Source organism: Blautia sp. RTP21359st1_E11_RTP21359_211015 (genome assembly GCF_040910705.1).
GTDB classification, from domain to species: domain Bacteria; phylum Bacillota; class Clostridia; order Lachnospirales; family Lachnospiraceae; genus Blautia_A; species Blautia_A fusiformis.
Map to the genome: position 1 here is coordinate 1 of NZ_JBDGAB010000005.1, position 115,343 is coordinate 115,343.

At 45.2% G+C, this 115,343-nt stretch carries 100 protein-coding genes, 1 tRNA gene, 1 rRNA gene and 1 pseudogene (1 of these 103 running past the window's edge); 91 read left to right on the forward strand and 12 right to left on the reverse strand.

Annotated elements, in window-relative coordinates:
- The 11 genes and pseudogenes from AB5026_RS02670 to pgeF form a co-directional block, all read left to right on the forward strand.
- Positions 1–178 (forward strand): 23S ribosomal RNA (locus AB5026_RS02670); the annotation flags it as partial.
- Positions 179–502: 324 nt separating this feature from the next.
- On the forward strand, positions 503–1,201 hold the full coding sequence (locus tag AB5026_RS02675; protein WP_022427325.1) for an energy-coupled thiamine transporter ThiT: 699 nt from the start codon (positions 503–505) through the stop codon (positions 1,199–1,201).
- Between the two features lie 404 nt (positions 1,202–1,605).
- Positions 1,606–2,138, forward strand: a pseudogene (locus AB5026_RS02680) (IS607 family transposase).
- The gene (locus AB5026_RS02685) at positions 2,068–3,231 is read left to right on the forward strand and encodes an RNA-guided endonuclease InsQ/TnpB family protein (protein ID WP_368212707.1); all 1,164 of its coding nucleotides are present in this window, start codon (positions 2,068–2,070) and stop codon (positions 3,229–3,231) included. The pseudogene AB5026_RS02680 and the gene AB5026_RS02685 overlap by 71 nt, the downstream one beginning before the upstream one ends.
- Positions 3,232–3,427: 196 nt before the next feature.
- Entirely contained in the window at positions 3,428–4,303 is an 876-nt protein-coding gene (locus AB5026_RS02690) for a methionyl aminopeptidase (RefSeq protein ID WP_022426625.1), read from the forward strand.
- A gap of 138 nt (positions 4,304–4,441) precedes the next feature.
- On the forward strand, positions 4,442–4,789 hold the full coding sequence (gene rplS / locus AB5026_RS02695; protein WP_015525316.1) for a 50S ribosomal protein L19: 348 nt from the start codon (positions 4,442–4,444) through the stop codon (positions 4,787–4,789).
- Positions 4,790–4,885: 96 nt separating this feature from the next.
- Entirely contained in the window at positions 4,886–5,494 is a 609-nt protein-coding gene (gene lepB, locus AB5026_RS02700; RefSeq protein WP_015525315.1) for a signal peptidase I, read from the forward strand.
- 42 nt (positions 5,495–5,536) lie between these two features.
- On the forward strand, positions 5,537–6,394 hold the full coding sequence (gene ylqF, locus AB5026_RS02705) for a ribosome biogenesis GTPase YlqF (protein ID WP_368212710.1): 858 nt from the start codon (positions 5,537–5,539) through the stop codon (positions 6,392–6,394).
- Positions 6,394–7,149 carry a ribonuclease HII gene (locus AB5026_RS02710; protein WP_015525313.1) on the forward strand — a complete coding sequence of 252 codons (756 nt, stop codon included), beginning with the start codon at positions 6,394–6,396 and terminating at the stop codon, positions 7,147–7,149. Before ylqF ends, AB5026_RS02710 begins: the two co-directional genes overlap by 1 nt.
- A gap of 45 nt (positions 7,150–7,194) precedes the next feature.
- On the forward strand, positions 7,195–7,554 hold the full coding sequence (locus AB5026_RS02715) for a YraN family protein (RefSeq protein ID WP_044960433.1): 360 nt from the start codon (positions 7,195–7,197) through the stop codon (positions 7,552–7,554).
- A gap of 18 nt (positions 7,555–7,572) precedes the next feature.
- A complete protein-coding gene (pgeF, locus tag AB5026_RS02720) occupies positions 7,573–8,418 on the forward strand; it encodes a peptidoglycan editing factor PgeF (protein ID WP_022426627.1) in 846 nt (281 codons plus the stop codon).
- On the opposite strand, the gene AB5026_RS02725 is transcribed toward pgeF, so the two are convergent.
- Positions 8,405–9,577, reverse strand: coding sequence for a ribose-phosphate pyrophosphokinase (locus AB5026_RS02725; protein WP_015525311.1), 1,173 nt, complete (start codon positions 9,575–9,577; stop codon positions 8,405–8,407). The genes pgeF and AB5026_RS02725 overlap by 14 nt on opposite strands.
- Positions 9,578–9,721: 144 nt before the next feature.
- On the opposite strand from AB5026_RS02725, the gene AB5026_RS02730 reads away from it, so the two are divergent.
- Genes AB5026_RS02730 through AB5026_RS02745 form a run of 4 tightly spaced genes read left to right on the forward strand, consistent with a single transcriptional unit; the run spans position 9,722 to position 14,076 of the window.
- Positions 9,722–11,107: a DUF512 domain-containing protein gene (locus AB5026_RS02730; RefSeq protein WP_129975010.1), complete on the forward strand. Its 1,386-nt coding sequence runs from the start codon at positions 9,722–9,724 to the stop codon at positions 11,105–11,107.
- Complete coding sequence (gene der / locus AB5026_RS02735) at positions 11,070–12,395, forward strand: ribosome biogenesis GTPase Der (RefSeq protein ID WP_015525309.1); 1,326 nt, start codon at positions 11,070–11,072, stop codon at positions 12,393–12,395. The genes AB5026_RS02730 and der overlap by 38 nt, the downstream gene beginning before the upstream one ends.
- 4 nt (positions 12,396–12,399) lie before the next feature.
- Complete coding sequence (gene plsY / locus AB5026_RS02740; RefSeq protein ID WP_015525308.1) at positions 12,400–13,047, forward strand: glycerol-3-phosphate 1-O-acyltransferase PlsY; 648 nt, start codon at positions 12,400–12,402, stop codon at positions 13,045–13,047.
- Positions 13,048–13,059: 12 nt separating this feature from the next.
- Positions 13,060–14,076, forward strand: a complete 1,017-nt coding sequence (locus AB5026_RS02745) for an NAD(P)H-dependent glycerol-3-phosphate dehydrogenase (RefSeq protein WP_022426671.1) — start codon at positions 13,060–13,062, stop codon at positions 14,074–14,076.
- Positions 14,077–14,230: 154 nt separating this feature from the next.
- Here the strand turns inward: AB5026_RS02745 and AB5026_RS02750 are convergent, their stop codons facing one another.
- A complete protein-coding gene (locus tag AB5026_RS02750; protein WP_022426672.1) occupies positions 14,231–15,058 on the reverse strand; it encodes an aldo/keto reductase in 828 nt (275 codons plus the stop codon).
- A 346-nt stretch (positions 15,059–15,404) separates the two neighbouring features.
- Here AB5026_RS02750 and AB5026_RS02755 point away from each other — a divergent pair, with 346 nt between their 5' ends.
- The 16 genes from AB5026_RS02755 (at position 15,405) to AB5026_RS02830 (ending at position 33,186) form a co-directional block, all read left to right on the forward strand.
- Entirely contained in the window at positions 15,405–15,797 is a 393-nt protein-coding gene (locus tag AB5026_RS02755; RefSeq protein ID WP_015525305.1) for a hypothetical protein, read from the forward strand.
- A 64-nt stretch (positions 15,798–15,861) separates the two neighbouring features.
- A complete protein-coding gene (locus AB5026_RS02760) occupies positions 15,862–16,044 on the forward strand; it encodes a CooT family nickel-binding protein (protein WP_015525304.1) in 183 nt (60 codons plus the stop codon).
- 23 nt (positions 16,045–16,067) lie between these two features.
- Positions 16,068–17,000 (forward strand): methylenetetrahydrofolate reductase, encoded by a 933-nt coding sequence (locus AB5026_RS02765; protein ID WP_059085931.1) that lies wholly within the window; start codon positions 16,068–16,070, stop codon positions 16,998–17,000.
- Positions 17,001–17,112: 112 nt separating this feature from the next.
- The gene (locus AB5026_RS02770; protein ID WP_021975845.1) at positions 17,113–17,883 is read left to right on the forward strand and encodes an AAA family ATPase; all 771 of its coding nucleotides are present in this window, start codon (positions 17,113–17,115) and stop codon (positions 17,881–17,883) included.
- A gap of 117 nt (positions 17,884–18,000) precedes the next feature.
- Positions 18,001–19,893 (forward strand): anaerobic carbon-monoxide dehydrogenase catalytic subunit, encoded by a 1,893-nt coding sequence (gene cooS / locus AB5026_RS02775; protein ID WP_368212714.1) that lies wholly within the window; start codon positions 18,001–18,003, stop codon positions 19,891–19,893.
- A gap of 44 nt (positions 19,894–19,937) precedes the next feature.
- The gene (locus AB5026_RS02780; RefSeq protein WP_015525298.1) at positions 19,938–20,711 is read left to right on the forward strand and encodes an AAA family ATPase; all 774 of its coding nucleotides are present in this window, start codon (positions 19,938–19,940) and stop codon (positions 20,709–20,711) included.
- Positions 20,712–20,728: 17 nt separating this feature from the next.
- Positions 20,729–22,858 (forward strand): acetyl-CoA decarbonylase/synthase complex subunit alpha/beta, encoded by a 2,130-nt coding sequence (gene acsB, locus AB5026_RS02785; RefSeq protein WP_092072021.1) that lies wholly within the window; start codon positions 20,729–20,731, stop codon positions 22,856–22,858.
- Between the two features lie 173 nt (positions 22,859–23,031).
- On the forward strand, positions 23,032–23,973 hold the full coding sequence (gene acsD / locus AB5026_RS02790) for an acetyl-CoA decarbonylase/synthase complex subunit delta (protein ID WP_015525297.1): 942 nt from the start codon (positions 23,032–23,034) through the stop codon (positions 23,971–23,973).
- 21 nt (positions 23,974–23,994) lie between these two features.
- Positions 23,995–25,341, forward strand: coding sequence for an acetyl-CoA decarbonylase/synthase complex subunit gamma (gene acsC / locus AB5026_RS02795; protein WP_015525296.1), 1,347 nt, complete (start codon positions 23,995–23,997; stop codon positions 25,339–25,341).
- A gap of 110 nt (positions 25,342–25,451) precedes the next feature.
- Positions 25,452–26,237: a carbon monoxide dehydrogenase/acetyl-CoA synthase methytransferase subunit gene (gene acsE / locus AB5026_RS02800; RefSeq protein WP_015525295.1), complete on the forward strand. Its 786-nt coding sequence runs from the start codon at positions 25,452–25,454 to the stop codon at positions 26,235–26,237.
- A gap of 148 nt (positions 26,238–26,385) precedes the next feature.
- Entirely contained in the window at positions 26,386–28,326 is a 1,941-nt protein-coding gene (gene acsV / locus AB5026_RS02805) for a corrinoid activation/regeneration protein AcsV (RefSeq protein WP_147603539.1), read from the forward strand.
- A gap of 27 nt (positions 28,327–28,353) precedes the next feature.
- Entirely contained in the window at positions 28,354–29,016 is a 663-nt protein-coding gene (locus AB5026_RS02810) for a DUF3786 domain-containing protein (RefSeq protein ID WP_022427073.1), read from the forward strand.
- A 98-nt stretch (positions 29,017–29,114) separates the two neighbouring features.
- Positions 29,115–30,800, forward strand: coding sequence for a formate--tetrahydrofolate ligase (locus tag AB5026_RS02815; protein WP_015525292.1), 1,686 nt, complete (start codon positions 29,115–29,117; stop codon positions 30,798–30,800).
- Positions 30,801–30,898: 98 nt separating this feature from the next.
- The gene (locus AB5026_RS02820) at positions 30,899–31,528 is read left to right on the forward strand and encodes a cyclodeaminase/cyclohydrolase family protein (RefSeq protein WP_021651423.1); all 630 of its coding nucleotides are present in this window, start codon (positions 30,899–30,901) and stop codon (positions 31,526–31,528) included.
- 14 nt (positions 31,529–31,542) lie between these two features.
- The gene (locus AB5026_RS02825) at positions 31,543–32,394 is read left to right on the forward strand and encodes a bifunctional 5,10-methylenetetrahydrofolate dehydrogenase/5,10-methenyltetrahydrofolate cyclohydrolase (RefSeq protein ID WP_015525289.1); all 852 of its coding nucleotides are present in this window, start codon (positions 31,543–31,545) and stop codon (positions 32,392–32,394) included.
- Positions 32,395–32,529: 135 nt separating this feature from the next.
- Positions 32,530–33,186: a glucosaminidase domain-containing protein gene (locus AB5026_RS02830; protein WP_368212716.1), complete on the forward strand. Its 657-nt coding sequence runs from the start codon at positions 32,530–32,532 to the stop codon at positions 33,184–33,186.
- Positions 33,187–33,619: 433 nt separating this feature from the next.
- Here the strand turns inward: AB5026_RS02830 and AB5026_RS02835 are convergent, their stop codons facing one another.
- Complete coding sequence (locus AB5026_RS02835) at positions 33,620–35,128, reverse strand: 4Fe-4S dicluster domain-containing protein (protein WP_129975016.1); 1,509 nt, start codon at positions 35,126–35,128, stop codon at positions 33,620–33,622.
- 400 nt (positions 35,129–35,528) lie between these two features.
- Between AB5026_RS02835 and AB5026_RS02840 the strand changes: the two genes are divergently transcribed.
- The 4 genes from AB5026_RS02840 (at position 35,529) to spoIVA (ending at position 41,204) form a co-directional block, all read left to right on the forward strand.
- Entirely contained in the window at positions 35,529–36,008 is a 480-nt protein-coding gene (locus AB5026_RS02840) for an NAD(P)H-dependent oxidoreductase subunit E (protein ID WP_022426537.1), read from the forward strand.
- Positions 36,005–37,876 (forward strand): NADH-ubiquinone oxidoreductase-F iron-sulfur binding region domain-containing protein, encoded by a 1,872-nt coding sequence (locus tag AB5026_RS02845; protein WP_368212718.1) that lies wholly within the window; start codon positions 36,005–36,007, stop codon positions 37,874–37,876. Before AB5026_RS02840 ends, AB5026_RS02845 begins: the two co-directional genes overlap by 4 nt.
- A 15-nt stretch (positions 37,877–37,891) precedes the next feature.
- On the forward strand, positions 37,892–39,589 hold the full coding sequence (locus AB5026_RS02850; protein WP_015525283.1) for a [FeFe] hydrogenase, group A: 1,698 nt from the start codon (positions 37,892–37,894) through the stop codon (positions 39,587–39,589).
- A gap of 145 nt (positions 39,590–39,734) precedes the next feature.
- Positions 39,735–41,204, forward strand: a complete 1,470-nt coding sequence (gene spoIVA, locus AB5026_RS02855) for a stage IV sporulation protein A (RefSeq protein WP_022426914.1) — start codon at positions 39,735–39,737, stop codon at positions 41,202–41,204.
- Positions 41,205–41,240: 36 nt separating this feature from the next.
- Here spoIVA and AB5026_RS02860 read toward each other — a convergent pair whose 3' ends face one another.
- Positions 41,241–41,402, reverse strand: coding sequence for a hypothetical protein (locus AB5026_RS02860; protein ID WP_015525281.1), 162 nt, complete (start codon positions 41,400–41,402; stop codon positions 41,241–41,243).
- 140 nt (positions 41,403–41,542) lie between these two features.
- On the opposite strand from AB5026_RS02860, the gene AB5026_RS02865 reads away from it, so the two are divergent.
- The 8 genes from AB5026_RS02865 (at position 41,543) to AB5026_RS02900 (ending at position 50,229) form a co-directional block, all read left to right on the forward strand.
- Positions 41,543–42,373: a transglutaminase-like domain-containing protein gene (locus tag AB5026_RS02865; RefSeq protein ID WP_022426913.1), complete on the forward strand. Its 831-nt coding sequence runs from the start codon at positions 41,543–41,545 to the stop codon at positions 42,371–42,373.
- Between the two features lie 16 nt (positions 42,374–42,389).
- The gene (locus AB5026_RS02870) at positions 42,390–43,052 is read left to right on the forward strand and encodes a hypothetical protein (protein ID WP_161209919.1); all 663 of its coding nucleotides are present in this window, start codon (positions 42,390–42,392) and stop codon (positions 43,050–43,052) included.
- 132 nt (positions 43,053–43,184) lie between these two features.
- Positions 43,185–44,477, forward strand: a complete 1,293-nt coding sequence (locus AB5026_RS02875) for an MBOAT family O-acyltransferase (protein WP_330583975.1) — start codon at positions 43,185–43,187, stop codon at positions 44,475–44,477.
- 15 nt (positions 44,478–44,492) lie between these two features.
- Positions 44,493–45,890: a hypothetical protein gene (locus tag AB5026_RS02880; protein ID WP_021653020.1), complete on the forward strand. Its 1,398-nt coding sequence runs from the start codon at positions 44,493–44,495 to the stop codon at positions 45,888–45,890.
- 15 nt (positions 45,891–45,905) lie between these two features.
- Positions 45,906–46,895, forward strand: coding sequence for an SH3 domain-containing protein (locus tag AB5026_RS02885; RefSeq protein ID WP_022426912.1), 990 nt, complete (start codon positions 45,906–45,908; stop codon positions 46,893–46,895).
- Positions 46,896–46,923: 28 nt separating this feature from the next.
- Positions 46,924–47,883, forward strand: coding sequence for a transglutaminase-like domain-containing protein (locus tag AB5026_RS02890; RefSeq protein ID WP_022426911.1), 960 nt, complete (start codon positions 46,924–46,926; stop codon positions 47,881–47,883).
- A gap of 146 nt (positions 47,884–48,029) precedes the next feature.
- The gene (locus AB5026_RS02895; protein WP_015525272.1) at positions 48,030–48,854 is read left to right on the forward strand and encodes a S8 family peptidase; all 825 of its coding nucleotides are present in this window, start codon (positions 48,030–48,032) and stop codon (positions 48,852–48,854) included.
- A 163-nt stretch (positions 48,855–49,017) separates the two neighbouring features.
- Entirely contained in the window at positions 49,018–50,229 is a 1,212-nt protein-coding gene (locus AB5026_RS02900) for an NADP-dependent isocitrate dehydrogenase (RefSeq protein ID WP_015525271.1), read from the forward strand.
- A 122-nt stretch (positions 50,230–50,351) separates the two neighbouring features.
- Here the strand turns inward: AB5026_RS02900 and AB5026_RS02905 are convergent, their stop codons facing one another.
- Complete coding sequence (locus AB5026_RS02905) at positions 50,352–51,149, reverse strand: sirohydrochlorin cobaltochelatase (protein ID WP_110103277.1); 798 nt, start codon at positions 51,147–51,149, stop codon at positions 50,352–50,354.
- 201 nt (positions 51,150–51,350) lie between these two features.
- Between AB5026_RS02905 and hemA the strand changes: the two genes are divergently transcribed.
- From hemA to AB5026_RS02940, 7 genes are all read left to right on the forward strand, one after another.
- The gene (gene hemA / locus AB5026_RS02910; RefSeq protein ID WP_021653027.1) at positions 51,351–52,580 is read left to right on the forward strand and encodes a glutamyl-tRNA reductase; all 1,230 of its coding nucleotides are present in this window, start codon (positions 51,351–51,353) and stop codon (positions 52,578–52,580) included.
- The gene (locus tag AB5026_RS02915; RefSeq protein ID WP_015525267.1) at positions 52,570–53,061 is read left to right on the forward strand and encodes a bifunctional precorrin-2 dehydrogenase/sirohydrochlorin ferrochelatase; all 492 of its coding nucleotides are present in this window, start codon (positions 52,570–52,572) and stop codon (positions 53,059–53,061) included. The genes hemA and AB5026_RS02915 overlap by 11 nt, the downstream gene beginning before the upstream one ends.
- Positions 53,048–53,941: a hydroxymethylbilane synthase gene (gene hemC / locus AB5026_RS02920; protein WP_022426910.1), complete on the forward strand. Its 894-nt coding sequence runs from the start codon at positions 53,048–53,050 to the stop codon at positions 53,939–53,941. Before AB5026_RS02915 ends, hemC begins: the two co-directional genes overlap by 14 nt.
- Positions 53,938–55,443, forward strand: a complete 1,506-nt coding sequence (gene cobA / locus AB5026_RS02925) for a uroporphyrinogen-III C-methyltransferase (RefSeq protein WP_022426909.1) — start codon at positions 53,938–53,940, stop codon at positions 55,441–55,443. Before hemC ends, cobA begins: the two co-directional genes overlap by 4 nt.
- Before the next feature lie 2 nt (positions 55,444–55,445).
- The gene (hemB, locus tag AB5026_RS02930) at positions 55,446–56,429 is read left to right on the forward strand and encodes a porphobilinogen synthase (RefSeq protein ID WP_022426908.1); all 984 of its coding nucleotides are present in this window, start codon (positions 55,446–55,448) and stop codon (positions 56,427–56,429) included.
- Positions 56,429–57,709, forward strand: coding sequence for a glutamate-1-semialdehyde 2,1-aminomutase (hemL, locus tag AB5026_RS02935; RefSeq protein ID WP_022426907.1), 1,281 nt, complete (start codon positions 56,429–56,431; stop codon positions 57,707–57,709). The genes hemB and hemL overlap by 1 nt, the downstream gene beginning before the upstream one ends.
- A 188-nt stretch (positions 57,710–57,897) precedes the next feature.
- Entirely contained in the window at positions 57,898–58,980 is a 1,083-nt protein-coding gene (locus tag AB5026_RS02940) for a lactonase family protein (RefSeq protein ID WP_022426906.1), read from the forward strand.
- A 128-nt stretch (positions 58,981–59,108) separates the two neighbouring features.
- Here AB5026_RS02940 and aroC read toward each other — a convergent pair whose 3' ends face one another.
- On the reverse strand, positions 59,109–60,203 hold the full coding sequence (gene aroC / locus AB5026_RS02945; RefSeq protein ID WP_022426905.1) for a chorismate synthase: 1,095 nt from the start codon (positions 60,201–60,203) through the stop codon (positions 59,109–59,111).
- A 226-nt stretch (positions 60,204–60,429) separates the two neighbouring features.
- Here aroC and AB5026_RS02950 point away from each other — a divergent pair, with 226 nt between their 5' ends.
- From AB5026_RS02950 to AB5026_RS02965, 4 genes are read left to right on the forward strand one after another with little or no spacing between them, the layout of a single operon-like run.
- Entirely contained in the window at positions 60,430–61,371 is a 942-nt protein-coding gene (locus AB5026_RS02950; RefSeq protein WP_022426904.1) for a magnesium transporter CorA family protein, read from the forward strand.
- A gap of 30 nt (positions 61,372–61,401) precedes the next feature.
- Entirely contained in the window at positions 61,402–62,292 is an 891-nt protein-coding gene (locus AB5026_RS02955) for a hypothetical protein (RefSeq protein WP_022426903.1), read from the forward strand.
- 28 nt (positions 62,293–62,320) lie between these two features.
- Positions 62,321–63,757, forward strand: a complete 1,437-nt coding sequence (pyk, locus tag AB5026_RS02960) for a pyruvate kinase (protein ID WP_021653035.1) — start codon at positions 62,321–62,323, stop codon at positions 63,755–63,757.
- Positions 63,758–63,809: 52 nt separating this feature from the next.
- Positions 63,810–65,099, forward strand: coding sequence for a diaminopimelate decarboxylase (locus AB5026_RS02965; protein WP_059085911.1), 1,290 nt, complete (start codon positions 63,810–63,812; stop codon positions 65,097–65,099).
- 126 nt (positions 65,100–65,225) lie between these two features.
- Here the strand turns inward: AB5026_RS02965 and AB5026_RS02970 are convergent, their stop codons facing one another.
- Complete coding sequence (locus tag AB5026_RS02970; RefSeq protein ID WP_173741171.1) at positions 65,226–66,602, reverse strand: MATE family efflux transporter; 1,377 nt, start codon at positions 66,600–66,602, stop codon at positions 65,226–65,228.
- 77 nt (positions 66,603–66,679) lie between these two features.
- Positions 66,680–66,761, reverse strand: a tRNA-Leu gene (locus AB5026_RS02975).
- Between the two features lie 221 nt (positions 66,762–66,982).
- Between AB5026_RS02975 and ftsH the strand changes: the two genes are divergently transcribed.
- Positions 66,983–68,848: an ATP-dependent zinc metalloprotease FtsH gene (gene ftsH / locus AB5026_RS02980; RefSeq protein WP_015525255.1), complete on the forward strand. Its 1,866-nt coding sequence runs from the start codon at positions 66,983–66,985 to the stop codon at positions 68,846–68,848.
- Between the two features lie 267 nt (positions 68,849–69,115).
- On the opposite strand, the gene AB5026_RS02985 is transcribed toward ftsH, so the two are convergent.
- On the reverse strand, positions 69,116–69,985 hold the full coding sequence (locus AB5026_RS02985; protein WP_368212721.1) for a DegV family protein: 870 nt from the start codon (positions 69,983–69,985) through the stop codon (positions 69,116–69,118).
- 194 nt (positions 69,986–70,179) lie between these two features.
- Between AB5026_RS02985 and AB5026_RS02990 the strand changes: the two genes are divergently transcribed.
- The 10 genes from AB5026_RS02990 to AB5026_RS03035 all read left to right on the forward strand — a co-directional run bounded on the left by AB5026_RS02990 (position 70,180) and on the right by AB5026_RS03035 (position 80,935).
- Positions 70,180–70,563 (forward strand): anti-sigma factor, encoded by a 384-nt coding sequence (locus AB5026_RS02990; protein WP_022427101.1) that lies wholly within the window; start codon positions 70,180–70,182, stop codon positions 70,561–70,563.
- A gap of 2 nt (positions 70,564–70,565) precedes the next feature.
- Entirely contained in the window at positions 70,566–73,205 is a 2,640-nt protein-coding gene (gene polA, locus AB5026_RS02995; protein ID WP_368212723.1) for a DNA polymerase I, read from the forward strand.
- Positions 73,206–73,805 (forward strand): dephospho-CoA kinase, encoded by a 600-nt coding sequence (coaE, locus tag AB5026_RS03000; RefSeq protein ID WP_015525251.1) that lies wholly within the window; start codon positions 73,206–73,208, stop codon positions 73,803–73,805. It begins immediately after the preceding gene.
- On the forward strand, positions 73,792–74,589 hold the full coding sequence (locus tag AB5026_RS03005; protein WP_015525250.1) for an MBL fold metallo-hydrolase: 798 nt from the start codon (positions 73,792–73,794) through the stop codon (positions 74,587–74,589). The genes coaE and AB5026_RS03005 overlap by 14 nt, the downstream gene beginning before the upstream one ends.
- A gap of 13 nt (positions 74,590–74,602) precedes the next feature.
- Positions 74,603–74,875 (forward strand): ACT domain-containing protein, encoded by a 273-nt coding sequence (locus AB5026_RS03010; RefSeq protein WP_015525249.1) that lies wholly within the window; start codon positions 74,603–74,605, stop codon positions 74,873–74,875.
- 70 nt (positions 74,876–74,945) lie between these two features.
- The gene (locus AB5026_RS03015) at positions 74,946–76,310 is read left to right on the forward strand and encodes a PFL family protein (protein ID WP_015525248.1); all 1,365 of its coding nucleotides are present in this window, start codon (positions 74,946–74,948) and stop codon (positions 76,308–76,310) included.
- A 441-nt stretch (positions 76,311–76,751) separates the two neighbouring features.
- Positions 76,752–77,780: an ABC transporter substrate-binding protein gene (locus tag AB5026_RS03020; RefSeq protein ID WP_021652537.1), complete on the forward strand. Its 1,029-nt coding sequence runs from the start codon at positions 76,752–76,754 to the stop codon at positions 77,778–77,780.
- A 57-nt stretch (positions 77,781–77,837) separates the two neighbouring features.
- The gene (locus tag AB5026_RS03025; RefSeq protein ID WP_279030718.1) at positions 77,838–78,764 is read left to right on the forward strand and encodes an ABC transporter permease; all 927 of its coding nucleotides are present in this window, start codon (positions 77,838–77,840) and stop codon (positions 78,762–78,764) included.
- Positions 78,765–78,767: 3 nt separating this feature from the next.
- On the forward strand, positions 78,768–79,556 hold the full coding sequence (locus AB5026_RS03030; protein WP_287070951.1) for an ABC transporter ATP-binding protein: 789 nt from the start codon (positions 78,768–78,770) through the stop codon (positions 79,554–79,556).
- Between the two features lie 218 nt (positions 79,557–79,774).
- A complete protein-coding gene (locus AB5026_RS03035; protein WP_302415578.1) occupies positions 79,775–80,935 on the forward strand; it encodes a pyridoxal phosphate-dependent aminotransferase in 1,161 nt (386 codons plus the stop codon).
- 75 nt (positions 80,936–81,010) lie between these two features.
- Here AB5026_RS03035 and AB5026_RS03040 read toward each other — a convergent pair whose 3' ends face one another.
- Positions 81,011–82,285 (reverse strand): nucleotidyltransferase family protein, encoded by a 1,275-nt coding sequence (locus AB5026_RS03040; protein WP_215638343.1) that lies wholly within the window; start codon positions 82,283–82,285, stop codon positions 81,011–81,013.
- 399 nt (positions 82,286–82,684) lie between these two features.
- On the opposite strand from AB5026_RS03040, the gene pta reads away from it, so the two are divergent.
- The 7 genes from pta (at position 82,685) to AB5026_RS03075 (ending at position 90,086) form a co-directional block, all read left to right on the forward strand.
- Positions 82,685–83,692, forward strand: coding sequence for a phosphate acetyltransferase (pta, locus tag AB5026_RS03045; protein ID WP_015525244.1), 1,008 nt, complete (start codon positions 82,685–82,687; stop codon positions 83,690–83,692).
- 27 nt (positions 83,693–83,719) lie between these two features.
- Positions 83,720–84,910 (forward strand): acetate/propionate family kinase, encoded by a 1,191-nt coding sequence (locus AB5026_RS03050; protein WP_118369303.1) that lies wholly within the window; start codon positions 83,720–83,722, stop codon positions 84,908–84,910.
- Positions 84,911–85,161: 251 nt separating this feature from the next.
- Positions 85,162–85,689 (forward strand): DUF177 domain-containing protein, encoded by a 528-nt coding sequence (locus AB5026_RS03055; RefSeq protein ID WP_021652543.1) that lies wholly within the window; start codon positions 85,162–85,164, stop codon positions 85,687–85,689.
- Positions 85,690–85,692: 3 nt separating this feature from the next.
- Entirely contained in the window at positions 85,693–85,875 is a 183-nt protein-coding gene (gene rpmF, locus AB5026_RS03060) for a 50S ribosomal protein L32 (RefSeq protein ID WP_015525241.1), read from the forward strand.
- Positions 85,876–85,971: 96 nt separating this feature from the next.
- Positions 85,972–87,339 carry an MATE family efflux transporter gene (locus tag AB5026_RS03065; protein ID WP_021652545.1) on the forward strand — a complete coding sequence of 456 codons (1,368 nt, stop codon included), beginning with the start codon at positions 85,972–85,974 and terminating at the stop codon, positions 87,337–87,339.
- 163 nt (positions 87,340–87,502) lie between these two features.
- Positions 87,503–88,177 carry a hypothetical protein gene (locus tag AB5026_RS03070; protein ID WP_021652547.1) on the forward strand — a complete coding sequence of 225 codons (675 nt, stop codon included), beginning with the start codon at positions 87,503–87,505 and terminating at the stop codon, positions 88,175–88,177.
- 40 nt (positions 88,178–88,217) lie between these two features.
- A complete protein-coding gene (locus AB5026_RS03075; RefSeq protein WP_092069910.1) occupies positions 88,218–90,086 on the forward strand; it encodes a GHKL domain-containing protein in 1,869 nt (622 codons plus the stop codon).
- On the opposite strand, the gene AB5026_RS03080 is transcribed toward AB5026_RS03075, so the two are convergent.
- Complete coding sequence (locus AB5026_RS03080) at positions 90,025–90,753, reverse strand: LytTR family DNA-binding domain-containing protein (RefSeq protein WP_114002550.1); 729 nt, start codon at positions 90,751–90,753, stop codon at positions 90,025–90,027. The genes AB5026_RS03075 and AB5026_RS03080 overlap by 62 nt on opposite strands.
- A gap of 455 nt (positions 90,754–91,208) precedes the next feature.
- Here AB5026_RS03080 and AB5026_RS03085 point away from each other — a divergent pair, with 455 nt between their 5' ends.
- From AB5026_RS03085 to AB5026_RS03140, 12 genes are all read left to right on the forward strand, one after another.
- Positions 91,209–93,044 carry an ABC-F family ATP-binding cassette domain-containing protein gene (locus AB5026_RS03085; protein ID WP_022427037.1) on the forward strand — a complete coding sequence of 612 codons (1,836 nt, stop codon included), beginning with the start codon at positions 91,209–91,211 and terminating at the stop codon, positions 93,042–93,044.
- 230 nt (positions 93,045–93,274) lie between these two features.
- Positions 93,275–94,321 (forward strand): phosphate acyltransferase PlsX, encoded by a 1,047-nt coding sequence (gene plsX / locus AB5026_RS03090; RefSeq protein WP_173739437.1) that lies wholly within the window; start codon positions 93,275–93,277, stop codon positions 94,319–94,321.
- 48 nt (positions 94,322–94,369) lie between these two features.
- Complete coding sequence (locus tag AB5026_RS03095; protein WP_021652554.1) at positions 94,370–94,618, forward strand: acyl carrier protein; 249 nt, start codon at positions 94,370–94,372, stop codon at positions 94,616–94,618.
- Positions 94,608–95,288 (forward strand): ribonuclease III, encoded by a 681-nt coding sequence (rnc, locus tag AB5026_RS03100; protein WP_021652555.1) that lies wholly within the window; start codon positions 94,608–94,610, stop codon positions 95,286–95,288. The genes AB5026_RS03095 and rnc overlap by 11 nt, the downstream gene beginning before the upstream one ends.
- 13 nt (positions 95,289–95,301) lie before the next feature.
- Positions 95,302–98,862 (forward strand): chromosome segregation protein SMC, encoded by a 3,561-nt coding sequence (gene smc / locus AB5026_RS03105; protein ID WP_349073156.1) that lies wholly within the window; start codon positions 95,302–95,304, stop codon positions 98,860–98,862.
- An 18-nt stretch (positions 98,863–98,880) separates the two neighbouring features.
- Positions 98,881–99,819 (forward strand): signal recognition particle-docking protein FtsY, encoded by a 939-nt coding sequence (gene ftsY, locus AB5026_RS03110; RefSeq protein WP_015525230.1) that lies wholly within the window; start codon positions 98,881–98,883, stop codon positions 99,817–99,819.
- 6 nt (positions 99,820–99,825) lie between these two features.
- Positions 99,826–101,037 (forward strand): threonine ammonia-lyase, encoded by a 1,212-nt coding sequence (gene ilvA, locus AB5026_RS03115; RefSeq protein ID WP_015525229.1) that lies wholly within the window; start codon positions 99,826–99,828, stop codon positions 101,035–101,037.
- Between the two features lie 107 nt (positions 101,038–101,144).
- Positions 101,145–102,983, forward strand: a complete 1,839-nt coding sequence (gene glmS / locus AB5026_RS03120; protein ID WP_368212729.1) for a glutamine--fructose-6-phosphate transaminase (isomerizing) — start codon at positions 101,145–101,147, stop codon at positions 102,981–102,983.
- A gap of 383 nt (positions 102,984–103,366) precedes the next feature.
- On the forward strand, positions 103,367–105,220 hold the full coding sequence (locus AB5026_RS03125) for a DNA cytosine methyltransferase (protein ID WP_110103255.1): 1,854 nt from the start codon (positions 103,367–103,369) through the stop codon (positions 105,218–105,220).
- Between the two features lie 252 nt (positions 105,221–105,472).
- A complete protein-coding gene (locus AB5026_RS03130) occupies positions 105,473–107,281 on the forward strand; it encodes a Na/Pi cotransporter family protein (protein WP_044962146.1) in 1,809 nt (602 codons plus the stop codon).
- A gap of 315 nt (positions 107,282–107,596) precedes the next feature.
- Positions 107,597–108,403: an alpha/beta hydrolase gene (locus AB5026_RS03135; RefSeq protein WP_015525224.1), complete on the forward strand. Its 807-nt coding sequence runs from the start codon at positions 107,597–107,599 to the stop codon at positions 108,401–108,403.
- A gap of 131 nt (positions 108,404–108,534) precedes the next feature.
- Complete coding sequence (locus tag AB5026_RS03140; RefSeq protein WP_114002543.1) at positions 108,535–109,359, forward strand: RNA methyltransferase; 825 nt, start codon at positions 108,535–108,537, stop codon at positions 109,357–109,359.
- 23 nt (positions 109,360–109,382) lie between these two features.
- Here AB5026_RS03140 and AB5026_RS03145 read toward each other — a convergent pair whose 3' ends face one another.
- Positions 109,383–110,921 carry a PucR family transcriptional regulator gene (locus AB5026_RS03145; protein WP_368212730.1) on the reverse strand — a complete coding sequence of 513 codons (1,539 nt, stop codon included), beginning with the start codon at positions 110,919–110,921 and terminating at the stop codon, positions 109,383–109,385.
- 297 nt (positions 110,922–111,218) lie between these two features.
- Between AB5026_RS03145 and ylxM the strand changes: the two genes are divergently transcribed.
- The 7 genes in view from ylxM to queA are tightly spaced (at most 59 nt apart) and all read left to right on the forward strand, a layout consistent with a single transcriptional unit that may run on beyond the window.
- Entirely contained in the window at positions 111,219–111,542 is a 324-nt protein-coding gene (ylxM, locus tag AB5026_RS03150) for a YlxM family DNA-binding protein (protein ID WP_015525222.1), read from the forward strand.
- 3 nt (positions 111,543–111,545) lie between these two features.
- A complete protein-coding gene (gene ffh, locus AB5026_RS03155) occupies positions 111,546–112,898 on the forward strand; it encodes a signal recognition particle protein (protein ID WP_015525221.1) in 1,353 nt (450 codons plus the stop codon).
- A 45-nt stretch (positions 112,899–112,943) separates the two neighbouring features.
- On the forward strand, positions 112,944–113,189 hold the full coding sequence (rpsP, locus tag AB5026_RS03160; RefSeq protein ID WP_015525220.1) for a 30S ribosomal protein S16: 246 nt from the start codon (positions 112,944–112,946) through the stop codon (positions 113,187–113,189).
- Positions 113,190–113,244: 55 nt separating this feature from the next.
- Positions 113,245–113,475, forward strand: a complete 231-nt coding sequence (locus AB5026_RS03165) for a KH domain-containing protein (RefSeq protein ID WP_015525219.1) — start codon at positions 113,245–113,247, stop codon at positions 113,473–113,475.
- Positions 113,476–113,534: 59 nt separating this feature from the next.
- On the forward strand, positions 113,535–114,041 hold the full coding sequence (rimM, locus tag AB5026_RS03170) for a ribosome maturation factor RimM (protein WP_059085894.1): 507 nt from the start codon (positions 113,535–113,537) through the stop codon (positions 114,039–114,041).
- Positions 114,042–114,794, forward strand: coding sequence for a tRNA (guanosine(37)-N1)-methyltransferase TrmD (gene trmD, locus AB5026_RS03175; RefSeq protein ID WP_015525216.1), 753 nt, complete (start codon positions 114,042–114,044; stop codon positions 114,792–114,794).
- Between the two features lie 2 nt (positions 114,795–114,796).
- Positions 114,797–115,343: the 5' portion of a tRNA preQ1(34) S-adenosylmethionine ribosyltransferase-isomerase QueA gene (gene queA / locus AB5026_RS03180; RefSeq protein ID WP_015525215.1), read on the forward strand. It continues 479 nt past the right edge of the window; the window shows 547 of its 1,026 coding nt (coding positions 1–547); its start codon is at positions 114,797–114,799; the stop codon falls past the right edge of the window.

A 115,343-nucleotide genomic window follows, 5' to 3' on the forward strand; every position in this document is an offset into this window, starting at 1 on the left:
TAGCCAAGTCCGGAAGGGATAAACGCTGAAGGCATCTAAGCGTGAAGCCCCCCTCAAGATGAGATATCCCATTCTTATGAAGTAAACCCCCTTGAAGACGACGAGGTAGATAGGGCAGAGGTGGAAGTGTGGTAACACATGGAGCTGACTGTTACTAATCGGGTGAGGGCTTGACCAACAAGCCGAGGAAGCGGGGATACCACCCGCTGTAGTATCGGTACGCAGGTTAAATTTGATTCAAAAAGTTTGATTAACCATCAACAAAGCATGTATGTAGTTTTTAAGGTACAAAGGGAAAGAGGAAAGCAGGAGAAAAATCAGTACATGGATTTTTCTCCTGTTTTTATTATATATAATCATACATCTCCCACCATTTACATCTCTTTTTCCATATGCTACAATAGGTAAGACCAAAGGAGCCTGACCAGGCTGTGAGGAGGTGCAGGCTTTGACCTTTGAACTTGATTTGGGCAATTTAATCGTAAGGAGGAAAGAAAAGAGTATGTTTAATTTTCTTGTGACTGCCGAAGGCGGTCTCACAACGGCAGGATATGCCGTATCTGTTATTGCAGTCCTGATTTTGATAATTCTGGTAGCAGTATTACTTCAGAAAAACACATCTGCATTAAAATTTACCACACAGCAGCTGGTTACCTGTGCAGTAGCATTGGCACTTGCATATGTAACTTCCTACATTAAGATATTTAAACTGCCATTTGGCGGATCTGTGACCTTGTTCAGTATGTTGTTTATTGTTCTGATCGGTTACTGGTATGGCATTAAGGTAGGAATTCTTACCGGTCTTGTATATGGGATTTTTCAGTTCCTCCAGGAGCCATATGTCCTTTCATTTTTTCAGGTATGCTGTGATTACATTCTGGCATTTGGAGCCATGGGGCTTTCCGGATTATTTACAAAATCCAGAAAACATGGTCTTCTTAAAGCATACATACTAGCAATTCTGGCAAGAGGGGCATTCCATGCACTTGGCGGATATCTTTATTGGATGGATTATATGCCGGATAATTTCCCGAAGTCTCTGACAGCTTTGTATCCGATTATTTACAATTACAGTTATATTCTTCTGGAAGGTGTACTGACGATCGTAGTAATTTCTATTCCGGCAGTATCCCGTGCACTTGGGCGAATGCGAATAATGGCAACTGGTGGAAACCGACAATCTGCAGCCACCGAAAAATAATTAATACAGACACATAAATAAAAATAGATCGTTCAAGCTACTACGATCTTTTTTTATTGAAAAATCGCAAAAAGTTATATAAAACAAACCAAAAACACAAAGAATACTTTTCACCTAAAGAAAGTTGTGCTATGATAATCAGGCGGAATAATTTCCCATTCAAACGGATGAAGGCAAGTCCCCACCTACAGTTTATTGCTTTTCGCAACCACATAGGAGACTTCTTTGATTCGGTTAAAATATTTCAGACAGATATAACATATCTGAACATATAAAATACAAAAGAAAAAGCAGCCATACAGTTGCGAAAAGGAGAATATCTTAAGTAATCAAATTTGTTGACTAATGTGATCAAATGTGTTTAAAAGTACTCAAAAGAGTAAATTATTATGAACACATCAAATATCACAAATTACAAGCCAAAAGATTTTGCTGAACTGTTAGGTGTATCTGTAAAAACATTACAGCGTTGGGATAGAGACGGAACTCTAAAGGCAAACCGAACTCCAACTGATAGACGTTATTACACTTATGACCAATATCTGCAATTCAAAGGAATAAGTACTGAAGATGACCAACGTCAGGTAGTTATTTATGCCAGGGTATCTACAAGAAATCAAAAAGATGATTTACAAAACCAGGTTGCATTTTTACGACAGTTTTGTAATGCCAAAGGTATTATTGTAGACCAGTGTATTGAAGATTATGGAAGTGGCCTTAATTACAATCGTAAAAAGTGGAACGAATTATTAGATGAAGTGATGGAACAAAAAATCAAAACCTCGTGCAGGATATTGTTTCAATACTCCATGTGTTCTCTTGCAGGTTGTACGGACTTCGTAAGTATAAAAAACAAATAGAAAGGGATGTGGAAATTGCTAAAGAGCTTCAAGACGGAAATAAATCCGTCAGAGGAACAGAAAGTCAAGATTCATAAGACGATAGGAACTTGTAGATTTATTTATAATTTCTATCTTGCCCATAATAAAGAACTTTACGACAACGGTGAAAAGTTTATGAGCAGTAACAGGTTTAGAGTCTGGCTTAACAATGAATATCTTTCTGAGCATCCGGAGTATTCGTGGATTAAGGAAACTTATTCAAAAGCAGTAACACAGTCAGTAAATAATGGACAAACTGCTTTTACAAGATTTTTCAATCACGAGAGTGCTTTTCCTAAGTTCAAAAAGAAAGGCAGATCTGATGTAAAGATGTATTTTGTAAAGAATAATCCAAAGGATTGTCGTTGCGAAAGGCATAGAATCAATATTCCGTCACTTGGTTGGGTCCGTATCAAAGAAAAAGGATATATTCCAACAACTAAAGACGGATATGTGGTTAAAAGTGGCACGGTCTCAATGAAAGCTGACAGATACTATGTTTCAGTTCTTGTAGAAATTTCTGATAACAAGATTGCTGATAATTCCAATGCAGGAATTGGCATAGACTTGGGATTAAAGGATTTTGCCATTGTTTCTAATGGTAAGACTTATAAGAACATCAACAAGTCAGCAAGACTGAAAAAGCTTGAGAAACAACTTATTCGGGAACAGAGATGTCTCTCCCGTAAGTATGAAAATCTAAAGAAAGGAGAAGTCACTCAAAGGGCGAATATACAAAAACAAAAACTCAAGGTACAGAAACTTCATCATAAGATAGATAATATCCGTACTGATTACATTAACAAGACAATCGCTGAGATAGTGAAAACCAAGCCATCTTATATAACGATCGAGGACTTAAATGTAAATGGTATGATGAAGAATCGACATCTTTCAAAAGCAGTTGCATCACAAAAGTTTTATGAATTTAGAACAAAGCTGCAAATCAAATGCAATGAAAATGGGATCGAACTTCGAATAGTAGATAGATGGTATCCATCATCTAAAACCTGTCACTGCTGTGGCGCTATCAAAAAAGATTTAAAGCTTTCAGATAGAATATTCAAATGCAGTTGCGGTTATGTCGAAGACAGAGATCTCAATGCTGCACTTAATTTGAGAGATGCAATAACTTACGAAGTTGCATAACTAAAACGCAAACGTAAGTATGTACCGAAGGCTATTTTCGGGAATTTACGACTGCGGAGTGTACAAGAACTTGTGAGTAGATATGATTTCGGTCAATCAAAAACATACACGGTGAAGCAGTAAGTAGAACTCGTGAGAGTCTACGTTATCTCGATGTGAGTATATTTACACATATTTTGAGTGGCAGAAGAAAAAGATGGCTAAAAAAATCGAACGAAATGATCCCTGCTGGTGTGGAAGCGGAAAAAAATATAAAAAATGTCATGAAGCATTTGATGAAAAAATGGAACTCATGAAAAAGAAGGGGTATGCAGTTCTTGACCATGATCTGATCAAGACACCTGCACAGATCGAGAAGATCAAAGAGAGCTGCAAGATCAATGTTGCAGTTCTTGATTATGTTGCAGAGCATATCGGACCAGGCGTGACGACACAGCAGATTGATGACTGGGTACATGAAGAAACAGTACGTCATGGCGGAATTCCGGCACCACTTAATTATGAAGGTTTTCCAAAAAGCGTATGTACATCTATCAACGAGGTAGTATGCCACGGAATCCCGGATGAAGAAATTGTCTTAAAAGAAGGTGATATTGTCAATGTAGATGTATCCACCATTTATCAGGGATATTTTTCTGATTCCTCTCGTATGTTCTGTATTGGACAGGTAAGTCCGGAGAAGGAGAAGCTTGTCCGTGTGACAAAAGAATGCATAGAGCTTGGCCTTGAACAGGTAAAACCATGGACACCGATCGGAAATATGGGAAGTGCTGTACACAAACATGCAGTGGAAAACGGCTATACAGTTGTGAGAGAAATTGGCGGACATGGTGTAGGTCTTGAGTTTCATGAAGATCCATGGGTAAGCTACACATCTAAGGAAGATACAGGTGTACTCATGGTACCCGGAATGATCTTTACTATTGAACCAATGGTCAATATGGGATCTGATGAAATCTATACAGATGAGATCGATGACTGGACAGTGAGGACAGAGGATGGTCTGCCATCGGCACAGTGGGAGATCATGGTCCTTGTTACAGAAACAGGACATGAGGTCCTTTGCTGGTAAAAGCCATCGAAAATCCGGAAAAAAAGTCCTTGCAATGAGAAGTTATCTAGTGTATAATCACATATGTTGTGAAAAAAGATGGTCCTCTGTTACCATATGTGTATTAAGAACATCCAGTATAATTAAGGAGAGAAAGAAATGAACGAAATTATTAAGAACATTGAGTCCGCTCAGCTGAAAGCCGAAGTACCGCAGTTCCGCGTAGGAGACACAGTAAGAGTACACGCACTGATCAAAGAGGGAACACGTGAGCGTGTTCAGATCTTCGAGGGTACAGTACTTAAGAGACAGGGTGGAAGCACAAGAGAGACTTTCACAGTAAGAAAGAGCTCCAACGGTGTTGGTGTTGAGAAAACATGGCCGCTTCATTCCCCACATGTAGTTAAGGTTGAGGTTATCCGTCATGGTAAAGTACGCCGTGCGAAACTGAACTACCTGAGAGATCGTGTAGGTAAAGCAGCTAAGGTTAAAGAGCTTGTAAAATAATTTCATAAGTAAAGAGGCAGGGACAATAACATTTGCTATTGTCCCTCTTTTTACATCAGTGCGTATGCGTGTAAAGACACATACAGGGGATAGAATATGGGATTAAATAAGAAGATTAATATCGAAAATCTGAAGGAAAACAGAGCTGTTTCCGAAGCAAGGGAGAAGCTTCGTGATGACAGGACAAGAGGAATCGTGAAATGGGTGTTTGAAATTATTGTGACCCTGGTTTTTGCTGTGCTGGTTGCAATCTCTGCATTTCAGACTGTGACATTGCAGGAAAGTGCCATGGAACCCACGTATTCTGTAAGTGAAAAATTTTTTGTAAACAGGGCTTTATATAAGGTCAGTTCACCAAAACGTGGAGATGTGATCGTTTTTAAAACAAGCGCCAGTGACTCGGCAGCCCTGCATATCCGACGTGTGATCGGCCTTCCCGGGGAGACTGTTCAGGTTAAAGACGGGAAGATCTATATCAACGGCAAGGTTTATGAAGAAAACGGAGCTTATCAGGATATGACAGATGGAGGACTTGCAAATAGTGCTATAACTCTGGAAAGCGGGGAATATTTTGTCCTTGGTGATAATCGCAATAACAGTGAGGACAGCCGCTTCAGCGATATCGGAAATATCAGTAAGAAGTACATTGTCGGGAAAGTTTGGTTTACAGTTTCTCCGAAAAATAAAATAGGTTTTATAAAATAGATCAAAGTAAACAGATTAAAGTATAGATAAATGAGGTGAATTATGAACGTACAGTGGTATCCAGGCCATATGACGAAGGCGAAGCGTCAGATGCAGGAAGATATCAAGCTGATCGATCTGATCATTGAGCTTGTAGATGCAAGAGTTCCTCTTTCCAGCCGAAATCCGGATATTGATGAGCTGGGAAAAAACAAGGCGCGTATGATCCTTCTCAACAAAGCAGATCTTGCCGATGAGAGACAGAACCGTGCCTGGATGGAATATTTCAAAGAAAAAGGAATCTATGCGGTAAGTATTGATTCCCGCAATAAGGGATCTATGAAGGCCGTTTCTGCGGCAATCACAGAGGCATGTAAGGAAAAGACAGAGAGAGACCGGAGACGAGGAATCAAAAACCGTCCGGTACGTGCGATGGTTGCAGGAATCCCTAATGTTGGAAAATCAACATTTATCAATACCTTTGCAGGAAAAGCCTGTGCCAAGACCGGTAATAAACCAGGAGTTACAAAAGGAAAACAGTGGATACGTCTGAATAAAAGTGTGGAGCTTCTGGATACCCCTGGAATTCTCTGGCCGAAATTTGAAGATCAGGAAGTTGGAATGCGTCTTGCCTATATCGGTTCGATCAAGGACGATATTCTGAACATCGAAGAACTTGCCCTGGGTCTGATCGGATATCTGCAGGAGTTTTATCCGGCAGCGATCAGAGAGAGATACAATGTAGAAGAAGAGCTGAAATCGCTGGATATCCTTACTGCAGTTGCGAAAGCAAGAGGATGTCTGAAAAAGGGCGAAGAGCTTGGTTATGAGAAAGCATCCCGCCTTTTGCTGGAAGAATTTCGTTCCGGAAAACTGGGAAAAGTGACTCTGGAGTTTCCAAAAGGACCGGAGGAAGCGTAATGGAAACAATGAAAGATATCAAGGCGCGTTTTGCGTCAGCGAAGGAGGGCGAATATAACGCCCTTTTTCGTCATTATGAAAATGATGAGAGAAGCGGTGTACAGAAACTGATCCAGCAGTATCACAAAAAGCTTCAGGCTCTGGAGGATGAGCGTGTACGTACAGAGAGCATGAAGAAATATGAACATGAATATGAGCATCTTGGATATCTTTGCGGGATCGATGAGGTGGGAAGAGGCCCTCTTGCCGGACCGGTAGTCGCCTGTGCGGTGATCCTTCCGAAAGACTGCGATATTTTATGGCTGAATGATTCTAAAAAGCTTACAGCTAAGAAGAGAGAAGAATTGTACGATGTGATCCTGGAGGGAGCAGTTTCTGTTGGAATTGGAATGGCAAGTCCGGAGAGGATTGATGAGATCAATATCCTGCAGGCAACCTATGAGGCAATGCGTCAGGCAGTGAGCAGGCTTTCTGTACAGCCGCAGCTGCTTTTGAACGATGCGGTTACCATACCGGAAATCCAGATTCCGCAGGTACCCATCATCAAAGGTGATGCAAAAAGTGTATCCATTGCGGCAGCAAGTATTGTTGCCAAAGTGACCAGAGACCGGATGATGGAAGAATATGATAAGGTTCTTCCGGAATACGGATTTGCCTCCAATAAAGGATATGGTTCTGCAGCGCATATTGAAGCACTGAAGAAATATGGACCAAGTCCGATACATAGAAAAACGTTTATCACACATTTTGTATAAAAATACTTAAGATACCGACATCAAAAACAGAAAGGTTTTGTTTATCTGAAGGAAAATAGAAGACAGAAGGGCAGCTATTATGAAGGAATTGCTGCAGCGTTCCTGCAAGAAAAGGGGCTGCAGATCAAGGAAAGAAATTTTCGCTGCCGAAGTGGTGAGATCGATCTTGTTGCGCAGGATGGAAGATATCTGGTGTTTATTGAAGTGAAATACAGAAAGAACGGAAAGAGTGGAAGTCCTTTTTCAGCGGTAGGGAGAGAAAAACAGAGGATCATTAGCAAAGTGGCAATGTTTTATCTGATTGCACATGGATACCGGGAGCTGCCTCCCTGCCGTTTTGACGTAGTAGGAATTGATGGAGAGAACATCCACTGGATAAAAAATGCTTTTGATTTTTGCAGTTGAAAGGACTGGTCACATAAGATGAAAATAAAATGGTATAAAGATAAACAGCTAATGAATGTAAATCAGAAGAACAAGGTTACCTGGCTTACATATCCTGCTTTTGAGAAATTTCCCGGGATCGTACATGGCTTCAGTACCCGCCTGGGAGGAGTAAGCCAGGGGATTTATGAATCTATGAACTTAAGCTTCACAAGAGGGGATGAAGAGTCTGCGGTGCGGGAAAATTACCGCAGACTTTCTGCTGCTATGGGATTTTCCATGGAAGATATCGTAACCTCTGATCAGACACACACCACCAATGTACGTGTGGTCACGGAAGAAGACAGAGGAAATGGGATCACAAAACCAAGACCTTATACAGATGTGGATGGAATGATCACCAATGTGCCGGGACTGGTGCTGGCAACGTTTTATGCGGACTGTGTACCACTTTTCTTTATAGATCCGGTACATAGAGCTGTGGGATTATCTCATTCCGGCTGGAGAGGTACTGTAGGAAAGATCGGAAAAGTGACGGTGGAGAAGATGACTGAGGAATTTCAGACAGATCCTTCAGAGCTTTATGCAGCCATTGGTCCTTCTATCTGTCAGGATTGCTATGAAGTCAGTGAAGATGTGATCGATCAGTTTAGAGAGGCGTTTGAAGAAAAATACTGGGATGTGCTTTTTTACAGAAAACCAGATGGGAAATACCAGCTGAATCTGTGGGAGGCGAACCGAAGGATCTTTCTGGATGCAGGCATAAAAGAAGAGCGGATCTCAATGCCGGGCATCTGCACCTGCTGTAATCCGCTCTTTCTTTACTCACACAGGGCTTCTCACGGGAAACGTGGAAACCTGGGAGCATTTATTACTGTTCGTTGACTTTTTTCATGAGATCCATGATCTTTTCGTTGCTGGAACGAACCTTCTCGACAGATACATCATGATTGATGATATCGATGATACTTGCAAGATATTTGCTCATGTTTGCTTCGATATAGTATGGACGGTCAAGAAGCTCAGGAATACGATAGTTAAGGTTGGTTGTGATGACTCTGTCCAGCCAGCCTTTTTCGTAATATTCATCAAATTTGGCTACGCCATCTGTAAACAGACCGTAGGTTGTGCAGACGAATACACGTCCGGCTTTACGCTCTTTGAGCTGACGGGCAACATCCAGCATGCTTTCTCCGGAAGAGATCATATCGTCGATGATGACAACATCTTTGCCCTCTACGGAATCTCCGAGGAATTCGTGAGCAACGATCGGGTTCTTTCCGTTGACAACGGTGGAGTAATCACGGCGTTTGTAGAACATACCCATATCGACTCCAAGGATATTGGAGAAGTATACAGCACGGGACATGGCACCTTCATCCGGGCTGATGATCATGAGATGATCATTGTCAAGCTTGAAATCAGGGACATTTTTGACCAGTGCTTTCAGGAACTGGTATGTGGGGAAAAAGTTATCAAAGCCCTTCAGCGGAATAGAGTTCTGTACACGTGGGTCATGAGCATCAAAAGTAATGATGTTGGAAACACCCATGGCACTTAACTCGCGAAGTGCAAGTGCACAGTCAAGAGATTCTCTCTTGGTGCGTCTGTGCTGACGTCCCTCGTAAAGGAATGGCATGATAACGTTGATACGGTGTGCTTTACCGGTGGCTGCGGAGATGATTCTCTTCAGATCCTGGTAATGGTCATCCGGAGACATGTGGTTCTCATGACCGCATACGCTGTAAGTAAGGCTGTAATTGGTCACATCTACCATGATATAAAGGTCTGTTCCGCGGACAGATTCCTTGATGTAACCCTTACCCTCACCGGTTCCGAAACGTGGGCATTCGCAATCTACAAGGAAAGATTTTTCTGCATATCCCTGTGGGATGATGGTGGATTTTTTTGCGGCTACAAGTTCTTTACGGAATTTAACCAGCTTTTTGTCAACCTCCTCGGCCAGTTCGCGGCATCCGGCAAGTGCGGCGATTCGGATCGGGGCAACAGGCATAGACTTTTCCAGCAATTCTATGTTTGGCATAATATTCCTCCTAAGTGTATGTCATTAAAAATTCTCAGTCTATTTATAACATCAGACCCACGTGTCAGTCAAGGTGTTTTCTCAAAGTGTTGATTTTTAAGAGCAAAGTTGTTATTATATACGGGATAGAAAAGGGAGATAATGATGAAATTAAGAAAGCATATGATTTCCAGGGTGCTGCCCGACAGTATTGCCGAGGAGCTGGGGCTGGAGCCGGGAGACAGACTTGTGTCTGTAAACGGACAGCCTGTGGAAGATGTCTTCGATTACCGGTATCTCATGAATGAAGAGCTCGTGGTGCTTCTGATAGAGAAGCCTGATGGCGAAGAGTGGGAACTGGAGGTAGAGAAGGAATATGAGGAAGACCTTGGAATAGAATTTGAGAACGGAGGACTGATGGATGACTATCGCTCCTGTTCAAATAAGTGTATGTTCTGTTTTATTGACCAGATGCCGCCGGGTATGCGTGAGACGCTGTATTTTAAGGATGATGATTCCAGGCTTTCCTTTCTTCAGGGAAATTATGTTACACTTACCAATATGAGTGAGAAGGATATTGAGCGTGTGATCCGCTATCATCTGGAACCGATCAACATTTCGTTCCAGGCAATGAATCCGGAACTCCGGTGTAAAATGCTGCATAACCGTTTTGCAGGAAAGGCTCTGGATAAGGTGGATATGCTGTACAATGCAGGAATCACCATGAATGGACAGATTGTACTGTGTAAGGGTGTCAATGACGGAGACGAGCTGGAATACAGCCTCGAAAAGCTTTCCGCTTATGCGCCGGTCCTTCAGAGCGTTTCTGTTGTACCGGTAGGACTTACCAAATACAGAGAAGGTCTCTATCCTCTGGAACCTTTTAATAAGGAAGATGCTGAAAAAGTCCTGGGGCAGATCGAACGCTGGCAGAAGATCATGATGGAGAAATATGGGATCCATTTTATCCATGCTTCAGACGAATGGTATATTCTGGCAGACAGGGAGCTTCCCTGTGAGGATGAATATGATGGATATCTGCAGCTTGAGAATGGCGTGGGAATGCTCAGACTTCTGGAAACGGAAGTAAAAGAAACGCTGGAGGGGCTTTCCGGTGACGACCGTAAGGTGACAGGCAGGATCGCCACAGGAAAACTGGCAGCGCCTTTTATCGCACGCTATATAAAAGAGATCCAGAAGAAATATCCCAATGTGCAGATTCCGGTCACAACCATCGAGAATCGTTTTTTCGGTGAAAAGATCACAGTGTCCGGCCTGATCACCGGGCAGGATCTGAAAGAGCAGCTTTCCGGTCTTGACCTTGGAGAGAAGATTCTGATCCCGTGCAGCATGCTGAAAGGTGATGAGGAGATTTTTCTGGATGACATGACACTGGAAGAGCTTTCGGAAGCGCTGAACACAGAAATTGTAATCGTAGACACAGGAGGACGTGATCTGGTGGAAGCCGTGATCTACCCTCCGGAACATAAACAAACAAGAAGGAGACAGATTTATGAGCAAACCAGTAGTAGCGATAGTGGGAAGGCCTAATGTAGGCAAATCCACTCTGTTTAACGCTCTGGCAGGTGACAATATTTCCATAGTAAAGGATACACCAGGAGTAACCCGTGACAGGATTTATGCAGATGTCACATGGCTTGACAGGACATTTACTCTGATCGATACAGGCGGAATCGAGCCGGACAGCAGCGATATCATTCTCTCCAGAATGAGAGAGCAGGCACAGATCGCCATTGATACGGCAGACGTGATCATTTTTATCACAGATGTTCGCCAGGGTCTTGTGGATTCCGATGCCAAGGTGGCAGATATGCTCCGCCGCAGCGGCAAGCCGGTACGTCTTGTAGTTAACAAGGTAGACAGCCACCAGAAATATATGATGGACGTATATGAGTTTTACAATCTTGGAATCGGAGAACCGATTCCGATTTCCGCAGCTAACAGACAAGGCCTTGGAGATATGCTGGATGAGGTGATCAAAGAGTTCCCGGATAAGAGTGAAGAGGAAGATCAGGATGATATTCCGAAGATCGCCATTGTAGGAAAGCCGAACGTGGGAAAATCTTCTCTGATCAACAAGCTTCTTGGAGAGGAGCGTGTGATCGTATCCAATATTGCAGGAACCACACGTGATGCTATAGACACAAAGGTTACCTGGAACAAAAAAGATTATATTTTTATCGATACTGCAGGACTTCGACGCAAGGGTAAGGTAAAAGAAGAGATCGAGCGCTATAGTGTTATCCGTACTGTGACAGCTGTAGAGCGTGCAGATGTGGTTGTAGTTGTGATCGATGCCTCCGAGGGCGTTACCGAGCAGGATGCTAAGATCGCGGGAATCGCTCATGACAGAGGAAAGGGTATCATCGTAGCGGTAAATAAATGGGATGCCATTGAGAAAAATGACAAGACCATCTACAAGCATACGGAAAAGATCCGTCAGATCCTTTCCTTTATGCCATATGCACAGATCATCTTTATCTCTGCAAAAACAGGTCAGAGACTTCCAAAGCTTTTCGAAAATATCGATACAGTTATCGAAAATCAGACACTTCGTATCCAGACAGGTGTTCTTAATGAGATCCTTTCTGAGGCAGTCGCTCTTCAGCAGCCGCCGTCTGACAGAGGAAGAAGACTGAAGATCTTCTATATGACACAGGTTGCGGTAAAACCGCCGACATTTGTTATCTTTGTCAATGACAAGGAACTGATGCATTTTTCCTATGTAAGATATCTGGAGAACAAGATCAGGGATGCATTTGGATTTTCCGGAACTTCCCTGAAATTTATCATCCGCGAGCGCGGGGAAAAGGAATAAAAGTATGGAACGTATTATTTGTCTTGTTATCGGTTATGTATGCGGGCTTTTTCAGACAGGCTATATTATTGGAAAAGTCCACAAGACAGATATCAGAGATCATGGCAGCGGGAATGCGGGTACTACGAATGCCTTCCGGACCTTTGGAAAGAAAGCGGGAGCGATCACCCTGCTGGGAGACTGCCTGAAGTGTGTACTGGCTATTGTGATCGTGAGAATGGTTTATGGAAATTCCATGAATGGTATCCTTCCGCTTCTTACCCTTTATGCAGCATTGGGATGTATCCTCGGCCACAATTTTCCGATTTCTATGGAATTTCGCGGTGGAAAGGGAATTGCTGCTTCTGTAGGCATGATCATTGCTTTTGACTGGCGGATATTTATTGTATGTGCAGTTGTCTTTTTTGCACTGTTCTTTACAACTCATTATGTATCGCTTTGCTCTCTCAGTGCATATGCGGTGGCTTTTATCCTGGTCCTGGTTTTTGGACATATGGGAAAATATGGGATGGATCAGGCGCATACTGTTGAGCTTTATATCGTGATGGCAGTTCTTACAGCAATGGCGTTCTACAGACACAGGGCAAACATTGTAAGACTGTTTCATGGAACAGAGAATAAGGTGTTTTTAAGCAGTAAGAATAAAAAATAAGAGGTAAGATTTATGGCAAAAATCAGCGTACTGGGTTCGGGGAGCTGGGGATTAGCCCTGGCACTCCTGTTGCATAATAATGGCCATGAAGTCCTTCTTTGGTCAGCAAGACCGGAGAATGCCCGAAAACTCCGGGAAAAAAGAGAAAATCCTGACAGGCTTCCGGGGGTACGGCTTCCGGATGAAATCGATGTCCTGACAGATCTGGAGCGTGCGCTTAAGGATGTGGATGTAACAGTTCTGGCAGTAGCTTCCCCGTATATCCGGAGTACTGCACACAAGATGGCATCGTTTGTGTGCAGGGACCAGAAGATCGTCAATGTTGCAAAAGGTATTGAGGAAAAGACACTGAAAACACTCAGCGAGGTGATTGAAGAAGAAATCCCGCAGGGTAATGTAGCTGTACTTTCCGGTCCAAGCCATGCGGAAGAAGTAGGACGCGGACTTCCTACAACCTGTGTGATCAGCGCACATACACAGGAAACTGCGGAATACCTTCAGAGCATTTTTATGAGCCCTGTGTTCCGCGTGTATACAACACCGGATATCCTTGGGGTGGAACTTGGCGGAGCACTGAAAAATGTAATCGCACTGGCAGCAGGTACTGCCGACGGCCTTGGATATGGAGATAATACCAAGGCGGCACTGATCACCAGGGGAATCACGGAAATAGGAAGACTTGGTAAAAAAATGGGGGCGCAGATGGAAACCTTTTACGGCCTGTCCGGGATCGGCGACCTGATCGTGACTTGTGCAAGTAAGCATAGCCGTAATCGAAAGGCCGGATATCTGATCGGCCAGGGATATACGATGGAAGAAGCTATGAAAGAAGTGCAGATGGTTGTGGAAGGTGTTTATTCTGCAAGAGCTGCAAGAGAGCTTGCGGAGAAATATGAGGTGGAGATGCCTATCATAACGGAAGTGAACCGCGTACTGTTTGAAGGAAAATCAGCAGCGGAAGCAGTAATGGACCTGATGCTGCGTGATAAAAAAGTGGAAACGCCCATGCTCCCGTGGGAAAATGTGTGAGCGGATCAGTTAAATATTTCCGGGTTTCCGATATGTGAAATGCTAAGCTGGGAATAACAGGATCGCCGTATCAACTGAAAAGAAAAAATAAAAAGATATCTGCCAGAAGATTACTTATGATCTGACAGATATCTTTTTTGCATTATTATGGAAATTAAAATTGAATATCACGGAGATCTTCTGGAACATGAGAAGTATGCAGATCTTCGTTCAGTGTATCGATGATCGCCATATCTTCATCCTCGATATTGAAGTCAAAGATGTTTCCATTGCTGCGGATTCGTTCCGGGTTGATGGATTTCGGAATGACAGAAATTCCCTTCTGTATTGCCCAGCGAAGCCCGATCTGTGCAGGAGTCCTGGCATATTTGGTCCCCAGAACACACATTACATCATTATCAAAATATGCACCTCTTGCCAGAGGAGCATAAGCCTGTACCTGAATACCGAAAGCCTTGCAGTATTCAATCAGTTCAGCAGGGTAACACAAAGGATGGCACTCGATCTGGTTTACAGCAGGAATAACCCCGGATATCTTACGAAGCTCTTCCAGATGCCGGATATCAAAATTACTGACGCCGATACTTAAAGCACGTCCAGATTCCAGAATGGATTCCAGCTCTTTCCAGGTGCTCAAATAGCAGCCGGGAACCGGCCAGTGTATCAGATAGAGATCTACATAACTGACTTTCAGACGGTCGAGACTACGGGAAAAAGCTCCCTGGACATCGCCGAGACGCTGCGCATTGTTCCAGATCTTGCTGGTGATGAAAAGATCCTTTCTGGGAACTCCGCATTTGGCAATGGCACGGCCAACGCTTTCTTCATTTTTATAAACAGAAGCGGTATCGATCATGCGGTAGCCGGCGGAAATAGCAGAAGTGACTGCTGCTTCGGCCTGTACGTCATCGGGCAACTTGTATACGCCAAGCCCCAGAAGAGGCATTTCTCTGTCGTTGTTCAGAAAAACAGTTTCTTTCAAAATAATTCCTCCTTGTATGTTCTGCTTTCCATGCTTTTGCTATTATAGCACAAAAATATGAAAGAATCACATCAATTATATTACAAAAGTGATAAAGCTTAGAGTTGGACAGACGAGCAGACTGGGTAATAAGTTGTGGTTTGAAGAGACTAACTTCGTTAAAAATGAAACAATCGAGTTAATTTACTGTCAAAGTTTTTGGAAAAATAGGAAAAACAGCATATAATTTTGGCTATATTTTATAATTATTTTCTTGATAATAACAGTGAAAAGATGTATAATAAATTTAATTGATAAATTCTTGTCATGAGAGTGTCCGCCCGGCGGATACAGGAAAGGGGTATTTATGCATTTAATCAAAGATGAGAATGGCAATCTTGTTCAGCATGGACATGCAGACAGCCATGAACATACACATGAGCACACCCATGAGGACGGTGTGACTCACAGCCATACACACAGCCATGCGGAAGGAGATAACCATTGTCATACACACGGTGATGGACACTGCGGTTCCTGCGAGAGCGGTGACTGCAAGAATGAGACTGTAGCACTTCTTACCTACATGCTGCAGCATAACGAGCATCATGCCGCAGAACTTGATCAGATGGCTGACAATCTTAAGAAGCTTAACATGGATGCAGCTGCGAAGACGATCAAAGAGGCAGTTGCAGATTTTCAGAAAGGCAATATGAGACTTGGACTTGCTCTTACACTTGTTAAGGAAGAGTTGAAATAAAAACCGACAGAATAGTTTTGACAGCATAGTGGTTAAATGATGCCACTTATTTGGAGGAATGATTATGTGTCTTGCAACAGTATATAAGGAAGAAGATAATTCTGTGATCTTTAAGAATGTAAGCCGGATCGATGTGGACGGAAATAAATTGATCCTTCGAGATATCATGGGAGATGAGCGCGTGGTAGAAGGCAGTATCCTTATGGTGGATCTTGCAAACAGCATCGTGAAACTGCAGTGCAACTGATACAAATACGTGGAGGACGATCAATGAAATTATCTGAAGCAATGAGAGAAAAAATGTTGCTTTCCTTTGAACTTTTTCCGCCAAAGACAGAAAAAGGTATGGCAAACCTGCCGGGAACCATTGAACATCTCATGAAGTATAGACCGGAGTATATTTCCTGTACATACGGTGCCGGCGGCGGAAATGTCGGTGCCAACAGGGAAGTATGCCAGATGATCAGGAATGCAGGAACTGTTCCTGTAACACACTTCACAGTGATCAAGAACACAAAAGAAGGAATTAGACAGCAGTTGGAACAGTATCTGGCAGATGGCGTTGACCATATGCTGGCACTTCGCGGAGATATTCCACTTGGTGAGACAACAACCTGTGGAGACTTCAATTATGCGACAGACCTTGTTAAATTTGTCCGTGATGAATTTGGCGATAAGTTCGAGATCGCAGTAGCCGGTTCACCGGAAGGCCATATCGCATGCAGAAGCTTGGATGCTGATATTGCTGTTTTGAGACAGAAACAGGACAATGGTGCTGATTATATCATGACCCAGCTCTGCTGGGATATGGAACAGTTTAAATACTGGTTGGACGCTATCCGCGAGGCTGGAGTGACAATGCCTGTAGATGTTGGTGTAATGCCAATCCTGGATCAGGCAGCTACCATTAATATGGCTCTTTCACGTAATGGCTGTGTAATGGACAGTGAGCTTTGCAGGCTGATCTCCAGAAACTGGCTGTTCCCGAATCCGTTTAACGCTAAAGATGCTGATGGTAAACCATTTGACATGTTCTATGAGGACAAGGTTAAACGATTCAAAGAAGAAGGAATCGAATACACCATCAGACAGATCGATGAGTATCGCGCTCTTGGTGTTGACGGTATCCATCTTTATGCATTAAACAAATGGAAAGATGTATCCGAGATCATTGACAGATCCGGACTTCGTACACTTATCTAATCATCAACGAAATAAATAAGAATTCCGGCACGATGCGGAGGTGCCAGAACAGTATCAGGCACCTCCCTTATGCGCCGGCATAACAGATATAAAATCAGGAGGTGCCCGTTTTATGGCACATGTTATTGCAGTCGCCGGAAAAGGCGGCGTTGGAAAAACTACATTATGCGGAATGCTGATCCAGTATCTCTGCGAAAAGAAAAAAGGACCTGTACTGGCTGTAGATGCAGATGCCAATTCAAATCTGAATGAGGTTCTTGGCGTAGAAGTAGATACGACTCTTGGCGATGTCCGCGAGGAGATCGCACATGCTGAGATGACAGAGAAAAGCCCGATCCCCAAAGGAATGTCCAAGGCAGATTATGCGGAGGTACGTTTTGAGGATGCTCTTGCAGAGGAAGATGATTATGATCTTCTTGTAATGGGAAGAACCCAGGGAAAAGGCTGCTATTGCTTTGTAAATGGTCTGCTTCAGGCACAGCTTGCCAAATACCAGAAAAATTATCCGTATATTGTTGTGGATAACGAAGCTGGAATGGAACATATCAGCAGAGGAATCCTTCCGAGCATGGAGACAGCAATTCTTGTAAGTGACTGCTCCAGAAGAGGCGTTCAGGCAGTTGGCAGGATCGCAGAACTTATTAAGGAATGCGATATGAAGCCTTCCAGAGTAGGGCTTATTATCAATCGCGCGCCAAAAGCAGAACTGAATTCAGGAATCCTTGAGGAAATCCGGAATCAGGGACTCGATCTGATCGGTGTGGTACCACAGGATGAGGCAGTTTATGAATATGACTGCGATGGTAAACCAACCGTTACTCTTCCTGAGGATAATCCGATGAGAAAAGCAGCTTTTGAAATTTTTGATAAATTAGGTTTATAACGAAATATAAACCTTTTTTTAAAAAAGAAAATAACCCATGGGTGGGGATGGGTTCCTGCCCTGGGCTTATTATAAAAAGAAAAATAAAAATAGATGTGCTATTAAAGGAGGTCTATAATGAGTGAATTCAAATTAACTACAGTGGAGGAATTTGAAGCCGCTACAGCCCGTCTTCTCGAGACAGGTGCAAAGGTAGGAGCAGATGCATGGCAGATCCGTGCAAAGAACCAGACTCCGCACTGTAAATTCGGTGAGCAGGGTATCTGCTGCCGTATCTGTGCAATGGGACCGTGTCGTATTACACCGAAGGCTCCAAGAGGAATCTGCGGATGTGATGCTCATGGTATCGTAGGAAGAAACTTCCTTAAATTTACAGCCGGTGGTGCAGCTACTCACTCCGATCATGGTCGTGAGATCTGCCATACACTGTACTGTGCAAAAGAGGGCGGAAATTATCAGGTAAAAGATCCTGAGAAACTGCTTCGCATCGCTAAAGAGTGGGGCGTGGAAACAGAAGGCAAGGATATCTATGATCTGGCTCATGAGATGGCTGAGATCGGTCTTATGGAATATGGTAAACCGTTCGGATATCAGAGATTCCTTGACAGAATGCCTGCAGGACAGAAAGAAAAACTGATCGAGAACGAAATCGCACCACGTGCTATCGACCGTGAGGTTGCAAGCTCCCTGCATATGTCTCATATGGGATGTTCATCTCTTCCGGAAGCACTTGTAAAACAGTCTATTCGCTGCGGTATGGCTGATGGATGGGGCGGTTCCATGATGGGAACAGAGTTCTCTGATGTATTATTCGGAACTCCGAAGCCACTTGATACAGAGGCTAACCTTGGAGTAATGGTTGAAGAGAACGTAAACATTGTTGTACACGGACATGATCCGAGTCTTTCTGAGATGATCTGTGAGTATGCAGACAGCAAAGAAATGATCGATTATGCAAAATCTGTAGGAGCAAAAGGAATCACCGTTTCCGGTGTGTGCTGTACTTCTAACGAGGTAGCTATGCGTCGTGGTGTTCCGATGGCTGGTAACTTCCTGCAGCAGGAGAACGTAGTACTGACAGGTGCCTGCGAGGCGATCGTAGTTGATGTTCAGTGTATCTTCCCTGCATTAGGACCTCTGAGCAAATGTTTCCATACTAAATTTGTTACAACTTCTCCGATCGCTCAGATGCCGGATTCTGAATTTATCAGATTCAACGCTGAGACAGCAGGAGAAAATGCAAAAGCAATCGTTAAGATGGCTATCGATAACTTCAAGAACAGAAAACCTGAGCTTGTACATATCCCGCAGCTGAAACAGAAAGCTACTGTTGGTTACTCAGTAGAAGCGATCGTCAAAGTTCTTGATGGTGTTACAAACTCTCAGGTTGACGTAACAGGAACAACCAAACCATTACTTGAGTGCATCACTTCCGGTGTTATCCGTGGTGCTGTTGCTATGGTTGGATGTAACAATCCTAAGATCCGTCCTGACTATGCACATATCGAACTGATGAAGAAGTGTATCGCAAATGATATCATTATCATCGCTTCCGGATGTTCCGCACAGGCAGCTGCTAAAGCTGGTCTGATGGACAAATCCGCAAGAGATCTCTGCGGTGCAGGTCTGAAACGTGTCTGTGAGCTGGCTGATATCCCAGCAGTACTTCATATGGGATCCTGCGTAGATATCTCCCGTATGATGATCCTGGCTGCTGAACTTGCAAAAGATGCAGGACTTCAGATCAATCAGCTTCCTGTAGTAGGATGTGCTCCTGAGTGGATGTCTGAAAAAGCTGTATCCATCGGTAACTACGTAGTTGGTACTGGTATTGATACATTCCTTGGCGTTGATCCATATGTTTCCGGTTCTTCAGAAATGTGCGAACTTCTTACAGAGGGAACAAGAAAATGGACAGGTGCTGCTTACACAGTAGAGACAGACATCGAGAAATTAGTTGATCTTATGATCGAGAGAATTGAAGAGAAGAGAACAGCATTAGGAATCTAATCCGTTGCGATCTTTAAAATGTTATAAAAGGTGGAAGACGTAAAATGAAAATAGCAGTAACCGGTAAAGGCGGAGTAGGAAAGACAACTTTCGCAGCAACACTTGCAAGACTATACGCAGATGAGGGAAAAAAAGTCCTTGCGGCGGATGTGGATCCGGATGCGAACCTGGGTCTTGCCCTTGGATTTGACGAGGAAACCTTGGATTCTATTGTTCCGATCTCAAAAATGCGTAAGCTCATAGAAGAACGCACCGGAGCCAACAGCCAGAATCAGTTTTATAAACTGAACCCAAAGGTAGACGATATTCCGGATACTTATGGAAAAACCTGTAATGGCGTAAAGCTGCTTGTCCTTGGAACTGTGGAAACAGGTGGAGGCGGATGCGTCTGTCCTGAACATGTGATGCTTAAAAGAGTGATCAATAACCTTGTGATCCACAGAGATGATGTGGTGATCATGGATATGGAGGCCGGCCTGGAACATCTGGGCCGGGGCACCACGGAGAGCATGGATGAATTTATTGTAGTGATCGAACCAGGGGCAAGAAGTGTACAGACATATAAGAATGTTAAACGTCTTGCAAAGGATCTGGGAGTTTCTCAGGTTAAGGTCGTGGCCAATAAGGTAAGAAATCCGGAGGATGAGGAATTTATCCGGAGTAAGATCCCGGCAGAAGATCTGCTTGGAATGATCCACTACAATACAGAAGTTATAGATGCTGATCGTCAGGGAAAATCTCCCTACGATTTCAGTGAAACTGTAACAGCTGAAATCAGAAAAATCAAAGACAAAATTGATCAGAATTCAATTCTGTAAAAATAGGAGGTATTACAGTGACTTTATTTGATAGAGTATTCGGCGGAAACGATGCTGTATATGGTTTAACAGAGGGTGCTATTGACGGCGCGATCGCTCAGTATGGCGAAGACAAAGCTGTCAGCTTCCCGAATACCGCTTACAGCCTTCCTTGCTACTATGCTGTAACAGGAACAAAAGTTACAACATTAAAAGAATTAAAAGAAGCTCTTGGCGTTGTAAAAACACTTATGACAAGAGAGAAAAGACTGAACGATGCATTCATGTCCGGTGTTGCTACAGCACTCTGCGCAGAGTTCATCGAGGTTCTGAAATATATCGACGGAGCAACTCCTTACGAAGAGCCATGCTATGGACATCTTGGTGATGCTGTTATCCGTGAGCTCGGTGTACCGCTTGTAACAGGCGATATCCCAGGCGTTGCTGTTATCCTTGGTGCGGCTCCTACTACAGAAGAGGGTGTTGCTCTTGTAAAGAGCTATCAGGCACAGGGTATCCTGGTAACACTTGTTGGCGGAATCATTGATCAGGTTGCAGAAGCCGGAATGAAGACAGGTGCCAACGTTCGTGTTATTCCTCTTGGAAAAGATGTTACATCTGTTGTTCATGTAGTTTCCGTTGCAATCCGTGCAGCGCTGATCTTCGGTAACGTAACACCTGGAGATGCAGGAACACTTATGAAATACACAATGGATCGTGTACCGGCATTTGTTAACGCATTCAAACCTCTGGATGATGTGATCGTAGCATGCGGTGCAGGCGCTATCGCACTTGGATTCCCGGTTGTTACAAATGAGACAGAGAATATCTTCCGTGTACCGAAGAGCCTTATCGTTCAGGAGGACGTAAGCAAATTTAACGCTACTTCTCTTGAGGCGCGTGATATTAAGATCAAGATCACAAATATCGATATTCCGGTTGCTTTTGCATCTGCATTCGAGGGTGAGATCATCCGTCGTAAAGATATGCAGGTTGAGTTCGATGGCTCCCGTGTAGACTGTGCAGAGCTTGTACAGACCTGCGATGCTTCTGAGATCGAGGATCACAAGATCACAGTAATCGGACCTGAAGTAGATGAGATGGAATTCGGCAGCAAGAACAGCATTGCATATGTTGTTAAAGTTGCAGGTAAGAATATGCAGTCTGACTTTGAGCCGGTTATCGAGCGTAAATTCCACAACTACATCAACTGTATCGAGGGTGTATACCATACAGGACAGCGTGATATGCAGCGTATCCGTATCAGCATTGACGCATTTAATGCAGGATTCAGAATCAAACATATCGGTGAAGTTCTTTATGCATCTGTTAAGAATGAGTTCGATGCAGTTGTTGATAAATGTGAGGTTGTTATCTATACAGATCCTGCTGAATGTACAAGAATCCGTCATGAGGTTGCAATTCCGATCTTTGACAAACGTGATGAGCGTCTTGATACTCTGACAGATGAGTCTGTTGACGTATATTACAGCTGTATCCTTTGCCAGGCATTCGCACCAAGCCACGTATGTGTAGTAACACCTGAGAGACTTGGTCTTTGCGGTGCGGTTTCATGGCTGGATGCAAAAGCTACACATCAGCTTGACCCAGCTGGTCCTTGCCAGATCATCACAAAAGAGCGTCCGATCGATGAGAATCTTGGTTCTTATGAGGACGTTGATGAGGCAGTTCAGAAATTCTCCCAGGGTGCTCTGGAGCACGTTACACTGTACTCCATCATGCAGGATCCGATGACTTCCTGCGGATGCTTCGAGTGTATCTGTGGTATCGAGCCATTCTCCAACGGTGTTGTTATTGCTAACCGTGAGTATGCAGGCATGACACCACTTGGAATGACATTCCCTGAGATGGCATCCATGACAGGTGGTGGAGTTCAGACACCTGGATTCATGGGACATGGTAAACATTTCATTTCCTCCAAGAAGTTCATGAAGGCTGAGGGCGGTATCGAGCGTATCGTATGGATGCCGAAAGAACTGAAAGAATTCGTAGCTGACAGACTTAATAAGACTGCAAAAGAGCTTTACGGAATCGATAACTTTACAGACATGATCGGTGATGAGACGATCGCAGAAGATCCGGAGACACTGGTTGCATTCCTTACAGAAAAAGGACATCCGGCTCTCGGACTTGATCCGATGATGTAATTTATCAGGGAGAAAGGATGTGCGGACATCCTTTCTCCTGCAAACTGTTAAAAAGTTTGTTGATTTTTTAACAGAAATATAGTGCTGCATCTTGCCAATAACTGGTGCTATGTAGTATAATATAAGAAGCTCTGTAGTTTTTTAATTATTATTTTTAAGGAGGCTAACGAAAAATGCCGTTTAATCAGAAACCACAAAAGTTCAATGCAAAGATTAATGCTGTCACAATCGGAAGCGGAGATAAGACTGTGACAATTGGTGGGGATTGTACATTCCCATTTTATTCCTTTGACGCAGAGTCAGAGAACTGCCCGAAGATCGGTGTAGAGATCTCTGATATGGGTCTTGAGGGCGTATCTGAAGGTATCAAAGCTTACTATGAAGGCGCTACTACAATGGCTGACATTGCTAAGAAAGCTGCAGCTATGGAGGGTGCTGACTTTGTTGCACTTATTCTTGAGGGCGGCGACCCGAACGGTGTTAACAAATCTATCGATGAGCTGATCGCAGTTGTTAAAGAAGTTGCAGATGCAGTTGACTGTCCACTGGTTGTAGAGGGCTGCAAGAATGTTGAGAAGGATGCAGAGCTCCTTCCGAAGGTTGCAGAGGCTCTTCAGGGCAGAAATGCACTGATCCTTTCCGAGAAAGAGGAGAACTACAAAGCGATCGGTGCAGCAGCAGGTCTTGCTTACAATCAGATCGTAGGCGCTGAGTCTGCCGTTGATATCAACCTTGCTAAACAGCTTAACGTTGTTACTACACAGCTTGGTGTAGATGCTAAGAAGATCGTTATGAATATCGGTAGTGCAGCAGTTGGTTATGGATATGAGTACGTAGTATCTACTATGGACCGTATCAAAGGTGCCGCTTTAGGCCAGAATGATAACATGCTGCAGATGCCTATTATTACACCTGTATCCGCTGAGACATGGAATGTTAAAGAGGCAATGGCTTCTGAAGCAGACATGCCGGCATGGGGACCACAGGACGAGCGTGGAATCGACATGGAAGTTGAGACAGCAGCAGCTGATCTTGCAGCTGGTTCTGATGCAGTTATCTTAAGACATCCGGAATCTGTTAAGACAATTTCCAAGCTGATCAAAGCACTTGCGTAATAAATAGGAGGATAAAGAGCTATGGCACTGAATGGTATTCAGATCTTTAAATTAACACCAAAGAAAAACTGTAAGGAATGTGGATGCCCTACATGTATGGCTTTCTCTATGAAAGTTGCACAGGGCGCTATGAAAATTGAGCAGTGTCCTCATATGTCCGAGGATGCATTAGCATCTCTTTCTGAGGCAACTGCACCGCCAATGAAAACTATCAAGATCGGAACAGGCGATGGAGAGTTTACACTTGGTGGAGAGACTGTTCTTTTCAGACATGAGAAGACATTTGTAAGCAAAACAAGATATGCCGTATCACTTTGCACATGCATGAGTGATGAAGAAGTAGAAGCAAAACTTGCAGAGATCCCACACGTTGACTATGATCGTATCGGTGAGAGAATGCATGTAGAGCTTGTTTATGTAAACTGCGATGAGAATGCAGATGCTGCAAAATTTACAGCACTTGTAGAGAAGGCTAAAGGTCTTGGAAGAACACTGATCCTTGGCTGTACAGATCCTGAGATCGCAAAAGCTGCCCTTGAAGTATGTAAGGACGGCAAACCGGTTCTTAACGGAGCAAACGCTTCCAACTACGAGGCAATGAGCAAGGTTGCTACAGATGCAGGCGTAGTTCTCGGTGTATCCGGTAAGGACATCAATGAGTTATATGATACTACAGCAGCTATTGAGAAACTTGGCAACAAGAATCTCGTACTTGATACAACAGGAGCTGACATCAAAGAGACCTTTGCAAATACTGTACAGGTTCGTCGTGCAGCTCTTAAGAATCAGGACAGAACATTTGGTTATCCTTCTATCGTTAACCTTGTTAAACTTGCGAAGGGTGACAAACATTTACAGGCAGCACTTGCTTCCATGTTTACTATGAAATATGGTTCTATCATCGTTATGGAGCAGATGACATATGCAGAGGCACTTCCGCTGTTCGGTCTTCGTCAGAACGTATTTACAGACCCGCAGAAGCCAATGAAGGTAGAACCGGGCATTTATCCTCTGAACGGAGCAGACGAGAATTCTCTCGTTGTAACAACAGTAGACTTTGCTCTTACATATTTCGTAGTATCTGGCGAGCTGGAGCGTTCCGGTGTTCCGCTTAACCTGGTGATCAATGATGCAGGCGGACTTTCCGTACTTACATCCTGGGCAGCAGGTAAATTCTCCGGAAACAGCATCTCCGAGTATATCAAAGAGAATGTTGAGCCGAAGGTTAAATGCAGAAGACTGGTTATTCCTGGTAAAGTAGCAGTTCTTAAGGGCGATCTTGAGGCTAAGCTTCCTGGATGGGAGATCATCGTAGGACCAAGAGAAGCAGTACAGCTTGTGAAATTCTTAAAAGACCTTGATGCATAAACTTAAGGTTTAAGAAATCAGCTGTCCGGCAATATCGCCGGCAGTTATAAACGGCTGTGCAGGTTTGCTACACAGCCATATCCTACTAATATGTAAAGGAGAACACGAGTATGGCAAAATTTGTAACAATTGGGGAGAGACTTTCAACAACAGCACCGGCAGTAAATAAAGCATTTACTGAGAGAGATCCTGAGCCGATCATCAAAAGAGCAAAACAGCAGCTTGATGCAGGCGCTACATATCTTGACGTAAATATCGGACCTGCTGAGAACGATGGCGAGGACCTTATGAAATGGGCAGTACAGCTCCTTCAGTCTGAGTTTGACAATGTTCCGCTTGCTCTGGATACTACAAACCAGAAAGCTATTGAGGCTGGTATTTCCGTATACAACAGAAGCAAAGGTAAACCGATCGTAAACTCTGCAGATGCTGGAGACAGAATTTCCAATATCGACCTTGCAGCAGCTAACGATGCGATCTGTATCGCACTTTGCTCTTCCGGTATGGTTGCATCAGACAATGACGAGCGTATGATGCACTGCCAGAACATGCTTGAGAGAGGTCTTGGCCTTGGTATGGAAGCAGAGGATCTCTGGTTTGATCCGCTTTTCCTTGTTGTAAAAGGAATGCAGGACAAACAGATGGAAGTTCTTGAGGCAATCAAGATGTTCTCCGAGATGGGTCTGAACTCCACTGGCGGTCTTTCCAACAACAGTAACGGTATGCCAAAACATATCCGTCCGATCATGGACTCTGCTCTTGTAGCTATGGCTATGATGAATGGTCTTACATCTGCAATCGTTAACCCTAACGACCTTCGTCTTATGGAGACAATCAAATCCTGTGACGTATTCAAGGGTAACACACTTTACGCAGATTCTTACCTTGAGATCTAATTTGGCGTGTGAACAAAACAGGAGCGCTGTTTCAGAGGCTGGGGGCTTCGGCCTTCAGCCTCTTTTTTACTAATATAGTTTAGTCTAACTCCCAACGCCACAGGTGGAAGACGAATAACTTTTACGAGGCGAGAAAGGTGGTTGCCGAATGTTTAAGGTGACTTTTGCTTTTGAAAATGGCAGTACGGTAGAAGCATTTGCTAATGCGGGGGATAATTTGCTGGAGGTTGCTCGTGGTGCCAATGTGGCTATCGATGCACCATGTTCCGGAAACGGAGCCTGTGGAAAATGTCGGGTACAGTTAAAAAGCGGAGAACTGGACTCAAAGAAAACTCTTCATATTTCGGATGAAGAATATGGCGCAGGCTGGCGTCTGGCCTGTATGAGCAAGATCAGTGCAGATGTGGAGGTTCTTGTTCCGGATATTGCATCCGCATATAAGAGCCGAATGAAAGTGGCTGATTTGAGCTCAAAAGAAGAAATCGCTATTTTTGAAAATGCCAAGCATGAAGTTGAGATGGCTGGCATAGAACTTACAAACAGTCTTGATGTTGTGGAACTTCAGATGGATATTCCATCACTGGATGATACCATGCCGGATAATGAAAGACTGACCCGTGCACTTCAGAAGTTTATGAACCTGAAGCGTGTCAGAATTCCGTATGCGGTGCTTAAGAAGCTTCCAGATGTACTTCGTGAGAGTAAATTTTCTGTGAAGTGCGTGGTTCGTACAGCACCAAATGACATGTATGTTTATGATATTTTTGACAGTAAGAAAGATGTTGTGATCGGTGGTCTTGCTGTAGATATCGGTACCACAACCGTTTCGGCAGTCCTGATCAATATGGAAACAGGAGAGATCCTGGCCAAGAGTTCTTCCGGAAACGGACAGATCCGTTTTGGTGCGGATGTTATCAACCGTATCATCGAATCTCAGAAACCTGGCGGAAAGAAGAAACTTCAGGACGCGGTGATCAAAGAGACCATTAACCCGATGATCCATGAGATGTGCAGAAGCATTCATTTCCCGGAGAAACAGATCTACCGGATGTGTGTTGCTTCTAATACAACCATGAATCATCTGTTTGCAGGGATCAATGCGGATCCGCTTCGTATGGAACCGTATATTCCTACGTTTTTCAAAACAAATTCCTTGTTTGCATCGGATGTGGGAATTGAGATCAATCCGGATGCACATATTATCATGGCTCCGAATATCGGAAGCTATGTAGGTGGAGATATCACTGCCGGTACATTGGTAAGTATGATCTGGAATAGACCGGAATTCTCCCTGTTTATCGACCTTGGTACTAACGGAGAGCTTGTATTCGGTAATTCCGATTTTATGATGAGCTGTGCATGTTCCGCAGGTCCTGCCTTTGAGGGTGGAGATATCAGCTGCGGTATGCGTGCTACAGACGGTGCTATTGAGGCATGTACCATTGATAAAGAAACTATGGAGCCGACATATAAGGTTGTAGGTGAACCTGGAACCAAACCGGTAGGACTTTGCGGTTCCGGTATCATTGATGTGATCAGTGAACTTTTTATGACAGGAATCATCAATCCGAAGGGAAAATTTGTCCGTGAGGGCAAAAGAATCCGTCACGATCATTATGGCATGGGAAGCTATGTGATCGCGTTTGAAGAGGAAGCCGGTTCTGCCAAGGATGTTGAGATCACAGAAGTAGATATTGATAATTTTATCCGTGCCAAAGGTGCTATTTTCTCTGCAATCCGTACTATGCTGAATTCTCTTGATTTCGATGTTTCCATGATCGATGATGTATATGTTGCCGGTGGAATCGGAAGCGGAATCAATATGGCCAATGCAGTGCATATCGGAATGTTCCCGGATATCCCTCTTGAGAAGTTCCATTACATTGGGAACTCTTCTCTGACGGGTGCTTATCTGATGCTTCATTCCACATCAGCAGAGAAGAAAACCTATGAACTGGCTTCAAATATGACTTACCTGGAGCTTTCTACAGTTCCTACCTATATGGATGAGTTTGTAGGTGCATGCTTTATTCCGCATACGGACACAAATCTGTTTCCGTCTGTTATGGAAGAACAGCAGAAGAGATAAAGCAGACTAAAACAGCAGAGGTAAAACATGGCTTTTAGTATAAATGACTTGAATTATGAAAAAGACAGCAAAGAAAGAATGCCCTGGGAGCATTATACAGAGGAGTTCGCTAAAGCAGACCCGGCAGAAATTGCCGGACGTCTTTCACTTCCTTATGACGAAGAGAAGAAAGAATTGACTCTGAAATTCCTGGGAAGCGTTTATTATATTTCCTGGCCGGATTTTCAGGTAACTCATGAGGAAGATGATGCGGGATTTTATCCTCTTGAGGAAATGCATTATGCAAAGATCCTTGCTATCCGTTTTCTGCTGAACGGGAATGTATCTCAGGGAAGCGGAAGGTTTAAAACATACAGGGAAATGCCCTGGGGAGAGGTTTATCTCCGTCAGTTTGATGGCAGGTGCATCAAACGCCTGGCTTTCACATACGGAAACAGACTTAAGGATTTCAAGGAGATCATGGAACACATCCATGCGGTTCCCGTGGATCATGGAGATATTGCATACCAGGTGGAGATCTTTCCGGGATATGTAGTTCAGATGATCCTCTGGGAGGGGGATGATGAATTTCCGCCGTCCTCACAGATCTTGTTTTCTGATAATTTTCCGGTTTCCTTTGCGGCTGAGGATATGGCCGTTATGGGAGACGTTATCATTGGGTCTTTAAAGGCATTTCTGAAATGTCTTTAAAAATGAAAAATAGTTAAGAACAGGATGGGACCTGTTTTTATAGAGATGCAGTTTTAAGGGATTAAAAACTGTAAAAATACCTAAAGGGAGGTAACATTATGGGATTTAAAAGTGACATCGAAATTGCACAGGAGTGCGAAATGCTTCCAATTACACAGATTGCAGAGAAGGCAGGTATTGACGACAAATATCTGGAGCAGTACGGTAAGTACAAAGCAAAAATTGATTACAATCTGTTAAAAGAGAGTGACAAGAAAGATGGTAAGCTGATCCTCGTAACAGCTATCAACCCGACACCTGCAGGAGAGGGAAAAACAACAACAACCGTTGGTCTTGCAGATGCAATGCAGAAAATGGGCAAAAAAGTAATGGTAGCTCTTCGTGAGCCATCCCTCGGACCGGTATTCGGTGTAAAAGGTGGTGCAGCAGGCGGCGGTTATGCACAGGTAGTTCCGATGGAGGATATCAACCTTCACTTTACCGGTGACTTCCATGCGATCGGTGCGGCAAACAACCTTCTTGCAGCAATGATCGACAACCATATCTTCCAGGGTAATGACCTGAACATTGACCCGAGAAAGATCACATGGAGACGTTGCGTGGACATGAACGACCGTCAGCTTCGTAATGTAGTAGATGGTCTTGGCGGAAGAACAAACGGTATGCCTCGTGAAGACGGATACGACATTACAGTTGCATCTGAGATCATGGCAGTTCTTTGCCTCGCAAGTGACATCAAAGACCTGAAAGAGAGACTTTCCAGAATCATCATCGGATATACCTATGGTAAAGTTTCCGAGCAGAAACCGGTAACAGCTGGTGATCTTCATGCAGAGGGTGCTATGACAGCACTTCTGAAAGATGCCCTGAAACCAAACCTTGTACAGACACTGGAGCATGTTCCTGCAATCGTACACGGCGGACCATTCGCAAACATCGCTCATGGATGTAACTCCGTAACAGCTACAAAGATGGCTATGAAACTTGCAGATTATGCTATCACAGAGGCTGGATTCGGTGCTGACCTTGGTGCAGAGAAATTCCTTGACATCAAGTGTCGTATGGCAGGCCTTCATCCAAGCGCAGTTGTTATCGTAGCTACTGTTCGTGCACTGAAATACAACGGTGGTGTTCCGAAGGCAGATCTGAACAACGAGAACCTTGAGGCTCTTGAGAAAGGTCTTCCAAACCTTCTGAAACATGTAAGCAATATCAAGAATGTATACAAACTTCCATGTGTAGTTGCTATCAATGCATTCCCGACCGATACCAAGGCAGAGCTTGACCTGGTTGAGGCAAAATGTAAAGAGCTTGGCGTTAACGTTGCACTTTCCGAGGTATGGGCAAAAGGCGGCGAAGGCGGCATGAAGCTTGCTGAGGAAGTAATCCGTCTTGTTGAGGAGCCGAATGACTTCACATATGCTTATGAGCTTGAGGGATCCATCGAGGATAAACTGAATAACATCGTACAGAAAGTTTACGGTGGTAAGAAAGTTGTTCTTACAGCAAATGCTCAGAAACAGGCAAAACAGCTGGAAGCACTTGGATTTGGCAACTGCCCGATCTGTGTTGCTAAGACACAGTACAGTCTGACTGATGATCAGACAAAACTTGGTGCACCGACAGACTTTGAGGTAACAGTACGTAACCTGAAGATTTCCGCAGGTGCAGGATTCATCGTTGCTCTGACAGGTGAGATCATGACTATGCCAGGTCTCCCGAAAGTTCCGGCAGCAACCAAGATCGATGTAGATGAGACAGGTAAGATCACAGGTCTCTTCTAATCGGAACATAAGATCAAAAACAACCGGAGGGGGCTTTTTATAAAGCCCCCAATGGGCTCTAAAGAGTGCTAAAATAAGAATATAAGGAGGAGAGTCCTATGGGATTTTCTACCAGTACATGTACTGAATTTGTCGAGGTATTAAGCTCCAAGGCACCGGTTCCAGGCGGCGGCGGTGCATCTGCCCTTGTAGCTGCTGTTGGTACAGCTCTTGGAAACATGGTTGGAAGCCTTACTGTCGGTAAGAAAAAATATGCAGATGTAGAAGATGAAATGTGGGAGCTGAAAAAGAAATGTGATCAGCTTCAGAAAGATTTCCTTCATCTGATCGAGAGAGATGCGGAAGTTTTTGAGCCTCTTTCCAAGGCTTACGGAATGCCGAGAGAGACAGAAGAAGAGAAGGCTGAGAAGGCTCGAGTAATGGAAGCTGCCCTCAAGGAAGCATGCTCTGTTCCTATGGAGATCATGGAGAAATGCTGCGAGGCTATTGAACTTATCGTTGAGTTCGGAGCAAAAGGTTCTAAGCTTGCAATCAGTGATGCTGGTGTAGGTGCTGCATTCTGCAAAGCAGCTCTTAAGGGAGCAAGCCTGAATGTGTACATTAACACAAAATCTATGGCTGACCGTGCGTATGCAGAGGAATTAAACAAAAAAGCAGACGCTATGCTTGAGAAATATACAAAGATCGCAGACGAGACATTTGACAGTGTTCTCGGAAGACTGAAATAGGAGGAACCAGACAAATGGCAAAGCAGTTATTAGGTAAAGAAGTAACAGCGGCTCTCAATGAAAAGATCAAAGCGAACGTTGCAGAGCTTCAGGCAAAAGGTGTAGATCCTACACTTTGTATTATCCGTGTTGGTGAGAATCCAAGCGATATTTCCTATGAGAGAGGTGCTACAAAGCGCTGTGAGACTCTTGGTGTTGCATGTGAGAAAATTCTTCTTCCGGAGGATGTTTCCCAGGATGAGCTTCTTGCAACCATCGATAAAGTAAACAAAGATGACAAGATCCATGGAGTTCTTCTGTTCCGTCCGCTGCCAAAACATCTGGATCAGGCAGTGATCGAGAATGCACTTGCAGCAGAGAAGGATGTTGACTGTATGACAGATCTTTCCATGTCTGGTGTATTTACAGGCAAGAAGATCGGATTCCCGCCATGTACACCGCAGGCATGCATGGAGATCCTTGATCACTATGGAATCGACTGCACAGGCAAAAAAGCGGTTGTTATCGGAAGAAGTCTTGTAGTTGGTAAACCGGCTGCCATGATGCTTGTTAAGAAAAATGCGACAGTAACGATCTGCCATACAAGAACCGTTGATATGCCGTCTGTTGCAAAAGAGGCGGATATCGTCATCGTTGCAGCTGGTCGTGCTGGTGTTGTCGGCGCTGATTATGTCAGAGAGGGACAGACTATTATCGATGTTGGTATCAATGTCAATGCAGAGGGCAAGCTTTGTGGTGATGTTGATTATGCGGCAGTTGAGCCAATCGTTGATGCGATCACACCGGTTCCTGGCGGAGTAGGAAGTGTTACAACTTCTGTTCTTGTAGGTCATGTGGTTGAAGCTGCAATGAGAAAAGCGCAGTAATAACAGTAATAAAGGGTTGATCATTTATATATGTACAGATTCCGAAATAGTTTTTGTTTACGGATGATGGTACTTGCAGGCGTTCTGGTGTTCGGAACGCCTGCAGGTGTTTTGGCAGAGGAAGCGGATCATTCTATGGAGGGTCAGATTTCGAAGCCTCAGTCATCTGGAGAGAGTGATACAGAGGGTTTTGTGGATGATTCCACAGATAATACTTATGGATATTATACGATCATGGGGTGTACCACAGTGGATGCGGAGGATATGGTAGTGCAGTATGAGGCGCAGAATGTGGAGTATCCTTCCGGCATCCTGACGGAGGGTGGTGCACCGGATATTGATACGTTTTGCACGATTGTGATAGAGGAAGCGGATGCGGAGGGCGTCCGTGGAGAGGTTGTTTTTGAGCAGGCCATGCTTGAGACCGGATGGCTTCAGTTTGGTGGGGATGCCAGTGCGGTGCAGTTTAATTTTTCGGGGCTGGGAACTACCGGTGGTGGTGTTGCCGGTAATTCTTTTCCTGATGTAAGGACGGGGATCCGGGCGCAGGTGCAGCATCTGAAGGCTTATGCTTCTTCGGAGGAGCTGAACCAGGCTTGTGTGGATAATCGGTTCCAGTATGTTTCCCGTGAGAGTGCGCCTTATGTGGAGTGGCTTGGGATCCAGGAGAATCCTTATGGTGGCGGATGGGCCGCCGGGAGAAGTTATGGATATAAGCTTAGGAGTCTTCTGGCGGAGTTGAAGGGGGAGGAGTATACCTGGCCGGAGAGTACGGAGACGGTGGAGAAGTAGTGGTGGTGGCGAACGGGACGGCCCGGAAGGGAGTGCGGTTCTGTCCGCGGCCGGGCTTCGTCGGCGGCTGGATCTAAGGCGCCGGGATTCTGCTAAAACCATTTTCCAAAAGCCAGAACTCGCGGCTTTTTGCCGCTCAGACAGCTGGCTTTTGAAAAATAACGCAGAAGTCCCGCCGCCTAAGATCCAGCACACCTCCTGCAGAGTCGTCCGCAGACAGTACCGCACTCCCTTCCGGGCCTGTGCGTTGGTTGGGGTAAGTTGTCTGGCTAAACGATAGGATGTGGATGAGGGATGGAGGCGGGCTTTGCCCTGTCCTGGTTGATAAAATAATGGAGATGTAACCTTGAAGATTAAAGATCTAGGTTGCATCTCCGTTTTTTATTCAAATTGAAATATTTTGGGAATTATATAGTGGAATATTTTGAGGTAGTTAGTTCAACTCCAGGTTTTCCAGTTCCTGTGAGGGGAGTTTTGGTTCTGAGCTGTCTACGTATTTTTTGAGGGCCTTGGAGGTTTTTGCGAAGCCGGCGTTGGTTCCGGCGCCTCCGATGCAGCCTCCGGGGCAGGCCATTCCTTCGATCATGCAGTTTTTGAGTTTTCCGGCTTTTGCCAGAGTGAGGACTTTTTTACATTCGGCAAGGCTTTCTGCGTGTTCGATGTGGACTGGTATATCGGGATAGTATTCCTTCAGACAGTTTTCGATGGCTCCAGCTACGCCGCCGGCGATGGCGTAGCCTCGTCCTGCGGCGGTTGCAGCCTGGGTTTCTTCCGGGAGCTCTTCGCAGGTGGATGGGGTGATGCTTTTGGCGTCGAACAGGCCCCAGAGTTCCTCGAAGGTGATCACGAAGTCTACATCACTTCTTACGGAATGTCGCATGGCTTCCAGTTTTTTGGAGGCGCATGGTCCGATGAAGACTACTTTCGCATGGGGGTGCTCTTTTTTTACGATCCGGGCAGTTGCCACCATCGGGGTCAGCTCCTGGGAGATGTTGTCGATCATAGCCGGGAAGTATTTCTTTGCCATGACGGACCAGGATGGGCAGCAGGAGGTGAGGAGGAACGGGAGGTGGCCGGTTGCTACTTCTTTGGCGTAGTGGTGTGCTTCAGAGATGCAGCCGATGTCTGCGCCCAGTGCTACCTCATAAATGTTTGAGAAGCCCAGTTGTTTGAGAGCGGAGCGGAATTGGCCCGGGGTGACGTCTTCGCCGAACTGATTGATGTAGGCGGGGGCGATTTCTGCAATGATCTCAGTTCCTTCTCGAAGGGCGTGGGACAGCTGGAAGATCTGGGATTTGTCGGAGATAGCTCCGAATGGACAGCTGACCATGCACATGCCGCAGGACACGCATTTATCCTGGTTGATAGAGGCGCGTCCCTGTTCATCGCTCTCGATGGCTTTTACACCGCAGGCACGTTCGCAAGGGCGTTCTTTATGGGCGATGGCATCGTAAGGACAGACAGCTTTGCATCTTCCGCAATGGATACATTTGTCCTGGTCGATGAAGGATTTTCCGTTTACCATGGAAATGGCGCCTTTGGGGCAGGTGAGTAAACAGGGATGTGCGACACAGCCGCGGCACATGTTGCTGACTTCGTATTTGTTGGATTCGCATGCGGAACATGCGGAAGGGATCACCTGCATAAGAGGTGGTTCATAATATTTCTCGTCAATGTTGCTGGCCTTCACGCCATCGGTAAGGTGGACGGAACGATTTTCCGGGCGGAGGGAAAGTCCCATGGCCAGACGGACACGTTCGCTTGCAACAGCTCTTTCACGATAGATGCTTTCGCGGTATTTCGCGCGTTCCTCTACAATATTGTAGGGAATGGATTCGATATCATGGATCATTGATTCGTCCGTGGATTCAAATCCGATCTTAGCAATTTCGGTAAAAATCTTTCGCCGGATCTGTTTTACTGGTGTGTCAAGATTTCGCATAGATGTTCTCCTTTACAAAATAAATTAATTAAATGTTTTCCACGCACTTTTTATCTATCTTAAAGTAATTGAGAAATAAAATCAATAACCGGCTTTAATGTTTTGGGGCAGAAACAAAGAGCAGATTTGTATCTTTATTATCAAAGCTGTTAAAAATTGAACATATTTTATGGAAAATAGATATAAAATCAGTAAGCCGTTGTAAACATTTCGATATATTCTGAAAAAAGCAAAAAAACTGCTTGTGAAAAATGACCATATAAGTTATAATTAAAGGCATGAAATAGTGCAAAATAATGATTTGCATAAATGCGCGGCACTGACAGAGTGTTAAAGCATTAACCTGTAGTGGAACAGGTTGATCGAGTGGAAAATCTATGAGAAACAAGGAGGGAACCGAATGTTAGACCAGACGTATTACAAGAAAACGGATGAGATCATCGAGCACTACGGCCGGAAAGCTGCATCACTGATTCCGATCATGCAGGATATTCAGGCTGAGTACCGTTATCTTCCGGGAGAGCTTCTTACTTATGTTGCGGAACAGATTGGTGTAAAAGAAGCGAAGGCGTACAGTGTAGCTACTTTCTATGAAAACTTTTCCTTTGAGCCGAAGGGCAAGTACATCATCAAGGTATGTGACGGTACTGCCTGTCATGTACGTAAGTCCATGCCTGTAAAGGAAGCAATGCTGAAGGAACTTGGACTGAGTCATAAGAAGCATACTACAGATGATATGATGTTTACCGTTGAGACAGTTTCCTGTCTTGGTGCCTGCGGACTTGCACCGACACTGACTGTAAATGATGAAGTTCACCCGAAGATGACTCCTGAGAAGGCTGTTGAGCTTTTAAATGAATTGAGAGGTGAGAGCGTATGAGTATAACCAGTATGGAAGATCTGAAAAACAAACAGGCTGAGGTTAAGAAGAATCTTGATGGCTATACCTGCCGTGTTCTCGTCTGTTCCGGTACCGGATGTATTGCTTCCGGTGCTCAGAAGATTTATGAAGAAATGTCAAGACTCTGTGAGGGAATCGAGGGTGTTGCGGTTGAGATGCAGAAGGATGTTCCTCATGTAGGAATCGTTAAGACCGGATGCCAGGGCTTATGTGAACTTGGTCCTCTTATGAGAATTGAGCCCTATGATTATCAGTATGTACATGTTCAGGTAGACGACTGTCGCGAGATCGTAGAGAAGACCGTGATCTGCGGACTGCCTGTTGAGCGTCTGTTTTATCGTCATAATGATGAGGCCTGTCCACATCCCAGTGACATTCCGTTCCTGAACCAGCAGACAAGGATCGTTCTTGAGAACTGTGGCAAGATCGATGCAGAGTCCATTGATGAATATATTTCCGTAGGCGGATTTTCCGCTATGGCGAAGGCTTTCTTTGAGATGACCCCACAGGATGTTATCGACGAGATCTCGAAGTCTGGTCTCCGCGGCCGTGGCGGTGCAGGCTTCCCTGCAGGCAAGAAATGGTCACAGGTTGCACGCCAGCCGGAAAAAGTCCGTTATGTAGTATGTAACGGTGATGAGGGTGACCCGGGAGCATTTATGGATGGTTCCGTAATGGAAGGTGATCCTTACAAGATGATCGAGGGTATGGTGATCGCTGCCTATGCAGTAGGTGCAGAAGATGGTTATATTTATGTGCGTGCCGAGTATCCTCTTTCTGTACAGAGACTTCGAATGGCTATTGAGCAGGCAGAGTCCTATGGCCTTCTTGGTGATAATATCCTTGGTTCCGGTATTAATTTCCACTTACATATCAATCGCGGTGCCGGAGCGTTCGTATGTGGTGAAGGTTCTGCCCTGACTGCTTCTATCGAAGGCAACAGAGGTATGCCTCGAGTAAAACCTCCGAGAACTGTCGAGCAGGGTCTGTGGGGTAAGCCTACCGTTCTCAATAACGTAGAGACTTATGCCAACGTACCGAAGATCATCCTTCAGGGTGCTGACTGGTTCCACACCATCGGTACAGAGGGAAGCCCCGGAACAAAGACCTTCTCACTTACCGGTTCCATTGAGAACACCGGCCTTATCGAGGTGCCGATGGGAACAAGCCTCCGTCATATCATTTATGACATCGGCGGCGGTCTTAAGAGCGGTGCTGCATTTAAGGGTGTACAGATCGGCGGTCCTTCCGGTGGATGTCTGATCGACGGTCAGATCGATCATCCGCTTGATTTTGATTCTGTTAAGAAGCTGGATGCCATCATGGGCTCCGGCGGATTGGTTGTTATGGATGAGAATACCTGTATGGTAGAGGTTGCGCGTTTCTTCATGAGCTTTACACAGCGTGAGAGCTGTGGTAAATGTGTTCCCTGCCGTGAGGGTACCAAACGTATGCTTGAGATCCTGGAGAGAATCGTCGCAGGTAAGGGTGAGCTTTCCGATCTGGATGAGCTGGAAGAGCTTGCAAACATGGTTCAGAGCATGGCCCTGTGCGGACTCGGTAAGAGTGCACCGCTTCCGGTCATCAGTACTCTGAAGCGTTTCCGTGACGAATATGTAGAGCATATCGTAGATAAAAAATGTCGTGCGAAGGTCTGCACGGCGCTCCGTCAATTCCATATCAATCCTGAGTTCTGTATCGGCTGCGGCAAGTGTGCAAAGAACTGTCCGGCTGGTGCGATTTCAGGAAAGATCAAGCATCCACATGTAATCAACAACGACGTATGTATCAAATGCGGATCCTGTAAGGATAACTGTAACTTTGATGCGATTTATGTGGAAGCATAGAAGGGAGGATATCTTATGGGTACAATGACAATTGACGGAAGAAAAGTAGAATTCACCGACGAAAAAAATGTCCTGACAGTCATCAGGAATGCCGGTATCAATATCCCCACACTGTGCTATCATTCAGAGGTTTCCACCTTTGGTGCCTGTCGTCTCTGTACAGTTGAGGATGACAGAGGCAAAACATTTGCCTCCTGTTCCGAGCAGCCGAGAGACGGAATGGTTATCTATACCAACTCCGGTCGTATTAAGAAATATCGTAAACTGATCGTGGAGCTGCTTCTTGCAGCACATTGCCGTGACTGTACAACCTGTGTAAAGAGCGGCGAATGTATCCTGCAGGAGCTGGCACATCGCCTTGGCGTGCGGGATATCCGTTTTGAAAATACAAGAGAACAGCACGAGATCGATGACAGTTCACCGTCCATCATCCGTGATCCGAACAAATGTATCCTCTGCGGCAACTGTGTACGTGCCTGCGAGGAACTTCAGGGAATCGGAGCTCTTGGATTCGCATTCCGTGGAACAGAGGCCATGGTTATGCCTGCATTCAATAAAAAGATTGCTGAGACACAGTGTGTAAACTGTGGTCAGTGCCGTGTTTACTGTCCGACAGGAGCCATCTCCATTCGTACACATATGGATGAGGTTTGGGATGCACTTGCGGACAAGGATACCCGTGTGGTTGCCCAGATCGCGCCGGCAGTCCGTGTAGCAGTTGGTGATCACTACGGCCTCACAAAGGGCAGGAGCGTTATGGGCAAGATCGTCAACGCACTCCACAGAATGGGCTTTGATGAAGTATACGATACCACATTCAGCGCCGATCTTACTATTATGGAAGAGACCAAGGAGTTCCTAAACAGAGTGGAGAAGGGTGAGAACCTTCCGCTTCTGACCTCCTGCTGTCCTGCATGGGTGAAGTTCATCACAGATCAGTATAAGGAATATGTTCCGAACATTTCTACCTGCCGTTCCCCACAGGGAATGATGTCTGCGGTTATCAAGGAATACTTCCGTGATCCGGAGCATGCAGCAGGCAAGAAGACCGTTATGGTTTCCATTATGCCATGTACAGCCAAGAAGGCAGAGGCAATCCGCCCGAACAGCTTTACCGATGGCGAGCAGGATACCGATATCGTTATCACAACCACAGAGCTTCTCCGCATGATCGATAACTTTGGTCTTGATTTTGCAACACTGGATCCGGAAGCATGCGATATGCCGTTTGGATTTGGTTCCGGCGGTGGCGTTATCTTCGGTGTTACCGGTGGTGTTACCGAGGCAGTTCTTCGAAGACTGAGCCCGGATCACAGCAAGGAAGCCATGCATGAGATTGCAGAGTGCGGTGTTCGTGGTGAAGAGGGAATCAAGGAATTTACCGTACCGTACAAGGGAATGGATATCAATGTATGTGTTGCCAGCGGCCTTGCAAATGCAAGAACCGTTATGGAACGTGTGAAGAACGGTGAGGCAAACTATCATCTGATCGAGGTTATGGCATGCCGCCGTGGATGTATTATGGGTGGAGGTCAGCCGACCAGATCCGGTGACAGAACCAAGGCAGCCAGAGCAAGAGGTTTGTACAATGCAGACAATACCATGATCATCAAGAAATCCGATGAGAACCCACTGGTTCTGGAGCTTTATGAGGGACTCCTCAAAGGCAAAGAGCATCATCTGCTTCACAATGAGTTCTATATCAAAGACTGATATGAGGAATACAAAGAGCTGCTGTTCCCGGTGAACAGCAGCATATAAGAAGCCTTCCGGGCATATACTGTGGTATGCGGGAACTGTCTTTTTTAAGACGTTTCCCGGAACTTACAGGCCAGTATATGCAGGGAGGCTTTTTTATATGGAAAACTTTCAGGTTTACCGTGATATCCAGGCGCGGACGGGCGGGGATATCTACATAGGGGTTGTGGGACCGGTCCGTACAGGAAAATCCACATTCATCCGGAGATTTATGGAGCTGATAGCACTGCCATCGATCAGCGAGGGAAAAAGAGCAGAACTTCAGGATGAACTGCCATTAAGCGGTGCTGGAAAAATGATCACCACCGTAGAACCCAAATTTATTCCAAAAGAAGCAGTGGAAGTATCCATAGGGGAAAACCAGAAAATCCGGGTAAAACTCATTGACTGTGTAGGCTTTCTGGTAAAAGATGCATCCGGAAATGTGGAAGAAGGCAGGGAGCGGATGGTCAAAACTCCCTGGCAGGAAAAAGCAATCCCGTTCCATGATGCAGCCCGCATTGGAACGGAAAAAGTGATCAGCCAGCATTCCACCATTGGGATTGTAGTCACAACAGACGGAAGTTTCGGGGAGATTCCCAGAGAAAATTTTATCCCGGCAGAGGAACAGACCATAAAAGAACTGAAAGTCCAGGGAAAACCCTTTCTGATCCTGGTAAACTCCCAGACTCCCTACAGTGAGGAAACCGGAAAAACTGTAAAACATCTGGAAGAGAAATTTGGAGTATCCGTTCTGGCAGTCAACTGTGAACAGCTTCGAAAAGAGGATGTGACCAGAATCCTGGAGAAGATCCTTTATGAATTCCCGGTCAGTGAGATAGAGCTTTTTGTTCCCAGATGGGTGGAGATGCTTTCTCCGGAACATGAGGTAAAGGCGGCTCTGTTAAATGAGATTCGGGAAAAGATGACCAGACTTACTCATGTGCGTGATGTAAGCAGAGAATCAGTATATCTGGAAAGTCCATATGTGGAAGATACATTGCTTGAGCAGGTCAGTCTTTCCGATGGAAAAGTCCGTATCCGGATCGCAGTAAAAGACATTTATTATTATCAGATGCTTAGTGAAATGAGCGGGATATCCATGGAAAGCGAATATGAACTGATCCAGACCATAAAAGAGCTTGCCGGTATGAAGGAACAATTTGTAAAAGTCCAGGCTGCCCTGGAAGCGGTAAAAGGAACAGGGTATGGGGTTGTGGTGCCTGAGCTTTCCGAGATCACTATTGAGGAACCTGAGGTGATCCGTCAGGGAAATAAATTCGGAGTAAAGATCCGGTCAAAAAGTCCGTCCATTCATATGATCCGGGCGGGAATCGAAACGGAGATCGCTCCGATCGTTGGTACAGAACAGCAGGCGGAGGACCTGATAAAGTATATCAGAGAAAGCCCGGAGCGAGGGGAAAGTATCTGGGAGACCAATATTTTCGGAAAATCCATCCAGCAGCTGGTGGAAGACGGAATCCGGAACAAGCTGGCCATGATCAGCGAAGAAAGTCAGGTGAAGCTTCAGGATACTATGAAGAAGATCGTAAATGACAGCAAAGGCGGACTGGTGTGTATCATCATATGAATGGAGAATAGAATTGCAAAGCAAAAAGGACGTTCTTCAGCAGACGTCCTTTTTTTGATGTTGTTTTTTCCATTCTGCGATAAACTGAAGCTGTTCCTGGTCAGATAGTTCCTGGGAAGCGGCGTCATTTCCTGCAGCGGCACAGCAGAAAAGAACAAAGATCTGGAGTCCGAAGAATACAAGAAAAAAGAGAAGCATAGAAAAACCTCCTTTATTTTTCAGATATGTTAAGTATTGGAGGAGATAATGTATTTTATACATTATATTGCAAGAAAATCAGAGCAATGCTATAATTATCACCGGGTATGAAGATTTTTAAAACAGGAGGAAAAGAAACCATGAAAAAGAGAAGATTCGCACAGCTTGTTCTCATGATCACAATGCTGTTTTGCCTGACATTTGGCACAGTGTGTGCGCAGGCGGCAACAACAGCAACCACAACAACCGCAAAAGCAGCTGTTAAAAATGGCTGGAAAAAAGAGGGCGGTCAGTATTATTACTACATCAAAGGTAAAAAAGTTACCAACAAATTAAAAAAGATCAATGGTGCGATATATTATTTAGGCTCGAATGGTGCAAGAAAGACCGGATGGTATACAGTAAAATCCGGAAATACCTACAAAACCATGCAGTTTGCTTCCAACGGAAAATACACTGGGAAATCCAAAAAAGCAAATGCAGAACTGATCAAGATGACAGATTCAGTGCTTCGCAGCCAGAAGATTTCTGCAAGTCTGACTACAACTGCGCAGAAAAAAACGGCTCTTCAGAAATTGTTTAACTATTCCAAAAAATACGGATATATGAGAATGAAGGGCTTTGACGGAAAACCTTTGCAGTTTACAAAAGGTAAAAGCCAGATGTTTGCATATCTGACCATGGGAATGGAAAAAGGAAACTGCTACGGTGTTGCATCAGCCTTTGCAGTACAGGCTAAACGTGCAACAGGACTTCCGGTCCGTGTATGCTGGGGAAAAAGTAATGTATTTAATAAAAATAAATGGCAGCCACATGGATGGACAGAGATCAAGATTGGAAATACCTGGTATACATTTGATGCAAATGCAGCAGGAAACAAATCCAGAAAAGATGTTAAATATTATATGCAGAAATCTTCATCCATGAAAAAATACTATAAAACTGAAGGAAAAGAAGATATCGTTCTCTAAAGAACAGGAGCAGATCATGAAAAAGTGGACAAAGAAGATCCTGGCAGCAGTACTTTGTCTGATGATGCTCCAGATACCGGCAGCTGAACCGCTTATTGCGGTTCAGACTGTACAGGCAGCATCTACAGCCAAGGCAGCCAAGGTAAAAAACGGTCTCAAAAAAGAGGGCGGACAATACTACTATTATGTGAAGGGAAAAAAAGTAAAGAATACATGGAAAACCGTGACTGTCGCTAATAAGACTACCGGCAAAAAAATGACATACAGATACTATTTTTCCAACACCGGAAAGGCTTATAAAGGTGGAACATTCTTCGGGGAGAACTATCTCCTTGTAAAAAAGATCGGCGGGAAATACTATGGATTTAACCGGTATGCACAGATGGTAAAAGGCGTTTATTATTCCGCATATGGACAGTCCAGAGCCGGATTTTATGCTTTTAATACAAAAACCGGTGTATACGATGCCAGAACATCTTCAAGATTAAGGAAAGCATTTGTAAGAGAAAAGAGTTCTGCAGCACTGCGGAAAGCCCTTGGCAGACCTCTTCGTACCAGAAAGACAGATGGCTGTTATGGTGACGGACAGGAATATCTGTTGGAATACACAAGATTCTGGGTCAATACATACAAAGACAAAAAAGGGAAGGAAATCGTACTGGACGTGATCAGCAAATAAGATTCGCCAGACCGATAAATAAATAGAATTATGGTTTTCAGTTCAATGGTATTTCTGTGTGTATTTCTTCCGGCTGCTTTTTGTCTGCATCTCCTTTTACCTGGGATGCGGGCCAAAAATTTTTTGCTTGTAGTGGCAAGTCTGGTCTTTTATGCATACGGAGAACCGATTTATGTAATATTACTGGTTGCTTCATCGGCGGGCAACTATATTTTAGCGCGTCTGACAGGGGAATGTCCGAAGATCCGTAAGCTCACAATGACATTGGCTGTGGTGATAAATCTCGGTCTTCTTGTGATCTTTAAATATTCCGGATTTCTGGTGGAGACATTTAATTCTGTTACCGGTGCCGGAATTCCGGTTCCGCATGTCCGGATGCCGATCGGAATATCGTTTTTTACTTTTCAGGCACTTTCCTACGTGATCGATGTTTATCGGGGAGATGCTTCGGTTCAGAAGAATTTCGGAAAGGTGCTTCTGTATATCTCATTTTTCCCACAGCTGATCGCGGGACCTATCGTCAAGTATCATGATGTGGAGGCGGAGATCAATAATCGTAAGCAGACACCGGAGGAAATCGGAAAAGGAATCCGGCGTTTCATTGCAGGTTTGAGTAAAAAGATTCTTATCGCCAACACAATGGGACTTGTGGCGGATAATCTCTTTGGTGCGGCAGCAACCGGAATCACTGGTCCGGGTGCTTGGCTGGGCGCAGTTTCCTATATGCTGCAGATCTATTTTGATTTCAGCGGCTACAGTGATATGGCGCTGGGACTCGGAATGATGTTTGGATTTCATTTCCATGAGAATTTTGATTATCCTTATATTTCTGCCAGTATCCGTGAATTCTGGAGAAGATGGCATATGTCTCTTTCAGGATGGTTTAAGGAATATCTGTATATTCCGTTAGGGGGAAACCGCAGAGGGAAATTCCGTACAGTGGTCAATAAAATGATCGTTTTTGTGTGTACAGGTATCTGGCATGGTGCCTCCTTTAATTTTCTGTTCTGGGGAATTTATCATGGCTTTTTCCTGATGCTGGAAGAGTATATCCCATTTATCGGGAAAAAGGGCGGAAAACTCAAGAGCTTTTTTCAGCATGTCTATGCACTTCTGGTAGTTTGTGTTGGCTTTGTGTTTTTCCGTGCGGACACTATGAAGCAGGGATGCTTCTGGATCAGAGAAATGTTTACGGATTTTGGATGGAAGGCTTCCGCAATGAGCCTTACACTGCAGCAGCTGACACCGGTATATCTTGTAACGCTGGCAGCGGCACTGGTCGCAGCAGTTCCGGTAAACAGCATGCTGAAAAAGTATAAATGGTATGAAGGCTTTACCTATGTATTAAGTCTGGCTGGTTTTGCGCTTTGTGTATTGAGCCTTGCCGGCGGAACCTATAATCCGTTCATCTATTTTCGATTTTAAGAGGAGGCAGAAAACATGAAAAAATTGCAGGTGCTTTATATTACTGCATTTTTTGCAGCTTGTCTTGTGCCATCTCTGGGGATGGCGGTGACAAAGCAGGAAGCATCGTCTGAAAACCGAAGACTGGCTGAGTTTCCTGAACTGAAAAAAGAAAACGAGATCAATACCCGTTGGCTGCCGGAAGCAGGCGAATATTTTCAGGAACATTTTGCGTTTCGAAATGAGCTGGTAACGGCAAATGCCCTTCTGAACGGGAAGATTTTCGGAGTATCTACTGCAGATGGTGTGATCCAGGGAACCGATAACTGGCTTTATTATAAGGATTCGCTGGAGGATTATCTTGGAGAGGAGCTTCTTTCCGAGAGAAGCCTTTTTAATATTGCACATACACTGGCCATGATGCAGGAGACATTGAATGAAAAAGGCGTGCAGTTTCTTTTTACTGTGGCACCTAATAAAAACTCACTCTATGGAGAGAACATGCCGTACTATGACAGCCTGAAGGTATCATCGGACAAAAACCTTGTTAATCTTCAGAAATATCTCAGGCAGGAGCAGGTTTCTTACGGAGATCTGTATGAGACTCTTTCAGAAGAGAAAGAAGTTCTTTATCACAAAAGAGATTCACACTGGAACAACAAGGGTGCTGCAGTTGCGGCGGAAACATTGCTGTCTTCTCTGAAAAAGGAGCATGTTTCCTATAAGGAGGAACCCTATACTATAAAAACAGATTTCACAGGAGATCTGGATGAGATGCTGTATCCTCTTGCAACGACACCGGAAGAGGAAGTTTATTATGACAGACAGACAACATTTGCCTATGTGGGAGAAGTGGTAAGTAATTTTGATCCGAAGATCACAACGGTAAATCCTGTGAAGGAAGGAAGTCTGGTCATGTTCCGTGATTCTTTTGGTAATGCACTGCTTCCGTTTATGGCAGATGCTTATTCCAGTGCGTATTTTTCCAGAGGAGTACCTTACCAGATGAGTGAAGTGGATGAGAAGAATGCAGATACTGTGATCGTGGAACGGGCAGAGCGTTTTCTCCCGGAAATGGCACAGTCACCGCCGATCATGGAAGGACCGGAGTGTCAGGTGAATGTTACGGAAGAAGATACGGTTCCTGCCGGTGCCGGAGCAGTTCAGTGCGAGATCCAGGGAAATCTGGAAAAGATCACAGGTTGTATTGAAGAAAAATATCTGGATATAGACAGCAGGATTTATATAAGATTGAACCATGATAAGATTTATGAAGCATTTCCGATGGATGTTTCCACAGAAGATGGAAAAACGGACAGCAGCGGTTTTTGCTTATATCTGGACCGTTCACTTCTTGCAGCAGACGGAAATCAGATCGAAATTCTTACAGGCAACAAAGATTCAGCCCGTATAATAGGCGGACTGACACTATAAAGGAGGATATAAGAAATGAGAAAAAAAACAGTACAGGTGCTTTTAGGGGTAGCATTGATCGCAGCGATGTGTCTGGGGGCACCGACAGCTGCTTTTGCAGGCGAGACAACGACAAAGGAGGAAACCGCAGAGAAAACTGGCGATAAAGATTCCGCAGAAGAAAAAGAGACCGCAGAGGATTTTCAGATCGGAGAGCTTACAGTAAAAAATCAGAGCGGACTTGAGGTGAAATCCGCAGAGCTTCAGGATGCAAAAGAGGATGACAGCAAAAAGAAAGACTCCAAGGATGCGGCAGGTCAGGATCTAGTGATCACCATGAAAGATGGTACAGAGCATACCTTCCGGAATGTGACACCGGATGACTGGAAAGAACCTGTTTTTTATAATGAGTATGAGATCCTTTATATTTCCTACACGGATGAAAAAGGAAAATCTCAGGAAGCGCTGGAAGATGCGAAGGAGACTGAGCTGGAAGAAGCTGCCACTACCTATGCAAAATCCAATGTAAATATCCGTGAAAAAGCGGATACAAAATCAAAATCCCTGAAAGTAACATCTCTTGGAACCGAGTTCAAGGTAACCGGTGTATGCCCTGGATGGCTGAAGGTTGAAGGAGATGGTGTTAAGGGATATGCGGCACATACATACTTCACTTCCAATAAAGATGAGATCGACAAGCTGGTAGCAGAGCAGAAAGCAGCTGAAGAGAAAAAAGCGGCAGAGGCAAAAGCGGCATCAGACGCACAGGCGGCAGCAGAAGCGCAGGCAGCGGCGGACGCACAGGCAGCGGCAGACGCGCAGGCAGCAGCGGACGCACAGGCAGCGGCAGACGCACAGGCAGCGGCAGAGGCACAGGCAGCGGCAGAGGCACAGGCAGCAGCAGAGGCAGCAGCATCAGAACCTACCGAGGTTAGCCGTCAGGCCTATGATGACTGTGACGGAAGTGGCCATGGCTACTATGAGATCACCTATTCTGACGGAAGTGTGAGATACGAAGAGTATTGATCAGAATGAACGATAAGGAAAGATATGTATGAAAAGATTAAAATTGTTTTTTATGGCGATGGTCATGCTTTTTGCGGTGCAGATCTGCACGGTTTCCGTAACCTGTGAGACGCAGGCAGCAACTACTACGGCAACTGTAAAGAAGAAAACCGGTCTCTACAGAGAAAAAGGAAAATATTACTACTACACCAAGGGCCGAAAGATCAGAAACCAATGGAAGACCGTAAAGGGAAAACGGTATTATTTCGGGCCTAAATATTATGCGTTAACTTACCATAACAAGATCGGTTCCAGGATCTATGTGTTTGATACTGCAGGACGCCTTTTGAACGGAAAGACGTCACGTATCGTAAATGTAGGAAAATATTCCTATTACGTAAATAAGTATGGAAATCCTTCAAAGGGTTGGCTGTGTCTTCCGGACAAAAATCTTTACTATGCGGATTCCTGGGGACGTTTTTACAAAAACCGTACGCTGGAGGGAATCCGGTTCAACGGGAAGGGACAGGCTGTAAAAAATGATATGCGCAGCCTGAAGCTGCATTGTATAGGTGTGGTCCAAAATATTACAAGAAGTGGAATGTCCAAAAGCCAGAAGCTGCAGGCGTGCTGGAGTTATGTGATAAATAATACCTATTATTCATCTGCCTATTATCCGGATTTAAATCAGAATGACTGGTGGAGAATGACTGCGTGGAGAACGCTTGCTACAGGAAAGGGAAATTGTTATGGCTATGCCTGTGCATTTGCCGCACTGGCAAGAGAGATCGGATATGATCCATATGTGGTATGTGGTCGTGTTCCGGGAACCAGAGATGGAGCCGGAGATGGCTTTACAAGACATAGCTGGGTGATCATAAACGGACTTCATTATGACCCGGAAGGACAGGCTAAGGGCTGGCATACCGGTGTTTATGGAAGCTACAGCTACGGAATGGACAATCAGATCCAGAAAACAGTTAATTTCCGTACAGGAAGAGGAAACTAAATAAAATATACAGCAAAGATCCCGGGGATTCAGATGTAAGATCCCGGGGTCTTTTTATATAAAACGAGTAGCGGGAAAGATGTCCGCAGAATAAGCTAAAGAAAGGTCAGCTGTCCGACGGGAGAGCTTTGGAAAGGTATAAAAGGATGTATACAGGAAAAGGGATAGGCGTGGCGGTTCTGGATACCGGTATTTTTCCTCATATAGATTTTGGCAGCCGTATTTCCGTGTTTCGTGATTTTACAGGAGTCAGACGCAGCCCATATGATGATAACGGACATGGGACTCATGTCAGCGGGATCCTTGCAGGGGACGGAACTGCATCAGGTGGAAAATATAAAGGGGCTGCACCTGGCTGCAGTATCGCTGCTCTGAAGGTTCTGGATCGTTTCGGGAACGGAAGCAGGGAGGATGTGATGCGGGCATTTCGGTGGATCATGGAGTTTGGAAGCATTTATCATATCCGTATCGTTAATATTTCAGTGGGAACAACATCCCGGGATCATAAGGAACAGACAGATCTTCTTGAAGGAGTGGAAAAACTTTGGGATCTGGGATTTGTGGTGGTAGCTGCAGCAGGAAATCAGGGACCGGGGGCCGGCACGGTAACAGCACCGGGAAGCAGCCGGAAAATCATTACCGTAGGCTCCAGTGATATGCTGAATGGCAGAAAGGCAGTTTCCGGAAGAGGCCCTACTTTTGACTGTGTGTGCAAACCGGATCTGGTAGCGCCGGGAAGCCAGGTCATTGCCTGTGCACCGGGACTGCCGTACTCATATGGGCTCAAAAGCGGAACCTCCATGTCGACGCCTCTGGTGTCAGGAGGGATCGCCTGCCTTCTGGAAAAAGATCCCCGGCTTTCTAATGTAGAGGTAAAGATGTTGTTAAGAGAAAATGCAGAAGATATGGGACTTCCCAGAAATCAGCAGGGATGGGGAAAATTTAACTGTGAAAAACTGTTGGCAGGCTGAATTATTATACAATTCTTATAAACATAGTGTGGTAAAGCACAAAAGCGTTGACGGAACCGGAAAATATGAGTACAATGTACAGTAAAAGTGCTGAAGAAAGATTCTAAAGGAAAGAGCACCTGGAATCCGAACAGGAGAATAAACCTCAAAAGGAGAAAATAATATGGAAAAAATCAAAATGCAGACACCTTTAGTTGAGATGGACGGAGACGAGATGACACGTATCCTGTGGCAGATCATCAAGGATGAACTTCTCACACCGTATCTGGAACTGAATACAGAATATTATGATCTTGGTCTTGAGCACAGAAATGAGACAGATGATCAGGTTACCATTGATGCAGCAGAAGCAACCAAGAAATACGGAGTAGCCGTAAAATGTGCCACGATCACGCCAAACGCAGCCAGAATGGAAGAGTATGACCTGAAAAAAATGTACAAGAGTCCAAACGGAACGATCCGTGCTATTCTTGATGGAACTGTATTCCGTGCGCCGATCGTTGTAAAGGGAATCGAGCCATGTGTAAAGAATTGGGTGAAACCGATCACACTTGCACGTCATGCATATGGAGATATCTATAAGAATACAGAATTTTATATTGACAAGCCGGGAGATGCATATCTTGTATTTGAGGGCGAAGACGGAGAAGAGCGTAAGGAGCTGATCCAGCATTTTGATGGAGCAGGTGTTCTCCGTGGCATGCATAATCTTGATGATTCCGTAAAGAGCTTTGCGAGAAGCTGCTTTAATTATGCACTGGACACAAAGCAGGATGTATGGTTCGGAAGCAAGGATACCATTTCCAAAACATACGATGGAAGATTTAAAGAGATTTTCCAGCAGATCTTTGATGCAGAGTTTAAGGATAAATTTGAGGAAGCCGGCCTGACCTATTTTTACAGTCTGATCGATGATATCGTAGCCCGTGTTATGAAGGCAGAAGGCGGTTTTATCTGGGCATGCAAGAACTATGACGGAGATGTTATGAGCGACATGGTATCTTCCGCATTTGGCTCTCTTGCCATGATGACCTCTGTACTGGTATCCCCGAAGGGATATTTTGAGTATGAGGCTGCCCACGGAACAGTTCAGAGACACTATTATCGTCATCTTGAGGGAAAAGAAACATCCACAAACTCTGTTGCAACGATCTTTGCATGGACAGGAGCTCTCCGCAAGAGAGGCGAGCTGGACGGAAATGAAGCACTTGCTGATTTTGCAGGAAAACTGGAAAAAGCAACACTGGATACCATTGAAAGCGGAAAGATGACCAAGGATCTTGCACTGATCACTTCCCTGAAAGAGGTACAGGTATTGAACAGCAAAGAGTTTATCCTTGCTGTAAAGACAAAACTGGATGAACTGATGGCATAAATAACAGGAATTTCAGAATTTCAAGTAATTTCATAAAAAATAAAAAACTGCACCGGAAGATCCAGGGATGGATCACGGTGCAGTTTTTTTATGAGGGATATATATGGATCATCTGATCTCTGTCAGATCGAAGCGTTCATGGCCTGCTGTACATGTTCCACAAGGATCTGCCGGACCTGGGGATATTCGCCAAGTCCCTTCAGTACAGGGGTGACTTCATATCCTTCGGAAGAAAGACGGTTCATCCAGGAGTCCGGATCTGCACCGGCCAGATCGTTCTGTGCATGGTCGCCGGCTACGATCATGAAAGGCGCCAGCACGATCTTTTTCGGATGAAAGCTGTCGGCAGCCCGGAGAAGGGAGTCCAGGGCCGGATAGGCTTCTACAGTTCCAAGAAAAATATTTTTATGTCCGGTATCTTTAAAACGGTAATCCAAAGCAGCGTAAACCGTGTTTGCGTAGTGTTCTGTTCCATGTCCCATCAGTACAAGTGCAGTGTCCGGATCCATGTCCCGGAATTCATCTGCAACTACCCGGACGATCGCCTGGTTATCTTCTTCTGTTGTGAGAAGAGGATTTCCGAAAACAATACTGGAAAAACGGTCACGAAAAGAAAGCGCATCGGCTTTCATCTGATCATTTTCGATACCGTTGATCACATGAGTCGGCTGTACGATCACATCGGTGATACCATCCAGAAGCATCTGTTCCAGAGCCTCCTTTACCGTGTGGATCGTAAGACCGTCCCGCTTTTTCAGTTTGGCAATGATCATTTTGCTTGTCCATGCACGGTAGGTGGGACAGGCCGGGAATGCATCGGCAATATCGTGCTCGATGGCCTCGATGGTAAGCTTACGGGTGTTTTCATAGCTTGTGCCGAAACTTACTACTAGGATCGCTTTTTTTGAAGCTGAGTTCATACGGGGATTTCCTCCATCCTGATAATTATGGTGATTATGATAAACTCTTTATATTTCTCCGCTGGAATATAAAGATGATCCGCAATTTCTACCATAAGATATTATAAAAGGGAGGGCTGACATTGTCAATCGTAGTTGACTTTCCTTACGGAAATGTTTATCATTATAAAAGATTGTGGAAACAAAGGAGAAACGTAGGACATGAGTATATTCATGATTGGAATCGATCATAATATGGCACCTGTAGATGTCAGAGCGCAGTTTGCTTTTACCCGTAAAAATACCGGAGAGGCGTTGCGCAGGCTGAAAGAAGAAGCTGGGATCTGCGGGTGTATTATTCTGTCGACCTGTAACCGGCTGGAACTGTGGGTAAGTACTGCAGATGAGGAGAAGCCGGACCTGTATCAGTGGCTCTGCTCGTTGAAAGGTGTGCAGGGAGAACAATACCAGAAGTATTTTACCAGCAGAGAAAACGAAGAGGCGGTGGAACACCTGTTTTATCTTACCAGCGGACTGAAATCCCAGATCCTGGGGGAAGATCAGATCCTGACCCAGGTAAAAGATGCGTTGAGTATGTCAAGGGATGAGTTTACCACAGACAGTGTTCTGGAGGTGCTTTTCCGTATGGCGGTAACTGCAGGCAAGAAGATCAAAACGGAAGTGCCGTTTTCCCATGGAAATCCTTCTGTGATCCATCAGGCCATCCGTTTTCTGGAAGAGGGCGGTTATCATGTTCGCAATAAAGTCTGTATGGTGATCGGAAACGGTGAGATGGGGAAGATGGCTGCCCAGACACTGCGTGAAGCAGGAGCGGATGTGACGGTTACGATCCGTCAGTACAGAAGTGGTGTTGTGAGCATTCCTGTTGGATGCAGCAGGATCAATTATGGTGAGAGAATGGATTATCTGCCGGAGTGTGACCTGGTGGTCAGCGCAACAGCAAGCCCCAATTATACACTGACGGAAGAATTGTTTGAGGATGTACGTGTGGAACGACCTATGATCCTTATCGATCTGGCAGTTCCAAGAGATATTGATCCGGAGATCCGAAAAAAAGATAACATCACACTTTATGATATGGACAGCTTCCGAACCGGCGAGACACCGAAGGAACTTGCAGATAACCTAGAAGCAGCAGGAGCCATTGTGAAGGCCCAGATGAACGAATTTTTCCAGTGGCTGGAAGGTCGTGATATCATCCCGCGCATCCAGGAGATCAAAGCGGATGCTGTGGAAGATCTGAATTTGAGGATCGAAAAAATCTTCCGGAAAACTCCTATGGAGGATTCAGACAGAGAAAACCTGAAAAAAGCAGTGGATACTGCAGCCGGAAAGGTTGTGAACAAGCTGATCTTCGGGCTTCGGGACAGTCTGAACCAGGATGCTTTTCTGGAATGTGTGGAAGGACTGGAGAAACTTTATGAAGAATAAACCTTATTTCCCCATGTTTATAGACCTGTCCGATAAAAATATCGTTGTGGCAGGTGGTGGTAATATTGCTACCAGAAGAATAAAGACTCTTCTGAAATTTACAAGAAATATCACGGTAGTGGCTACAAAAGTGACCCAGGAGCTTATGGATCTCGGGAAAGCAGGAACCGTGACTCTGTATATCCGTCCCGTGAAACGTTCTGATTTTGCCAATGCATATATGGTGATCGCAGCCACCAATGACTGGAAGCTGAATGATGAGATTCACCGTGTCTGTAAGGAGGAGGGCATTTATGTTAATGTAGCCTCCGACCGGGAAGCCTGTGATTTTTATTTCCCAGGCGTATATATGCGGGATGAAATGGTAGTTGGAGTTACAGCCAGCGGACTGGATCACAAAAAAGCAAAGCGTGTAAGGGAAGAGATCCAGAATGCGCTGGAAAAAGTATTGGGAGAGCAGGATGAAGATGAAGAGAGATAAGATCGTGATCGGCAGCAGAGAGAGTAAGCTTGCAGTGCTGCAGAGCGAAATGGTCCGTGACTACATAAAAGAAAAAAATCCGGATCTGGAAGTGGAAATCCTCACTATGAAAACTACCGGGGATATCATTCTGGACCGTACACTGGATAAGGTTGGCGGAAAAGGGCTTTTTGTAAAGGAGCTGGATAAAGCACTGATAGATGGAAGAAGTATTCTTTCTGTACACAGCCTGAAAGATATGCCTATGGAGGTTCCGGAGGAGCTGCCGCTTCTGGCTTTTTCCAAAAGAGAAGATCCGAGAGACGTACTGGTTCTTCCTGAGGGAGCTTCTGAACTTGATAAAAGCAAGCCCCTTGGATGCTCCAGCTTAAGGAGAACCTTACAGCTTAAAAAACTGTATCCGGATATGGATGTCAGAAGTATCCGCGGAAATCTTCAGACAAGACTCCGGAAGCTGGATGAAGGACAGTACAGTGCATTGATCCTGGCTGCTGCCGGCCTTAAGAGACTTGGACTGGAATCCAGGATCAACCGGTATTTTACAGCAGATGAGATCATTCCGGCTGCTGGTCAGGGAATCCTTGCTGTACAGGGAAGAAAAGGGGAAGCTTATGATTTCCTGGAGGGCTACTGTGATAAGGATGCCTGGACCGCGGGAAGTGCGGAGCGTGCTTTTGTAAAGCTCCTGGATGGAGGGTGCTCTTCTCCGGTGGCTGCCCATGCGGAAATTCTCGGGGATGAGATCTATCTCAGAGGGCTTTATTATAATGAAAAAGACGGTTCCTATGTAACAGGAACACTGCGTGGCAATAAGGCAGATGCGGAAAGCTTAGGCAGGGAACTGGCAGAAACTCTTCGGAAAAAAGGAGAAAACAGATGAAAACAGGAAAAGTATGGCTGGTAGGAGCGGGTCCTGGCGATATTGGCCTTTTTACATTAAAAGGCCTCAAAGTGCTGGAACAGGCAGATGTGGTCGTCTATGACAGTCTGGTAGGTCAGGGAGTTCTGTCAAGAATCCCGGAAAATGCTAGGCTGATCAATGTAGGCAAACGTGCCAGTCACCATATCATGCGTCAGGAAAATATCAATCAGGTACTTCTTGAGGAGGCACAGCGGGGTCTTCGTGTGGTGCGCCTGAAAGGCGGAGATCCATTCCTCTTTGGAAGAGGAGGAGAGGAGCTGGAGCTTCTTCGGGAGAATGGGATCCCTTATGAGGTTGTTCCGGGTGTTACTTCCTCCATTGCAGTACCGGCATATAACGGGGTTCCGGTAACACACAGGGATTTCTGTTCTTCAGTCCACATCATTACAGGACACAAGAAAGCCGGAGAAGAATATGATATAGACTTCCGGGCACTTGTTGATACAAGGGGAACGCTTGTATTTCTGATGGGCGTGTCCGCACTTCCGGATATCTGCGAGGGTCTGATAGGTGCAGGAATGGAAAAGGACATGCCTGCGGCGATCCTGCAGAAGGGAACTACAGCAGGTCAGAAACGGATCGTAGCAACAGTTTCTACCCTGGAAGAAGAGGTGAAACGCCAGGGGATCGAGACACCGGCGATCATTGTGGTGGGTAAGGTATGTACACTGGCAGAGAAGTTTGGCTGGTATGAAGAACTGCCGCTTTCAGGATGGAAGGTCCTTGTCACAAGACCGAAGGAGCTTGTTTCCAGAACTGCGGACATGCTTCGTGAAAAAGGCGCGGAGGTTCTGGAGCTTCCGGCGATCCGTACTGTCCCCATGGAAGACCAGAGCCGTCTCTATAAAGCGCTGGATCACCTGGAGGAATATCAGTGGCTTGTATTTACCAGCCCTACAGGTGTAAGGGTATTTTTTGAAGAACTGATCCGCCATGGAAAAGATATCCGTGCCATGGGAAATGCCCGTCTGGCCGTGATCGGGGAAGGAACAAAAAAGGCCCTGAAGGAAAGAGGTCTGCTGGCAGATTTTGTGCCGTCGGTATATGACGGGGATACTCTTGGAAAGGAACTTTCAGAGCTTCTTTCCGGTGGAGAAAAGATACTTATCCCGCGGGCAGAAAAGGGCAATGAAAAGCTCACCGCATTTCTTGCACAGGCAGGCGCTGTGGTCGAGGATGTTCCGACTTATCAGACTCTTTACGAAAAGAGCCAGCTCATCGATGAGAAGAAGGAATTTGAAACAGGACAGATCAGCTGTGCGGTGTTTACAAGTGCCTCCACTGTGAAGGGATTTGTAGAGGGAACAAAAGGACTGGATTATTCAAAGGTTAAGGCGGCCTGCATCGGCAGACAGACGAAGGCGGCTGCTGAGAGCTTTGGAATGAAAGCATATATGTCAGAAAAAGCCACCATTGACAGTCTTGTCAAGCTGGTGGAGGATATGAAAAGGAGCGAATGATCATGGAACTGACAAAAAGACCAAGAAGATTAAGAGGTAGCGAAAACCTTCGTAAGATGGTACGTGAGACAAGAATGGATAAATCTTCTCTTATGTATCCTATGTTCGTAATGGAAGGAGAAAATAAGGAAGAAGAAATTCCGTCCATGACCGGGCAGTACCGTTACAGCCTGGACCGTCTTCCGTATAAACTGGAACAGCTTTCCAAAGCCGGTGTAGGCAGTGTGATGTTTTTTGGTATTCCTGACCATAAGGATGAAGTGGGCAGCGGTGCCTATGATCCGGAGGGGATCGTTCAGAGAGCTCTTCGCATTGCAAAAGAGAAATTTCCGGAGCTTTATTATGTAACAGATGTATGCATGTGTGAGTACACTTCCCATGGCCATTGCGGCGTTCTCTGCGGTCATGATGTGGATAATGACAAGACACTGGAGCTTCTTGCAAAAACAGCACTTTCCCATGTGGAGGCAGGTGCGGATATGGTTGCTCCATCTGATATGATGGATGGCCGTGTTGCAGCGATCCGTCAGTGTCTGGACAAGGCAGGACATTATACAACACCGATTATGTCCTATGCAGTAAAATATGCTTCCGCATTTTATGGTCCGTTCCGTGAGGCAGCAGATTCTGCTCCGTCTTTTGGTGACAGAAAGAGTTACCAGATGGACCCACACAACAGCAGAGAAGGACTGAAAGAGGCACTTGCAGATGTGGAAGAGGGCGCAGATATCATCATGGTAAAACCGGCTCTTGCATACCAGGACATGATCTGGCAGGTAAAGGAGATCACAAACGTTCCGGTTGCCGCATACAGTGTCAGCGGTGAATATGCAATGGTAAAAGCAGCAGCTGCAAACGGCTGGATCGACGAGGAAAGAATCGTAGGTGAGATGGCTACCGGAGCATTCCGTTCCGGCGCACAGATCTATCTTACCTATTACGCAGAACTTCTGGCAAGGCTTATGGATGAAGGGAGAATCGGCTGATGACAAAATCAGAACAGTTATTTGAGCGTGCGGTAAAAAGAATCCCGGGAGGTGTAAACAGCCCGGTAAGATCTTACGGAGCCATCGGTGAGGCACCTCGTTTTATTGAAAAAGCAGATAAATGTTACATCTATGATGTAGATGGAAACCGTTATGTGGATTACATTGATTCCTGGGGCCCGATGATCCTGGGACATAATTTCCCGGAGATCCGCGAGAGTGTGATCAAGGCCTGCGAAAATGGCTTGAGCTTTGGCTGTGCTACAGGAATCGAAGTAGAGATCGCAGAATTTATCTGTGAACATATTCCACATGTAGATATGATCCGTATGGTAAACTCAGGAACAGAAGCTGTTATGAGTGCCATCCGTGCAGCAAGAGGTTTTACCGGAAAAGACAAGATCATCAAATTTGCAGGTTGCTATCACGGACACAGCGACTGCCTTCTGGTAAGTGCCGGCTCCGGTGTCATGGCAAGTGGTATTCCGGACAGCGCCGGTGTTCCGAAGGGCTGTACACAGGATACCATGACGGCTACCTACAATGATGCCGCCAGTGTGGAAGCACTTCTCAAACAGGAAGAGGGAAATGTGGCAGCCGTGATCGTGGAGGCAGTAGGAGCAAACATGGGTGTGGTTCCTCCGAAACCAGGCTTCTTAAAGCGGCTTCGTGAGCTTTGCGATGAGCACAATTGTCTGCTGATTTTTGATGAAGTGATCACAGGCTTCCGACTTGCCTTTGGCGGAGCAGCAGAGTATTTTGGTATCCGTCCGGATCTTGTCACCTACGGGAAAATAATCGGCGCAGGAATGCCGGTAGGCGCTTATGGCGGACGTAAGGAGATCATGGATCTGATCTCACCGTGTGGTCCTGTATACCAGGCAGGTACCTTAAGCGGAAACCCGGTTGCCATGGCTGCAGGTTTCACACAGCTGAAATATCTCTATGAGCATCAGGAAATCTACAAAGATCTGGCTGCCAAAGGTGAGAAGCTTTACGGCGGCTTGAAGAAGATCGTGGAGGAAAAAGGTCTTCCATATCAGGTAAACTATGATTCTTCTCTGGCAAGTATTTTCTTTACAGACCAGGAGGTAAAAGACTATGTTTCTGCAAAAACATCCAACCTGGAGCTTTTTGCAAAATATTTCAAGGGAATGCTGAAACGAGGCATTCATCTTGCACCTTCCCAGTTTGAGGCGATGTTCCTTTCCACAGCGCATACAGATGAAGTAATTGATGAAACTCTGGAAGCAATGAGAGGCGCTTTGGGAGATCTGTAAAGAGGCGTAATGGATGCGCAGGAGCCGATCCATTTGCGTGGATTATGTGTGAACGCCATAGTGAACGGCAGCTTTGCATAAAAAATTGCACAAAAGATAACAGGATGGTAACTTGTTCTTGCAGAAGCTTTGTGATAAAATAAACACAAAAATACGTAACCAATGTAAAAAGCAGGAGGCCAGAACTTATGGGAAAAAAGAAGTACGTGGCTTACGTGGGAACATATACCCATGGAACCAGTAAGGGAATTCAGGTATACGATGTAGATGTAGAAAAAGGAACACTCACAGAACGAAGCGAAGTGGAAGTTAGCAATGCTTCTCATCTGGCAGTATCAAAAAACGGTAAATATCTGTATTCCATTGAGGATGAGGGTGTAGCTGTATTTGAAAGAGACAAGAACGGTGATCTTACCCGCCTCAACAGTGTGGATATCAACGGAATGCGAGGCTGCTATCTTGCAACAGATGTGGACGGAAGATATCTTTATGTGGCAGGGTACCATGATGGTAAGGTAACGGTTGTACATACACATAAAGACGGCCGTCTGGGAAGTGTTATGGACGGCGTTTTCCACAAGGGACTTGGAAGCGTGGCAGAGCGTAACTTCCGTCCGCATGTTAATTGTGTACGTCCGACACCGGATAATAAGTATCTCTGTGCGGTAGATAATGGTATCGATCAGGTTAAGATCTATCGTATCAATAAGAAGAAAGACAAACTGGAGCTGGTTGACATTCTTCGCTGCCCGAGAGAGAGCGGCCCTCGTATCATCCGTTTCAGTGATGACGGAAGATTTGCATATCTTCTTTTTGAGCTCAGCAATGAGGTGAAGGTATACAGCTATGACGGAAGCGGTAAGAATCCGGAATTTCAGCTGCTTCAGAGCATTACCACTCTTGGAAAAGAGGATTCCAATGATGCGCTCCATAACGCAGCTTCCGGTATGTCTCTTTCTGCGGACGGTAAATATCTTTTCTGTACAACAGCAGGGGAAAATACTGTGACTATGTATGCAGTAGACCAGGAAACAGGCCTTCTGACCAAGAAATTTACACTTCCGATCAGTGGTGATTACCCGAAGGATCTTATGATCTTCCCGGATAACAAGCATATTGCTGTTGCCAATCATGCCAGCAACAGTATTACCGTTTTCACTGTGGATTATGAAAAGAATATCATCATGATGAATGAAAAACCAAGAAAGATCGAGACACCGAACTGTATCCATATCTGGCCGGTACCGGATACATGGGAGCAGTTGGATTAAGAACAGGATTGATCAAAGTAAGTCTTGCACAGGCAGACAAAAACAGACTCAGGGACGAGTAGGAACTTTCCCTGAGTCTGTTTTTTTGCGCATTTATAATTTTTTATCTGACAGGTCAAAATGTGAAATTACCGCTGATAAAATTCGTGGATACGATCCATCCGTGCACTCATATTGTTAAAAAGTGCATCTGTAATGGTAAGTGCTGCCATAGCTTCCACAACGACTACTGCACGCGGTACGATCACCGGATCATGCCGGCCCTTGATCTCAAGCTCCAGGTTTTCTCCGGTGTTGGTCACAGTAGACTGAGACTGACTGATGGAAGGAGTAGGTTTGATATGTGCACGGAGTATGATATCACTGCCGTCACTCATACCACCCATAATACCACCTGCGTGGTTGGAAGTTTTGGAAATAATGCCGTCTTTCTGTACAAAACCGTCGTTGTCTTCGGAACCTGTAAGACGTGTCACGTTGATGCCGTCACCGATCTCAACAGCTTTTACAGCACCGATGGACATGATCGCATGAGCGAGGGTAGCATCCAGCTTGTCAAAAACCGTATCGCCCAGACCGGCAGGAACGTTTTTGATGCGGCATTCAATCACACCGCCGGCACTGTCCTGACTGTTCAGACATTGTTCGAGATAGGCAGATGCCTTTGCAGCTGCGTCGGCATCTGGCATGCAGAGTGCATTATTTCGGATCTCTTCTTCTGAGAAGGACCGGATCTCTACAGGACCGATGGATCTTGCGTAGGTAGTAAATGTAATGCCAAGTTCGTTTAACAGCTTGATGGCAATGGCACCGGCTGCCACACGTCCGGCGGTTTCTCTTCCGGAGGAGCGTCCACCTCCACGGTAATCACGGAATCCGTATTTCTGGTCAAAGGTAAAGTCTGCGTGACCGGGACGATAGGAGTATGCGATATTTCCGTAATCTCTGGAACGCTGATCTGTATTGCGGATCAGAAGAGAAATTGGAGTACCGGTAGTCTTTCCTTCAAAAACTCCGGAAAGGATCTCCACCAGATCTCCTTCCTTACGGGCAGTTGTATAACGGCTCTGACCGGGCTTCCTCCGGTCAAGAAAAACCTGGATATCTTCTTCGCAGAGAGAAAGACCTGCGGGACAGCCGTCGAGAACGGCACCGATAGCCTTGCCGTGAGATTCTCCCCAGGTGGTAACCACGAATTTTTTTCCGAATGATGACTGACTCATTTGTATAACTTCCTTTCGTTGGAATTCTGGAATCATTATATAGGAAGCCGGAAAAAATGTAAAGAACGTGGAAGGCAGAATGAATTTTTATGTAAAGATCATGTGAAATTATTTAAAAGCTCTTTTAAAAAGAAAAGGTATGAATTGACAAAGCTATTTTGACTATTTATAATAAAAAAGAATTTTGCCCTGGCAAAAGAAAAGCAAGAGAAGGGAAGTGGGAATCGTGGTAAGGATTTACAAGACAATAGACGGAGCCATCCACCAGATACAGGAACCGGAGGAAGGCTGCTGGATTGCGCTGACGAATCCGACGGCAACAGAGATTTTTGAATTTTCCGAGAAGTTTGATATAGAGGTTGACGATTTACGATCCCCTTTGGATGAGGAAGAACGGTCACGTATCGAAGTTGAGGATAATTATACACTGATCCTGGTTGATGTTCCTATGATCGAGGAACGTAATGACAAGGACTGGTATGGGACAATACCGCTTGGCATCATTGTGACGGGGTCTATGATCTTTACCATCTGTCTGGAGGACACACCGGTTCTTACCAGATTTATGGAGGGAAGAGTCCGGAGCTTTTTTACCTATATGAAGACCCGTTTTATCTTTCAGATCCTTTACAGAAATGCGAGCATGTACCTGCGTTATCTGCGTATCATTGACAAAAAAAGTGAGCAGGTGGAAGAAAAACTGCATCTTTCCACAAGAAATGAAGAGCTGATCGAGCTTCTGGAGCTGCAGAAATCCCTGACTTATTTTATCACATCACTCCGGTCCAATGAGGTTGTGCTGGAGAAGCTTCTGAAGATAGACAGCATCAAGAAATATCCGGAGGACACCGATCTTCTGGAGGATGTCATCACTGAGAATAAGCAGGCGATCGAAATGGCCAATGTGTACAGCGGTATCCTGAACGGAACTATGGATGCTTTTGCATCGATCATCTCCAATAATATGAATATCGTTATGAAGGTACTGGCGATCATTACTATTGTCATGAGTATTCCGACTATTGTGTTCAGTGCTTACGGAATGAATGTGGCTGGTTCCGGTATGCCCTTATCAAGGAGTCCATTGGGATTTCTGATCATTATCCTGATTTCTGTGGCGATCAGTGTTGTGGCAGCGATCATTCTTTCCAAGAAGCGATTTTTCTGATTTTCAAAAGTTTTCTGAAAGGAGATTTTAATGAAATTTATCGACAAACTGGAACGTAAATTCGGAAGATTCGGGGTTCCGAATCTGACTGTTTACATCATCGGATGTTATGTGTTGGGGTATTTTCTGGCTATGTTTGCTCCAGGAGTTTTGAATATGCTGAGTCTTGATATGTCCATGGTCATGAAGGGACAGATCTGGAGACTGGTGACATGGGTGATCTATCCGCCGTCCAGTGTGGGAGGAACCGGCAATCTTGTGATGTTCCTTCTCGCAATCTTTTTTTTCTATTATCCGATCGGTACTTCACTGGAACGTACCTGGGGAACTTTCCGGTACACATTGTATATTTTTTCAGGTGTTTTGTTTACTGTGATCGCAGCAGTGCTTTTACATGTATTTACAGGTGGTTATGTGGTTATGAACGGGATCGCCTATTCTCTTGGCGGAAATATTTTTACCACATATTATATCAGTCTTTCTATTTTCCTTGCCTATGCAGTCACATATCCGGATCTTCAGCTGCTTCTTATGTTTGTGATCCCGATCAGGATGAAATGGATGGCCTTTGTATACGGACTGTTCATTGCGTGGGATATCGTATCTTATCTTCGAGTCGGGCTTTGGGTAGGTGTAGTACCGATCGTAGCATCACTTTTAAACTTTGTGATCTTTTATTTTAGTACCCGTGATATGAACCGATACAATCCGAAGGAGATCCACAGGAGGCAGCAGTTTAAGAAGGCTGTGGCTCCTTCCAGAACAGGGTCCGGTCCGGATGGGATCGCCAAGCATAAATGTGCGATCTGCGGACGTACCGAAAAGGATGATCCAAACCTGGAGTTTCGTTTCTGCTCAAAGTGCAACGGAAATTATGAATATTGTCAGGATCATTTATTTACACATAAACACGTACAGTAAAACGTAAAAAGAAGGAGAATAATTGATTATGAAAAAAACTAAGATCATTTGTACACTTGGACCTGCCAGTAATAACAGGGAAACTCTGAAGGCTCTTATGGAGAATGGAATGGATATTGCCAGATTCAACTTTTCTCACGGAGACCACGAGGAGCAGAAGGGCCGTGTGGATATGATCAAGGAGCTTCGTGAGGAGCTTGATATGCCTATTGCCATGCTTCTTGACACAAAGGGACCGGAGATCCGTACCAGACTTTTAAAGGACGGACAGAAGGTTAAGCTGGAAGCGGGAAAACAGTTTGTACTTGGAATTGGCGATTTTGAAGGCGACAGCACAAAGGTTGCTATCACATATGAGACACTTTATAAGGATGTAAAACCGGGAAACAGGATCCTCATTGATGATGGTCTGATCGAGTTGGAGGTTAAGGCGATCAAGGGAACCGATATTGTCTGTGATATCTTAAACGGTGGTGAGCTGGGAGAGAAGAAGGGGGTAAATGTTCCCTATGTAAAAGTAAATCTTCCGGGAATCACAGAGCAGGATAAGAAGGATATTATCTTTGGTATCGAGCAGAAATTTGATTTCATCGCGGCATCTTTTGTTCGTTCCGCAGAGGTGATCCGTGAGATCCGTAAGCTTCTGAATGATAATGGTGGAAAGGATATCGGTATTATCGCGAAGATCGAGAATGCAGAGGGTGTTGAGAATATTGATTCCATCATTGAAGCATCTGACGGTATCATGGTTGCCAGAGGAGATCTTGGTGTGGAGATTCCTGCAAGCCAGGTACCTCACATCCAGAAGGAGATCATCCGTAAGTGTAACGAACATTATACACCGGTTATTACAGCAACACAGATGCTTGATTCCATGATCCGTAATCCGCGTCCTACACGTGCAGAGGTAGCTGATGTTGCCAATGCGATCTACGACGGAACCGATGCGATCATGCTTTCCGGAGAGACAGCAGCTGGTAAATATCCGGTTGATGCTCTTAAGATGATGGCAGATATCGCAGAGATGACAGAGCCGCATCTGGATTATAAAGTGTTTATTGAACATCGTTCCATGGACGGAAGAGAGAAGATCTCCAGTGCAGTGGCACTTGCAACGGTGCGTACTGCAAAGAACCTGAAGGCGAACGCTATCGTAACACCGACAATGAGTGGAAATACAGCCAGACTGATCTCCAATTTCCGCCCGAAGGTTCCAATCTATGCGATCACACCAAACTCAACCATCCAGCATAAACTTCAGCTGATCTGGGGTGTAACACCTCTGAAAGGATATCAGAGAGATACCACGGACCATATCATGTCTCAGGCTATGAATGTTGTCCGTAGCCGTCATCTGATACATAAAGGAGACCTTGTTGTATTTACAGCAGGAGACCCTGCGACCAACATGACAAACGGTCGTGGTGCAGTGACAAATATGATGCACGTGATCGAGGCAGAATAAGACTGAGTTTTCTTCGGGAACAGCAGTCGGAAAAACAGGAGATGCAGTTATTATGAAAAAAGAACCATTTGTGACACTTGAGAAACTCAACGAAATTACTGAAAAGTTTCCGACACCCTTCCATCTCTATGATGAGAAGGGAATCCGTGAGAATGCAAAAGCCCTGAAAGAGGCCTTTGCATGGAACAAAGGATTCAAGGAATTTTTTGCGGTAAAGGCAACACCGAATCCATATCTGATCAATATTCTGCAGGAGTATGGCTGTGGCTGCGACTGCTCCTCAGAAACAGAGCTTATGATGGCCAAGGCAGTAGGCTGCAAAAAGGGCGATATCATGTTTTCTTCCAATGACACACCGGAGAAAGAGTTCAGATATGCAGATGAGATCGGTGGGATCATCAACCTTGATGACATCACACATATTGAGAGCGTAGAGAAAGCTCTCGGAAAAATCCCGGAAGTGATCAGCTGCCGTTACAATCCAGGTGGAGTATTTAAGATCAGTAACGGTATCATGGATAATCCCGGAGATGCAAAATACGGAATGACTACCGAGCAGATCTTTGACGCATTCCGTATCCTGAAATCCAAAGGTGCCAAAGAGTTCGGAATCCATGCATTCCTTGCAAGCAACACAGTGACCAATGATTATTATCCAATGCTTGCAAAGGTTATGTTTGAGCTTGCCGTGAAGCTTCAGAAGGAGACAGGTGCACACATTAAATTCATCAACCTTTCCGGTGGTATCGGAATTCCTTATAAACCGGATCAGGAGCCAAATGATATCCGTGTGATCGGTGAGGGTGTCCGCAAGGTTTATGAAGAAGTACTTGTTCCGGAAGGAATGGGTGATGTTGCGATCTATACAGAGCTTGGCCGTTTCATGATGGGACCGTATGGCTGCCTTGTCACAAAAGCAATCCATGAGAAGCATACACATAAAGAGTATATCGGCGTAGATGCCTGTGCAGTAAATCTGATGCGTCCGGCTATGTATGGTGCTTATCATCACATTACGGTTATGGGTAAGGAGAACGAGCCGTGCGATCATAAATATGATGTGACAGGTTCCCTCTGTGAGAATAATGATAAATTTGCCATTGACCGTATGCTTCCGAAAATCGACAAGGGAGATCTTCTTGTGATCCATGATACAGGTGCTCATGGTTTTGCAATGGGTTATAACTACAATGGTAAACTGAAATCTGCAGAGATCCTTCTTCATGAGGACGGCAGCTTTGAGATGATCCGTCGTGCCGAGACACCGAGAGATTATTTTGCAACCTTTGACTGCTTCCCTGTTTTTGAGAAACTTCTTCAGGATGAAGACGAACTGAAATAAAATAGCGGAAATATATAAAAACAGCCCTCTATGCATCTTGGTAATGATGCATAGAGGGCTGTTTTATGTTTAAGTATCTGGTAGGCATAAGATCGCGAGCAGGGCGGAAGGTGGTCAAATGCAGGGTTACAGCTTCCAGCTGTCGGAGATTTCTGCCAGGGCTTTTCTAAACTCAAAGAAAAACAGGATGGCAGTAAATGTAACGGCCAAGATATCCGCAACCGGCTCGGCCATATAAACTGCATTTGTCCGGTCAGCACGGAAAATATTGGGCAGGATATAGATCAGCGGGATGACCAGAATAAATTTCCGGACAATAGCCACAATGATGGAATCTTTGGCTCTGCCAAGGGAGATAAAGGTCATCTGGCAGGCAATCTGGATACCAAAGATAAACACAACTGCCATATAGATCCGGAGCGCTGTTTTTGTGAAAGCAAGTAATGTACTGTCCGAAGTAAACATTCCGGCAAAGATCTGCGGGAAGATCATAATGATCAGCCACAGGATCACGGAATAAGAAACACTTGTTTTTATAAGAAGCTTAAATGTAGAACGTACACGTTTTTCGTTACGTGCACCATAGTTGTAGCTGATGATAGGCTGTGCACCCTGACCAAGTCCCTGAAGAGGAAGCATGGCAAACTGCATGACGCTGGTAAGGATAGTCATGGCTCCTACTGCAACATCCCCGCCGTATTTTAAGAGTGAGGAGTTGTAGCAGACAGAGATAACGCTTTCACTGAGCTGCATGACAAAGAGAGAAGAGCCAAGAGCCATACAGGGCAGAATGATATCGGCTTTCAGTTTCATGGTGCTTTTCCGAAGCTTCAGGAAGGTCTTTTTTCCAAAGAGGAAGGAGAGGACCCAGATGCAGGAAAATGCCTGGGAGATCACTGTTGCCAGAGCAGCGCCCCGGACACCCATGTGGAATCCGAAAATAAAAACCGGATCCAGAATAATGTTGGAGATTGCACCGATCAATACGGAGAGCATTCCGGTTTTTGCGAATCCCTGGGCTGTGATGAAATTATTCATGCCAAGAGTCAGCTGTACAAAGATAGTTCCTACTGCATAGATATTCATGTAACCCACCGCATAGTCGATGGTGTTTGCACTGGCGCCGAATGCAAGGAGAAGGCTGCGGTTTCCGAGAAACAGGATAACAGTCAGGATCAGGGAGATGATGATCTGCATGGTGAAGCAGTTTCCGAGAGTCTGTTCGGCTTTCGACGTGTCATTTTTACCCATAAAGATGCTGGCTCTGGGAGCGCCTCCGTTTCCGACAAGAGCAGCGAAGGCAGATACGACCATAATAAGCGGCATACAGACACCTACACCGGTAAGGGCAAGAGCACCCTCTCCGGGAATATGACCAATATAGATACGATCGACGATATTGTAGAGCATATTGATGAGCTGTGCGGCAACGGTAGGAAGTGCAAGCTGCAGAAGCAGCTTTCCGACAGACTCGGTTCCTAAAAAGCTTTTGTCTTTTTCCATTTTTTTATTCCTTTCGTGTTTTTTGGTAGTATATAATAAAGACCTGACAGATTTCTCCGTCAGGTCTTTTATGCGAATGCCGCTGGCCGGACTCGAACCGGCACGGATCGCTCCGCTTGATTTTGAGTCAAGTGCGTCTGCCAATTCCGCCACAGCGGCATAACCATTTATTATAATAGCACAGTATCAGGTGGCTTGCAAGGATTTTTTCAGAATAAAGGTATTATTTGGAAATATTTTTAATTCTAAAAAGTTTATGAAATCGGATGAGGCATCCTTGAAATTGACTGAAAAAAGTGGTAGAGTGTACTACAAGGCTGTACCACCTGATATAGCACTGTGGATATAGCAATATACTATAAGATAACGGAGGAGACTGCATGAATCTGAATTCAAAAAAACCAGAGAAGCGGCCGCTGTATGTATATTACATTATTGCGGTCGTAATTATTGTTCTGCTGAATGTTTTTGCTCTTCCTGCTCTTTCTGAGAGAAGTGTAAAAGAGACCGATTACACCACCTTCCTGAAAGCTGTAGACAGAGGAAAAGTATATGAAGCAACTATTAATTCTGATTATATCTATTATACGATGAAGGTAGATGGAAATGATGTCTATTGTAAGACGGTATCTGTAGAGGATCAGGATCTTGTATCCCATCTTTACGATGCGGGCGTAAGTATAGAGGGTACTGCACCTCAGAGACAGTCCCTGCTTTTATCTCTGATCCTGGGATATGTACTCCCGATCGCAATTTTTATTCTCCTGGGACGCTGGCTCAGCAAGAAGATGATGAGTTCCATGGGAAACGGAGGACCGGGAGGAATGATGTCCTTTGGCAAAAGCAATGCCAAGGTTTATGTGAAATCCTCTACGGGAATCAAATTTTCAGATGTTGCCGGTGAGGATGAAGCCAAGGAGCTTTTGACGGAAATTGTAGATTTCCTTCATAATCCGGAGAAATACAGAGAAATCGGTGCTTCCATGCCGAAGGGTGCCCTTCTTGTAGGCCCTCCCGGAACCGGTAAAACTCTTCTTGCCAAGGCAGTTGCCGGTGAGGCGGAGGTTCCGTTTTTCTCAATTTCCGGTTCGGAATTTGTGGAGATGTTTGTGGGTATGGGTGCTGCCAAGGTCCGTGATCTTTTTAAACAGGCCAATGAGAAGGCACCATGTATCGTATTTATTGATGAGATCGATACGATCGGCAAGAAACGTGACGGCTCCGGAATGGGCGGCGGAAACGATGAGCGTGAGCAGACACTGAACCAGCTTTTGACAGAGATGGACGGTTTTGACGGTTCCAAGGGTGTTGTGATCCTGGCAGCTACCAACCGACCGGATTCCCTTGACCCTGCACTTCTTCGTCCGGGACGTTTTGACAGAAGGATCCCGGTTGAGCTTCCGGATCTTCAGGGGCGTGAGGAAATCCTGAAGGTTCATGCCAAGAAGATCAAAATTGCGGATACAGTCCGGTTTGATGAAATTGCCAAGGCGGCAGTCGGTGCCTCCGGTGCGGAGCTTGCCAATATTGTCAACGAGGCAGCTCTCCGTGCAGTCCGCGACGGACGGAAATTTGCCACACAGGCGGATTTTGAAGAAAGCATCGAAGTTGTTATTGCCGGATATCAGAAAAAGAACCGTGTACTTTCCAATAAGGAAAAGCTGATCGTTTCCTATCATGAGGTTGGTCATGCACTGGTTGCTGCCAAGCAGACAGATTCTGCACCGGTCCATAAGATCACGATCATTCCACGTACCTCCGGTGCACTGGGATATACCATGCAGGTAGATGAGCAGGAACATTTCCTGATGACTAAGGAAGAACTGGAGAATAAGATCGCTACATTTACAGGCGGCCGTGCAGCGGAAGAGCTGATCTTCCATTCCATTACTACCGGTGCCTCCAATGATATTGAGCAGGCGACTAAGATTGCCAGAGCGATGATCAGCAGGTATGGTATGAGTGATGATTTTGACATGGTTGCCATGGAAAATGTAAGCAATCAGTATCTTGGCGGAGATGCAAGTCTAACCTGTTCCTTTGAGACGCAGACGCTTTTGGATAAGAAGGTTGTGGAGCTTGTAAGACGGGAGCATGAAAAGGCTACGAAGATCCTTACAGATAATATCGGAAAGCTCCATGAGATTGCCAAGTATCTGTATGAGCATGAGACGATCACCGGTGAGGAGTTTATGAAGATCTTGAATGAAGCGCCGGTGGAGATTGAGAATACACAGGAAAATTAAATATGTTGGCGGGAGGGACGCCGAAGGGAATACTTCTGTAAGGTCTTCGGCTTCCGTTGGGCGTTAGTTCTAAGGCCCTGAAAATCTGCTAAAACCATTAAAAAAAGTTCGGAACTCGCGGCTTGTTGCCGCTCAGACAGCCGAACTTTTTTTTATAACGCAGATTTCCAGAACCTAAGGACTAGCAGCCCTCCTCCAGAGACAGAGCCATACAGAAGTATTCCCTCCGGCTGTGCTCTGGCCATGTGGATTGCTTCTGACTAGTCTTTACCATATTTCCGGGTGTACCTTGGAACAGGTGAGTGCCAGACTTCCGGGGCCGATGTGGCAGGAGACGCTCAGGGAGAGAGGGAAGATGTTGACTTCACCGATATTCGGGAAGGTGGTGAGGACTTCTTTTCGGAATTCTTCGGCTGCTTCCAGGTTGTGGGAGTGGATGACATCCAGGTTGATCTTTTCTCCAAAGCGGTCTGCAATGTCATCTTTGATGGCTTTAGTCATAGTGTTTTTTGCCTGGGTCATGGTGCGGGCCTTGGAGAAGGCGTCCAGCTTTTCGCCCTGGATCTGCAGAACCGGTTTCAGACGGAGCATGGTTCCGATGGCTGCAGCTGCAGGAGTGATGCGGCCGCCCTGTTTCAGGTACTTCAGAGTAGCTACAGTGATATAGATGCTGGAGTCGAAGCGGGTTTCTTCCAGCCAGGTTCCAATCTCATCGGCAGAGAGACCGTTTTTAGCCTGCTGGATAGCCTCGATGGCAGAGTAACGTAAGGTCCCGGAGATCCTCTGGTTGTTTACGACACGTACATGGCCATCATAGTCTTCTGCAAGCATGCGGGCAGTCTGCATGGAGCTGGAGAGACCGCTGGACATGGGGATATGTACGATCTCGTCGTAGTCTTTGAGCAGCTTGTCCCAGAGGGTAGTGACGGATTCCGGTGTAGGCTGAGATGTGGAAACTCTGCAGCCTGGATTTTGTTCAAGATGCTGAAAGAACTCTGATTGGTTCATGTCAATGTCTTCCAGATATTCCTTATCATCTATAAAAAACGGCATTGGAAGCATGTAGATGCCAAGGTCTTTTACCTGAGTGGGAGACATGCCGCAGTTACTGTCTGTAACGATTGCTATAGATTTCATAATGGTGATCCTCCTTGCCTGGATTTTCATATTTGGTCAGTTTTTCTGTTTTCTGACCGCGACATCTCAAGTATACCACAGGAAACCGCCCTTGTCATTCAACGTTTAATTCGCTATAATGATATAACATTCTGGGAAATATTTCCCCAGTCTGGGGCAAATTGTGAAGCGGGATCTCAGAAGAGGCTTATCATATGGGAGAATCCGCTGCTTTGAAAGAGAGGGAAAATATGAACTGTCGTATTGCAGAGGGAATGGTTAATAAATATATCGATCATACGTTGCCGTTGAATGATCTGGAGGATTTTCTGGAGCATATTGAGAAGTGTTCCTCCTGCTACGATGAGCTTGCCACATATTTCATTGTACATAAGGCCATGCAGCAGCTGGATGAGAAACAGGAAGATACTGTTCTGGATTTTAAGGAGCTTCTGGAAGAGGATATTCGAAAATCCAGAAGGTATATCCGAAAAAAGAAATTTCACAGAGCAATCGCTGCAGTGGCAGTCTGCGTTCTGATCGCGGCACTGGTGGTCTTTCTTGTTTTTGTGATCCTGGAACTGAAGGAGGGAATTTGATTTTGAGTGAAAAAATATTACTGATCGATGGTCACAGCATCCTGAACCGTGCGTTTTATGGTCTGCCGGATCTTACCAATGCAGAAGGACGTCATACAGGAGCGGTATATGGATTTCTGAATATTATGTTCAGGATCATGGAGGAAGAGAAGCCGGAGTATCTTACCGTTGCATTTGATCTGAGTGCACCTACGTTCCGGCATAAGAGATATGAAGCCTATAAAGGTACCCGAAAACCCATGCCGGAGGAACTTCGGGAACAGGTTCCGCTGATCAAGGAGATGCTTTCTGCCATGGGAATCAACATCATGTCCCTGGAAGGCTATGAAGCAGATGATCTTCTTGGTACGGTCGCCAGAAGAAGTGAAGCAAAGGGTATGGATGTTACCATTCTTTCCGGAGACCGTGATCTTCTTCAGCTTGCCACAGATAAGGTGCTGATCCGGCTTCCGAAGACTGTCCGGGGAAAGACAACCATTGAAAACTACCATACAGCGGAAGTTCTTGAGAAATATCAGGTAACGCCGCCGCAGATCATAGAACTGAAAGCGCTGATGGGCGACAGCTCCGATAATATTCCGGGAATCCCGGGCGTTGGAGAGAAAACCGCGACCAAGATGGTCGTGCAGTTCGGTTCCATTGAGAATGCTCATGAGCATCTGGAAGAGGTAAAGCCTAATAAGGCGAAAGAATCTCTTCGTGAGCATTATGATCTGGCACAGCTTTCCAAAGAGCTTGCAACCATCAACACAGATAGTCCGCTGGAATTTTCCTACGAAAAAGCGAAAGTGGAAAATCCCTATACTCCGGAGGCATATGAATTGTGTAAACGCCTGGAATTTAAGAACATGCTGAACCGTTTTGATCCGGCTACGACAGCAGATTCCTCCATGGAACTGGAATTTTTTACCTGTAATGATCTTTCCGGTGTGGAGGCACTGTTTGAAAAAGCAGCGCAGAAAGATCAGGTGGGTATTTCTGTTCTTGCAGATCCGGATCAGGTGTATACCGTGGGATTGGTCCTGGATGAAAAAGAAATCTATCAGATTCCGGTGGGAGGACTTCTCACAGGGGATTACCTTTGCGGAAAACTGAAAACTCTGGCGGACAGTACGGTGCTCTGTGCTATGGATATTAAATCAGTTCTCAAACATGTTTCCCTTGATGATCCGAAGAAGGTTTTTGATGCGGGGGTTGCTGCATATCTTCTGAACCCGCTGAAATCTTCCTATTCCCATGATGACATTGCCAGAGAATATCTGGATGGTATGATGCTCCCCTCAAAGGAAGACCTTCTTGGAAAGACTTCTCTGAAAAAGGCATGGGAAGAGGAACTGGAATGCCTTGGAAATTATGCCTGCTATCAGGCGTTTGTGCCCTGCATGGCCCGAAAGGTTCTTCTTGAAAAACTGGATGAAACAGGCATGCGTAAGGTTTATGATGAGATCGAGCTTCCTCTTGTCTTTACCCTGGATTCCATGGAAAAATGGGGGATTTCCGTTAAGGGTGAAGAGCTTAAGAGCTATGGTGAAAAACTTAAAGTCCGTATCCAGGAGCTGGAAAAAACCATCTGGCAGGAAGCAGGGGAGGAGTTTAATATCAATTCCCCGAAACAGCTGGGTGTGATCCTTTTTGAAAAGCTGGGACTTCCAGGTGGAAAGAAGACCAAGACCGGCTATTCCACAGCGGCGGATATCCTGGATAAGCTGGCACCGGATCATGCCATCGTAAAAGATATCCTGGAGTACCGCCAGCTGACCAAGCTGAAATCCACTTATGCAGATGGTCTCGGAAATGTGATCGGAGAAGATGGAAGGATCCACTCTACTTTTAATCAGACGATCACAGCAACCGGTCGTATCAGCAGTACAGATCCGAATCTTCAGAACATACCGGTCCGCATGGAGCTGGGCAGGCTGATCCGTAAGGTTTTTGTGCCGGAGGAGGGATTTGTATTTCTGGATGCTGATTATTCCCAGATCGAGCTTCGTGTGCTGGCACATATGTCCGGTGATGAAAAACTGATCCAGGCTTATCGTGAGGCGGAGGATATCCACCGGCTCACCGCATCCCAGGTGTTTCATGTGCCGCTGGATGAAGTGACATCTCTTCAGCGAAGAAATGCCAAGGCGGTAAATTTCGGAATCGTTTATGGGATCAGTTCCTTTGGACTGAGCCAGGATCTGAGTATTACCAGAAAAGAGGCAGCTGCCTATATTGAGAAATATTTCGAGACCTATCCGAAGATCAAGGGCTTTCTGGACGGTCTGGTAAAGGATGGCAAGGAACACGGTTATGTGACAACTATGTTCGGCAGACGAAGGCCCGTGCCGGAGCTGAGATCCAGTAATTTCATGCAGCGCTCCTTCGGAGAACGTGTAGCCATGAACTCTCCGATCCAGGGTACTGCAGCAGATATCATCAAAATAGCCATGAACCATGTTTATGAACGAATGAAAAAAGAGGGACTGCGTTCAAGACTGGTGCTGCAGGTTCACGATGAGCTTCTGATCGAGACAAAGAAAGAAGAGATCGAGGAAGTTTCCCGTATTCTGGAAGAAGAGATGAAGGGAGCTGCAGACCTTGCAGTGGAACTTGACGTAGATATGCACCAGGGTGACAGCTGGTATGAGGCGAAATAAATGAGAGTGATCGGAGTAACCGGCGGAGTAGGGGCCGGAAAAAGTACAGTACTTGGAATCCTGGAAGAAGATTTCCAGGCATATGTGATCCAGGCAGACCAGCTTGGTCACATTCTGATGGAACCGGGGGAAGAATGTTACGATGCGGTGATCGCATTGTTTGGAAAAGAAATCATAAAAAAAGATAAAACTATTGACCGGAGACGGATTTCTGATGTAGTATTCACAGATAAGGATATGCTTTTGAAATTAAACGGGATCATCCATCCGGCTGTAAAGCAGAGAATCCTGGATCTTCTTGGAGAACAGAAGGAAGCCGGAAGAGAGATCTGTGTTGTGGAAGCTGCTCTTTTTCTGGAAGAGAATTATCAGGAATTCTGTGATGAAGTCTGGTATGTGTATACAGAGGAGGAAATCCGGATCCGTCGTCTGATGGAAAGCCGTGGCTATTCCAGAGAGAAATCTCTTGGCATTATCCGAAACCAGGTATCTGACCAGGTTTTCAGAGAACATACGGATTATGTGATCGAGAACAATGGAGATCTGAAGGGTACCCGGAGACAGATCAGAGAAGGGATAGAGAGAAATGAGACTTTGTAGTATTGCCAGCGGAAGCAGCGGCAACTGTATTTATGTGGGATCTGAGGAGGCACATGTTCTGGTAGATGTGGGGATCAGCGGGAAGAGTATCGAAAAGGGCCTGAATTCCCTGGATCTTACCGGGAAAGATGTGGACGGTATCCTGATCACACATGAACATTCCGACCATATCAAGGGACTGGGAGTGATCTCCAGAAAATACGGAATTCCCATCTATACCACAGGTGGAACAGCAGATGCCATGCTTCGTATGAAATCCCTTGGAAAAATGCCGGAGGGACTGATCCACGAGATCCGGGAGGATGAGCCTTTTGGGATCAAGGACCTGACGGTAAATCCTTTTACCATTCCCCATGATGCTGCACAGCCGGTGGGTTACCGCCTGGAATGTGGAGAGCATTCTGTGGGCATTGCCACAGACCTTGGAAAATATAATGATTACATTGTAAAAAATCTGGAGAATCTGGATGCAGTGCTTTTGGAAGCAAATCATGACATCCGCATGCTTCAGGTTGGAAAATACCCTTATTATCTCAAGCAGAGGATTCTGGGAGACCGTGGGCATCTCTCCAATGAGAATGCAGGACGTCTGCTCTGTCGGATCCTCCATGATAATCTGAAGGCGGTTTTTCTCGGCCATTTAAGCAGAGAAAACAACTATGAAGAACTTGCCTACGAGACTGTGTGCTCGGAGGTGACACTTGGTGACAACCCGTACCGTTCCAGGGATTTTAAGATCCAGGTAGCGAAGAGGGATCACATATCAGAAATAATCACAGTGTAGAAAGGAAAAAACGATGAAGAAGACAATTATCACAGTAGTAGGAAATGACACAGTAGGAATTATTGCAAAGGTTTGTACATATCTTGCAGAGAATCAGGTTAATATTCTGGATATTTCTCAGACCATCGTTCAGGGTTACTTCAACATGATGATGATCGCAGACACAGCAAAATGTGAAAAGGATGGCGGTGAACTTGCAAAAGAGCTTGAAAATCTGGGCAAGGAGATCGGTGTTGTGATCCACTGCCAGCATGAAGATATTTTTAACATGATGCATCGAGTATGATCAAGCAGCGAATGCGGATTGCCAATGCATATGATATCTACTTTACATCAATCATCAGGGAGAAAATAAAATGATCAATATTTTTGAGGTAAACGAGACAAATAAAATGATCGAGCAGGAGAATCTGGATGTGCGTACCATCACCATGGGGATCAGCCTTCTGGACTGTATCGATCCTGACCTGGATGCACTGAATCAGAAAATATACGAAAAGATCACCACAAAGGCCAGAAATCTGGTAGCTACCGGTGATGAGATCGCAACCGAGTACGGTATCCCGGTTGTGAATAAACGAATTTCCGTAACACCCATTGCTCTGGTTGGCGGGGCTGCATGTAAGAAACCGGAGGATTTTGTGACCATCGCAAGAACGTTGGATAAATGTGCCAAGGAAGTTGGCGTTAACTTTATCGGCGGATATTCTGCACTGGTAAGCAAAGGAATGACTCCGGCAGAGGAGCTTCTTATCCGCTCCATTCCTCAGGCAATGGCAGAAACAGAGCGCGTCTGCAGTTCTGTAAACGTTGGTTCCACCAAGACCGGTATCAACATGGATGCCGTAAAGCTGATGGGCGAGATCATCCTCGCAACAGCAGAGGCTACTAAGGACCAGGATTCTCTTGGATGTGCCAAGCTGGTAGTATTCTGTAACGCACCGGATGATAACCCGTTTATGGCAGGCGCGTTCCATGGTGTCACAGAGGCGGACTGCATCATCAACGTAGGTGTCAGTGGCCCTGGCGTTGTAAAGAAAGCTCTGGAGCAGGTTCGTGGCGAGGACTTCGGAACTCTCTGCGAGATGATCAAACGTACCGCATTCAAAGTTACACGAGTTGGACAGCTGGTTGCACGTGAGGCATCCAAGCGTCTTGACGTGCCGTTTGGTATTGTGGATCTTTCTCTTGCACCGACACCGGCTATCGGTGATTCCGTAGCTGAGATCCTGGAAGAGATCGGCCTTGAGAGAGCCGGTGCACCTGGAACAACTGCAGCGCTTGCACTTCTCAACGACCAGGTGAAGAAAGGCGGCGTTATGGCAGCAGCTGCTGTGGGCGGATTAAGTGGTGCCTTTATTCCTGTCAGCGAGGATCAGGGAATGATCGATGCGGTAAACGAGGGAGCTCTTACTCTGGAGAAGCTGGAAGCCATGACCTGTGTATGCTCTGTTGGTCTGGACATGATCGCAGTTCCGGGAGATACCAAGGCGACTACACTGGCAGGTATCATCGCAGATGAGTCTGCCATCGGTATGGTAAATCAGAAGACAACTGCAGTACGTCTCATCCCGGTTATCGGTAAGGGTGTGGGCGAAACGGTTGAGTTCGGAGGTCTTCTTGGCTATGCTCCGATCATGCCTGTAAATTCCTTCTCCTGTGATGCATTTGTACAGAGAGGTGGAAGGATCCCGGCACCGATCCACAGCTTTAAGAATTAATTTTATTTTTGGACTTGACAGACTCACGTTGATGTGCTAAAGTAAACACAACTTAAAAAACAAACCAGTGAGAAAGAGAAGTAAACATTTCAGGAAGCTTCACAGAGAGCGGTGATGGTGGAAATCCGCAGGGGACCAGATGTTGAATGGACTTTCGAGGGCGGCCCGAACTATTTATCTGTACAGTAGGCGCCGACGGGAACCGAACCCGTTACCAATGAGGAGTGTATGTTAGTACACCGGAAAGTGGACGATTCGTCAATTTGAGTGGTACCGCGATAATAAAGAACTTTTATTACCGTCTCAAGCATGATATAAGCTTGGGACGGTTTTTGTGTTACAGGAAAAGCGATTCTGTCGCATGAAAGTTGTTCCGGAAAAGCAGACCGCAAGGTGTACAAAAGGTAATCATAAGCGGAAATAAGAAGGGAGAACAAAACCATGAAAAAAAGAATGTTAGTGATCGCAGCAGCAGTAGCAGCAACAACTATGATGATGACAAGCCCGGTTATGGCGGAAGATTTTAAAGTGGGCATCTGCAATTATGTAGATGATGCTTCCCTGAACCAGATCGTAGACAACATCCAGTCCCGTCTGGAGGAGCTTGGCAAAGAAAAGGGTGTCACATTTGATGTGTCTTATGATAACTGTAATGCAGATGCCAGTGTTATGGAACAGATCATTTCAGATTTTCAGGCGGATAAGGTTGACCTGATGGTTGGTGTGGCTACACCGGTGGCAATGCGTATGCAGTCCGCTACAGAGGGAAGCGATACACCGGTTGTTTTCTCCGCAGTATCTGATCCGGTTGGCTCCGGCCTTGTAGATTCTCTGGATGCTCCTGGTGCAAATATCACAGGAACCAGCGATTACCTGGATACTTCTTCTATCATGAAGCTGATCCAGGCACAGAATCCGGATGTAAAGAAGATCGGTCTTCTCTATGATGTAGGACAGGATTCCTCCACAACAGCGATCCAGGAAGCAAAAGATTATCTGGATAAAGAGGGAATCGAATATGTAGAGCGTACCGGAACCACTACCGATGAAGTCCAGCTCGCAGCAGATGCACTGATCGCTGACGGTGTGGATGCCGTATTTACACCTACGGACAACACCATCATGACAGCAGAGCTTTCTATTTATGAAAAATTCATCGACGCAGGAATCCCGCACTACACAGGTGCCGACTCCTTTGCATTAAATGGTGCCTTTGTAGGATATGGTGTTGATTATGCAAATCTGGGACAGAAAACAGCCGATATGATCGCTGACATCCTGATAGATAATGCGGATCCGTCTAAGACAGCTGTTGAAACCTTTGACAATGGTACTGCAACAGTTAATACAGAAACCTGCAAGGCACTTGGACTTGATTTCGATACCGTAAAGAAGGCATTTGAGCCTCTCTGCACACAGGTAAATGAGATCACAACTGCAGAAAGCTTTGATGAAGTAGAATCAAAATAAATTAACCGCTCACTTTTGTGAGCAGTTATGAAATAAATCCAATTGGAGGAAATCACTGTGACGATTGCAACTATGCTCTCCCTCGGGGAGACTGCCCTGAAGCTTGGACTGATCTGTTCTCTGACAGTTCTTGCTTTGTTCCTTAGTTATTCCATGCTGAATGTCTGCGACCTTTCTACAGATGGCTGCTTTACCTTCGGGGCCGCTGTAGGAGCCGTAGTTGCTGTAAGCGGACATCCGTTTCTGTCCATTGCGGCAGCCATGGCAGCAGGTGTTACATCAGGATTTGTAACGGCTATCCTGCAGACGAAGCTGGGAGTAGACAGCCTGCTTGCAGGTATCATTGTAAATACTGCATTATATTCCGTAAATATCGCGGTCATGGGAGGGTCATCCCTGATCAATATGAATCGGACGACCACAGTATTTACCATGATGAAGGATGCGCTTGCAGGTACACCGTTAAAAGGCAGGGAAGATATCCTCATTGCAGCCATCGCAGTGATCCTCGTGATCGTATTTCTGGTATTCTTCCTGAAAACAAGACTTGGCCTTGCGATCCGGGCAACCGGAAATAATTCTGATATGGTAAAATCTTCCTCCATCAATCCGGTCTTTACAACGGTGATCGGCCTTTGCGTGGCAAATGCATTTACCGCACTTTCCGGATGTCTTCTGTCTCAGTCACAGAAATCCGTAGATATCAACATCGGTCAGGGTATGGTTACCATCGCACTGGCATCCTTGCTGATCGGAGGTACTCTTCTCGGACATGGAGGAATTTTTGTGAGAGCGGTGGGAATGGTGCTTGGTTCCTTTATCTTCCGCCTTGTGTATACCATCGCACTTCGGTTCAATATGCCGGCATTTATGCTGAAACTGGTATCCTCTGTGATCGTTGTTCTTGCAATTTCCGGTCCGTATCTTAAGAAACAGTGGCCGCAGATCCGAAGAAGAATGACTCATACAAAAGGAGGAAGATGATCCATGCTAAAAATCAGCCATATTTCAAAAACATTTAATCCGGGAACCGTAAACAAAAAAAAGGCGATCACAGATCTTTCCCTGGAACTGAAAAAAGGCGACTTTGCTACGATCATCGGTTCCAATGGTGCAGGAAAATCAACACTTTTTAATGCGATCTGCGGTGATTTTCTTACAGATGCCGGTTCGATCGAGCTGGATGGCAGGGATATCACATTTATGCCGCAGCATGCACGCGCAAAAGAGATCGGACGTCTTTATCAGGATCCGATGCGTGGTACTGCACCGGGAATGACGATCGAAGAGAATCTTGCACTTGCAGCCGGCAAGGGTGGGTGGCTTTCCCGCACGACCCGGCAGGAAAAAGAGCGTTTTCGTGAGGAATTAAAGAAGCTGGACATTGGGCTGGAAGAGCGGATGAGCCATCCGGTAGGTCTTCTTTCCGGTGGACAGAGACAGGCGCTGACGCTTTTGATGGCAACCATGAATCCGCCGAAATTACTTCTTCTGGACGAGCATACTGCAGCCCTTGATCCGGGAACTGCTGAGAAAGTCCTTAATCTCACCAGACGGATCGTGGAAGAAAATCAGCTGACCTGTCTGATGATCACACACAATATGCAGTCAGCAATTGATCTTGGTAACCGTATCCTGATGATGGACTCCGGCAATATCGTGCTGGATATCGGAGGGGAAGAGAAGAAGGATATGACCGTGGATGGCCTTCTTGAGAAATTTAAAACGGGAGTGGGCAAGGCTTTGGATAATGACCGTATTCTTTTGTCTGAATAAACGGAATAAATAATGAAGAACCGTTACCGATCATGTGTAAAGTGGAAAATGAATAGCCGCTTTACACAGGTGATGGTTCTTTTTTTATGAAAATTCTTGAGTATGTTACGTTACCGTGGTAAAATAAATGAAATCACTTTGTGATTTCATTTATGAGCAAGTAGCGAAGCGGATTGCGAATATCCGTTTGATTTTATTATGGAAGAGGGACGAATGATATGCAGTTTTCAAAAAGATTGGACCGATTTGGAGATGAAATTTTTGCTGCTCTGAACAACCGGCGTATGGAGCTGGAAGCACAGGGCATGAAGATCTATAACATGAGTGTGGGAACTCCGGATTTCAAGACTCCGGAATATATCAAGAAAGCTGTAGCGGAAGCAGCTATGGATGACAACAACTGGAAATACAGTCTCCGTGATCTGCCGGAGCTTCTGGATGCAGTCTGTATTTATTATAAGAAACGTTTTGATGTGGAACTGACACCGGACATGGTAATGACTGTTTATGGAAGCCAGGAAGGAATGGGGCATCTTGGCATGGCGCTTTGTGATGAGGGAGATACAGTACTTCTTCCGGATCCGTGCTATCCCGTATTTGCAGCAGGAAGTCTGATGGCAGGAGCAGTTCCTTACTATTATCCGCTGGTTGCAGAGCATGATTTTCTTCCCTATGTAAAGGGAATTCCGGAAGAAATTGCGAATAAGGCTAAATATATGGTAGTATCCCTGCCGTCCAACCCGGTAGGAAGCATTGCCACTCCGGGAATTTACGAAGAAATCGTGGAATTTGCGAAAAAATATGATATTCTGATCATTCATGATAATGCGTACAGCGATATTATTTTTGACGGGGCATTTGGAGGAAGTTTTTTGGCCACTCCGGGAGCGAAAGATATTGGCGTGGAATTTTTCAGTCTTTCCAAATCCTTCAATGTTACAGGCGCAAGACTTAGCTTTCTGGTAGGCCGGCCGGATGTGATCGCAGCGCTCCGCAAATTGAGAAGCCAGATCGACTTCGGCATGTTCCTGCCGCTTCAGAAAGCAGCTATTGCAGCACTTCAGGGACCGCTGGACAGCGTAAAAGAACAGTGTCAGAAGTACCAGGAGAGAAGAGATGCTCTCTGCCAGGGACTTCGTGATATCGGATGGGAACTTCCAAATGGAAAAGGCACCATGTTTGTCTGGGCGAAGATTCCGGGTGGCCGCACCGACAGCATGGCATTCTGTATGGAACTGATGGAAAAGGCCGGCGTCATCGTGACTCCGGGAGCAAGCTTTGGTCCCCATGGAGAGGGCTACGTACGTTTCGCCCTGGTACTTCCGCCGGAGAAGATCCGGGAAGCAGTGGAAGCGATCCGAAAAAGCGGATTAAACTGAATAACTGAAAGTTGTTCAAAATCCGATCTCAAGCCATGAAAAGATTACTTATCAGCGTTCAAGCCGCTGTGGATCTTAAATGATCCGCAGCGGTTTTTTCATCTCGTGGATGAAAGGCTGACCTGTTTTGTGGCAGAGAAGCATTTCGTAAAGATTGGAAGCCGCACAGGTTTCATTAAAAAGTCGAAGCGCAGTTTCATCGAGGATCGCAGATGCATCGGCGGCTTTGGTGATCAACGGGATCGAGGAGTTTTTCTTGATCTGGCTGAGAAGCGGAGCACTGTTTTTTTGAAAGCCAAGTACCCGGGCATAGGGAATGTGTCCGGGTGCTTTTGTTTTTTGGTCAAGAAAGATCCGGACAAGGCTGCGGCAGATAGCAGAACGGGTAATATCCCGTGTTTTCAAAAGATCCGCAAACTGGGAAAAACCTTCATATTGATTTCGGGATTTCAGGATACGCCGGATCAGTGCATCCGAAAGCTCCGGATACATTTTTAAAGTTTCTTCGGATTCCAGAAGCAGTTTGTAATGCAGAGGAAGATCCAGTGCTGAGTCAGAAAGCCATGCTCCTTTTTTGAGAGAATCCAGGAATCCGGGAAGGGAAGCAGAAGGGATCAACCGGGAAAGATCAGCAGACTGCACAGTTCCTTCGGATTTTTTCATAAGGCTCCGGATGCCGGAAGCAGAGGGAAATTCTTCGTCGGAAAGAAGAGAAAAATCCGTATCATGATAACCACTTCCCTTTCTTAAAAGTGCGTGAGGAAGGATACGGCTGTTAAGACGGAGAAGCGCTTTGCAGTATTCGATTCCCAGGATGTTATTGGGAGAAGAAAGAATGAGTTCAATATGTTCTGATGAAACGCCGAATGTGTTATGCACGGAAGTGGCTTTTTCTCGCATGTAACGGATCAAAGCACTGCTTCTTGCAGCAGGAAAACTCATTCCGGTACGAAGATTCTGCTGAAGGAGTTTGCGGTATTCAAACGGTTCCTTTACAAGAATCTGTGCAATATTCATAAGAGTCTCTGTATCTCCGCATTCACTTCCGAAACATAGCTCATCTACAACACCAAGCCCGTCAAGAAGGCTTACGCCACCTGCGGCAAATCCTTCCGCACTGGCCGTTGCTGTCTGTACCGGCATTTCCAGGATCAGATCGGCGCCTCCGAGAAGAGCCATCTCAGCCCGGAGATGTTTTTCCATAAGGGCAGGAGCCCCTCTTTGGACAAAATCCCCGCTCATGGCGATCACAATATAATCAGCACCAAGGATCTCCCGGGCATAGCGGATCTGGTATTCGTGACCTTTGTGAAATGGGTTATATTCTGCAATGATTCCAACAACTTTCATATAAAAAAGTACCTGCCATTTCTGAAAATTATAATGGTGCTATTTTAACATAAGCAATGTAAAAAGTTAAGCGGCATTCGAAATCTGTTTTGCTGCCATAAAACCGAATGTTGCTGTCCGCTCTGGGCCCGGCAACACCCTTTGTGAGATACAGAAATCACGCAAATTTATGATCATGCGCCGAAATCCTCGGGCTATCTGTGATTTTTATTCACAAAAAACACATCGCAGAACATTGTCGGTAAACAGTAACAATTGCACTTCAAAAAATACGCAGTATAGCCATTTTCTGACAATGAAACGCTTGAAAAGAAAAGGGTAAGGGGGTATAATAAACATAGTGTAGTGCCCGAACAGACACTAGCGTTTTTGTTACATCAAGAAAGGAGCCATTTAATCATGGGATTTGTTGAACTGCTTAAAAAAAGAGCAAAAGAAAGCGTAAAAACAATTGTACTGCCAGAGACAGAGGATATGAGAACTCTTGAGGCAACTGACAAGATTCTGAAAGAGGGAGTTGCAAAGATTATCCTCATCGGTAATGAGGAAGAGATCAACAAGAAAGCTGCAGAGGGCGGCTTTGATATTTCCGGTGCACAGATCGTAGATCCGGAGAAATCTGACAGAACTCAGGCATATATTGATAAATTTGTAGAGCTGAGAGCAAAGAAGGGAATGACACCTGAGAAAGCGAAAGAGATCCTTCATACTCAGTACCCATACTATGGCGTAATGATGGTTAAGATGGGGGATGCAGACGGTATGGTATCCGGTGCATGCCATTCTACAGCAGATACACTTCGTCCATGCCTTCAGATTCTGAAGACAAAACCGGGAACCAAGCTTGTATCCGCATTCTTCCTGATCGTTGTTCCGGATTGCGAGTATGGTGCAAACGGTGCATTCGTATTTGCTGATTCCGGTCTGAACCAGAACCCGACTCCGGATGAGCTTTCTGCGATCGCAGCATCTTCTGCTGAGTCCTTTAAGCTTCTTGTTCAGGAGGAGCCGATCGTAGCTATGCTTTCCCACTCCACTAAGGGAAGTGCAAAGCATCCTGACGTAGATAAAGTCGTAGAGGCTACAAGAATTGCCAAAGAGGAGCATCCGGAGCTTAAACTTGACGGAGAGTTCCAGCTTGATGCAGCTATCGTTCCAAGCGTAGGCGCATCCAAAGCACCGGGAAGCGAAGTAGCAGGTAAAGCTAATGTACTGGTATTCCCTGACCTTGATGCAGGTAACATCGGATACAAGCTTGCTCAGCGTCTTGGTAAAGCAGAAGCATACGGACCTGTTACACAGGGTATCGCAAAACCTGTAAACGACCTGTCTCGTGGATGCTCTGCAGATGATATCGTAGGTGTTGTAGCGATCACAGCAGTACAGTGCCAGGCAGAGGATAAATAATTATTAAAAGATCAGGAGAGTTAAATCATGAACGTATTAGTTATCAACTGTGGAAGTTCTTCATTAAAATATCAGTTAATCGATTCTGAGACAGAGAATGTACTTGCAAAGGGTCTCTGCGAGAGAATCGGTATTGACGGAAGACTGGTATACCAGAAAGCCGGATGTGACAAAGAGATCACAGAGGCAGCTATGCCAACACATAAAGAAGCAATCCAGATGGTACTGGATGCTCTTACAAACGATAAAACAGGTGCAATCGGAAGCCTTAAAGAGGTTAATGCGATTGGACATCGTGTCGTACACGGAGGCGAGAAATTTGCTTCTTCTGCAGTGATCACAGACGAGATGATCAAAGCAGTAGAAGAGTGCAATGACCTTGCACCGCTCCACAACCCGGCTAACCTCATTGGTATCCGTGTATGTGCAGAGCTTATGCCAGGCGTACCGCAGGTAGGCGTATTTGATACCGCTTTCCATCAGACAATGCCTGCTAAAGCATATCTCTATGGACTTCCGCTTGACTTCTACAAGAAATATAAAGTAAGAAGATACGGTTTCCACGGAACATCCCACAGCTTCGTATCCAAGAGAGCTGTTGATTTCCTTGGCCTTGACAAAGACAACTCCAAAGTTATCGTCTGCCACCTTGGAAACGGATCTTCCATCAGCGCAGTTGTAAATGGCAAATGTGTAGATACAACAATGGGTCTTACACCACTTGAAGGTGTTGTTATGGGAACTCGTTCCGGTAACATCGATCCGGCTATCATGGAGTTCATTGCTAAGAAAGAGAACCTGGACATTGAGGGCGTTATGAACGTACTCAACAAGAAATCTGGTCTTCTCGGACTTTCCGGCGGACTTTCCAGCGACTTCCGTGACCTCAACGAGGCAGCTGAAGGCGGAAACGAGGATGCAGCTAATGCCATCGACGTTCTCTGCTATGGCATCGCTAAATTCGTAGGCGGATATGTTGCAGCAATGAATGGTGTTGACGCGATCGTCTTCACAGCAGGTATCGGTGAGAATGCGATCCCGGTACGTGAGAAGGTTGTCAGCTATCTCGGATACCTTGGCGTAACACTTGACAAAGATGCTAACGGACATCGTGGCGAGGAAATCGTGATCTCCACACCGGATTCCAAGGTTAAGGTTGCAGTTATCCCGACAAACGAGGAGCTTGCAATCTGCCGTGAGACTGTAGCACTGGTATAATCAGCTGTTTCAGTACCGGTACAGAACCGTTCGGGCATGATCGGTAATCAGGCAGAATTATATATTACTGTGGATCAGCAGTATACATTCGGGGGGCGGACAATTAAAGGTCCACCCCCGTAATTTACCCCGAATTTCTGATTAAGCCAACAGTAATAAAAAATTAAAAAAATGTAATATTTTCCCGAAAATAACGTTGACAAATCACAAGACCATATGTATAATGGATTGAGTGTGGATAGGAGAGACTTATGCAGATTCATTTATTAGACATTTCTTCCTGTGATGGCAAGACGATCCAGGAATCAGTTATTCCTGAACTGGAGAAGATTGATTTTCAGATGGGAAGTTTTCCGGTACTTGCGAAGGAACCGGTAGAGCTTACGATCACCAATACCGGTGATAAGGTTCTTGAGCTTACAGGAACCGGTAAGATTACAGTGGGCATTCCCTGTGACCGCTGTCTTGAGACAGTAGCCGTCGAGATACCGCTGGAATTTAAGAAGAAGCTTGATATGAAGCTTTCTGATGAAGAGCGTGTCAATGATCTGGATGAAAGCAGCTATCTCACAGGTATGAACCTGGATGTGGACCGGTTGGTCTATCTTGAGGTATTGATATGCTGGCCTTTAAAGGTCTTATGTAAAGAAGACTGTAAAGGTATCTGCAGCCGCTGCGGGAAGAACCTAAACGAAGGTCCCTGCGGATGCAAGGAGGAGCCTAAGGATCCCCGCATGGCAGCTATCAGTGATATATTCAGTAAATTTAAGGAGGTGTAACCTATGTCCATTTGTCCTAAGAACAAATCTTCCAAAGCTAGACGTGACAAGAGAAGAGCGAACTGGAAAATGAGCGCTATGAACCTTGTTAAATGTAGCAAATGTGGAGCACTTATGATGCCACACAGAGTTTGCAAAGCTTGCGGAAGCTACAATAAGAAGGAAATCATCAAAGTTGAGGACTAATTTTAATTAGACAGTCAATATATGATGCGAAAAGAGTCTGGTATGCTGAGATAAGTATACCGGCTTTTTTTATACTCTGGGGGGAAATAAAAAAATATGAAACAGAACAAGAATCAGAAAAATACCGCCGTGAACCAGATCACAGAGGGTGTGATCTGGAAGCAGCTTCTGATATTCTTTTTTCCGATTTTGTTTGGAACTCTGTTCCAGCAGATCTACAATACTGCCGATACAGTTGTAGTAGGCCGCTTTGTGGGAAAAGAAGCATTGGCAGCAGTAGGAGGCTCATCCAGTATGATCGTGAATCTCATCGTAGGTTTTTTTGTAGGTTTATGTTCCGGTGCGTCTGTAGTGATTTCTCAGTTTTACGGAGCGAAAGACCACAAAAACCTTAAAAAAGCACTTCACACATCCATGATCTTCTGCCTGGCTGCCAGTATTATTGTGGGAACAGCAGGTTTTATCCTGGCTGAGCCGATCCTTCACCTGATGAAAACACCGGCAGAAGTAATACCGGATTCTGTGTTGTACCTGCATATCTATTTTGCGGGAACATTTTTTAATCTGGTCTATAATATGGTATCCAGTATCTTAAGAGCAGTGGGGGATTCCAAAAGACCGCTCTATGTGCTGATCATTACCTGTTTGTTGAATATTTTGCTGGATGTTGTATTTGTAGTGATCTTCCATATGGGAGTCCTCGGTGTTGCACTTGCAACAGTCAGCTGCCAGGCAGTCAGTGCCATCCTTGTAACCTGGTTCCTGATGCGCGCAGAGGATATTTATCGTCTGGAATTTCATGAGATTCGTTTTGATCTCCGGTCTTTGGGGGCAGTTCTCAGGATTGGACTTCCGGCAGGACTGGAATCGGTGATGTATAATATTGCCAATCTCACCATTCAGATTTTTGTCAATGAACTGGGGACTGACACAGTTGCAGCCTGGGGAACTATGGGAAAGATTGATGCGGTGTTCTGGATGGTATGCAATGCTTTTGCCATCTCAATTACCACCTTTGTGGGACAGAATTATGGTGCCGGAAAATACCACCGCATGCGAAAAAGTGTCCGCGTCTGTATGGTGATGGCATACATTTCGGCGTTTATTGTAAGCGGAGCACTTATTCTGTTCGCAAATCCGATCTACCATTTGTTTACAACAGATCAGGTGGTTGTAGACATTGGGGTGCATATGATCCGTTTCCTGATTCCGTCCTATGCTATTTATGTTGTGATCGGAATTCTTTCCGGAGCGCTGCGTGGTGCCGGAAGAGTACTGGTTCCTATGATTTTGACCTGTGGAGGAGTCTGTCTTTTACGTATCATCTGGTTGTTTGCTTTTGTAAGATCTCATCCGGGGATCGACAGTATCATGCTCAGTTATCCGGTGTCCTGGATAATTACTGCGGTACTGTTTGTCATCTATTATTTTCGGCGATTTCCAGGTATGCAGAAAAAGAAATAACGATATATGAAAAGGTGCTGATTCTGTGCAATAGCAGTGATCAGCACCTTTGTTTTGTTCGAAAGATGTCGATTTATTACGTATAGATTTGATTGCCTGAAAGCTGAAAAAGAGGTATTCTGGATGCAGATAGATGAAACATATGTAATGGGGATGACCAGATATGTATAATCTGCAAAAAACAATACGATATGGTTTTTGGTTGATACTTGAAGTTATTGCGCTGTGTGTCGGTATGATTTATAGCACGAGGACTGTACGGGCTGAACCTGAAGTACAGCAGCCGGCCAGAAAAGTAACAGAAGTTGTTACTGAAAAATGGACTGTGATCAGTGGAAAACGTCTGGATCTTATCCTGAAATATATGGGAGATATAAATTTTGAAAAAGAAGGAATCAGTCTTCGTATCCCTGCTTCTGTGGCACAAAGCTGGAAGGTAGCAGAGAATGGTACAATACAGGCACTGGTACAAAAGGTTTCCAATCATTCATATGAAATAAAGATCTATAAAGGCACTCAGAAGATCACGGATATTCCGGGGAGCCGGATCATGATACCGGTAAAAGAGATGTTTCCCAACGGAGATCCGGAAACTATGGAAATTACGGATTCCCGAGGAAGAAAACTAAAGACATTCCTGGATAAAAAGCAGGATCTTCTGATCGTTGACACGGACGAGACAGGAATCTTCTGCGTAAGAGGTCGGAAAATAGATGATATAGAAGAGAATCCTTTTGCAGTGGCAGTCCTGACGACAGCAACAATGATAACAGTGCTGATCGTAGGAATCCGAAGCAGATCCGGAAAGCGAGGTGACAGTCATAAAGGAGAAAAGTAGGCAATGGACCCTGATCTTTGGACTTACTGTGGTGTTATCTATGACTGCTTTTTTTATGATGTATCTCATAAATAATGAATATACAGCGAAAGGCGAGCAGCCCATTCAGGGAATCCTTTGTCTGGATGATAAAGATGCGGCGGCAAAGCTACATTATCTTGCCAGGGAATGGCAATATTTTCCGGGAAAGCTGCTTACACCTGAGATGCTGAAAAAGGATCCAGGATATTACAGTTGTTATATTTCGATCGGAGAACGTAATGAAATGGAACTGGGGAATAAAGAGGCTTCTACGTATGGATGTGGGACATACCGGATGTTTCTGATCCTGCCCGAAGAGGAAAAAATCTGGGCGATATCTATGGCGGAGGTTTTTTCCGCATACCGAATCTATATCAATGGAGAACTGGCCGGGGAAGTGGGGGATCCTGACGAAAAAACCTATATGGACCGGGTCATGAACCGTGTTTTTACGTTTCAGGGATCCGGGGTTGTAGAAATTGTCATAGCAGTAGCAGACAAAAGCCATATCAGATCCGGAATCCAGGCTATTCCGGTTTTGGGATCTCCGGTCCGTGTAAGCATACAGAGAGGACTGCGGGTACTCGGAAGCGGCTGTGCCATTGCGTTCTGTATCTGTATCATGTTTGGGACTCTTATGGTACATGTCAGAACCAGGACAAAAGAATTTGCTATTTTTAATCTGGTCTGTCTCTGTGTGGCAGGATATTCGTTATGCTCCCTGGTACATAATTTTTTTCTTCTTCCCACGAGGCCCTGGTATGCCCTGGAAACTATGATCTATTATCTGATCCTTTCCTGCATGATCCGGCTTGAGGATTGTATTATAGGAAAAAAAAGGGGCATATATCTGTTTCTTTTGATCGATCTCTGGATCGTAGTAGCTTTCTTTCTGGAGATTTTTGCGGATATACTTCCTTCAGCCAGGCTTCTTTATGATGTTGTCTGGATCAGTGAGGCAGTCAAATGGGTGGCAGCGATCTATATGCTGCTCAATACTTTTGGAGAAACAGATTGCAGATATGGAAAGATCGTTTTGGTGGGAACAACGATTTATGCCTGTTCCCTTGTGGCAGATCGGATAGGGTATCTTTATGAGCCGATTTTGGGAGGAGGTTTCCCGGAGACAGGTGGGCTGATACTGACAGCTGCGTTTGGCTGTGTTCTGTGGAGAGACCTGTCAGAAGCATATAAGATCAGTCTGACTTATGAGGTATATAGTCATCAGACTGAACTTCGTCTCCTTGCCCAGAAAAATCATTACGACCGATTAAAAGAACAGATGGAAGAAACCAGCCGTGTCCGTCATGATATGCGTCAGCACCTTCGTGTTCTGTCTGCATTACTGGAACGTGAGCAGTATGGAGAAATGCAGAAATACCTTTGCCGGTATACCCGTGAATTCCAGGAACGTTTGACCTATCATTCTTACTGTAAAAATCAGGTTGCCGATGCGATCTTACATTATTATGAAGAACTATGCAGAAAAAACGGGATCGTTTTTCAGTGTCAGGTAGAGGCACCGGAAAAAACAGGGATCCAGGATACAGATTTTTGTCGTCTCTTTGGAAATCTTCTGGAAAATGCCATAGAAGCGGCACAGCTTTGTCCGAAAGGCAGTTCCAGATTTGTCCGTGTACAGATACGTACCAGAAATAATAAACTTCTTATAAAAGAAGAAAACAGCTGCACAGATCCCTTACGCAGAAATAAAACAGGATTTTTTTCAGGTAAGCATTCCGGACAGGGGATCGGAACTGCGTCGATCATGGAAATTGCGGCACGTTATGGAGGGTTTGCGGATTTTCAGTCTGAAAATGGCATTTTTAAAGCTGAGATATTTCTTCATCTGACGCAAAGAGATACTGAAGATAGGCTTTACGGATAGCAGAAGAGCCACGTTTCCGGATCTGGACGACCTCCCCGTTGTCCAGAAGAAAGCCTTCTTCAGAAGCTTCCTGTATACGGTCCATATTGACGACACAGCCACGGTAACAGGAGAGAAAATTGGGACAGTCCCGGATCTGCTCCTCAAATTTGTGAAAGGTAAGATAAGAACGGACCGGACCGGCGTCGGTATGAAGGCACACTGCATTTCGGAATGTATCTGCATATAAAATACTGCGCAGAGGGACCCGGATGGGAACCCGGTCAGAAACGACTTCAATGTAACGGGATGCCAGTAAATGCCTGGATTGAAAGGAATCCAGAATGGAACAGAGTTTTTCTGGCTGAAATGGTTTCAGAAGATAATAGGAGGCTCCTACATCATAGCTTTCCACAGCGAAATCACTGCTGGTAGTGACAAAAACAAGGATGCAGTTATCGGACTGTCTTCGGATCCTGCGCGCAGCTTCCATACCTGTCATCCCGTCCATATAAATATCCAGGAACAGGATCTGAAATTTTCCGGGCTGATAATCTTCAAAAAATTCTTCTGCGCTGAAAAAATGACAGATTTCTGCCCGGATCTGTTTTTTCTCAAAATAGGAAACAGCGATATTCTTCAGGGCTTCTGCATCCGTTGAGATGTCATCAATAATTGCAATATTCAAAATAATATAACCTCCGGTTTATAAAAGAGTAGTAAAAATAGTATATCATAACTTTTATGTATATCCAATATCGGATTTTGGCCTGAAATGACGTATTGTGTAGAAAATTATCAGGAATGAACGTGCTTTTAGCAGATATTTAACATAAAAATGTCATATTTCATGGAAACTGTCATTTTGTCACAGGTCTGTTGTCATTTCCTGATAATTTTTTTACAATAGCGTCAAAAGATACGAAAGGCGGTGGATATACGAAAAATAAGGGCAGCAGCTGGCGACACCAGAAACTGTTGACCAAAATCCAGATAAAAAACAATCCCCCAAGAGGGCTGTACTTCCAGATTTGAGGTACAGCCCTTTCCCCTGTCATAACAGTGATTCTTGACGGAATCGTGGAAATTCGCTATCATGGAAATGATTTTTATATACTTTGGAAGAAAACGGAGAAAATGCGCATGAACATTCTTAATATAGAACATATCCACAAAATTTTTGGAGATAAGGTGATATTTGATGATATCTCCTGCGGCATCGATCAGGGAGAAAAAATAGGTATCATCGGTGTAAACGGAACCGGTAAAACTACTTTGCTCCGCGTGATCGCCGGAGAGGAAGAACCGGACGAAGGGCAGGTGATCACCCAGAACGGGATCCGGATCAGCTGGCTTCCCCAGACTCCGGAATTTCCGCAGCATATGACCATTCTGGACTATGTGGCAGAAGGCAAATGGCAGAAGGACTGGAGTACCGAAAGTGAGGCCAGACGCATGCTGAATACACTTGGTATTACCGATCAGAATATTAATATGGATAATCTTTCCGGTGGTGAAAAGAAAAGAGTGGCGCTGGCAAGGATGCTTTTAAATCCGGCTGACATTCTGATCCTGGATGAGCCTACCAACCATCTGGACGGAGAAATGGTCATATGGCTGGAAGATTTTCTCCGGAATTTTCGTGGGACGGTGATCATGGTCACTCATGACCGTTATTTCCTGGATCGTGTGGCAAACCGGATCCTGGAGATCAGCCACGGAAAATTATATTCCTATGCAGGAGATTATTCCAGATTTCTGGAGCTGAAAGCGCAGAGAGAGGAAATGGAGCTTGCCAGTGACCGGAAGCGCCGCAGTGTACTTCGGATGGAACTGGAATGGGCAGCAAGAGGCTGTCGTGCCAGAAGTACAAAACAGAGAGCAAGGCTTGACCGTTTGGAAGCACTGAAGGCGGGAAAAACCCCGCTGAAAGAGCAGAATGTGGAAATGGATTCCATTGAGACCCGTATGGGAAAGAAAACCATAGAGTTTCATCATGTAAGTAAAACCATCGAAGGTCGTCTTTTGATCAATGATTTTGATCATATTGTTCTTCGTGATCAGCGTCTCGGGATCATCGGGCCAAATGGCTGCGGTAAGTCCACACTTCTTAAAATGGCAGATGGACTGATCTTGCCGGATTCCGGAGAGATTCAGATCGGAGAAACGATCCGTATCGGGTATCTTGCACAAAACGTTCCGGATATGGATGGAAGACAGCGAGTGATTGATTATATCCGTGAGGTGGCGGAATATGTTCCGACAAAAGAAGGAAGGATCACAGCTTCCCAGATGCTTGAGAGATTTCTTTTTGATCCGGCCATGCAGTACACCCCGGTGGAGAAGCTTTCCGGAGGTGAGAAGCGAAGACTGTATCTTTTGAAGGTTCTGATGGAGGCGCCAAATGTTCTTCTTCTTGATGAGCCCGGAAATGATCTTGATATTCCCACCATGACCATTCTTGAGGACTATCTGGATTCTTTTTCCGGCATCGTGATCACAGTGTCCCATGACCGCTATTTCCTGGATAATGTGGTGAACCGTATTATGGCATTTGAGGGAGATGGCCGGCTTGTCCAGTATGAGGGCGGTTATACGGATTATCTGGAAGCAAAGGAAAGAAAGGGACAGTCTCTGGAAACGCGTTCAGATATGAATGGCGGTACAGTACAGGGAGAAACAGCTGAGCCTGAGAAAAAGAAATCCGCTGCAGATACCTGGAAACAGAACCGGAAACAGAAACTGAAATTCACCTATAAAGAACAGAAAGAATTTGACACTATTGACGATGACATCGCAGCATTGGAAGAACGTCTGGAGCAGATCGACAAAGAGATGGCTGCCAATGCCACAAATGCGGGAAAACTCAGGGAGCTTTCCGACGAGCAGCAGGAAATCCAGCAGAAGCTGGATGAAAAAATGGATCGCTGGGTATATTTAAATGATCTTGCAGAACAGATTGAAAATCAGAAAGAGTAAAAGATATTGACTTCTCAGGCAAAACTCTAGTATCATAAATAACGGTACGTTAACCGGATAAACTGCGAAGCAGTTATTCGGTTATGAGTAGGTAGCGAATGCGGATTTCGAATATCCGCTTAACTTTTGGTACTCTGCAATGAAAATCCTTATACGGATGTGTATGAGGATTTTCACTACAGTGTACCATATGCATTCCGAAAAGATTTCGGACAGAGAAAGGACAACATATGTCAGAAATGGTAAAAGTCGTTGTAGATGCAATGGGTGGTGACAATGCTCCCGAGGAACCGGTAAAAGCCGCAGTGGAAGCTGTGAAAGAAAAAGAGAACATCCAGGTTATCCTTACAGGAGTACAGGATGTGATCGAAGCAGAGCTTCGGAAATACCCGGATTATCCTAAGGACAGGATTCGTGTGGTGCATGCGTCTCAGGTGATCGAGACTGCGGAACCTCCGGTCATGGCTATCCAGAAAAAGAAAGATTCCTCTATTGTAGTGGGATTAAATCTTGTAAAAAAACAGGAGGCCGATGCCTTTGTTTCCTCCGGAAGCACCGGTGCGGTACTGGTAGGAGGCCAGGTGATCGTAGGCAGGATCAAAGGGATCCGGAGACCACCTCTTGCTCCGCTGATCCCTACGGCAAAGGGCGTTTCCCTTCTGATCGACTGTGGTGCCAATGTAGATGCGAGACCAGATCATCTGGTACAGTTTGCGCAGATGGGTTCCATCTATATGGAAAATGTAGTGGGTATTAAGAAACCGAGAGTTGCTATTGTTAATAACGGTGCTGAGGAAGAAAAGGGCAATGCGCTGGTAAAGGCTACCTTCCCTCTGTTAAAAGCATGTAAGGATATTAATTTCATCGGAAGTATTGAGGCGAGAGATATCCCGTCAGGTTATGCAGATGTAGTAGTGTGTGAAGCTTTTGTAGGAAATGTGATCCTCAAGCTTTATGAAGGTGTTGGAGCTACTTTGATATCTATGATCAAAAAAGGTATGATGACAAACATTCGCAGTAAAATGGGAGCTCTGATGGTAAAACCTGCTCTTAAGGAAACCTTAAAATCATTTGATGCCAGTGAATATGGCGGAGCACCGCTTCTTGGTCTGAAAGGTCTTGTGGTCAAAAGCCACGGAAGTGCCAGAAGCGTAGAAATCCGTCATGCGATCTTTCAGTGCGAGCAGTTTAAGGAAGAGAAGATCAATGAAAAGATCGAGGAGTTTATAGCAGCTGAGCAGAAAGCACAGGCGGAAGAAAAAAGCGAAAAAAAATAAAACCGGGATTGCCGGAAATATTACAGACAGAACAGGAGGCGAACAGTCGTGGAACTGGAAATGCTGAAGACCATCATCGAAAAAACTCTGGGAAGAAATATGGATGCCATTACAGAAAAAACTACCTTTGTGGATGATCTGGGAGTGGATTCTCTGGATTTTTTTCAGATTCTTATTGATCTGGAGGAAACTTTTGATGTTCGTATCGCCCCGGAGGAAGCCGAGGAGATCGTTACTGTCGGCGATGCAGTGGAGACTCTTCGCCGGGTAACGAAGGGAAGAAGAAATGGAAAATAATTTAAAAAAGCTGGAGCAGACTATCGGATACCAGTTTACCGCAAAATCTTTACTGGAGCAGGCAATGACACACAGCTCCTATGCCAACGAAAAACACCTTGGAAAGCTTGGATGCAATGAGCGTCTGGAGTTTCTTGGAGATGCGGTGCTGGAGCTGATCAGCAGTGATTTCCTGTACAAAAAATTCCGGAATAATCAGGAAGGTGAGTTGACCAAGAAACGTGCCAGCATGGTATGTGAAAAGAGTCTTGCCTACTGTGCAAGAGAATTCGGGCTTCCGGAGTTTATCCTCCTTGGAAGAGGTGAGGAAATGATGGGCGGTCGTAAAAGAGATTCCATCGTTTCTGATGCCCTGGAATCTCTGATTGGGGCTATGTATCTGGACGGTGGATTTGAACCGGCACAGGCTTTTGTTATGAAATTTATCCTGAACGATCTGGAGGATAAGAGGATTTTTTATGACAGCAAGACAGTGCTTCAGGAAATGGTACAGGAAGGCGGAAATCATCCGGTGGAATATCGTCTTCTGAAAGAAGAGGGACCGGACCACAGCAAGAGCTTTACTGTGGAGGCACTGATCAATGGAAAAAGTATGGGAACCGGAACCGGCCATACAAAAAAGGCAGCAGAACAGGCTGCAGCCCTAGAGGCAATACGCAGTATAAAATAACAGCAGGTGGCCAATGTATCTGAAAAATATAGAGGTGCAGGGATTTAAATCCTTTGCACAGAAAATAAATTTTGAATTTCATAACGGGATCACCGGCATCGTAGGACCTAACGGCAGCGGAAAAAGTAATGTTGGCGATGCAGTCCGCTGGGTTCTGGGAGAACAGAGCGCCAAGCAGCTTCGAGGCGGGAATATGCAGGATGTTATCTTTTCAGGAACGGAGCTTCGCAAGCCTCTGAGCTTTGCGTCCGTGGCTATTACACTTGATAACAGTGATCACAAGCTCCCGGTGGATTTTGAAGAAGTAACCGTTACCAGAAGACTGTATCGTTCCGGTGAGAGCGAATACCGCATCAACGGCAGCTCCTGTCGTTTAAAGGACATCAATGAGATGTTCTATGATACCGGTATCGGAAAAGAAGGATATTCCATCATCGGACAGGGTCAGATCGATAAGATCTTAAGTGGAAAACCCGAAGAACGCCGAGAGCTTTTTGACGAGGCAGCCGGGATCGTCAAATTTAAAAGACGAAAAAATACCACACTGAAGAAGCTTGAGGAAGAACAACAGAATCTGGTCCGTGTCACGGACATCTTAAGTGAGCTGACCAAGCAGCTGGAACCGCTGGAACGTCAGTCTGAGACTGCAAAAATATATCTGGCAAAAAGAGAAAATCTGAAAGAGCTGGATATAAATATGTTCCTCCTGGAATATGAACACACCGGAAATCTGATCCGCGAGCTGGAAGAAAAAACCAGGATCGCAGAAAATCAGTTAAAAGAAGCCCAGGATGCTCATAGTCGTACCAAGGATGAATATGAACGTCTGGAAAAAATACTGGAAGAGCTGAATGAGCGGATGGAGGCGTTGAGGGAAGAAAGCCGGGATCGTGCTATCCGTAAACAACAGCTGTCCGGTGAGATCAATGTTCTTCATGAACAGATCCTGGCAGGAGAGCAGAATGACAGTCATTATCGCAGCCGTCTTTTAGCAGTTCAGGAAGATACGGAGAAAAAATCTGCAGACCAGGAAGCTCTGGAAGAGCAAAAAGCAGATCTTCAGGCAAATTTACGGGAGATCGACAGAAAACTTGCTGACGAGCAGAAAAAAATGGACAATATCCAGAGTAGCATCGAAGAATGCACCCAGGTAGTGGAAGATGGTAAGAATGAGATCATTGAAATCCTTAATTCCCGTGCAAACACCAAAGGTAAGGCACAGCGTTTTGATGCCATGAAGGAGCAGCTGGATATCCGGAAAGCAGGAATCAGTCAGAGGATCCTTTCCCTGAAAACCCAGGAAGAGGAGCAGCAGTCAGCGATCGATCAGGCACAGAAGGAATACGACACTATCACGAAGGCCATTCAGGAAACCAGAGAAGAAGGCAGCCGTCTTACAAAAGAGATACATGCCATCCAGGAAACCCTTAAACAGCAGAATACACAGCTGGAAAAGGAACAGACGTCCTATCATAGAGAGGCATCTAGACTGGAATCCCTCCGCAATATCACAGAACGTTATGATGGATATGGAAACAGTATCCGCCGTGTCATGGAACAGAAGAATCATGTTCCTGGGATCCGTGGCGTAGTGGCGGATATCATTCACGTTGAAAAAAATTATGAGATCGCTATTGAGACAGCTCTTGGCGGAAGTATTCAGAATATCGTTACGGATAACGAGCAGACTGCTAAGCAGATGATCGAATTCCTGAAGAAAAACCGGTATGGTCGTGCGACTTTTCTCCCGTTAAACAGCATTTCTTCAAGAGGCGAGTTTAATCAGAGAGGTGCTTTGAACGAACCGGGAGCTATTGGTCTTGCCAGTGGCCTGGTAACTGCAGAGAAGGAATATGACGGTCTGATCGGATATCTTCTTGGCAGAGTGCTGGTGGTGGATCATATCGATCATGCTATTGCCATTGCCAGAAAATACCGACACAGTATCCGTATGGTAACGTTGGAGGGAGAATCCTTAAGTCCAGGCGGTTCCATGACCGGTGGAGCTTTTAAGAACAACAGCAATCTTCTTGGGCGTCGTCGTGAGATCGAGGAACTGGAAAAGAAGGTAAAAGAGCTGGCAGCCGGGTATCATGAGATCCGACAGTCCATGGAAGATAACCGCAGCAGAAGAAATGAGATGCGTGATACTGTGGCGGCGCTGCAGCAGAAATTTCAGGAACAATCCATTCAGCAGAATACAGCCAGGTTGAACATTGAACAGCTGGAGAAAAAAGCGGAGGAGATCCGCGGCGGTTATACCAGAATCGAGAGGGAGCAGGAGGAGATCCGTCTTCAGGCAAGAGACATGCAGGCAGATAACATAAAGATCACGCAGGAACTTGAAGCATCCAAAAGGGATGAGGAAGAGCTGGAAACGTTTATCGAGACCCGGCAGAAGGAGCTGGAGGACTGGAAAAAGGACGAAGCGGAGACTTCAGAGAAGCTGGAAAGGATCCGTCTTGACGCATCTGCATCCCAGCAGAAGGAAAGCTTCATAAAGGAAAATCTGCGGCGCCTGAAAGAGGAAATCGAAGTTCTTTCGAAAGAGAGGGAAGAAATTCTGGATTCTCTGGAAAAAGGCAGCCAGGAAACTGCAGAAAAGAGAAAGACGATCGACAAGGTCCGTAAGGAGATCGAAGGCTTTGCCGCAAAAGAAGAGGTGGCTGCAAAACAGCTGGAAAAATGGCAGCAGGAAAAGGAAGAGCGCACAAAAAGCCATAAGGAGTTTTTTGAAAAGCGTGATGAGCTGTCTGGCCAGATCAGTCTTCTGGACAAAGAATGCTTCCGACTGAAGACTCAGGCAGAAAAGATCGAAGAGAACCGGGAAGCAAGGATTTCCTATATGTGGGAAGAATACGAGATCACTCCGAATAATGCCTTGCAGTACAGGAAAGAAGAAATGAATGACAGGCATGTGATGAAGCAGCAGATCCATAAATTAAAGGACGAGATCCGAGCTCTTGGCTCTGTCAACGTCAATGCCATTGAGGATTACAAAGAACTTCTGGAACGGCATACGTTCTTAAGCGGTCAGTACAACGATCTTTTGGAAGCGGAAAAAACGCTGGAACAGATCATCCAGGAGTTGGATGAGGGCATGCGGAAGCAGTTCAGCGAAAAATTCGGAGAGATCCAGAAAGAATTTGATAAAGCCTTCAAAGAACTGTTCGGCGGAGGCCGGGGAACTCTGGAACTTGCGGAAGACGAGGATATCCTTGAGGCAGGGATCCGGATCATTTCCCAGCCGCCCGGAAAAAAACTTCAGAACATGATGCAGCTTTCCGGTGGGGAAAAAGCTCTGACAGCCATTGCACTTCTTTTTGCGATCCAGAATCTGAAGCCTTCACCATTCTGTCTTCTGGATGAGATCGAGGCTGCACTGGATGATTCCAATGTAGGACGTTTTGCGGGATATCTTCAGAAGTTGACGAAGAACACACAATTTATTATAATAACACATAGACGTGGTACCATGAATGCAGCAGACAGGCTTTATGGAATTACCATGCAGGAAAAAGGGGTATCCACGCTGGTATCCGTAGATTTAGTAGAGAACCAGCTTACCCAGTAGCAGAGGGGATGAATCAGTATGGCAGAAGAAAAAAAAGGATTTTTTAAACGTCTGGTAAGCGGACTTACCAAAACGCGAGACAATATCGTTGCCGGCTTTGATTCCATTTTCAGCGGTTTTTCCAGTATTGATGATGATTTTTATGAAGAACTGGAAGAGATCCTGATCATGGGAGATATCGGCATTAACGCAACCACCTCCATTCTGGAGCATTTAAAGGAGCAGGTTGCTGAGCAGCATATCAAGGAGCCGTCCCAGTGCAAACAGCTTCTGATCGACAGCATCAAAAAACAGATGCAGGTAGAAAGCACAGAATATGAGTTTGAGAACCGGAAATCCGTGATCCTTGTGATCGGTGTCAACGGAGTAGGTAAGACTACCTCTGTAGGCAAACTGGCCGGTAAATTAAAGGATCAGGGAAAAAAGGTCATCCTCGGAGCAGCAGATACCTTCCGTGCGGCAGCCGGAGAGCAGCTGACACAGTGGGCTAACCGTGCAGGCGTTGAGATCATTGGCGGCCAGGACGGAGCAGATCCGGCATCTGTTGTCTATGATGCCGTGGCAGCAGCCAAAGCCAGAAATGCAGATATTCTGATCTGCGATACCGCAGGAAGACTTCATAATAAGAAAAACCTTATGGAAGAGCTTCGCAAGATTTACCGTATTCTGGAACGTGAGTATCCGGAAGCATATTTGGAAACGCTGGTAGTTCTTGACGGAACCACGGGCCAGAATGCGCTTTCCCAGGCAAGACAGTTTGCCGAGGTCGCAAACGTTACCGGAATCATTCTTACCAAACTTGATGGTACAGCCAAGGGCGGAATCGCAGTAGCGATCCAGTCTGAGCTTGACATACCAGTAAAATACATCGGAGTAGGCGAAAGTATCGATGACCTGCAGAAATTTGATGCAGACGCATTTGTAAACGCCCTCTTTGACGTAGAAGAAAGGAGCTAAATACAAATGCTTACATTAGAGAGCTTTGAGGAAGCGGCAGCAAAAGTAAAAGAAGTGACACAGGAAACAAAGCTGATATACAGCAGTTATTTCTCAGATATGACGGGAAATAAGGTTTATCTGAAGCCAGAGAATATGCAGCGTACCGGTGCATATAAGGTGCGTGGCGCATATTACAAGATCAGCACACTTTCTGACGAAGAGAGGAACAAAGGGCTGATCACTGCATCTGCAGGAAATCATGCCCAGGGTGTTGCTTATGCTGCACATAAATATGGAGTAAAAGCAGTCATTGTCATGCCAACTACCACACCACTGATCAAGGTAGAGCGCACCAAGAGTTACGGTGCGGAGGTTATCCTTCACGGCGACGTGTATGACGAAGCCTGCGCACACGCACTTGCCCTTGCAGAAGAAAAAGGATATACCTTTATCCATCCATTTGACGATCCGGCAGTAGCAACCGGTCAGGGAACTATCGCCATGGAGATCGTACAGGAACTTCCGCTTGTAGATTACATTCTGGTACCGATCGGAGGGGGCGGACTTGCTACAGGTGTCTCTACACTTGCGAAGCTTCTGAATCCACACATCAAAGTCATCGGTGTTGAGCCGGCAGGCGCAGCATGTATGAAGGCATCCCTGGAGAAAGGGGAGGTCGTAACGCTTCCTCACGTAAATACTATCGCAGATGGTACTGCAGTACAGACTCCGGGAAAAAATATCTTCCCATATATCCAGGAAAATCTGGACGATATCATTACCATCGATGATGATGAGCTGATCGTGGCTTTTCTTGATATGGTAGAAAACCACAAGATGATCGTAGAGAACTCAGGACTTCTTACTGTAGCAGCTCTCCGTCATCTGGATGTAAAGAATAAGAAGATCGTTTCCATCTTAAGCGGTGGAAATATGGATGTGATCACCATGTCATCGGTTGTACAGCACGGACTGATCCAGCGTGACCGTATCTTTACCGTATCCGTACTTATTCCGGATAAGCCAGGTGAACTGGTACGTGTTGCAAGTGTGATCGCTGAAAATCAGGGTAATGTTATCAAACTGGATCATAACCAGTTTGTAAGTACCAACCGAAATGCAGCCGTAGAACTTCGGATCACTATGGAAGCATTCGGAACAGATCATAAGAATCAGATCGTTGCAGCTCTGGAAAAAGCGGGTTGCAAACCAAGAGTGGTACGTGCTATACTGTAGGACGTGTTATATTGCAATAACTGAAACTTCTGACCGGACTGTTGCATATGATGTAACAGCCCGGTCTTTTGCGAAAATACCTGCATAGACAGAAAGGACAGATAAATATGTGTGGAATTGTAGGATTTACAGGTAGACACCAGGCAGCTCCGATCCTTTTAGATGGACTCTCCAAGCTGGAATACAGAGGATATGATTCCGCTGGAATCGCCGTACGTGACGGCGAGGACGAGACGGAAGTGATCAAAGCCAAGGGAAGACTGAAAGTTCTGTCAGAAAAGACAAACGGCGGAGAGACTGTACCGGGAACCTGTGGTATCGGTCATACCAGATGGGCAACTCATGGTGAACCTTCTGAGAACAATGCACATCCGCATATGACAGACGACGGTAATATCGTAGCAGTCCACAACGGCATCATTGAGAACTATCAGGAACTGAAAAATAAGCTCGCCCGTAAAGGCTATACTTTCTATTCTGAGACCGATACCGAGGTAGCAGTCAAGCTGATCGATTATTATTACAAGAAATATGAGGGAACACCGGTGGATGCCATCACACATTCCATGGTACGTATCCGTGGTTCCTATGCCCTTGCGATCATGTTCAGGGATTATCCGGGTGAAATATATGTAGCCAGAAAAGACAGCCCCATGATCCTTGGAGTGGCAGAAGATGAATCCTTTATCGCTTCTGACGTACCGGCGATCCTGAAATACACCCGCAATGTATATTATATCGGCAATCTGGAGATGGCGCGTGTGAAAAAAGGCGAAGTCACCTTCTACAATCTTGATGGAGATGAGATCGAGAAAGAGCTGAAAACCATTGAATGGGATGCAGAAGCAGCGGAAAAAGCCGGATATGAGCATTTCATGATGAAAGAGATCCATGAACAGCCAAAGGCAGTACTGGATACGTTGAATTCCGTGCTCAAGGATGGAAAGATCGACCTCAGTGAAGTTGGCCTGGAAGAAGAAAGCATCCGGAACATCCAGCAGATCTATATCATAGCCTGCGGCTCCGCTTATCACGTAGGAATGGCAGCACAGTATGTGATCGAGGATCTTGCACAGATCCCGGTAAGGGTAGAGCTCGCTTCCGAATTCCGTTACCGAAAAATGGCCCTTAACACCAACAGCCTTGCAGTGATCATCAGCCAGTCCGGTGAAACAGCAGACAGTCTTGCAGCACTTCGTAAATGCAAGGAAAATGGTATTCGTACACTGGGAATCGTTAATGTAGTGGGATCTTCCATTGCACGTGAGGCTGATAATGTATTTTATACTCTGGCCGGACCGGAGATTTCTGTAGCTACTACCAAGGCGTACAGCACACAGCTGATCGCAACTTATACACTTGCGATCCAGTTTGCAATGGTAAGAGGAACGATCATAGAAGAAGCCTACAGCAATTATATCAGTGAACTGCAGACACTTCCGGATAAGATCTGTAAGATCCTGGAAGATAAGGAGCGTATCCAGTGGTTTGCCTCCAAACAGGCAAATGTAAAAGATGCTTTCTTTGTAGGAAGAGGAATTGATTACGCTATCAGCCTGGAGGGCAGTCTGAAGATGAAAGAGATCAGTTACATTCACTCTGAAGCCTATGCTGCCGGAGAGCTGAAACACGGAACGATCTCCCTGATCGAAGATGGGACTCTTGTGATCGGTGTGCTGACCCAGCCGGATCTCTACGAAAAAACAGTCAGCAATATGGTTGAGTGCAAGAGCCGCGGCGCCTACCTTATGGGTCTGACCACATTTGGCAATTACAATATCGAGGATACCGCAGACTTCACCGTCTACATCCCGAAAACAGACCCGCACTTTGCAACATCCCTGGCAGTGATCCCGCTTCAGCTTCTGGGTTACTACGTAAGCGTAGCCAAAGGACTGGATGTGGATAAACCACGAAATCTGGCGAAGAGCGTGACAGTGGAGTAAAAAATATATATGGACTATAGAGAAAGCCTCAGAGTATGTATATGCGAAAATACTCTGAGGCTTTTTTATAAAATCTTTACGCAAAAATAGTTTCATGGTATCATATAGACATATGATGCTGTGAAATTATTTTGCTTTTCAGGGGATATTAAGAAGGGGTGACGGGTACATGCTTATGCCGGTAGTGCCAGAGAGGAGATTGAACTGAAACCAGAGTGCCCGGACAGCCATAGAGCAGATAAAGGAGAAAAATTATCCGGAGTCTTTACAGAAATGTACAGGGAATATCCTGGCTTGTGGGGATCAATTATAACAAACCAATCAACAGTGGTAAGCTTTTGGAGCTGCTGTCACAGTACAAATAATAAGATAGGAAAAAATATATGAAGAATACAGTGGTGATCTTTAATGCCGGTATCGGTGCGCTGACTCTTGGTTTTCAAAATGCCGGTTATGAGATTTTGAAAGCATATGAGCCGGACAGAAAAGTGATAGAGATCTATCAGGAAAATATAAGTCAAAATGTAACTGCATGCAGCCTTTCTTCCATAGATCCTGCCACAGTTCCGGACAGTGATGTCTGGGCTTTTGATCTGACGCAGTCGAAAGCAGAAGAGGTGTTTTATAGTTTGACCCTGGTGCAAAGAAGACGACCGCCGGCCATTCTTTTTGTTATGAAAAAGCAATTATGGAAAGGGTTCATAAAGGAGCACATTTTTCAGCTGCAAGAATATGGATACCATATCACGCATAAAAATATCCAGAGTTCGGAGGTTACTGCATTTCCGCTGCGGGAAGAATTTGCATATATTGTTTCAAAAAGAGTGAATGCTTCGGATATGATCATGCCGGTGCAGGTCCATAAGAGTAGTATCCTGTTGGATGGCTGGGTGGAAATGAATCCACAGGATTCCTGGTATTACAGAATTGATTTTGCGAAAGAGAAGATTGATGCTTCGCATGCCGGTGACAGCGTTTTGTGTTGGGAAAAAGGCGGTTATCGGGAATCCGGGCAGGTTCGTCTGAATCTGATAAAAATGCCGCTGATCCGTATCCATGGCGTCTATCATAAGATCACACACAAAGAAATAGCCAGATTAAAGGGATTTCCGGAAGATTTTCCACGTTCTGTGCCAAACAAAAGCCGGATGTACAGAAGCCTGATATATGCGCCGAACATAAAAGTGACAGAACAGGTCGTTCGCAATCTCTGCGTAGAACCCTATATAAATTCAGAGGGTGATGTGCAGATGAAAAACTGGGAAAATATGGCCCGCTTTAAGCAGCTTTTTGAAAAATACCTTACATATAAAGGGGTTTCTTTCCAAAGCGATGAATGGGTCTTTATGACCAGAATGTACAGTGATTCCAAAGAAATCGCTACACTTAAACGGTTGCAGAGTTATAGCCGTCTGGTTGGAAAAGCAGTGTCAGATCAGAAAAAGGATCTGCCATTACAAAATATCTGTGTAGTGGCGAATCTGGTCTCTGATGAGACTAAGAGAAAGTACGAAGAGGCGAAGCTTGGATATGTCTGGGACATCCGAAATGTGCTGTGGCTCTTTGAGGACTATCCGGAACTGAAGAACGAACTGATCTCGATTCTGAATTATTCGGTGGAAAACATAGAACCGGAGAGACCGGAGCCTTTTATCTTTGAGGAAAGCAGCCAGATGGAGAATACGGATCCGGAATCGGTTGCTGACAGCTATATAGCGCAGTTAAAAGTGTTGGAGACCGGTAGTGCAGCTTTCAAGAAATATGAGGAACTTTGTGTTTCTATTCTGAAATATATCCTTGGAGAATATCTGACTTTGTGGGAGCAGCAGAAGACAACAGAGGAAGATCTGTATCGTTTTGACATGTGCTGTAAGATCAAAAACGGGGTGACACAGGATTTTTTTGACACGATCTGTAAGTATTTTTCTACGAAGTATATCGTGTTCGAGTTTAAAAACTATGAAAAGCCTATTACTCAGAGGGAAATTTACACTACAGAAAAATATCTGTACGAAAAAGCTCTCCGTAAAGTTGCGATCATTATTTCCAGAAAAGGAGCGGATAAACATGCGAAAATGGCTGCACGGGGAAGTCTACGGGAAAGCGGGAAACTGATCATCTGCCTGTCCGATGAAGATTTGAAAGCGATGCTCCAGATAAAAAAAGAAGGGGAAAAAACAACGGGAGGGTATTTGGAAGATATTTTGGATGATATGCTGATGCGCCTGGAAAAATAGAAAATTTTGTGAAAAATCACTCAAAAATCCCCATTTCGAGGGCAGAGTTTTGGAAGATAATCCGCTGCCTTCGAATTTTTTCATTTTCGAAATAAATCTGTTGTTGTAATATGGAAATTGATGTGGCATAATAAATGGGAAAATGTTAAAAATAAGAAAAATCCAGATTAAGGAAATGTAAAGTCGCATTTTCAGGATAACATGGCTCCTGACAGGTTATGACAGGAAGCGAGTATGACAAAGGAGAAAATTATGGCAATTTTTTCAATGATCTTATCTTTGTTGTGTGGAGTATCATTATTTTTGTTTGGTATGTCCCTAATGGGCGATGGTCTGAAGCTGGCAGCAGGTAATAAGCTGGAAGCATTTCTTTATAAGATGACCAATACTCCGCTGAAGGGTGTCGCACTTGGTACTGGTGTTACCAGTGTGATCCAGTCGTCTTCTGCGACGACAGTTATGGTGATCGGTTTTGTAAACTCCGGTATGATGAAACTGAAACAGGCGATCGGTATCATCATGGGAGCCAATATCGGAACCAGTATTACTGGCTGGATCTTATGTCTTTCTTATATTGAAGGATCTAATGGAATCGCTAGTGTTCTTTCCACAGCAACTATTTCTGCTGTTGTGGCTGTAGTTGGTATTATTTTCCGTATGTTCTGTAAGCGTACCTTACATAAGAACGTGGGAAATATCATGCTTGGTTTTGCGATCCTGATGACAGGTATGCAGATGATGAGTGGTGCGGTATCTCCATTGCGTGAGAGTCCGATGTTCATCAAGATGCTGACTATGTTTTCCAATCCGATCGCAGGTATTCTCGTAGGTATCGCTTTTACTGCGGTACTCCAGAGTGCGTCTGCAACAGTCGGTGTGCTCCAGGCTCTTTCCGTAACCGGTATCCTGACATTTGCAAGTGCATTTCCGATCGTTCTTGGTATCGGTGTTGGTGCTGCATGTCCAGTTCTGATCTCAGCCATCGGAGCAAATAAGAACGGTAAAAGAACGGCTCTTGTATATCTGATCAATGACCTGTTTGGTCTGATTCTCTGGTCTGTGATCTTTTATACCGTGAATGCGTTTGTACATTTTACATTTATGGATATGACCATGACACCGGTAGCGATCGCACTTTTGAACACAGTTTTCCGTCTGGCAACGGTTATCGTGCTGTTCCCGTTTATTTCAAAGATCGAGAAGCTGGTATGCTGGCTTGTTAAGGATAACAAAGAAGATCTGGAAGATGAGGCAGACTTTGATCTTCTGGAAGAGCGTCTTCTGAATTACCCGGCCCTTGCTATCGCACAGTGTCACCGTGTAATGAACGGAATGTCCAAGAAGCTCCGTAAGAATGTCAACAGAGCCATGAATCTTCTGAATGATTATCAGCAGGATAAGTATGATAAGGTTCAGCGAAAAGAGGATCTGATCGACAAGTATGAAAGTCGTCTAGGAGAGTATCTGATCCAGCTGACAAAGAGAGAGATGAATTCTGCACAGACAAGACAGACTTCACTGTATCTGCATACGATCAATGACTTTGAGCGTATCGGTGATCATGCTTCTTACATTGCTCATATGTCCAATGAAATGCATGATAACCATACGAATTTTTCACAGGAAGCCTGGGATGAGCTGAATGTTGTTATGGAGGCAGTTCGTGAGGATATCAATATAACCTGCAATGCTTTCATGAAAGACGATAAAGAAATGGCACAGAGAGTAGCACCTCTCGGAGCTGTGATCACAGGACTTTGTGATGTACTGAAGATGCGTCATGCAGAGCGACTGAGCCAGGGCAAATGCGGACTGGAAGAGGGAACGGTATTTAGTGATATCCTCAACAGTTTCTGTCGTATCGCAACTCACTGTGCAAGTGCTATGGTGGCACTTATGAAGAGCGGAGAGACAGGATCTGATCTTCATATTCACGATTCCAAGATCTATCCCACAAACAGTGCGGACTACTACCAGTATTTCAAGGAATACGGACAGAAATATGATATTGGAAATCAGGAAGGCCATATGCTCAGCATGGAGCCGGAAGAAGTAGAATAAGAAATTCAGGCAGCGGAAATGTAGATATTCCGCTGCCGTTTTTGTTAGGGATTTGCCCTAACAATGAAAAAAGAAGGGGCTGTCGCACTAATTTTTTAGTGCGACAGCCCCTTTGTACTGAGGTGATTATAGTTCAGAGAACAAAATATGTCACTCCTCTATTTTTCATTACTTTTTGTAAAAATCATATAATTGCTGATAATTAGTAATAGGGGTTATCAAAATACAGATTTCATGATATGATAAACCTATCAGATAGCGTGAGACATATAATGGGGATATGTATCTCGCAGCAAGAAAAGGGAGGTTTTTATTATGGGTGAAAGTATGATCACATCGTTTGACGGAACGAAACTGTATCTGAAAAAAGAAACGGCAGCAGACAATAAAGCGGTGATCGTGATTGTCCACGGACTCTGTGAGCACCAGGGCAGGTACGATTATTTTGCGGAAAAACTTCATGAGGCGGGAATCGGAACCTATCGTTTTGATCACAGAGGACATGGACGGTCTGAGGGTGAAGAGACTTTTTATTCAGATTTCAATGAGCTTCTGGACGACACCAACGTAGTTGTGGATATGGCAATTGAGGAAAATCCGGATATTCCGGTATTTCTTCTGGGACACAGCATGGGCGGATTTACGGTTTCTCTGTACGGAGCCAAATATCCGGACAAAAAACTCCGGGGGATCATTACCAGTGGTGCGCTGACCGCAGATAACGGCAATCTGATACGTGGTGTGCCGGGAGAAATGGATGTACATACGCGCCTTGCCAATCAGCTGGGGTCAGGTGTATGCTCTGTACAGGAAGTGGTAGACTGGTACGGAAAAGATCCATACAATAAACAGTCCTTTACAGCGGGGTTATGCTATGCGATCTGCGACGGACTTGACTGGTTCAAAGAGAAAAAAGCAGAGTTCCATTATCCGGTCCTTATGACACACGGCGAGAAAGACGGTCTGGTAAGTGTACAGGATACCTATGATTTCTTTAAAGAAGCAGGATCAAAAGACAAGCAGATGAAGATCTACGGCGGACTTTTTCATGAGATCCTGAATGAGTATTGTAAAGATGAAGTGATCGGGGATATGATCCGGTGGATGGAAGTGAGGATCTGAATATAAACAAATTGTTTTACAAGTAGCAGCAAAGCCAGGTGGAAACATATAGCACCTGGCTTTCTTTTGCAAAGAGATTCTGTTACAATAGCAGGATGAAAACAAGAAGACAGAACAGGAGAAAAATAACCATGTCAAATATCATAGAAATCACAGATTTCAACGCTTCGGAGCTGGATGTATATGCCAGGATCTCGGAGATACAGCTTTTGAACCGGGCAGAACCGGAGAAGGGGATCTTTATTGCGGAGAGCCCGAAGGTTATTGAGAGAGCTTTGGATTCCGGGTGTCAGCCGATTTCTTTTCTGGTGGAACATAAACATGTTGAGGGTGAGGCAAAAGAACTGATCCGTCGTTGTGGAGACATCCCGGTTTATACGGCAGAATTTGATGTGTTGACGCAGCTGACCGGATTCAAGCTCACAAGAGGAATGCTCTGTGCAATGCGCCGGCCGGCGCTTCCTGATATAGTCGATGTATGCAAAAATGCCCGCAGGATCGCAGTTCTGGAAAATGTGGTAAATCCTACTAATATAGGCGCGATCTTTCGTTCTGCGGCGGCTCTTGGGATGGATGCGGTGCTGCTGACACCGGGGTGCAGCAATCCATTGTACCGCCGTGCGATCCGTGTCAGCATGGGAACCGTATTCCAGATACCATGGACTTTTTTTGATGAAAAAACAGAGTGGAAAACGGAAGGAATCCGGTCTCTGAAAGCGATGGGATTTAAGACGGCAGCCATGGCTCTTAGGGAGGATTCCTTTGATATTGATGATCCTCATCTGATGGCAGAAGAAAAACTGGCAGTAGTTCTTGGAACAGAGGGGGATGGCCTTGCTTCGGAGACCATTGCGGACTGTGATTATACGGTATGTATTCCAATGGCACACGGTGTGGATTCACTGAATGTGGCGGCAGCCAGTGCAGTTGCATTTTGGCAGCTGGGAAAACGCTAAATATTTAAGAGAGTTCCCGTTTTTTATGATCTTGTATTCCGGTTTTCTTCTTCCATATCCATCAGATGAAAAGAAAGCAACAGATACAGGATCTCGTTTCTGTCTGTAAGATCTGAATCCAGAAAAGCTTTGATCTTATCCAGACGATAAAGAAGAGTACTTCTGTGGATAAATAAAGCGCTGGCAGTATGAGAAATGTTCTGGTTGTGCTCCAGAAAACAACGCAGTGTTTCATAGAGATGAGATTGCTTTGCATCATCCTTATATTTCATTGACAGAAGCTTTTCGTGACAGACCATGTAAGCAGGAAGCTTTTTGGTTGCCTGTTCCAGAATATAGGGCAGAGCGATGGAGTCAAAATAGTGGATACTTTCTGCGGGATTTTTGCGTTTTCCAACCTGCAGGGTGACAGAAGCCTGCGTGTATTGCCGGTGGAAATTGAAATGTCCAAGCATCTTCCGGCTGTATCCGGCGCTTAACATGCTGCTTTTGATAAAGCCCTCGATCTTATCGGAAATCTCATGGATAGTCAGAGTGCAGAGATCCAGATTGATAAAAAGCACAGCATTGCCTTTATGTTCCGTGGCACAGGTGGCAGGAATTGTATTTTCCAGATAGTTACAGATGGCATTAAGGGTCAGATTTTTCTGGTCGATCAGCCCGGTCTGGATCAAAATACATTGATATATATGGGAAGAAAGCCACCCTACATTTGTCAGCTGCTGACTGACTTTTACATAATCAGCTCCGGGATCAGTCAGAATGGACATAAAAATCTGATGCAGAGGAAAAGCTTTATCCCGGCTGTGCATGATGCCTGTGGAAAGTGCATGGGATACCATCTGGGAAAGGTACTCCAGAACAAAACCAAACGTATCATCCAGGGGAACCTCACCTTCGGAAAACATCAGCCTGTATACTGCTTTATCATTATTGGAGATATTTACGCAAAGAGAAGGAGCAGTAAGGCCATTTCCCGGATAATAAAAATATCCGGTTTTATAAAAAGCCTCTTCGTAATGAGGATCCTGCTTCAGGCTGTCCACAATAGCCCAGGAATTTTCAGTGGAACCCAAAACAGAATTGGAAAGATCACTTAGATTCCAGTCTCTGGAGGCAATGATAGTAAAATCCATACCGATCAGCATTATTGGATTAGGAATAACGGAAGCTGTAAGATCCAGAAGCTCCTGGATAGATGCGTTCCGGAGACGGGAATCCATCAGGGACTGATTCCACTGATCATAGAGGATAAAAATATCCTGAATCCTGTTAAAGACAATATTGACTGGAATATCTTCAGGGATGATACACATGTTTGGCTGAGTTAATTCGTAGTTCTGATAGATTTTTCCAATCATCAGGAACAGAATATTTTTGGGATGATGAAAAGTGAGCTGAAAATCCGGATCTGTGATAAGGTAAACACGCCCATCCTGAAGAGAGGTGTTCTTTTCAAAGTGGGAAGGGCAGGAAAGGGTGGGGAATGTATCCAGCCTGGATGTATGCAGGGGAAAAGATTTCTGTAAATGATAGCAGATGAGTCTTGCACTGAGTTTCAAGGAAAATTCTCCTTCCTATATTTTGTAGGAAAAAACAGGAATAATAGCCATATTATGTGGAATTTTGATTCTTTTGATTTACAGTATAATAGAATCATAAGGAAAAAACAAGTGCAGAAACAAGCCTTTTATTAATAAGAAGTAAATAAAATAACAAAGGTCGGAAAAGCCTGCAAAACCCAGCAGAAAAGTGCTTTTCCGGCCTTTTTTTGTGAAATTCAGGAAAAAATAAATTTGTAAAGCAAAAACCCTTGACAGGTATGATGGAATCGTGTATGATAGCCAAGGTGATTACAGATGGAGAAATTTGTAGAGCAGACATTTTTATTTGATTTTTATGGAGAGCTTCTGACAGAGAGGCAGCGGCAGGTGTACACCAGTGTGGTATTTGAGGATTATTCCTTAAGTGAGGTTGCTGAGGAACTTGGCATCAGCAGACAGGGTGTGCATGATATGATCAGACGGTGCAATCGGACGTTGGAAGAATATGAAGAGAAGCTTCATCTGGTCGAGAAATTCCTGAACATCCGCAGTCAGGTCATAAAGATCCATGAACTGGCTGACAAGTACCACGCCGAAGATATTGCGGCGATTTCCAATGTGATATTAGAGGAGTTATGATCAATGGCATTTGAGAGTTTAACAGATAAACTGCAGAATGTATTTAAGAAGCTGAAGGGCAAGGGCCGTCTCACAGAGGCTGATGTCAAGGTAGCACTGAAGGAAGTTAAGATGGCGCTTCTGGAAGCGGATGTTAACTTTAAGGTCGTTAAGCAGTTTACGAAATCCGTTCAGGAAAAGGCTATCGGACAGGATGTTATGAATGGTCTGAATCCGGGACAGATGGTGATCAAGATCGTAAATGATGAGCTGGTCAACCTGATGGGAAGTGAGACAACAGAGCTTCCGATCAAACCGGGAATGGATCTTACCGTTCTTATGATGGTCGGTCTTCAGGGTGCAGGTAAGACAACGACGGTTGCCAAGCTGGCAGGCAAACTGAAATCCAAGGGAAAGAGACCACTGCTTGTGGCCTGTGATGTTTACCGTCCGGCAGCGATCACACAGCTGCAGGTAAACGGTGAGAAACAGGGCGTCGAGGTCTTTTCCATGGGAGATAAGCAGAATCCCGTGGATATTGCAAAAGCAGCTATCGAGCATGCGAAATCCAATCAGCAGAATGTTGTGCTCATCGATACAGCAGGACGTCTTCACATTGATGAGGATATGATGCAGGAGCTTGAGGATATCAAAGCGAATGTGAATGTAGATGCTACAGTGCTTGTAGTTGATGCCATGACAGGACAGGATGCAGTAAATGTGGCGCAGAACTTTTCTGATAAAGTCGGCATTGATGGTGTGATCCTGACTAAGATGGACGGTGATACACGAGGCGGCGCTGCGCTTTCCATTAAAGCCGTGACCGGCAAACCGATCTTCTATGTTGGTATGGGAGAGAAGCTTTCAGATCTGGAACAGTTTTATCCGGAACGTATGGCTTCCAGGATCCTTGGAATGGGCGATGTAATGAGTCTGATCGAGAAGGTGGAAGCATCTGTGGATCAGGAACAGGCTCAGGAGATGCAAAAGAAGCTGAAGAAAATGGACTTCGACTTCAATGATTATCTTACCAGCATGGAGCAGATGAACAAGATGGGTGGTATTTCCAGTATCCTGAACATGCTTCCCGGAATGGGCGGTAAGATGAAGGATATCGAGGGTATGATCGATGAGAAGGCTATGGACCGTACCAAGTCCATCATTCTTTCCATGACACCTCAGGAGAGAAGTAACCCTAACATTCTGAACATCTCACGCAAGAACCGTATCGCCAGAGGCGCCGGAGTGGATATTACAGAAGTAAATCGTCTTGTGAAGCAGTTTGAGCAGAGCAAGAAGATGATGAAACAGATGCCGGGATTAACAGGCGGCAAGATGAATATGGGAAAAAGAGGCGGCTTTAAGCTTCCCTTTTAATAAATAACAATAAATTTTCAGAAAGATAATTGGAGGAAAACAAAAATGGCAGTTAAGATCAGATTAAGAAGAATGGGACAGAAGAAAGCACCTTTCTATAGAATCGTAGTAGCAGATTCCCGCTGCAAACGTGACGGAAGATGCATCGCAGAGATCGGAACATATGATCCGAACCTTGACCCAAGCGTATACAAAATCGATGAAGAGGCAGCAAAAAAATGGCTTGCAGCTGGTGCTCAGCCTACAGAGGTAGTTGCTAAGCTTCTTAAACTTGCCGGAATCGAGAAATAATACCTGACAGATTTGGATCTGTGGCCTCAATGAGGTAGGAGCAAGGAGGTATGTAATGAAACAACTTGTAGAAGTAATTGCAAAATCTCTTGTTGAAAATCCGGATGAAGTAGTCGTTACTGAGACTGAAAAAGACGACGCGATTGTTGTTGAACTGAAGGTCGGACCGGCCGATATGGGTAAGGTTATCGGAAGACAGGGCAGAATTGCCAAGGCAATCCGTACTGTTGTGAAAGCGGCTTCTTCAAAAAGCAGCAAAAAAGTGATTGTAGATATTCTGCAATGAAAAAGAGACAGGAGCTGTGGATTCCATGGCTCCTGTTTTTACTCTGAAAGGGAGCAAAAATGGAAGATTTATTAAAGGTAGGAGTTATTACAACGACCCATGGCGTCCGTGGTGAAGTAAAAGTTTTTCCGACAACGGATGACGCAGAGCGTTTTCTTGATATTGAATATGTGCTTCTGGATACAGGAAAAGAGCTTCGCAGACTGAATATTCAGAATGTAAAGTTTTTTAAAAATCTTGCGATCCTGAAGTTTGAAGGCATTGACAACATCAATGATATTGAAATGTATAAGGGCCGTGAGCTTTGGATCCCACGTGAAGAGGCACAGGAGCTTGGCGAGGACGAATATTATGTGGCGGATCTCATCGGAATGGAGGTACTTCTGGAGAATGGGGAGAAATTCGGAGTGCTCCGTGATGTGATGGAGACCGGTGCCAATGATGTTTATATTGTAGATCGTGTGGATGGCGAGGAAATCCTGCTTCCTGCGATCCATGACTGTGTTCTTGATGTGGATGTGGAAAAAAATACCATGACTGTACATTTGATGAAAGGGCTTGTTTAAATGAATTATCATGTACTTACATTATTTCCGGAAATGATCGAGAACGGAATGAACACAAGTATTACAGGCCGTGCCATTACAAAGGGACTGTTATCACTGGAAGCGATCAATATACGGGATTTTGCATTCAATAAGCACCAGAAGGTAGATGATTATCCTTATGGCGGCGGAGCCGGAATGCTGATGCAGGCGGAGCCGGTATATCTGTCTTATGAATCCATTGCAGAACGTATTGGAAGGAAACCCCGCGTGATCTTTCTGACTCCTCAGGGAAAAACCTTCAATCAGGATATGGCAAAAGAGTTTGCCCTGGAAGAAGACCTGGTTTTCCTCTGTGGTCATTATGAGGGAATTGATGAGCGTGTTCTGGAAGAAATCGTAACAGACTATGTTTCCATTGGTGATTATGTACTTACCGGTGGAGAACTTCCGGCTATGGTCATGATGGATTCTATTTCCAGAATGGTACCAGGTGTTCTGAATAATCAGGAATCCGGTGAGACGGAATCCTTTTCCGGGAATCTTCTGGAGTATCCCCAGTACAGCCGCCCGGAGGAATGGCATGGCAAAAAGGTTCCGGAGGTGCTGCTTTCCGGACACCATGCCAATGTGGATAAATGGAGAAGAGAGCAGTCTATTATCCGTACAGCCAAATGGAGGCCGGATCTTTTACCAAAGGCTGATCTGACCAACAAAGAGTGGAACGAGGTCCGCAGGCTTCGCAAACAGTGGAAAGAGGAAGTGGAAAAATAATTATGAAAACATCAGATTTTTATTATGATCTGCCGCAGGAACTGATCGCTCAGGATCCGCTGGAGGACAGAAGTTCTTCCAGACTGATGCATCTGTCCCTGAAAGATGGAAGTATCGAACATCGTCATTTTACCGATATACTGGATTACCTGCATAAGGGAGACTGTCTTGTGATCAATGATACCAAGGTTATCCCGGCACGTCTTTATGGTCACAAGGAAGAAACTGGAGCGCTGATCGAGATCCTGCTTCTAAAACGCCGCGAAAATGATATCTGGGAGTGTCTTGTAAAGCCGGGAAAAAAAGCACGTCCCGGTGCAAAGATTACTTTTGGTGACGGTATCCTGAAGGGTGAGATCATTGATATTGTAGATGAGGGAAACCGTCTGATCCAGTTCCATTATGAGGGGATTTTCGAAGAGATCCTGGATCAGCTGGGAGAAATGCCGTTGCCGCCGTATATTACCCACAAGCTGAAGGATAAGAACCGTTATCAGACTGTATATGCAAAGAATGAGGGATCTGCTGCCGCACCTACCGCAGGACTTC

What these genes read in the sequence shown, in the direction of transcription:
- AB5026_RS02675 (WP_022427325.1), top strand. Translation starts at nt 503, where the DNA reads ATGTTTAATTTTCTTGTGACTGCCGAAGGCGGTCTCACAACGGCAGGA.
- AB5026_RS02685 (WP_368212707.1), top strand. Translation starts at nt 2,068, where the DNA reads ATGTGGAAATTGCTAAAGAGCTTCAAGACGGAAATAAATCCGTCAGAG.
- AB5026_RS02690 (WP_022426625.1), top strand. Translation starts at nt 3,428, where the DNA reads ATGGCTAAAAAAATCGAACGAAATGATCCCTGCTGGTGTGGAAGCGGA.
- rplS (WP_015525316.1), top strand. Translation starts at nt 4,442, where the DNA reads ATGAACGAAATTATTAAGAACATTGAGTCCGCTCAGCTGAAAGCCGAA.
- lepB (WP_015525315.1), top strand. Translation starts at nt 4,886, where the DNA reads ATGGGATTAAATAAGAAGATTAATATCGAAAATCTGAAGGAAAACAGA.
- ylqF (WP_368212710.1), top strand. Translation starts at nt 5,537, where the DNA reads ATGAACGTACAGTGGTATCCAGGCCATATGACGAAGGCGAAGCGTCAG.
- AB5026_RS02710 (WP_015525313.1), top strand. Translation starts at nt 6,394, where the DNA reads ATGGAAACAATGAAAGATATCAAGGCGCGTTTTGCGTCAGCGAAGGAG.
- pgeF (WP_022426627.1), top strand. Translation starts at nt 7,573, where the DNA reads ATGAAAATAAAATGGTATAAAGATAAACAGCTAATGAATGTAAATCAG.
- AB5026_RS02725 (WP_015525311.1), bottom strand. Translation starts at nt 9,577, where the DNA reads ATGCCAAACATAGAATTGCTGGAAAAGTCTATGCCTGTTGCCCCGATC.
- AB5026_RS02730 (WP_129975010.1), top strand. Translation starts at nt 9,722, where the DNA reads ATGAAATTAAGAAAGCATATGATTTCCAGGGTGCTGCCCGACAGTATT.
- der (WP_015525309.1), top strand. Translation starts at nt 11,070, where the DNA reads ATGAGCAAACCAGTAGTAGCGATAGTGGGAAGGCCTAATGTAGGCAAA.
- plsY (WP_015525308.1), top strand. Translation starts at nt 12,400, where the DNA reads ATGGAACGTATTATTTGTCTTGTTATCGGTTATGTATGCGGGCTTTTT.
- AB5026_RS02745 (WP_022426671.1), top strand. Translation starts at nt 13,060, where the DNA reads ATGGCAAAAATCAGCGTACTGGGTTCGGGGAGCTGGGGATTAGCCCTG.
- AB5026_RS02755 (WP_015525305.1), top strand. Translation starts at nt 15,405, where the DNA reads ATGCATTTAATCAAAGATGAGAATGGCAATCTTGTTCAGCATGGACAT.
- AB5026_RS02760 (WP_015525304.1), top strand. Translation starts at nt 15,862, where the DNA reads ATGTGTCTTGCAACAGTATATAAGGAAGAAGATAATTCTGTGATCTTT.
- AB5026_RS02765 (WP_059085931.1), top strand. Translation starts at nt 16,068, where the DNA reads ATGAAATTATCTGAAGCAATGAGAGAAAAAATGTTGCTTTCCTTTGAA.
- AB5026_RS02770 (WP_021975845.1), top strand. Translation starts at nt 17,113, where the DNA reads ATGGCACATGTTATTGCAGTCGCCGGAAAAGGCGGCGTTGGAAAAACT.
- cooS (WP_368212714.1), top strand. Translation starts at nt 18,001, where the DNA reads ATGAGTGAATTCAAATTAACTACAGTGGAGGAATTTGAAGCCGCTACA.
- AB5026_RS02780 (WP_015525298.1), top strand. Translation starts at nt 19,938, where the DNA reads ATGAAAATAGCAGTAACCGGTAAAGGCGGAGTAGGAAAGACAACTTTC.
- acsD (WP_015525297.1), top strand. Translation starts at nt 23,032, where the DNA reads ATGCCGTTTAATCAGAAACCACAAAAGTTCAATGCAAAGATTAATGCT.
- acsC (WP_015525296.1), top strand. Translation starts at nt 23,995, where the DNA reads ATGGCACTGAATGGTATTCAGATCTTTAAATTAACACCAAAGAAAAAC.
- acsE (WP_015525295.1), top strand. Translation starts at nt 25,452, where the DNA reads ATGGCAAAATTTGTAACAATTGGGGAGAGACTTTCAACAACAGCACCG.
- acsV (WP_147603539.1), top strand. Translation starts at nt 26,386, where the DNA reads ATGTTTAAGGTGACTTTTGCTTTTGAAAATGGCAGTACGGTAGAAGCA.
- AB5026_RS02810 (WP_022427073.1), top strand. Translation starts at nt 28,354, where the DNA reads ATGGCTTTTAGTATAAATGACTTGAATTATGAAAAAGACAGCAAAGAA.
- AB5026_RS02815 (WP_015525292.1), top strand. Translation starts at nt 29,115, where the DNA reads ATGGGATTTAAAAGTGACATCGAAATTGCACAGGAGTGCGAAATGCTT.
- AB5026_RS02820 (WP_021651423.1), top strand. Translation starts at nt 30,899, where the DNA reads ATGGGATTTTCTACCAGTACATGTACTGAATTTGTCGAGGTATTAAGC.
- AB5026_RS02825 (WP_015525289.1), top strand. Translation starts at nt 31,543, where the DNA reads ATGGCAAAGCAGTTATTAGGTAAAGAAGTAACAGCGGCTCTCAATGAA.
- AB5026_RS02830 (WP_368212716.1), top strand. Translation starts at nt 32,530, where the DNA reads ATGGAGGGTCAGATTTCGAAGCCTCAGTCATCTGGAGAGAGTGATACA.
- AB5026_RS02835 (WP_129975016.1), bottom strand. Translation starts at nt 35,128, where the DNA reads ATGCGAAATCTTGACACACCAGTAAAACAGATCCGGCGAAAGATTTTT.
- AB5026_RS02840 (WP_022426537.1), top strand. Translation starts at nt 35,529, where the DNA reads ATGTTAGACCAGACGTATTACAAGAAAACGGATGAGATCATCGAGCAC.
- AB5026_RS02845 (WP_368212718.1), top strand. Translation starts at nt 36,005, where the DNA reads ATGAGTATAACCAGTATGGAAGATCTGAAAAACAAACAGGCTGAGGTT.
- AB5026_RS02850 (WP_015525283.1), top strand. Translation starts at nt 37,892, where the DNA reads ATGGGTACAATGACAATTGACGGAAGAAAAGTAGAATTCACCGACGAA.
- spoIVA (WP_022426914.1), top strand. Translation starts at nt 39,735, where the DNA reads ATGGAAAACTTTCAGGTTTACCGTGATATCCAGGCGCGGACGGGCGGG.
- AB5026_RS02860 (WP_015525281.1), bottom strand. Translation starts at nt 41,402, where the DNA reads ATGCTTCTCTTTTTTCTTGTATTCTTCGGACTCCAGATCTTTGTTCTT.
- AB5026_RS02865 (WP_022426913.1), top strand. Translation starts at nt 41,543, where the DNA reads ATGAAAAAGAGAAGATTCGCACAGCTTGTTCTCATGATCACAATGCTG.
- AB5026_RS02870 (WP_161209919.1), top strand. Translation starts at nt 42,390, where the DNA reads ATGAAAAAGTGGACAAAGAAGATCCTGGCAGCAGTACTTTGTCTGATG.
- AB5026_RS02880 (WP_021653020.1), top strand. Translation starts at nt 44,493, where the DNA reads ATGAAAAAATTGCAGGTGCTTTATATTACTGCATTTTTTGCAGCTTGT.
- AB5026_RS02885 (WP_022426912.1), top strand. Translation starts at nt 45,906, where the DNA reads ATGAGAAAAAAAACAGTACAGGTGCTTTTAGGGGTAGCATTGATCGCA.
- AB5026_RS02890 (WP_022426911.1), top strand. Translation starts at nt 46,924, where the DNA reads ATGAAAAGATTAAAATTGTTTTTTATGGCGATGGTCATGCTTTTTGCG.
- AB5026_RS02895 (WP_015525272.1), top strand. Translation starts at nt 48,030, where the DNA reads ATGTATACAGGAAAAGGGATAGGCGTGGCGGTTCTGGATACCGGTATT.
- AB5026_RS02900 (WP_015525271.1), top strand. Translation starts at nt 49,018, where the DNA reads ATGGAAAAAATCAAAATGCAGACACCTTTAGTTGAGATGGACGGAGAC.
- AB5026_RS02905 (WP_110103277.1), bottom strand. Translation starts at nt 51,149, where the DNA reads ATGAACTCAGCTTCAAAAAAAGCGATCCTAGTAGTAAGTTTCGGCACA.
- hemA (WP_021653027.1), top strand. Translation starts at nt 51,351, where the DNA reads ATGAGTATATTCATGATTGGAATCGATCATAATATGGCACCTGTAGAT.
- AB5026_RS02915 (WP_015525267.1), top strand. Translation starts at nt 52,570, where the DNA reads ATGAAGAATAAACCTTATTTCCCCATGTTTATAGACCTGTCCGATAAA.
- hemC (WP_022426910.1), top strand. Translation starts at nt 53,048, where the DNA reads ATGAAGAGAGATAAGATCGTGATCGGCAGCAGAGAGAGTAAGCTTGCA.
- cobA (WP_022426909.1), top strand. Translation starts at nt 53,938, where the DNA reads ATGAAAACAGGAAAAGTATGGCTGGTAGGAGCGGGTCCTGGCGATATT.
- hemB (WP_022426908.1), top strand. Translation starts at nt 55,446, where the DNA reads ATGGAACTGACAAAAAGACCAAGAAGATTAAGAGGTAGCGAAAACCTT.
- hemL (WP_022426907.1), top strand. Translation starts at nt 56,429, where the DNA reads ATGACAAAATCAGAACAGTTATTTGAGCGTGCGGTAAAAAGAATCCCG.
- AB5026_RS02940 (WP_022426906.1), top strand. Translation starts at nt 57,898, where the DNA reads ATGGGAAAAAAGAAGTACGTGGCTTACGTGGGAACATATACCCATGGA.
- aroC (WP_022426905.1), bottom strand. Translation starts at nt 60,203, where the DNA reads ATGAGTCAGTCATCATTCGGAAAAAAATTCGTGGTTACCACCTGGGGA.
- AB5026_RS02955 (WP_022426903.1), top strand. Translation starts at nt 61,402, where the DNA reads ATGAAATTTATCGACAAACTGGAACGTAAATTCGGAAGATTCGGGGTT.
- pyk (WP_021653035.1), top strand. Translation starts at nt 62,321, where the DNA reads ATGAAAAAAACTAAGATCATTTGTACACTTGGACCTGCCAGTAATAAC.
- AB5026_RS02965 (WP_059085911.1), top strand. Translation starts at nt 63,810, where the DNA reads ATGAAAAAAGAACCATTTGTGACACTTGAGAAACTCAACGAAATTACT.
- AB5026_RS02970 (WP_173741171.1), bottom strand. Translation starts at nt 66,602, where the DNA reads ATGGAAAAAGACAAAAGCTTTTTAGGAACCGAGTCTGTCGGAAAGCTG.
- ftsH (WP_015525255.1), top strand. Translation starts at nt 66,983, where the DNA reads ATGAATCTGAATTCAAAAAAACCAGAGAAGCGGCCGCTGTATGTATAT.
- AB5026_RS02985 (WP_368212721.1), bottom strand. Translation starts at nt 69,985, where the DNA reads ATGAAATCTATAGCAATCGTTACAGACAGTAACTGCGGCATGTCTCCC.
- AB5026_RS02990 (WP_022427101.1), top strand. Translation starts at nt 70,180, where the DNA reads ATGGGAGAATCCGCTGCTTTGAAAGAGAGGGAAAATATGAACTGTCGT.
- coaE (WP_015525251.1), top strand. Translation starts at nt 73,206, where the DNA reads ATGAGAGTGATCGGAGTAACCGGCGGAGTAGGGGCCGGAAAAAGTACA.
- AB5026_RS03005 (WP_015525250.1), top strand. Translation starts at nt 73,792, where the DNA reads ATGAGACTTTGTAGTATTGCCAGCGGAAGCAGCGGCAACTGTATTTAT.
- AB5026_RS03010 (WP_015525249.1), top strand. Translation starts at nt 74,603, where the DNA reads ATGAAGAAGACAATTATCACAGTAGTAGGAAATGACACAGTAGGAATT.
- AB5026_RS03015 (WP_015525248.1), top strand. Translation starts at nt 74,946, where the DNA reads ATGATCAATATTTTTGAGGTAAACGAGACAAATAAAATGATCGAGCAG.
- AB5026_RS03020 (WP_021652537.1), top strand. Translation starts at nt 76,752, where the DNA reads ATGAAAAAAAGAATGTTAGTGATCGCAGCAGCAGTAGCAGCAACAACT.
- AB5026_RS03030 (WP_287070951.1), top strand. Translation starts at nt 78,768, where the DNA reads ATGCTAAAAATCAGCCATATTTCAAAAACATTTAATCCGGGAACCGTA.
- AB5026_RS03035 (WP_302415578.1), top strand. Translation starts at nt 79,775, where the DNA reads ATGCAGTTTTCAAAAAGATTGGACCGATTTGGAGATGAAATTTTTGCT.
- AB5026_RS03040 (WP_215638343.1), bottom strand. Translation starts at nt 82,285, where the DNA reads ATGAAAGTTGTTGGAATCATTGCAGAATATAACCCATTTCACAAAGGT.
- pta (WP_015525244.1), top strand. Translation starts at nt 82,685, where the DNA reads ATGGGATTTGTTGAACTGCTTAAAAAAAGAGCAAAAGAAAGCGTAAAA.
- AB5026_RS03050 (WP_118369303.1), top strand. Translation starts at nt 83,720, where the DNA reads ATGAACGTATTAGTTATCAACTGTGGAAGTTCTTCATTAAAATATCAG.
- AB5026_RS03055 (WP_021652543.1), top strand. Translation starts at nt 85,162, where the DNA reads ATGCAGATTCATTTATTAGACATTTCTTCCTGTGATGGCAAGACGATC.
- rpmF (WP_015525241.1), top strand. Translation starts at nt 85,693, where the DNA reads ATGTCCATTTGTCCTAAGAACAAATCTTCCAAAGCTAGACGTGACAAG.
- AB5026_RS03065 (WP_021652545.1), top strand. Translation starts at nt 85,972, where the DNA reads ATGAAACAGAACAAGAATCAGAAAAATACCGCCGTGAACCAGATCACA.
- AB5026_RS03070 (WP_021652547.1), top strand. Translation starts at nt 87,503, where the DNA reads ATGTATAATCTGCAAAAAACAATACGATATGGTTTTTGGTTGATACTT.
- AB5026_RS03075 (WP_092069910.1), top strand. Translation starts at nt 88,218, where the DNA reads ATGACTGCTTTTTTTATGATGTATCTCATAAATAATGAATATACAGCG.
- AB5026_RS03085 (WP_022427037.1), top strand. Translation starts at nt 91,209, where the DNA reads ATGAACATTCTTAATATAGAACATATCCACAAAATTTTTGGAGATAAG.
- plsX (WP_173739437.1), top strand. Translation starts at nt 93,275, where the DNA reads ATGTCAGAAATGGTAAAAGTCGTTGTAGATGCAATGGGTGGTGACAAT.
- rnc (WP_021652555.1), top strand. Translation starts at nt 94,608, where the DNA reads ATGGAAAATAATTTAAAAAAGCTGGAGCAGACTATCGGATACCAGTTT.
- smc (WP_349073156.1), top strand. Translation starts at nt 95,302, where the DNA reads ATGTATCTGAAAAATATAGAGGTGCAGGGATTTAAATCCTTTGCACAG.
- ftsY (WP_015525230.1), top strand. Translation starts at nt 98,881, where the DNA reads ATGGCAGAAGAAAAAAAAGGATTTTTTAAACGTCTGGTAAGCGGACTT.
- ilvA (WP_015525229.1), top strand. Translation starts at nt 99,826, where the DNA reads ATGCTTACATTAGAGAGCTTTGAGGAAGCGGCAGCAAAAGTAAAAGAA.
- glmS (WP_368212729.1), top strand. Translation starts at nt 101,145, where the DNA reads ATGTGTGGAATTGTAGGATTTACAGGTAGACACCAGGCAGCTCCGATC.
- AB5026_RS03125 (WP_110103255.1), top strand. Translation starts at nt 103,367, where the DNA reads ATGAAGAATACAGTGGTGATCTTTAATGCCGGTATCGGTGCGCTGACT.
- AB5026_RS03130 (WP_044962146.1), top strand. Translation starts at nt 105,473, where the DNA reads ATGGCAATTTTTTCAATGATCTTATCTTTGTTGTGTGGAGTATCATTA.
- AB5026_RS03135 (WP_015525224.1), top strand. Translation starts at nt 107,597, where the DNA reads ATGGGTGAAAGTATGATCACATCGTTTGACGGAACGAAACTGTATCTG.
- AB5026_RS03140 (WP_114002543.1), top strand. Translation starts at nt 108,535, where the DNA reads ATGTCAAATATCATAGAAATCACAGATTTCAACGCTTCGGAGCTGGAT.
- ylxM (WP_015525222.1), top strand. Translation starts at nt 111,219, where the DNA reads ATGGAGAAATTTGTAGAGCAGACATTTTTATTTGATTTTTATGGAGAG.
- ffh (WP_015525221.1), top strand. Translation starts at nt 111,546, where the DNA reads ATGGCATTTGAGAGTTTAACAGATAAACTGCAGAATGTATTTAAGAAG.
- rpsP (WP_015525220.1), top strand. Translation starts at nt 112,944, where the DNA reads ATGGCAGTTAAGATCAGATTAAGAAGAATGGGACAGAAGAAAGCACCT.
- AB5026_RS03165 (WP_015525219.1), top strand. Translation starts at nt 113,245, where the DNA reads ATGAAACAACTTGTAGAAGTAATTGCAAAATCTCTTGTTGAAAATCCG.
- rimM (WP_059085894.1), top strand. Translation starts at nt 113,535, where the DNA reads ATGGAAGATTTATTAAAGGTAGGAGTTATTACAACGACCCATGGCGTC.
- trmD (WP_015525216.1), top strand. Translation starts at nt 114,042, where the DNA reads ATGAATTATCATGTACTTACATTATTTCCGGAAATGATCGAGAACGGA.